This window comes from Klebsiella sp. FDAARGOS_511 (genome assembly GCF_003812845.1).
In the GTDB taxonomy this organism is placed as follows: Bacteria; Pseudomonadota; Gammaproteobacteria; order Enterobacterales; family Enterobacteriaceae; genus Klebsiella; species Klebsiella grimontii.
Map to the genome: position 1 here is coordinate 4,925,266 of NZ_CP033824.1, position 115,343 is coordinate 5,040,608.

Sequence of the window (115,343 nt, forward strand, 5' to 3'; positions counted from 1 at the left end):
ATCCGCTTCCAGCCGCTGGCGCGCGGCCTCCGCAAGGGACGCGCCGTAGCGGGAGGCTTCAATCAGGACAGCATGCTGCTCCATGGTCCGAAACAGAGCCCAGCGCTCTTCGCCGTCGCCGGAAAGCGTCACAGCGCTGCCCGTTCGCTGCTGGAACCCGGGGATCTCGAGGATAGACAGGCGGTGCAGCACCTGACTTTTGGCTAATCCACCGGGCTCAAAGCGGTTGAGATTCAGGTTTGAAGGTAGGGAAATTCCGACCCGCGTCAGCTCGCGATCGACGTCCTGCGGCAGCGGCGGCAGCGGTGTTTCCTGAGCGAGCTTGCCGAAACCGGCTCCCGCCAGCGCGTCAACGATGGTCAGCAGAATAGGATCGGTTTGCGGATGTATCACGCCGCGGTAGCTCCACGGCAGCGGGGCGTTCAGCGCTTCTTTAATCAATGAACCTGCCAGCGCGTCAAGCCAGTCGCAGCGCAGCGGCCAGGCATGGCCGCGCATCTGCGCCAGCGCCATAGCGCGCAGGTGGGCGGCAGCCAGATCTGCCGTTGAGGCCGGAAGACGATGCTGACGCAGGCGGGTAAGGATGGTTTTCAGCAGCTGTTCCCCGGCCCGCCGCTGGCCGAAGTGCCAGCACCAGTTTTGCCACACCGGCGCCGGCATACCGGAAAGATAGCCCGCCAGCACGTCCAGCCGCTTTTCGCTATAGGGGGTCAGATAGCTGCCGGTGACGCTACCGGGCGTTGGAGGGGGCGGAGATTCCGGCTCCCTCTCCTGCGCCAGGCAATTGCGCCAAAGAGCTTTCAGCGCCGGCGCGTGCCAGCCGCCGCAGATCGCCACCACCGGGCCATTATTTTGCTGCATTGCCCATGCCAGCCAGCGGGCCATATAGTCTTCCCGCTGCCGGCTGTTTTCGCCGCCGCTGCTGTCGCCGCGCAGCTGGATAAAGTACGTCTCCAGCGCCTGCTCCAGTTCGGCGCTCTGGGTTTCATCTTCAAACAGATGATCCCACAGCGTGTCGCTATTCTCCATTCCGCTGGCTTCGAGCAGACGCTGCTGCTCATCGACGCGGCGAGCGTCGGAGACATCGCTGTCGTCTTGTTCCTGCGCCCAGGCAGGTAAATCGATAAAGCGGATTTGAGCTCCGACCGCTCGAGCGGCCAGCAGGGCCTGCCACTCCGGGGAGAATTCGGCGAACGGCGTCCAGGCGCCGCGTCCCGCCGCGCCGCCATCCTGAGACTGACAGTAGCTATAAATGGCGATAGGCAGCTGATGAGATAAAAACAGCTCATCCAGACGCTGGTTAAAATCCACCGGACCTTCAATCAGAACGTAGCCCGGACGCGTATGTTCTATGCGTTCTTTCACCAGCCTGGCGCAGGCCGGACTGTGGTGGCGAACGCCGATAATTAACGGCTGCTCTGGCATGCGTGTTCCCTCACGGCAGGCGGTGGCGGGCCTGATAGTAGGCCTGCCAGTGGGCTTCTTTGTGCGAGCCGACGCGTTGTTCAAAATAGCGGCGCAGGCGGGCGCGATCGTCTTCGTTATCTTTGACGATGGTACCGGCGATGCAGTCTACCAGGTCGGCGGGTTCGCCGGCGCGACCGGCCAGGAACCACGCTCGCACGCCGACGGCGTGGGCGACGTTGACCGCTTCGGCGGTGGACATAATGGCGTTGAGGGTGTCCATCGAGGTTTTCTTACTCCCTTCGGCGCGCAGATCGCGGAAGGTCTGGACCAGCAGTTCCAGTACCGCATCAGGAACTTTATGCGGGATGCCGCTATGCTCCAGCAGGCGGGCCGAAGCGTTAGCCACCAGCTCCAGCTCCTGCTGAAAGTCCATAATCGGAAAGACGGTTTCGAAGTCGAAGCGGCGTTTCAGCGCCGCGCTCATTTCGTTAACCCCGCGATCGCGAGTATTGGCGGTGGCAATAATATTAAACCCGGCGCGGGCGTACAGCTGGCTATCGTCGCCGGTGAGTTCCGGAATCGCCATCACGCGGTCAGAAAGCATCCCCAGCAGGCAATCCTGAACCTCCAGCGGCGTGCGGGTAATCTCTTCAAAGCGGACGATTTTGCCATCGCGCATGCCCTGATACAGCGGGGCGGGAACCAGCGCCTGCGTCGACGGGCCCTGGTTTATCAGCAGCGCATAGTTCCAGGCATATTTGATTTGATCTTCGGTAATCGCCGCACCGCCCTGAATGGTGAGCCCGGCGTCGCCGCAGATAGCGGTAGCCAGCAACTCAGAGAGCAGCGATTTTGCCGTACCTGGTTCTCCCACCAGCATCAGACCCCGCCCGGTCGCCAGCGTCACCAGCATGCGTTCGACGGCGGCCGGGCTGATGACCACTTTACGGCTGATGTCGCGTGCGCTATCGCCAAGAATAAACGCGCGCGCCGCAGGCAGGCTTAGCTGCCAGCCGGGCGGGCAGGGGAAGGGGTCATTCTGTTGCAGCCGCGCGAGCTCATCGGCGTACAGGACGGCGGCTGGGGGACGCTGAAGATGTTGTTCCTGTTGTATCATCGTTTCTTCCTTAAAGAGACCGCGGTAATGGGAGCGTTTTTATCCTATGTGCAGCGAATAGCGTAAATGCGCTTTGCTTATCCACGGAAAATGATCTCAATCGTGCTTAGCGCCTCGCTGAGATCCTGTGGATCGAGCTGTGAGAACGCAGCGGGCCGTTCGCCATCATAGAGTCTGATGGCGGCAAACCGCTGAGGAGCCTTCGCATCCATGTTGTAGTGCACGAACCCTGGCGTGACTTCCAGAATCAGTCGATGCCGCCCGACATCGTAGCAGAAACGGTTTTCAGCGCCCTGCCACCAGCCGCGGCTGCGGATGCCCAATAATTGCCCGCAGGTTGTTGATTTTCCCTGCCAGCGCGTAAGCTCGTTGCGGGCGGTTTCTTCCGCCAGCAGCTGCACCGTCTGGCGCGTCAGCTGGCGGAACGGTGGCAATAGCTGATAATCGGCAAAAATTTGGCTAAATGCTGCCTGCGTTGCGTCATCCATTTCCAGCGGATGAGCAAGGCCGAACAGCGCCTCTTCCGGTAGAGCGATAGGGTCATCCTGGCCATCGCAGAATTCCCCTTCCGCGGCGACGCGAAAGGCGTTGAGCAGACGACGGGGTTCACTGGCGGCGTAGATTCCCCATACCAGGCGCCGGGTCAGATTGTTGGTCAGCGGATGATCGACAAACAGCGATTGAAACTCCGTTCGCGTCCAGCGCCGCGCCAGCCGCAGGGCGTTTTCCAGATGCGGCAGCAGGCGTTTGGCTACCTGGGCTGCGTCTTTTTTCAGGCCTTTCAGCCTGGCCAGCGCTTCCGCAGCTTTTACCTGGTCATCTTCGGCGCGCAGGCGCGGAAGGCTCTTTTGCCGCGCTCCCTGCTGGTCGTAAATCACCGGCAGCAGATTTTCATCAAAACGGACATAAAAGCCGCGGCAACCAAAATCAAAAGCCAGCGTTTGGGGATCGTCCAGCCCCAGCGTAGGCGTTAGCCGATCCTGCAGCTGCTCTTCGCTGAGATCGCGGGCTTCGGCAACCTCTTTAAGAGACTGCCCGGCGCTTTCGCGCAGCGGGCGGGATTTGGCGCGCTGCGCGATGTGGTGCAGCTGCAGCAGCGCCATATCGCTGCCGATGCGGGTGAGAAGATGCAGCCCGCTGGCGGCGCGGGCGGATTTCCCTTCCTGCGGCCAGGCCAGGATAAGCTGGGTTAAATCACGCACCGTCGCTTCATCGCCAAAAATCCCCAGCGCCTGAAACGCCCAGTTCTCTTTGGCCGGGGCTCCGGCAGTCTGCCATGCGCTAAATAAATCCCAGACGAAAGCGGCCAGCGATTGGGGCTGGCAGGCGGCTTTGACTAAATCCAGTCCGCCGTAATGATGGCCGCCCTGGGCGAAGCGCAGCATTTCGCCGAAGATCTCCAGCGCATCGTCGGTCAACGGCTGGTCGGTGCCGATAAGCCGCGGCCTGCGCCAGAGCGTCGGTTGCCAGAAGTCAGGCGCTTTGGGAATGCGAACAGGGTAGTTGTCCAGCGGATCCTGCGTCAGCAGCTGTTCCAGCTCCGCCCACAGCGCCGGTTCGTTCCAGCGTTGTGCTACCGCTTTCAGCCGTTCATGGTGGCCTTCCTGGTACAGCAGACGCAGCGCGTTAATAGCCGCCTCGCGGCTATCGCCCGCTTTATCGAACGCCAGTGGGATTAACGCGGCGGCTGCGTGCTCCGGCCACTGCAGGAGCCACTGACGAGCCAGTTGGCTGTGCGCCTGCAAGCGTCGCCAGACGCGGGCCATCGGTAGCGCCAGCTCCGTTGCGCCGAGATGCGTCAGCAGGGGGAAGATCTCCTTTGGCCGATGCTGCAACGCCAGCAGCAGGCCGGGTAGGGCATCGGTCCCGAGAATACTCAGCGCATATTCGGTGCCGACAAATCTAAAGTTCGCGTCATTGATGCCCTGCCAGGCCGCCAGCGCCCGTTCGCGAGGCAGCTGCATAAGCAGATAAAGATTCCAGCAGTCGTTGGGGTTGTAGGCTTTTACCAGGTAATCCCCCCATGCCTCCAGTAGCGTAGCGATATCGAAGTTTTGCAGTGCGTGGCAGGCGTTGCCCCACCAGACATATCGATGAAAATATTTCTCCGTATCGAAATGGTCCCGCTTGCCGCATAACGTGTACTGGTGGAACAGGTATTCAATGCTCTGAAAGCCCAGCTCCTGCATGACGATAGTGCTACCTATGCTGGCGAGACGTTCATCGAGTGGAAGGTTATTAAAGAAACAGGCGGGTTTGCTGGCAGCCAGCGCTTCCCGCTCTCCTGGCTGCCAGTACTCCTGCGGCGCAACGGTTAGCGACGTTAGCGCAAAACGCGGGGACGCGGCTTTTTTCTTTTTGCTGCGCCACGGCGGCGAGCGCAGGATCTCCGGCAGGCAGGAGCGATCGGTTGCCAGCGTAACGTCTGAAGGCATCGATGGTCGGCTGGCCGCCAGAAGTTCCTGTGCCTTCGTGCTTAGCCAGGGCGTAACCTGCTCAGCCAGCTGAGGATGCGTATTGAGCAGCGTCCGCAGCAGCGTTCTCCAGCTCTCTTCACACTTTTTCTCTGCGATCTCAGGATAGCCCGGACGCGCGGGCGGTTCCGGCAGCGCCAGCAATTCCGCTACAGCGGCCAGAGCGGCGTGGGGATATTTCTTAGCGAATGTTGACACGCGCTGCTGGCTGGATTTGTTTTTATCCGCCACCAGCAGCAGCCGGATAGCCTGCGGATGGTTAATTTGCGCCAGCAGGCTGCCGCAGTCATCCCGGTACGCATATAGCGCCAGCCTGGAGATCGCCGCCAGCGCGCGGGCGGGCATTGCCGGTTTGGCTACGCCCACATAGCCGAACGCCTGTGCAATAGCCTGCCGCCATTCGGCAGTGCATGTTTCATAGTCCCACGTAAGGGCCTGAATATGTTGATAGCGCGAGGGAATATCGTTCGCCAGTCGTTGCAGGCGTCCCTCTTCGACCGGCGGTACCGGGTCGCCAGACCAGCGGCGATGGCTTAACGGTTGTTTGCCCTTTTTAAAGGACAGCTCCAGCTGCGCGTCATCCGCCAGCCATGGCGGGAGTGCTGTGTTGTGCATAAACGTTCCTTGTGTTACTCAAACAGTCCGTCAATATCGTTAATCAATTCGCTAATGGTGACTTTATCCAGCACCGAAAAGGTTGCCTGCTGATGGCCGTTGCTGCCCCATCCGTACTGCCGGGCGCTTCCGGAAAAAAGCCAGACTTTCGTTAACTGCTGCTCCGCGCTGAGTTCATCAGGCAGCATACCCACGGCGAAACCTTCGTCAATCTCCATCACCAGCGCCCACTGTCCCAACGGTTTTAGCATCCAGCCGATCCAGCCCGCATCCTGCGGGTCGCCGCGCAGCCAGCCTTTATTCGCCAGCCCGATCACCCGGCCGCTCGGGCACTTGCGCCCGGCCCAGCGGGTCAGTTCGCTGGCCGTCAGCTCGTCCGGGGTCAGGGTATAACAGTTGCGATCGAGCTGACGGAACGGCGGCAGCAGTTCATAGTCGGCAAACAGCTGGCCAAAGGCGGCTGCATCCTCCGGGGACATTTCCAGCAGGTGCGGAAGGCCGATATGAATGTTGCCTTCCGGCAGGGTGAAGAGGTCGTCATCGGCGTTACCGTAGCTGTTGTCCTCCGCCACGCGGAAGCAGGCCAGCAGGTTGTTTTCCTCACCGTATACGCCCCAGATAAGGCGACGGGTGAGATGGCGCACCAGCGGATGATTAACCAGGAACAGGTTGAAGTTTTCCACCGTCCAGCGACGACGCTGGCACATGGCTGACTCCATCCGCGCAATTTGCTGGGCGGCAATTGTACGGGTGTCTTTTTTCAGAGCCTTGTAGCGATTAACGGCCTCGGCGGCCAGCGCGCTATCGTCGCTTTTATTCGGTTTCGGCAGGTCTTTAAGGCGGCTGCCGTTTTCATCGCGCACGTAGGGTTTAAGCGCTTCATCAAAGCTCACGATAAAGCGCCGCGGGCCGAAATCGAGGGTGAGTGTTCCATCATCGTTGAGCCCCAGATCCGGAGCGAGGCGATCTTCCAGCTCTTCCACGGTGAGCCCGCGGCTTTCGGCGATCTCACCGATTTTTTCTCCCGCGCGCGCCTGCAGCGCCTTAAATTTCAGCTTTTGGGCGATACCGTTTAGCTGCATCAGGGCGATATCGCTACCGATGGCGGCGAGAATATCCAGCCCGACAGTGGCGCGTTTATGTTGAGATTCTCCCGGCCACGCCCGGATCAGCGGCGTCAGCTGCCGGGCGGTATCGTCGTTGCCGAAGATACCGAGCGTGGTAAAGGCCCAGCTCTCTTTCGACGGTGCCCCGGCGGTTTGCCAGGCGCTGAACAGATCCCAGGCGAAGGCGGCGAGTGATTCCGCGGTGCAGAAATCTTTAACCTGCTGCAGCCCGGGATAAATACCTTCCTCTAACGGGAAGCGCAGCATTTCACCAAGCGATTTTAACGCCGTATCCGGGAGAGCCAGGCCATTTCCCCGCAGCAGCGGCCGTGCCCACAGCCCTGGCTGGTAAAACGCCGGGAGGGGCGGAATTTTGGTCGGATAGTTATCCAGCGGGTCGAGCGCCAGCAGGGCGCCGACGGCCTCCGCTACCTCCGGCTGGTGATAGCGCCGCGCGACCTCTTCAAGCAGCGGCTGATGGCCCTTCTCTACCAGCATACGGATTGCCAGACGCGCGCTATCCTGCGCTTCGCCCGCTTTGCCGAAGGCGGCGGGCAGCAGGCCGGTAATGGCGTGTTCCGGATAGGCCAGTAGCCACTCGCGCGCGCCTTCACGCAGCGTTTTGAGCTTGTTAAAGGCGCGGGCGATCATCGGGGCGATTTCGCTGGCGGCAAACCAGATAGCGACCGGTAAATTTTCCTGCGGATAGCGTGAAAGAGAATGGATAAAACCCGGCAGCCCGGCAAGACGCAGGTACGTCATCACATATTCCGCCCCGGTGTGCGGTTCTTTACTGAGCGCGTTCCAGGCCTGAAGCGCCTGCTCAGCGGGCAGCGCGGCGAGCATATAAAGATTCCACTCTTCCTGGCGAAAAGTACGGGAACTTTTAAATTCCGTAATCAGTGCCGGGTAGTCCTGCCGCTGCCAGGCATCCACAATGGCGTCGGATATGTCTTCAAAACGGTGACCATTCCAGCGCTGGAAGCCTAACTGGCTAAGGTATTTTTTTTCTCCCTTTCCTGTGCCCATCTCCACCTGATGTGCGTACCAGCTATGTTGTTTGAGGAGCTGCTTGCTTGCTTCTTCCGTCAGCATACAGGCCGGTTCTATAGCAAGCGGCGTTATGCTCAACTGGGGAACAGGGGATTTTTTCTTTTTCGCTATCCATGGTGGGGATACCAGTACCGCTGGCAGCATATCGGCGCTGGCGCAATCGGCCTGCTGGTTTAATTGCTGCAGGCAGGATTCCAGCAGCGTGACGGCCCGCGCCGAGAGCCACGGCAAAATTTGCCCGGCCAGCTGCCGATGGGTGCTCAGCAGGGTCATCAGCATGATGCGCCAGCGTTTCTCTTCTTTTTGCGTCAGCAGTTCGGCCAGTGCCGCCATCGCCGCGTGGGGGAAGCGGAGGCTGGCCTGAGACATCCGTTCGTGGCAGCGTTTTCCTTGTTCGCTCACGCGGATCAGTTGCATCAGCGCCTGCGGATGGTTTACCTCGCTGACCAGTTCTCCGCACAGGTCATCGTGCACGTAGGGGGCGAAGCGGGCGATGCCGGCAACGCCCTGTTCGCGCATCACCGTCGCGTTCCAGATGCTGCCGTGGTAGTAATCGTTAAACAAATTTTCCGCCTGATAAGGCTCCAGCGCTTTTACCAGCTGCGGGTCGCGAACCACCAGCTTAAGCCATTCCGCGGTGCGGACATTTTTATGCGCCAGCACCCGACGCGCAATGTCGTCAACAATATCCTGGCGCTCTGGCAATAAGATGGCGACCAGAGGCAGCTGCCCAACGGGCATATCCGCCAGGGCGGCAATCAGTTTATCTACGCACTTTTGCCAGAGCGGCTCTTCGGCCTGGGCCAGATGGGCGCGCAGACGAACGTCGAGTAAGCTCGGCCCCCTCGCGACGGTAGGCTCTGAATGGAAGGTCACCTGCACGGTTTGATAATTATATTCAAATTCAATGTGCTGCAGGGCGATAAACGTGTCGACGGCATATTCCAGACCGTAGACGTAAACAATTTCGTCCATCAGGTTGGCATTATCGCCGCTGCGCCAGCCCCGGCGGGTCGCAACGGCAACCTGTATCGCCAGCGCCGCAGGCGAGAGCGGGCCATCGGTAAGGGCGTCGTTGATGGTTTGCTGCCAGTAGGCCGAGCAGTCGGCGCAGTTGAAGGTGACGGTTTTTCCTGATTGCTGATGAATCGCTTTCCCGAGGTCCATTAGTTCGTTATCTTCCGGGGCCGCGATGGGGTTACCGGGAAAGAGGCGAGAAGGGAGCGCTTTTTCAAGCAGCTCATCGGATAAAAGCAGTTCGCCATCGTCCGCCAGCCACGGGCGGGTGATGTCCGCAGGCGTTAAGGCGTATTCGGGCTGCGGGGCGGCTGATGGAGATGCAGGTAAGGCAGGCCGCTCGGTGTGAGTATCTTCAACGTAGCCTTTGCGGATTTTTTCGTTAATCAATTTGACTTCAGTCTTGCTGGCCGCCGCCGCGTCGGCAAAGGTTTTGATCTGGCTCTGCCCGTTTGTGCCAACCTTGCCCCAGCTTAGATGCAGCTCGTGGCCCTGTTGCTCAATCGTCCAGAATTTATGTGATTTTTCGTCATGATAAATAAAGGTTTTCATCAACGTCCCTGTGTTTTTATCCAGCCTGGCGTTGATGCTAACAGCTATTGACAGGAACACCGAGGGTGGGGGTAGCAAGAATACAATTTTCAGAATTCATAAAATAAAAAAAGCGCTGCCGGAGCAGCGCTTTATGCGTCATTACTTGACCTGCTGGCCCGGCTGAGCGCCGCTGTCCGGGCTTAACAGGAAGATATCTTTCCCGCCAGGACCCGCGGCCATCACCATACCTTCAGAGATGCCGAAGCGCATTTTACGCGGCGCCAGGTTAGCGACCATCACCGTCAGGCGGCCAATTAGCGCCTGCGGATCCGGGTAGGCGGAGCGAATACCGGAGAAGACGTTGCGCTTCTCGCCGCCGAGATCCAGCGTCAAGCGCAGCAGTTTGTCGGAACCGTCGACGAACTCGGCGTTTTCAATCAGCGCGATGCGCATATCCACTTTGGCGAAATCGTCAAAGGTAATGGTTTCCTGAATCGGATCGTCCGCCAGCGGGCCGGTGACCGGCGCTGACAGCGCTTTGACTTCTTCTTTCGACGCTTCAACCAGCGCGTCAACCTGCTTCATCTCGATGCGGTTATAGAGCGCTTTAAAAGCGTTAACCTTGTGACCGAGCAGCGGCTGCTGGATAGCATCCCAGCTCAGTTCGCCGTTGAGGAACGCTTCGGCGCGGGCGGCCAGCTGCGGCAGGACCGGCTTCAGCCAGGTCATCAGCACGCGGAACATATTCAGGCCCATGGTGCAGATGGCCTGCAGGTCGGCGTCGCGCCCTTCCTGTTTAGCCACCACCCACGGCGCCTGCTCGTCAACGTAGCGGTTTGCTACGTCGGCCAGCGCCATGATTTCGCGGATCGCCTTACCGAACTCGCGGCTGTCCCACGCTTCGCCAATGCTTGTTGCCGCATCGGTAAAGGTTTTATACAGCTGAGGATCGGCCAACTCTGAGGACAGCATGCCGTCGAAACGCTTGTTGATGAAACCGGCGTTGCGCGAGGCGAGGTTCACCACCTTGTTGACGATATCGGCATTAACGCGCTGCACGAAGTCTTCCAGGTTCAGGTCGATGTCATCGATACGCGACGAGAGCTTGGCGGTGTAGTAGTAGCGCAGACTGTCGGCGTCAAAATGATTCAGCCAGGTGCTGGCCTTAATAAAGGTGCCGCGCGACTTGGACATCTTGGCGCCGTTGACCGTCACGTAGCCGTGAACGAACAGGTTGGTCGGTTTGCGGAAGCTGCTGCCTTCCAGCATCGCCGGCCAGAACAGGCTGTGGAAGTAGACGATGTCTTTACCGATAAAGTGATACAGCTCGGCGGTGGAGTCTTTCTTCCAGTATTCGTCGAAGCTGGTGGTATCGCCGCGCTTGTCGCACAGGTTCTTGAAGGAACCCATGTAGCCGATCGGCGCGTCCAGCCAGACGTAAAAATATTTACCCGGCGCGTTCGGGATTTCGAAGCCGAAGTACGGCGCATCGCGGGAGATATCCCACTGCTGCAGCCCGGACTCGAACCACTCCTGCATTTTATTCGCCACCTGCTCCTGCAGCGCGCCGCTGCGGGTCCACGCCTGCAGCATTTCGCTGAACGACGGCAGGTCGAAGAAGAAGTGTTCAGACTCGCGCATCACCGGCGTCGCGCCGGAGACGACCGATTTCGGCTCGATAAGCTCGGTTGGGCTGTAGGTCGCGCCGCACACTTCGCAGTTATCGCCGTACTGATCCGGTGATTTGCACTTCGGACAGGTGCCTTTTACAAAACGGTCCGGCAGGAACATGCCTTTTTCCGGATCGTAGAGCTGAGAGATGGTGCGGTTTTTGATAAAACCGTTCTCTTTCAGGCGCGTATAGATAAGCTCCGACAGCTCGCGGTTCTCGTCGCTGTGCGTGGAGTGATAGTTGTCATAGCTGATGTCGAAGCCAGCAAAATCGGTCTGATGCTCCTGACTCATTTCGCCAATCATCTGTTCCGGGGTGATACCGAGCTGCTGCGCTTTCAGCATGATCGGGGTGCCGTGGGCGTCGTCGGCGCAGATGAAGTTGACCTCATGGCCGCGCATTCGCTGGTAACGGACCCAGACATCAGCCTGGATGTGCTCCAGCATGTGGCCGAGGTGGATTGAGCCGTTTGCGTACGGCAGCGCGCACGTTACCAGAATTTTCTTCGCGACTTGAGTCATAGTGGGCATTACATCTTCTATTGTAAAAAGGGGTTTCGATGTTACCGCAAAGGCAATAATTTGGTAAGCCCAAAGCTTATTGTGGGGGAATTATTCCCTTTAAGGTAAACTTAACGCACAAGATTCAACTCACAATAACAAAGGAGTCGGGATGAGTTCGCAATCCCAGGCCAAATCCCCCGAGCGTCTGCGTGCGATGGTCGCCGGGACCCTGGCTAATTTCCAGCACCCAACCCTGAAACATAACCTCACTACGCTGAAGGCGCTGCATCACGTCGCCTGGCTGGACGAGACCGTACACATTGAAATTCAGATGCCGTTCGTCTGGCATAGCGCGTTTGAGGTGCTCAAGGAGCAGTGCAGCGCCGAGCTTCTGCGCATAACCGGCGCCAAAGCCATTGACTGGAAGCTGACGCACAGCATCGCCACGCTGCAGCGGGTAAAAAATCAGCCCGGCATCAACGGCGTGAAAAACATTATCGCTATCAGTTCCGGCAAGGGTGGGGTGGGTAAATCGTCTACCGCGGTCAACCTCGCACTGGCGCTGGCGGCGGAAGGGGCGAAAGTCGGCATTCTGGATGCCGATATTTACGGCCCGTCAATTCCGACCATGCTCGGCGCGGAAGATCAGCGTCCAACCTCGCCGGACGGCACCCATATGGCGCCGATTATGAAATTTGGTCTCGCCACCAACTCCATCGGCTATCTGGTCACCGACGATAACGCCATGGTCTGGCGCGGCCCGATGGCCAGCAAAGCGTTAATGCAGATGCTGCAGGAAACCTTGTGGCCGGATCTCGATTATCTGGTTCTGGATATGCCGCCGGGCACCGGTGATATTCAGCTGACGCTGGCGCAAAACATTCCGGTCACCGGCGCGGTGGTGGTGACTACGCCGCAGGATATCGCCCTGATCGACGCCAAAAAAGGCATCGTGATGTTTGAAAAAGTCGAGGTCCCGGTACTGGGGATTGTGGAAAACATGAGCATGCATATTTGCAGCAACTGCGGACACCACGAGCCTATCTTCGGTACCGGCGGCGCGCAAAAGCTGGCGGAGAAATACCATACCCAGCTGCTGGGCCAGCTGCCGCTGCATATCACCCTGCGCGAAGATCTCGACAAAGGGACGCCGACGGTGGTGGCGCGCCCGGAAAGCGAGTTTACCGAAACCTACCGCCAGCTGGCAGATCGCGTCGCGGCTCAGTTGTACTGGCAGGGCGAAGTTATCCCCGGTGAAATAGCCTTCCGCGCGGTCTGATTTCTCCTCTCTTTTGAACCGTACGTCGCGTTGCGCCGTACGGTTTTTTATTATATCCGTGCCCGTTTTCTCTCGCTGAAATAATCACCGCTTAAATAATATTAGCGTTAAATATTACTTGTTTTTATTCACATTTAGCGATGTTGAGATTTATCAATAAAACATATTGTTAACATTGTTTTCCTCTGGCGGTTATGCGAGCTTAATTAGCATAGAAGTGAAGTATTTTAATTCGCCGTGACGATGTTTAATTTTGGCTGTGTGATTTGGCGAAATTTGGAAGTTATCAGTACGACGTCAATAAAAACGATGGAAGGAAAGTAGCGCTGTAATACATTTCCGGAGTGCATGATGAACAACATTGCTCTAATCGTTAAGTTACGAGAACTACTGGTTATTTTTATGCATACGCGCACGCTGCCGGAGAAAGCCGCAGACGCGTTACGCTATTGCCAGGAGCATCTCCCGATAGTTGAAATTCCGATAGGCGCTTATGGCGAATACAGTGATATTTTTGAACAGCTTGTTTTTTTATCGGATGAGAAGAGTCGTCCTGCCCCGGATGATTTACTGCGTAGCGGCGGCGATTTGATATTAAGTATTTTAATGCTCTATGAGCAGGTTGCTTCCGGGATTGCCGTCGAGGAATTTATGCATAAACAAAACCGCTTTAACGGATAGCGTTATCGCATCGGAAAAGGAAACGCCAGCGGCAGGGATAGCGCGCTGGCGTTCGGCTTTTAGCGATGGTAGAAAATCTCGCCATCATAGATTTTGAGGATTTTTCCCTCGGTTTCGGTAATCAGCACGTAGCTTCCGCCCATATAGGTCCAGCGGGTCCCGGCATCCGGCGCAGGTAAATTGCGCTGCTGCCACTGCTTGATGTTGTATTCTGGCGTGAGGTACAGCGGCGGGACGGTATCGCCGATATGGAATTGTTTGAAGTCTGCGGTCACCCCATCCAGCTCATATTTCTGTATACCTTCGCCGGACGCCGCCCACGCTCCGCTTGAGCAGGCCAACAGTACGCCCAGAAGCATCATTTTTGTTTTACGCATAATTTCCCCATTATTATCCTGGACACAAAATCGCAGCCTCGTATGATTCCTGATACGTCAAGGAAATGGCAAGCGTTGGTTTGGTTAAAAGTGTAAGCAAACGGTGATGCGTCGGCGTTTTTCATCGTGGCGCGCCTGTTTTGAGAATAATCCGGGGTGGGGAGTGGGTATGTTCAGGCTGGAAGATCTGGCATTGTTTGTCCGCGCGGCGGCGTTAAGCAGCTTCAGCGATGCGGCGCGGGAGGCCGGGCTGCAGCCCGCGCAGGTCAGCGCGGCGATAAAGCGTCTGGAAACGACGCTAAATATCCGTCTATTCGCCCGTTCGACGCGGAGCTTACGCCTGACGCCGGAGGGAGAAACCTGGCTGCCCTATGCCATGCAGATGATCGATACGCTGCACGCCGGGCTGCAAAAAATCCACACGCCGGATGACGAAGTTCGCGGAACGTTACAAATCGCCGTGCCGTCCGACCTTGGGCGCAATTTGCTTCTGCGCGTGTTTCGCGCTTTTCGTCAGCGCCATCCTGCGCTGCGCCTGCGGATTCTGTTTTCCGATCATCGGACCGACGTGTTTAAAGACCCGGTGGACGTCGCGTTTCGCTACGGCGATAACGACGATGCTTCGTTTATTTCTCTGCCCGTCGCGCCGGATAACCGCCGGGTGCTAGTGGCCTCGCCCGGCTGGATAGCTGAAAACGGCGAACCGCAGACGCTGGAGGATTTGTCCCGGTACAACGCGCTGACCTACGTGCTGCGCGGCAGGGCGTTTGACCGCTGGCCGTTGAGCCTGGAGGGGAAAGTCCATCACGTGCAGGTTTCCGGCACTATCGTGAGCGATGACGCGGAGGTGATACGCCGCCTGGCGATTGCCGGGGAGGGCATTGCCTTCAAATCTGAACTCGACGTCGGCGATGATATCCGGGAAGGGCGGCTGCGGGTGCTGTTGCCGCACTATCAGGGAGACGTGGTGCCGCTGAATATGATTTGCCCGCACCGTAAGCAGCTTTCTCCCGCAGTACGGCTGCTGTACGAAGAGGTGAAAGAAGCGTGCGAAGCGTTTAATTCCTGCACGCCCTCAGCGGGCCGGTAGCCCGGACAAGGCGCGCCAGCGCCTCCTCCGGGAGAACGTTCGGCGCTAACCTTAATGCTTTACCAGCGTGGCAAAGTAGTACACCAGCGGAATCGCGAGGATCCACAGCCCGATGGGGATTTCCCGCCACTTCCCGGCGATGGTTTTGATCACCACATAAAACAGCAGCCCGCCGGCAATCCCGGTGCCGAAGCTATTCGCAATCAGCGTAATCATCACCATCATCAGCACCGGCAGGCCGTCGGTGAAGTTTGCCAGATCCACTTTGCGCAGGCCGCTGAACATGTTCAGCCCAATCAGGATCAGCGCCGGCGCGGTCGCCTCTTTCGGAATCATCAGCGCCACCGGAGTAAACAGCAGCATCAGGAGGAACATCACCGCCGCCGACAGCGCGGTCAGCCCGGTTTTACCGCCGGCTTCCGCTGCCGCCGAGGATTCAATCAGCGCGGTCGCCGCCGGAATGCCCAGCCAGGGGCCAACGGCCGCGGCGATCGAGTCAACCATAAACGGGCGATTGATATGCGGCATATTGCCTTCTTCATCCAGCAGGCCCGCTTCGCCGCCGACCGCCAGCGTGGTGCCCATGGTGGAAAAGAACTCTGAAGCGAAGAACACAAACAGGAACGGCAAAAAGGCGATATTCAGCGCGCCCAGCATGTCGATTTGCCCCAGCACCGGCGTCAGCGAATGCGGCATATCGATAAAGCTGCCCGGGAGTCTGGTGACGCCCATCGGAATGCCGACCAGGGTGGCAAAGAGAATCGCCCACAGAATTGAGCCGGGGATTTTTCTCGCCTGCAGGGCGATGGCCAGAAACAGCCCGCAGAGCGCCACCAGCGCACCCGGCGAGAGAAAATCGCCGAGCATCAAGGCGTTGGTTTTGGCGTTGGCCAGCACCAGCCCGGCGTTACGGAAGCCCAGCACCGCGACGAACAGCCCGATGGACGCCGTTAGCCCGAGTTTGATCGACTGCGGCACCGAACGCGTCACCACCTCACGCAGGCCGAATTTGGTCAGCAGGAAAAACAGAATTCCCGACCAGCAGGCGATACCGAGACCGACCTGCCAGCCAATGCCTTCGCTGCCCGCCAGCGTGACGCCGACCAGCACCGAGCCGCCGATGCCCGGTCCGACGATAAACGGCAGGTTGGCATAAAACGCCATCAGCAGCGTACCGCCGACGAACACCAGGATCGTGCCGGTGGTTGCCGCACCTTTATCCATCCCGCCAACCGCCAGCAGGCCGGGGATAACCACCAGCAGATAGGCGGCGGCGAGAAAGCCGGTGATGCCCGCGAGGCATTCGGTGCGCAGCGTACTGCCGCGGGAATACAAGGCAAAACGGCGCTCCAGCCAGCTTCCTTGCGCGGATGAATGAAGGGTATTGTCGGCCATGCTCAGGCTCCCTGAAGATTATTGTTGTGTTCTGTGTGTTCCGGAATTTCCCGGCAGTCTATCAGCGGCTCGACTATCTGGCGGGTGCCGCCGTCGGTCAAACCTAAATCCGTCAAATGCGGACCGGCATTACAGGCCAGGCAGGTACCTTCAATCGCCTTAAAGACGCGGTAGGGCGGCTCCCAGTCGGCAATTTTCGCGCTCAGGTCGCGAAGCTCGCGGAACTGCCGCGCCAGCTCCGTGGGGGGTAAGTCGGAGAGCATCCCGGCAATTGGCATCGCCACGTGGGCGAGGATTTTTCCCTGCTGCGACAGCGCCATGCCGCCGCCGGATTCGATCAGCCGGTTTGCCGCCAGCGCCATATCGTCAGGATCGCGGCCGAGCACCACCAGGTTGTGGGAATCGTGGGAGTAGCTGGTGGCGATGGCGCCGCGCAGTTCGCCCCAGCCCTCTAATAGCGCAATTTGTGGTTTTGCTTCGTGACGACCGTGGCGATGCTTAACCCAAATCAGGCTAAACCCGTCCGGTATTTGCACTTTGCCATCGCGGACCTGTACCTCAACGTCTCCCCACTGGGTGAAGCGCGCGCCGCGAATATGCCGCAGGCGGGCGACGCCGTGGCGAATCACGCCGACGCGGAGGATAAAATCGGCTGGGCTGAGCGGCGGCATCTGTAGGGTATCGCGCGGCGGGGTTACGCCGCTCGCCGACGGAATCGACTCAAGCAGGGCGCCCTCGCGGGCAATCAGCTTCCCGGCGACGTAAACTTCCCGCGCGGCGAGCTTTTCTAATGAATCGAAAACCACCAGATCGGCGCGGCGTCCGGCGGCAATCAGCCCCAGATCGTTACGTTGCAGCCGGATCGCCGCGTTTAAGGTGGCGAAACGTAGTACGTCTGTTGCCGGCAATCCGTGCTCAATCAGCAGGTTGAGCAGGGCGATAATGCCGCCTTTTTCCAGCAGCATATCCGGCGGCACATCGTCGGTGCAGACGGTGATTTGCGAGGAGAGATGCGGCAGCGTTTTCAGGGCGTTAACGATATCCGGCAGCAGGTAAGGGTGCGAACCGCGGATCTCGATCGTCAGCCCGGCGCGCAGCTTTTCCAGCGCATCTTCCGCCGAGGTGAGTTCGTGATCGGAGGAGACCCCGGCGGCGAGATAGGCCTGCAGATCCGCGCCGCTCAGGCCGCGCGCGTGGCCTTCAATCAGCTTGCCGCTGTCCAGGCCGGCCTGGATAATCTCCTGCATCCTCTCGCTGCCGTGCAGCACGCCATGCATGTCCATCACTTCGGCGACGCCGCAAACTTCCGGCCAGGCCAGCATAGTAGCCATTTCCGCGCCGGCGAAATCCGCGCCGGACATCTCCAGCCCCGGCGTTGACGGTACGCTGGAGGGGGCGGCGACCATCACCCGCAGCGGCAAATGGCGGCTGGCGGCGACGGCGTAGCGCACGCCCTCAACGCCCAGCACGTTGGCCAGTTCGTGCGGGTCCCAGAATACCGCCGTGGTGCCCTGAGCCAGGACAATTTCGGCATAGCGTTCAGGCGGCAGGTGAGAGCTTTCAAGATGGACGTGGGTATCCATCAGCCCAGGCGATAAAAAGCGTCCCGCCAGCGAGCGGCGTTCGTGGGCATCGGAACGGCTGCCGCGCGGGTGTACGCTGGCGATCCTATCGCCGACGATCCCGACGTCGGCCTCGCGAATTTCGCCGGTGGCCATGTCGACAATCTGCGCGTCGGTTAATAAGAGATCGAACGGGGATTCACCGCGTGCGGCCTGAACGGCGCGGCGACGGGTTTCAGCACTGCTGGACATAACAACTCCGGCACAAGGATAATGGGGATACTCTAGGGGCAGAGCAAACGTTTGCCCAGATGAATAAATTTATCGCCCGATAACCTCGGGTTATTCTGCATGCTCACCGTTGACGAAAACATGATGACCGAACCCTGGCAGCGTCTGCCCGCGCTCTCTCTCAAGCAGATTCAGTACTTTGTGACCCTGGCCCAGCTGCGTCACTTCACCGACACCGCTAACCGGTTGGCTATCAGTCAGCCGGCGCTAAGCAGCGCGCTGCGGCAAATCGAGACGGTGCTGGGCGGCAAGCTGGTCAACCGTACCGCCTCGGCGGTCACCTTAACCGATCTGGGGGCGGCGATTTTGCCCCACGCCCGGCGGGTGTTGAGCGTGGCGCAGCTGGCGTTTCAGGATATGCAGCAGATAGTAGAGGCCGGCGGCGACGGTACGGTGCGTATCGGGCTGGTGCCCTCGGTGAGCTCGCTACTGTTTCCGCTGCTGCCGCAAACGCTGGCCCAGGCGTTTCCGCGCCTGAGGGTGGAGTTCCACGATCAGACCAACGACGCCCTGTTTTGCGAACTGCAGTCGGGAAAGATAGATTTTGCCATTGGCGCAATAGATCGTTCGTTACCGCCAGAGCTGCAGGTTTATCCTCTGCGCGAAGATCCGTTTGTCGCGGTGCTGCACTGCGACGATCCACTGGCCGGGCAGCCGCATCTGCCGTGGAAGCTGCTGGCAGGGCGCGATATCGCGGTATTCTCAAAGGGCAATATTCAGCGGCTGGTCGGCGCGCTGGTGGAGAGCCATCGTCTTACGTTGAATACGCGTTATCAGGTTGACTATATTGAAACGCTTTACGGCCTGGTTCGCTCCCGGCTGGCGGTGGCGATTCTGCCTGAGCTTTATACCACTCACCTTCAGGATCCGGCGTTAAAGGTGGCGCAGCTTCAGCAGCCCGCGCTGACGCGAACCGTGGCGCTGATGCGCGGACCGCAGCCTCTACCACCGCTGATTGAGGAATGTTTCGCATTATTACTGAGTTCGCTGCGCTGACCGGCGCGGGGAGGGGAGCCCGACGAACGCAGCGCGCCGCCTCCGGGAAAGGCGGTCAGGGAAGATGCTTAATCAACACGTCGACGGTAAGATGATTAATATACTCCAGGGAGTGTGACGCGAGAACGCCCAGCAGCCGATTATGGTGTCCGGCAATAATCAAATCAATTCCCCGCTTATGCACGCACTCTTCGACATCGGCAAAACGACGCGTGGTTACCAGCGATAGCGTCTGCACCGGTAGGGCGACCGTGGTGGCCAGCTCAGTGAGCAGCGCTTTGGCCTGAATGACCTCCTGCGAAACATCGTCATTCATCAGGCTATCTGAGACGTAATTTAGCGCCCGATAGTCAGTACTGATATGGGCGATAGTAATGCGCATCGCGTTTTCTTCCGCCATTTTCGCGGCGTGCGCCAGCAGCGGAACGCCGTCAAGGCTGCTGTTGATCAGCACCAGAGCATGGTGATAAACGGACATAACGATACCTCGACGCAGGGGGATACCTGTTGATAATTTTGTGCCTGCGGCGAGGGGAAAGCAAATGAAACTCCGGAGGGGGTTAGATCCCGCAGCTGGCCGCCGCGGGGGCTGATTTACGGCGTCACGATATTGAACCAGAACTCAAATTTATCTATATAGCCGAGCATCTCGTCCAGCTTCGCGCCGTCGCCGGTCACTTTTACTTCATCCTTATCCTGCGCCTGTTTTAGCGTTTCCTCTTCCAGGATGATCTTGTTCAGCGTGGCGCGATCCAACGCGATGGTAGCGTCGGCGTCTTTGGCTTCGGCATCAGCGGTGTGGTTGAGCACGCCGTTTTCCACCGCCATCGTTACCAAGGCCGTTATTGAACACCGCCTTGGCGGCTCCGGCTTTTTCACCGTTAATACGGACCGCAAGATAGTCGAAAAAAATTTCCGGGTTTATGGCCCGCACGGTATCCGGGCTGGCGGTATTCGGCGTCGGACCTTTCACTACGCCATTGTGTAGCTCCTGCGCGCCGGTCAGGTAGAAATTACGCCACGGTCCTGATTCCGCCTGATAGCCCATAGCCACTTGTAAATGCTGAGCACATAAACGCCCAGACGGTCGGATACTTCGGTAACGGAATAACCGCGTTCCGTTATCTGACGGACGGCTTCTTCCTTCAATTCAGGTGTAACTTGTAGTGTGCCCGTGTGCTCAAACTATAGGGCAGGATACGCAATCGCTCGTCAGTGAGCTCCAGTTGCAAGGTATGGGAAGAAATGACAACTTTGATAAGTTTGTCATATTAGACAAGTTTGACAAGTTATTGCACGGTGAAGAGCGCGTAATCGATATCCTGTTATCCGGCTCCTCTTTTTTGACAGTCGGATCTACCTTTAGTCCGGAGTGTATGATGAACCTTTCACCACCAAGAGAAAAAATACTTTCAGGCAGTCCTGCAACCCCAGCGGTAGCTATTGCCATGAAAGGTGTTAAAAAACAGTTTTTGGATTATGACGATAACGAAGTAGACGTTATCAAAGATATTTCCCTCGATATTTATCACCAGGAATTTATCAGCATTGTCGGGCCCAGTGGCTGCGGTAAAACCACTATGTTTAACATTATCGCGGGGCTACTCCCCCCGACAGCGGGCGAAATTCAAGTGTTCGATCCGTACTATGCCTTGCCCGGTAAAGGACGTGTGGGTTATATGCTGCAAAAAGATCTGCTGTTTCCTTGGCGTTCAATTCTGGACAACGTTTGTTTAGGTCTGGAAATCAGCGAGATGCCGAAGAAGGAACGTCATGAACGGGCAATGACTTACCTGGAAAAATACGGACTAGGTGATTTCGCTCACGCCTATCCCGCTACGCTGTCGGGAGGAATGCGGCAACGGGCAGCACTGATCCGCACGCTTGTCACTGAACCTGACATTATTTTGCTCGATGAACCGTTCTCTGCTCTGGACTACCAAACGCGACTGGTATTAGAAGAGGAAATCCTGACTGTACTCAAAGAATACGGAAAAACCGTTGTCTTGATCACCCACGATATTGGCGAAGCGATAGCGATGTCTGATCGTATTGCCGTGATGTCACAGCGACCAACGTGGAACAAGAAAACCTACGAGATTGGTCTTGCCAGGCGGCACGGATCAGCCATGGGGGCGCGTAAGGATCCTGAATTCCAGTCCTTTTTTGATGCTATCTGGGCAGATATGGATATTCAACTAGGAGAACATGTATGAGCAAATCAGCTGTTGTTGTTGATCGTTCACGCCAGGGACGTCAGCGTAAAAAGCGTTGGCTGTCGATGCTGCGTGACAATGGCTGGCGGGTATTACTGGTCGTCGTCATCGTGGCTTTTTGGCAGTTCGGGGTGAGTATTGGATTAGTGAATGCTTTTCTCATGGGATCGCCAGCAGGGATTTGGCTGGAGTTTGTACGTTTGATTAGTAATGGCGAACTGTTACAAAACACCAGTGTAACGGTATATGCCACGATAACCGGATTTGTGTTGGGCAGTTTGCTTGGTTCTTTTTCCGGGCTTCTGTTATGGCATACGCCAATACTGGCCCGCATTCTTGATCCTTTTTTCATTGCGCTTAATAGTCTGCCGAAGATCGCTTTGGCGCCCATCATTATTATTTGGTTTGGTTCCGGTCTATTTTCCAAAATTGCGCTGGCCTTTATTGCTACCTACGTCGTGGCATTAATCTCTGCATGGCAAGGTACGCACCAGATTGATGATAGTCAGGTGAACCTGATGCGCTCCTTGGGGGCTAATCGAAATCAGATTTTTCGTAAGGTTGTAGTGCCTTCGACCCTACCGTGGATTATATCTGCTTTTCGTCTGAACATCGGTTTTGCCCTAATTGCTGACATCGGAGGTGAATTTATCTCCTCAGATTACGGTTTGGGAAAAATGATTTTCGTCGCTGGCAATCTTTTCAATCTAAATGTTGTTTGGGTGGGCGTCTTTACGCTGCTGGTTGTTGCACTTGTGCTCTATCTGATTGTGGTTCAATTGCAACGCAGATTGCTGCCCTGGGAGCAAAAGAAAACACACCGCTAATAATATCATTATTTTGTTTCTTAATACTTTAAGAAGGAAAGCAGGATGAATAAAATCGTTTCATGGGTTTGCGCTGCGCTATTTGTCACTTGTTCTTTTAGTGTGTTGGCAGATGATGCAAAGCCCGACCGCGTGCTGGTAACGGAAGCATTTCACTCATTATTGTATTTACCTGTTTATGTTGGCAAACATCAGGGATTCTTCGAAAAAAATCAAATTGATGTTACGTCTATTCGATCCACTGGTTCTGGCCCAACTGCTTTGGCAGCAGTGCTGTCTGGCGAAGCCCAATTTTCCGTACATGGCCCTGAGCATGTCGGATTTGCTCAGCAAAAAGGGGGGAAGGCTAAAGCAATCAGTGCCGTGGCTAACAGCGCGCCAGTATGGATTGTGGCTAAACCAGATTTTAAATTCTCTTCACCTATGGATTTAAAAGGAAAGCGGATCGCTGTTAGCCTGGCTCCAGGGACCTCTAACACGCTGCTTTTACGTTTGTTAGGCCAGAATGGATTGAATCCTAAGACCGATGTGACGATTAGTGAAGTACAAAACGGTTCAGAACTGGGGCCGCTTTTGGCGGGCCGTGCCGATGCTGCCGTAGTGTATGAACCACAAGCTGATCAGGGGGTAAGGCAAGGGCTGAAAATTATTTACGATTTCACTCATGACTATCCTGAATATGCATTCTCCACCATTAACACCTCGGAGAAAATGATTGCGGATAACCCGCGGCTTGTTGCGAACTTTGTTAAATCCATTAATGAATCGCTGGCTTTTATCCATCAACATCCAGATGTTGCAAAACAAGTGGCTCGAGAGGAGTTTGCCGGACTGGACGGCAGTGTAGTAGATGCCGCTGTACAGAGGATGATTGACAGCAATGTTTATCCCTCCAGTGCGGCCATTTCTCAAGAAGCTTTTACTACCGCAATTAATATTCAGAAATTTGTCGGCAACATTACGCAGGATATGCCCTATACACAAATCGTTGACGGTCAGTTTGTCGCCAGACCATAACAAGGACATAAGTGTATGAAGAAAATATTAGATACCTCCCCCTTCAATACGATTGCCGCCACACGGCGACTGCTGGAAGCGCGCAAGATTTCCCCAAGTGAGCTGTTGAGCCATTTTCTGTCCCGAATTGAGCAGCGTGATGGTGAAGTCAAAGCATGGCGTTATCTCGATAAAGAAGGGGCTCGTCAGCGCGCACTGGAATTAGACCGGCAGATGGGAGCGATAGCCTGCAAGCCTGCATTGTTTGGCATTCCCTACGGCGCCAAGGATATCTTTCATACCCGCGGTTTACCGACAGAAGGGGGGTCAAGAGTGCTGGAGGGTTATATCTCCAGTGAAAATGCAAGTGTGATCGACAAGCTTGATAGTATGGGCGCATTACTGTTAGGAAAGTTGACGACGACCGAGTTTGCGAATCTGGGTACACCACCTTTGACGGGAAATGCATGGAATCCAGCACATACCCCCGGAGGCTCCAGTAGCGGATCTGCCGCCGCAGTTGGAACTCGTATGGCATTGATGGCATTAGGGACACAAACCGCGGGGTCGTTGTCTCGGCCGGCAGCATTCAACGGTGTGACAGCACTGAAAGCTACGTATGGGCGTATCAGCAAGGCGGGAGTAATCCCCGCCAGTTGGTCATTGGATCATGTTGGCGCGTTTACTCATACTGTAGAGGATGCGGTACTGGTTTTTAATGCGCTGTCCGGCCCGGACCATCGTGATGATACGACGCAATCCTTAGCCTACACGTCGCTGAAACTGCGTGAAAAACACGATTATATTGTTGGGATAGTGGATCATCCCTATTATGCCAGTGTAGATGCAGAAATTGGTGCGGCCTGTCTTCGGGCAATGGACGAGCTGGCCGGGCGCGGCGTTAAGCTCAAACGCATCACGTTGCCAGATTGTTTTGACGAAGCTTGCCGCGCACATCATACCGTGATGCAAGCAGAGTGCGCGGCGTATCATCACGAAACCTTTCTGCAGAATCCGACCTTGTTCGGGGCATATTTACAGGAATTTCTGCAACAGGGTCTCACGATTTCTGCTCAGGAATACTTACATGCACAACAGGTGCGCTTGCGTTTCCGCCAAATGTTGACGGCGTTGTTCGATGAAGTTGATATATTAATGACACCGGCAACACCAACATTAGCGCCACGTGGTCTGGCGGAAACTGGTTCCCCTGCTTACAATATGCCCTTTACCAATGCTGGTGTACCCACGTTGACGCTACCGGTAGGGATTTCTTTAACAGGTATGCCGATAGGTATACAGTGGGTTTCTCGTCACGGTAATGAGCAGGCGCTTGCGGACTTAGGTATATTTTATCAACAGATAACAGACTGGCATGCCTGTCTCCCGCCACTCTGTCAGGGATAAGGGTTTAGAACTGCGTGGAGTCTCTGTCACGGAGGCTCCACACAATTAGATGGCAGGAGGGAGTATTAGCATGCTCTTCCAGTCAATGGGATACATATTTGATGTACGATAAATTATTAACGGTTTCTGATGCGGCTAAACTTCTGGGTATCTCAGCTAGCACGCTACGTCGGCTTGAAGAGAATGGGGAAGTCAAAACCTATGGGCTAAAGGTGGTTTACACCCCGGGGGGCCAACGCCGTTACCTTGCAGACGAAATTCAGCGGATCTTCACACAGACTGGTTTTGCTCATAAGTTAGGCTTTGGCACAAAAGCTGCCATTTTGGTGCGCGATGTTACCTACGCTTACATGGATTCGGGTTCTACGCTGGCGATTGATACCCCTTTTGATAAAGAAGGGTTACATCGGTTGTTGACGCTCGCAGCTCAGTGTGGATTGCCCACGGTGTTTACCCGCACAATTTATCGTCCAGATCATTCATTTTCTTGGTTATGGGGGAAGAAATACCCGTTTATCACCACGCTGAGAGAAGATGCGTACCTTAATCAACCCGATGAAGCATTGGCGAGTTTGTCATTTATGCGTAACTATTCAACTTGTTATGTTTCTGATTTTTATGGTAGTGATTTGGAAATATGGTTAAAGCAGCAAGGTATTGATACCATTATCTTGGGCGGGGCTACTGCCAGCGGCAGTATTCGCGCAACCGCTATTGAGGCCTTCCAGATGGGTTTTCACGTCATGATACCTCGCGAAGTGATTGGCGATCGTAGTCAGTCATTGCTCGATTTCACATTACTGGATCTAAATGCCCGATATGCTGACGTATTAAACCTTCAAGAAGTGACTGATTGGCTTACGACTTCGTCGCTGGAGTTGAATAAAAAAAATATGCTTCATTGCCAGCATGATGAATTGGCTAAATGATGAAACAGAATTCAGCTACATGGCCCCAGTTCTGATATGAATTATTGAACGTGGCACAAAATTTAGTGCTGTGCTATATCAGAAATTTCATCTTCACGAAGACTACTGTATAATTCGGATGGAGTCATGTTATTTAACGATGTGAAGCGTTATTGCAGTGTCGTCTTACCGGTTCCGCAAGTGATAAATGATTTTGCCTGGTATTAGCAACCCGCACCATTGCCAGATACTGATACGGTAAGCACCTGTAGAATGTTCAATGATAAGAGTACAAAAAACAATCTTGAATTTATGCTATATCTCTTGGCAACAAATTAAAGGGTTTTGCCGAGTTGTAATGGTAGCGTTAGAATATAACCTTCTCTTTGAAGTTTTAATTTTTTAGACTTAAATCAGTTTTCACAGATATGCCAGAATTATTACTAATGTACTATTCATCGGGTAATGTATCACTTGATGATGGAATGTTAAAAAATGTACTTCCTTTTACATCTTCTTTGAATATTATACCTTGAATTGCTCCGGGTTTGATAGATACCCTGGATTCATTTAAGATATTATAAAGAACGAAATCATACCAATGAATACCTGGTTAACTATTTTAATGGTCTTGCCTTTCGTATTCTAGGTCGAAGTATTACACCTGGAATTCTTTTAATTTTTCGAGGGGTAAAATCTCTTTTTCTTGGTCTTTCATTCCATAATTTTAACGCAATAACAATAAAAGCCATTAATGCTGTTATTCCATTTGCCACAAATATTGGCATGTCATTTAGTTTTACACCATACGCTGACCAGCAACTTACTCCAAAAAATAGCGCTGACCACATACCAATGGATAAGCCACTTGTATCTCTATTTTTAATTATATGTAAAACCTGTAAAAAGAACGATCCCGTTGTTGCCCATGCTGCTAACGTTCCTAAAGCCAATGGCCACTGAAAAAGTGAATATATTGATATGAAACATAATAAAAATGCAATTACTATTATTAAATAATTTTTCATAAACGCTCCAGCTTAAAATAAAAGCTTTAAAAAATAATTAACTAATCAATAAATGCCCTGAAATAAAAGATAATCTTATGGTGATCTTTTTCCGTTTGAACCAACACTATTTTATCTTCAGCGTGAAATTGCACTCATTGACATCAATCTAATATCTTGATGGTATACATGAATTTGTTACTCTCCTGAGCTAAAAATAATATTCCTCGGCATTTTTCTAAGTAAGTCAAGGAGAGAGTAAGATAGGATTATTTAATATTTTTGGACTGACTGCTGATGGCCCTGTAGTTTTAACTTTATGTAACATTGAAAGCATCTGTATCACCTCATTAGAAATCAAACGCTTTTATTGTTCTCAAATTAACCACTAAAAGTCAAGATATATCTAAAAAAAATTAACAACGCCTCAATATAGTGAGCATGCGTAGCACGACAGTTGTAATATCATGCCAGTATTCTTGTAAGTGTCCCGACAAAAAACTATTCAATTCAGAGGTCTTCCAGCATACTGACTATATTTCTGGGAGAGAACGCCACGCGCAAAGCCTGATTTACTGAGCTTCAGGTCATTGCCGTACTCGAAAAAAAATTTAAAATTTGAGATAAAGAGATGGCTTGTCAGCAATCTGACAACACGATTTTCCATGAACAACCACATGAATGCAGGACTGTATTGCGGAGCGGCGCAGCGTATTTTATCAGCCCAATATACGGCGTGACGAACCGGTGATCGTGGCGTAACTAAACTGGCAGAATGCTATCCGCAATAAGGTTTAAAGAAGCTGTTTCTGTTGCTGCGCAGATAGGCTAACGGCTGGATAAAATTTCCCATTATGCCAAAGAGTGGACTGACAAGTGTACCGGTAGAGGCAGCGCTAGAGGCCTACCCATCCTAACATTTGCGACAGTACCGAAATCGAAAAATTAACTTGGTGAATCACAGCGGCAATATCAAGTCCAGGTGAATTGCTACGGATAATCCAAATACTCCGAGCCGTTGTTGTACTGAGCTTGAGCGAGTGCTCGCTAAAGTTTATACGGCCTTGAAGAAGCTTAACTTCTTTATCCCCGCCAGGTTGGATGCGGACGGAAACGAGCTTGAAGAAATCGAAGGAAATTTGTCGTCCTGGCAGGTAATCCTTCGCGCTGGTGCGTGAGTGCGACAATATCGGCGTCTGGTAGCTCCCAGCCGGGTAGTAATCGCACGAGAGAGCCATTTGCCAGCGACTCCGCAACATCCCACTCTGAGCGCATGATAATACCGTGACCGTCACATGCCCATTTTCGTATCGTACTGCCATCGTTACAACTTAACGCAGGGCGAATTCGGACATTAAGCGTATTCCCTGTACGGCTAAATGACCAACGTGTCACATCCTCGTTGTTTTCACGCAGCGCGATACACGGAAGGGAAATCAAATCCTCCGGATGTTCGGGTGACCCATAATGTTCAATAAAATCGGGTGAGGCGCAAACGTATCTTCGATTGGGCGCAATGATGTGAGCGACCATATTTGATGAGCGCAGTTGGCCAATATGAACGACGACATCAAACCGGTCATTGACCTCAACCATCGGCTGTTCCGACAGACTGAGAGCAATTTCGATCTCCGGATGTAATCGCTGAAATTCCGCGGCCGCTGGTGCTACATGATGTCGCCCAAACCCGAATGGGGCGTTGACTTTCAGCTTGCCAACGAAGCCACGTCGCCGTTCCTGCAGATCCTCCAGAAGCGCATCGAACTGCTCGACGAGACCTGCGCCACGAAGACATAGTAGTTCACCCTCGTCAGTGAAGCGAAGCTGACGAGACGAGCGGTCGAGAAGTCGTATCGATAGCCGCCGCTCTATCTGTTGTAGCCGTTGAGTGACCGCAGAAGGCGTTAACCCGAGCTTACGCGAGGCAGCCAGCAAACTGTCGCTTTCACGGATCGTGAGCAGAAAACGGAGGTCAATAACTTCATTCATTAAAATTCTCTGAATCCTAGAATTAAAATTATTAAATTCCAATCTATGTTGAGAACAATAGAATGGCAATAAGTTCGGAAGTCACATTTACAATTTTTTGAACAAATTGAAATCACTACCCACCGTTAGATCGACTTAAGGTCGATAAGAATATCCGTAGGATGGTATAAAAACTGAAGGCATTCGGCGTCGGGCTGTGCCCCATGTTTAGACAAAAAATGACTTGAGCTCAAAGAGCTGCTGTTTGAAGAGGGCCGATCACTTTTTTCACGTCACTTGAGGTTGGACTGTTCCTGGATACCGGGTTTACCGACATCTTCTAAGGGGGGAATATATTGCCGGCCAGAAAGATCACTACTTTTGGTCCACTACATTACGCTTCCTTGTTAGAGATATCAGGGACAGCTGAACTCAATCAATCTGAATAAGGGCATTTTAAATGAAAACACTTGATATCATCCATAAGCATGAGCCTGTCAAAATTATCCTTTTTGACTTGCTTACTGCCCTTCTTGACTCCTGGACATTATGGAATTCGGTTGCTGGCTCCGAAGAAAAAGGCAGGATTTGGCGTGGGGCTTATCTAAAAGCAACCTATGGATGTGGAGCTTATCGACCCTATGAGACATTGGTTGAGGAAGCTGCGGTGAGTGTCGGGCTTGAAGCTAAACTCGCTCATGAATTGGAAGCCCGCTGGACCGAATTACAAGCCTGGCCTGAAGTGACGCGTGTACTAAAGGCGCTTGAACCACATTACAAATTAGGCGTGGTAACCAACTGCTCGCAGCGCCTCGGCCGCATTGCTGCAGACCTTGTAGGCGTTCCCTTCGATGTCGTCGTGACTTCCGAACTGGCTGGTTTTTACAAACCGCATCCTGAGCCATACCTTCTTGCGTTGCGTAATGCAGGCTGTGTGCCCGCTGAGGCTATATTTGTTGCTGGCTCTGCTTACGACATGTTTGGGACGCAAAAGGTAGGATTGCCCACGTACTGGCATAATAGAGTTGGGTTAACTGCACCTGTAGGTGCGCCGAGTCCTTTCATAGAGCGCTCAACGCTCGATCCGCTGTTGCAAGATATTGAGTCTCTGGTACGGTCCTAGATTTGGATATTACAGATGTGCAAGACGGCCCAGCGCCGTCTCTGCTTTTATTCGCTTGCATGGAAAGCATAAGCTTATAGGGAAGCTATATTGCTGCTTTTGTATCGATACTATACAAAAATCGGTACCGTCATATCCTCTGAAATCGAACACCTTAAGCCATTTCAATCAATTTTAAATGTTACGTCCCTCGTCACCCATAGGGGAAGTTTCTGCTGCATATCATCTCAACTAAAATGGTAGGTTATAAGTAAAAAGTCTCAATGTCTGGAATGGTTAATCCCTGAAAAAACCAAATCCCGAATGAGCCGGCTTAAAGTGGATTGATTTACTGAGTTGTGTCGCTTCTGGCATACAGATAGGCAGTAGCCCGCGATATCCCCAGATGCTGGGAAACTGTCTCCATCGCCCTCCTGACCTCGAGCAGGCCACTTGATTTTAATTCAGCAACCAGTTGCTTTCTGTCATGCACACTGAGTGAGCGCGGGGTCGTTGCGAGCCTCGCAGCGTACTGCTCTATCCGTTGCCTGATCATTTCCGTTCCGCCTGATTCCAGATTTTCGCTGACGCTGTTACTGCTGAGGCTTGTGAACTGTGCGAGGGCATTTTGCATGCCTCTGAACAGCGTCATATCAACATTAAGGCAGAGCGCGGCAACATATTCGCCTGCTTCATTTTTAATACCAATAGAGGTACTTTTTGCTGGCCTGCCATCGGAAAATTTATTGGCATAATTCGCGAGGATATTCGGAAAATCAGGAGAGCTGATACGGGCAAGGCCAAGCTCTGTTGCCGGATCGCCAGGTTGACGGCCAGAGAGATTGTTGCGGATTGAAATAACGGCATGTTCAGGCGTTTTCAGATCATGAACCACTACTTCGCAGAACGGGGCAAAAGTTTCGCTCAATCCTTCCGCAATCGATTCCAGCTGAGACAATAAGAAACTGTTTTCAGATGCCTTCATATCATTCTCCCGCAAGTGACTGATTAAAAATAGTTATTAGTATCTCGCTTATTCTCCGACATTACCATCATTGTCAGTATGTCAGGTGAAATACAACCGCATTTGCCGCCATCCAGATAACCAGCAAGATCCACATCTCAATACCGATCAAATTTTATGACTACCCGCTGGCAGTTTCATATCAGCAAGATATAAGAAAGAGAGATTACACAAAAAATCTAATTTAATACATAGTGTATTATGCGTTGGTCAGGGTACTACTTGTAATGAACTACACGGAGGTGGACGCAGCAGACGATCCGTTATACAGCGGATCATTGATACCAGAACGCCCTGGGCGCCCATTTCGACGGAGAGTGTATGTCCTCATCCACCTTGTTAAATCCAACCAAAAAACCGTTCTATTATTCCCTTACTTTTCAGCTTGTTGCAGGTCTGGTAATGGGAGGAATAACCGGACTGCTATGGCCAGACTTTGGCGTTCAGTTAAATCCGCTTGCAAAGGGTTTTGTCAGCTTGATCAAAATGGTGGCCGGACTAATCGTTTGTCTGACAGTTGTCAGTGGTTTTGCGCAAATGAAAGAGGGGTCGGGCGTAGGCAGAACGGGTCTGATTGCAGTGGTGTATTTTGAAATTGTCAGCACGATAGCTCTCCTGACCGGGCTGGTGCTTGGAAATATATTTGAACCAGGCAAAGGCCTTCACATACATGCCGATGCTTCAGCCGCAGTAGGTACACCTCATGCTGCGTCCGGAACAGCGGATTTCATTCTGAGCATTATTCCGAAAACGGTAGTGGATGCCCTTGCCAGCGGCATCATGCTGCAGGTGCTACTGGTTTCCCTGTTGTTTGGATATGCACTCTTCGCCCTGGGTGAAAAGGCGAAACCGGTGGTGGATTTTGTCAATGTGCTCAGTGACGCCACTTTCAAAGTTGTTGGTGTCATCCTTAAACTGGCTCCAATCGGTGTTTTCGGCGCAGCAGCATTTATGCTGGGTAAATATGGCCTCCATGCCTTAATGCCTCTTCTGAAACTTGTAGGGCTGGCCTATCTCGGGGGACTTTTCATGGTGCTCGTTATTTTCATGATCGTTGCACGTCTGACCCGATTCAACCTTTTCTGGTTCATTAAACACATTCGCGAAGAGCTGATTATTGGCTTTACCACTTGCTCCTCCGAGGCTGTCCTGCCGGGTCTGATGAAAAAACTTGAGCAGGCGGGCTGCCAGCGCACAACGGTTGGGTTTGTTGTACCGGCCGGTTATTCCCTTAACCTTGATGGCGCCTCTATTTATATGACTCTGGCTGCGCTGTTTATCGCCCAGGCGGGCGGGCTTGATCTCAACTTTGGTGAGCAGGCAAGCCTGCTGTTTGTTTTCCTTCTGACGTCAAAAGGCGTTGCTGGCATCACGGGCGGATCCTTTGTGACACTATCAGCAACTTTACTGATGTTTCCTGACATTCCGCTAGAAGGTCTGGCTTTCATCCTTGGCGTTGATCGCCTGATGGACACCATGCGTACGACCGTAAATGTTCTGGGCAACGGCGTAGCCACTATGGCTATATCGTGGTGGCGAAAGGAGCGTGCAGATGCCGTATCTGCTCCATTAGCTCTGCGTGATTAACCCCTGGAAGTGTCACGAGGCAATCTGACAAAATCATATTACGCATGAGAAAAAATCATGGGCAGAGAAATCGTACTGAATGGGGCTGAAAGCGCACCGCCAGCAGGTCATTACTCACACAGCTGCTCGGCAGGGGGCTTCGTCTGGATCTCGGGGCAATTACCTGTTACCCCGAACGGAGAGAAAATTGCCGGCGCACCGTTTGAAGAACAGGTTCGTCAGGTTCTCCGTAATCTGGATGCCTGCCTTGCCGGTGCTGGTATTACTCGCAGAGAACTGGTTTCTGTACGAGTCTTCGTGACGGATATCGGGCTGTGGCCGGAGTTCAATAACATTTATGCAGAATGGATTGAGGATTACCGTCCCTCACGTGCAGTCGCCGGCGTTTCTGAGCTGCACTACGGTGCCGCCGTCGAAGTAGAAGCTATCGCGCTGGCCCCGGCAGGCGTCTGATTGATTTTTATGCATCACCAGATATAGCAGGAGCAGTAAGTGAAGTTTATTTCTGAACATGAGAGCGCTGCCCTCATCAGCCATGAAATGGCCTATGACGCGATTAGGGAATCCCTGATCGCTGCCAGCAAGTCGGAAACCCTGAATTTTCCGGTAGTTCACGGTAAGGGATCAAATAATGTGAACTCTTTCAGCATCAAAGCATCGTCAACCTCGGAGCTTGCCGGACTTAAAGTCGGTTCATACTGGCCGGGGAACCGTGATATTGGGATACCGCGTCACAACTCTTTAATCCTGTTATTCGACCAGGAAACAGGCAAAATAGATGCTGCAATTGAGGCTGGAAAGGTAAATGCATTCCGGACGGCAGCTGCGAATGCCGTAGCAGCTGACGTGCTTGCCAGACCAGATTCAGCCGTACTGGCCGTATTTGGTGCAGGACATCAGGCCCGCTATGAATGTGCCGCACTGCTCAGAATCCGCCCAATCCATAGCGTTTTTATTGTGGGCCGCAGTCCTGAAGGTGCTCAGGAAATGGCGGATGAGCTCCGGGAGAAGGGAATGACTGTTCACTGCTGTGATGCTGAAAAAGCCTGCCGGGAAGCTGACATCATTGTCACCGCTACGCCTTCACGCAGCCCTCTTTTCCTGGCAGAGTGGGTTCGTCCGGGTACGCACGTAGTGAGTATGGGATCAGATGCTGCGGGTAAGCAAGAATTGCCAGTCGAATTGCTGACTAAGTCGCGCCTGTTCTGCGATCTGCCGTCTCAGTCGCGACGCATTGGCGAGTTTCAACATGCCCCTGGAGATACAGAAGTTATTGCAATTGGTGATGTGCTGACCGGCAGAGCTGAGGGACGCACAGTGAATGATGATATCACTATCTTCGACAGTTCAGGCCTGTCGGTGCAGGATCTGTATATTGCAAAGGCGCTTCTTGAGCTATGGGACCTCCATAAGGCTGACAGTTAAGTTTCGCAATCCCAGGGACGGGAGGAAAGAAACTCTTTCAGGAAGCGAATAAACTGATGAGTACGTGGAGAACGGCCAGCCGCATCGCTGCCAGTCAGCGCGACGACTGGCGCATCAGGCAGATTAAATTCCTGCAACACACGAACCAGTTTACCACGGTTAAGATGAGGCATTACATCCCACTCAGAACGCACAATTATACCTCTTCCCGCCAGGGCCCAGTCGGTCACAACCCGGCCTTCGTTGCTGGCAAGCTTGGGGTGTATTCGAATGGGATATTCTTCATTGCCACGGTTGAAACGCCATAACGTGACGTCCTCACTATTCTCTCTTAGCGCTATACAGTCATGCAGTCTCAGAGCGGAGGGTGAATCGGGTATGCCTTTTTGTTCCAGATAAGCGGGAGAAGCGCACACATACCTCCGGTTGGTTGCCAGCGGGGTGCAGTGCATAGAGGAATCCCTCAGTTCGCCAATATAGATCACGACATCCCACTGATGAAATGAAGACCAACTCGGATCGTCGGAAAGCGTAAGTTCTACTTCCAGATGCGGGTACCGGGCTGAGTACTCACCCAGCAGAGGGGCTACGTAGTCAGTGCCAAATCCCAACGGGGCCAGGACGCTTAGTTTCCCGCTGACCTCATGACGGCGGTTTCTGATGATTTCCTGTAGCTCTGCCAGCTCTTCAATGATTCGTTCAGCTCTGGTTTTTACCAGGCAGCCTTCATCCGTAAGCGTAATAAATCGGGAGGGGCGTTGTATTAATCTGACACCCAAACGCTGTTCAATTCCCTGAAGGCGCTGCGTCACTGAAGGAGGCGTAACGCCAAGATAACGTGCCGCAGCAGCCAGAGTAGGATGCGTGGCTATCGTATAGAAAAAACGCAAGTCATCACTGTTAAGCATTAAGCCTGACCTTAATTATATATTTAGATATGGTTAATTTTAAAATGAATCATCCAGTGAGAATATAGTTTTTCCGCTAACTGGAGTAAAAACATCATGTCTGACAACCATTGGCTGCAGCAAACCGAAACTCCCTTTCTTCTTATCGATGAAGCAAGATATCAACGAAATGTAGACCGTCTGTTCAAACGTGTGGAAGGGCTTGGCAGTAGCGTTCGCCCACACCTCAAGACACTCCGTTCTCCTGAAGCAGCTCGATATCTACTAAGAACAAATGATTCTCCGGCAACCGTATCTACCCTTGCAGAAGCAGAAGGTTTTGCCAAAGCAGGTTATACGAACCTTCTCTACGCGGTAGGTATTGCCCCGCAAAAACTTGCACGCGTTGCCTGCCTGATTAACCAGGGCATAAACATACATATTCTGCTGGATAGCCCGGAACAGGCGCTTGCAGTATCCGAATTTGCCCAGCGGCACAACGTCACGTTCTCAGTATTTATTGAGGTTGATTGCGATGGCCATCGTGGTGGCCTTCCACCACGGAGTAATGCGCTCACTGAACTGGCTACGCTTGTAGAAGGCAACGGTGCCGTGCTGACGGGTCTGATGGCCCACGCCGGTGAATCATACAGCTGCCGGACTGAAGAACAAATTCGTCAGGCAGCACGTAATGAATGTGAAGCAATCAGGACCGCTGCAGAGCGTGTACGAGCACTGGGCATTGCCTGTCCGATACTCAGCGTAGGTGCAACACCAACGGCACACTTTGCCGAAGAACTGGAAGGTATCGCTGAAGTGCGCGCGGGCGTGTTTACATGCTTTGACCTGGTGATGAAAAACGTTGGCGTTTGCAGTACGGACGACATTGCCATTTCGGTAGTGGCCTCAGTCATTGGGTATAATCGCGAAAAAAACTGGGTGTTTATTGATGCTGGCTGGATGGCGCTTTCCCGCGATCGTGGTACAGCTGCAGGCCCGGTAGATTACGGTTACGGTCTGGTCTGTGATATCAGCGGTAAACCACTCAACGTCTGTGTTACTACCACAAACCAGGAGCACGGTATCATCGCTCTACCCGCTGACAATGGGCTTACTCCGGATGATTTCCCTGTAGGTATGCGCGTGAGGATTCTGCCTAATCATGCCTGTGCTGCAGCATCTATGCATCAAGAATATCAGGTGCTTCAAGCTGGGGAAGACGCCCCTGAGGTCTGGCACCGTATTATTGGTTGGTAAAACTATTAGTCGCAATAGCCGCCCCGCGCAAACTGCGCGGGTATTACTTTTTGTGAAATAAAGCAGATGAAAGAGTGGTACTCAATGAAGCATTCCAAAGTGAAAATTAATGCATCTGGCTGGCAGTTCAGACCGCTAAGGAAGCATGATTAGATTATCCTATCCAAAGAATGACGCAGGCAGCAAGAAGGCAGTAACCGCCAAACAGGTGCCACTTGTCATGTTCAAGCCAGCCAGCCAACCAGCGAAGCGCCACTAAACCAGCAATAAAACTGAAAACCATACCTAGTAAACTCGGAAAAACGATAGAAGAAACAGACAGTGCAGCACTGTTATGGAAAGCACGAACCATTTCTTTGAAGATAACAACAGGCGTCAGCACAACCGCCAGGGCGAAGCTGAATTCTTCTGCAGTTTTTCGGGCAACACCTATGGATAATGCAGCAGAAATGGTCGCGCCCGAGCGGGATAGCCCACGAAACGGCAGACATAACCCCTGTACCATACCCACAAGCACTGACTGGATTAAGGAGAGGTTTTCAGTGTGACTTTCTTTTATTCGTGACGAAACAATGATGAGAATGCCCGAAACGAAAAGCCCAGAAGCAATCAGTTTACTGTTGCTGAACAGTGATTCAATTTCGAAATTCGACGTATTGCCAGCGAAATAAACCTTGATGATATGTTGTAGGGTTAAGCCTACAATCCCTGTCATCATGGTGGCAGTAAAAATGCGTAGAGCATAATGTTTAAACGCCGCAACGGAACTAAAATAGGTTGAACGCCAGGATTTCCAGAAATGAACGATAACGGCAAACATAGTCCCCGAGTGAAGCATAACCAACAGCAATGTCATGTCTGGAGCACTTGGATCAAGCCCCAATATCTTTTCTGCCATAATAACGTGAGCCGAACTGGAAACGGGCAACAGCTCAGCTAACCCCTGAATGATTGCCAAAATCAATAAGTTTGAAAGGGCCATATTTACTCCGGATGATGGATTCCCAAGTTGAATAATCAGATAAAGTATCAGGTCATGAATCCATTCAGTCCCTTGCGAGAATATAATCCCTGGTGATTACATCTTTAATGATTTCATGCAGCGACGGGGTGAAGAAAGTGTTTCGTTTAACCTTTGTTTGACTTTACCCAAGAGCAGTTGGGGGCGTAATGTTATGCCTCTATTCGATTATTCTTATCTTCAGATAGAAGGTCAGATCTCTGACCTATGTGGAGTACTCTACGCATTGGCGGAAAACAGTACATCCGGATGTTGTTCCCTGCGCTCCGGAACCTTGCTTGATAGATCTGCATTGCAAACAACGTACGTAGGGTAGCGCCAGGAACTCTTTAATGTGTGAATTAAGACCATCGCAGGAAGTACGGTATTGATAACTGGCTGGACTGACCCCGCCCCGGTAGACGATCCTGCCCTATAGTTTGAGCATATGTTCCATGTGATTGAATACACAGCGGAAGCGATTGATTTCTGGCCCTGCAAGTTGCATCTAAAGGTAAAAAGCTAGACTGGCCCCATGAATCTCCAGACAGTTGGTATCACTTAAATTAGTGATAGTCTTAATACTAGTTTTAGACTAGTCGTTGGAGTCCGAATGATTGATGTTCTAGGTCCAGAGAAGCGCAGACGGCGCAGCGTTCAGGAAAAAATCGCCATTGTTCAGCAGAGCTTTGAGCCCGGAATGACCGTGTCGCTGGTCGCCCGTCAGCATGGCGTTGCTGCCAGTCAGCTGTTCCTGTGGCGTAAGCAATATCAGGAAGGCAGTCTCACTGCGGTTGCCGCGGGTGAACAGGTTGTACCCGCGTCGGAGCTGGCATCTGCAATGAAGCAAATTAAAGAGTTACAGCGCCTGCTGGGCAAAAAAACCATGGAAAACGAGCTGCTGAAAGAAGCCGTTGAATATGGCCGACAAAAAAGTGGATAGCGCACGTGCCCTTGTTGCCGGAGGATGGCGAATAAGCCTTGTCAGTCGTTGCCTCCGGGTCTCACGTGCGCAACTGCATGCCATGGCCCGTCGGTCGAAGGGCTGGCAGGATCGTCGGTGCAAGCGCAAGCCTGATGATACTGAAGCGCTGGCTCGTATCCATACCGTTATCGACGATCTGCCCACCTATGGTTATCGTCGTGTATGGGCACTGCTGCGCAGACAATCAGAAACTGACGACATGGCGGTGATCAATGCCAAACGCGTATACCGCATCATGCGTCAGAATGCGCTGCTGCTTGAGCGTAAACCGGCAATACCGCCCTCGAAGCGGGCGCATAGAGGGAAAGTGGCCGTTGGAGAAAGTAACCAGCGGTGGTGCTCCGACGGCTTCGAGTTCAGCTGTGATAACGGTGAAAAACTGCGGGTCACGTTCGCACTGGACTGTTGCGATCGCGAGGCACTTCACTGGGCGGCAAGTACCGGTGGATATGACAGTGAAACCGTGCAGGACGTCATGCTGGGTGCAGTAGAGCGTCGCTTCGGTAACAGGCTGCCGACATCCCCCGTTGAGTGGCTGACAGACAACGGTTCAGCCTACCGTTCTCATCAGACGCGTCAGTTCGCCAGAATGGTAGGACTGGAGCCAAAACATACGGCGGTACGTAGTCCAGAAAGCAACGGAATGGCGGAGAGCTTCGTGAAAACGATGAAGCGCGACTACATCAGCATCATGCCAAAACCTGACGGGTTAACAGCGGCAAAGAACCTTGCGGAGGCCTTCGAACATTACAACGAATGGCATCCGCACAGTGCACTGGGATATCGTTCGCCACGGGAATATCTGCGGCGGCGAACCAGTAATGGGTAAAGCGATAAAAAGTGTCTGGAAATATAGGGGCCAATCCAAAAGCGGTGAATGGCAACCTTTATACAACTCTTTACACACTGAGCCATATCCGATATGAAGGTTATCATTACTGTTTAAATTGTGTAGAAAACACCATGCTGCCTACTACGCCAAACTGGAATGATTTGCGCATTTTTTTGGAAGTGTATCGGACAGGAAGCTTGTCTGCTGCATCTCGTCAACTGAAAATAGATGTTTCTACCGCAAGTCGACATATAACTAGCCTGGAAAGAGCACTTTCATCGCCTGTTTTTGAAAGGCACTCAAATGGGCTCAAGATAACAGTGCGGGGCCGGGAGATTCTGGAATATGTCGAATCCATGGAATCTCAAATCCTGGCGATGATGGGGGCGCATCTTTCAGAAGTAAACAATATGCCTTCAGGGAAAATCAGGATTGGTACAATGGAAGGCATCGCCTCTTTTTACCTTGCTGAAAAATTTGCCATATTCTGTAAAAAATACAGTGAGATATCAGTTGAACTGTTGACATCATCTCATCAGGTTCATGTCAATCGTCGGGAAGCCGATCTTTTCCTGAGTTTTTATCCCTATGAAGTTAAGGGGCTGGATATAATGCCTATAGGCAAATTTAGCCTGTATCTCTATGCTGCACCGAGCTACCTTAGCCGGTGCGGAACGCCTGAGAGTAGAGCCGAATTGCATCAGCATAGCTTTATTAGCTATATCGAAGACCTGGTCGAACTGGATACTGTTCGGTGGCTGTACGAGGTGATCGAAAGGCCTGATATCGCCTTCAGTTCAAGCAGCATGGTTACGCAAATGTTTGCCGCAACCGGTGGAATAGGCATGGTCTTGTTGCCCGAATTCATGCAGGCTGAGCAATTTGGATTGCAAAAAGTGCTGCCTGAAACGGTTAGCGTTTCGAGAGTAGTGTGGTTATCCGTCCACCGTGATCTGCGTTACCTGCCTAAAATGAAGGCTGTTATAAGTTTTCTTATTCATCAATTTTCTACGGATTACCCCAATCAGGTTGGGGTCAAAATAGAGTAGTTTGTTGACGAAAAAAAAATTGCACTAAAAGAGTGCTACGCCACAAAAAGCCAAATAATGTTGGTATATGCAAACATCGTTATGAAATTTCCAGTTAAGCAATTTCTCTGTCGTTTTCCCCTTTAGCTATTTGCAAAACCAATAGAACGCACCATAAAGGTGCATTTTTGGCTTTGCAAATTTGCAAGGGCAAATGCAAAATCTCAAGTTTTTACCTCTTATCAGCTTTGGTAGTGTGAGTATGCAGGAGGTGAGCAGGATGAAATCAAATTTATGTGAGCATATTTTATTTTTTGTTGATGCTGCAATACAACCGACGCTAGGGAGACAAATTACCGTTCATCGTCAGGCCTGGGATGAATTAGTTATTGCAGTGGTGGGCTTACTTATAGGTGATAAGTGTAATGTCCAGCGTTAACCTTAAACCGGTAATAAACAAAAAGCATTGCAGTCATAGATTATAGTTATATTTGACGATGTAAAGAATATTGTCAGGTACTGAACGTCTTCAATATCGCTAACTGCTTCATGAATAACTACCATCAAGGTTGTTTACGTGATAGCAATTATCTTCTAACCATTTTTCTAATGAATAGTCAAATATAAGATGTATCTTGACATAAGAAAGAAGTTAGACGCGCATTTCGCGAAAATATCAAAAGCTAAAAGGTTTTAATCATGCAATTACCCGAAGTTAAGGTTGCTGCGGTTCATGCCGCACCGGTATATATGAATGCCAAAGCCACTCTTGAGAAAGCCATTGATTATATCGCTGAGGCGAAAAAAAATGGGGCTGAGCTGGTCGTATTCCCCGAATCTTTTATTCCTGGGTTTCCTGTATGGGCCGCATTATGGGGACCTATTCATAATCACAAGTGGTTTGAAAAAATGGCCGAAAATAGTCTTCTCATCGACGGGCCGGAAATCCGAGCGTTGTGCAGCGCCGCTGCCCAATATGATGTTCTGGTGTGCATGGGATTCAGTGAACGAAGTGCGGTCAGCGTGGGCTGTTTATGGAATTCAAGCATTCTTATTAGTGAAAAGGGCGAAATACTCAATCATCACCGAAAGCTTGTTCCGACGTTCTATGAAAAAATGGTCTGGGCGCCGGGAGATGGGGCTGGTTTGTTCGTGGCTGATACACGCATTGGTCGCATTGGCAGTCTCATCTGCGGTGAAAACACAAATCCCCTGGCGCGCTATTCTTTGATGGCGCAAGGAGAACAAATCCATATTTCGCAGTGGCCCTCAATCTGGCCGACCAAGAAACCATCTTGTGGTGGAAATTTTGACAATCAGGTAGCAAACCGTATCCGCGCAGGAGCACATTCTTTCGAAGCTAAATGTTTCGGTATTATGAGCGCTTCCTTAATGGACGAAGAAATGAAACGGATGCTAACAGAGTGGGATAGCTCGGTGGCTGACATCATCGAACAGACTCCACAAGCTGCGACAATGTTTGTTGACCCGACAGGTACGCCAATTGGCGATATCCTTCAACATGAAGAAGGGATCGCATATGCGACATTCCAACTCAAAAAAATCATCGAGTTAAAACAGTTGCACGATGTAGTCGGATATTATAACCGATTCGATGTATTTAATCTGACGGTAAATCGTAACCGCTTGAATCCGGCGACATTTACAACCTCAAGCGTAGCAGAGAATATCCCCTTGCCGTCAGGATTTAAGGTTGAAACGAACGATATTGCTGACGTTTAAATCATGCGTATAGGAAATAATTATGATGTTTGGAATACCATCGTAAAGGGTTGCAAATAGTCAAAGGGAAATTGAAGTTGCTGAGTTAAATAACATAAATACTTAGGGGTTTGTTAATGAATAAACATATTATGGTCTTAAAAGTATTTCGCTCGTCATTGATCGCTTTATCCTTATTAGGATCGACATCTCTGCTTGCTAAAGAAACGGTGAAAATTGCTTTTATCGGTCCACTAACTGGCGGTGCCAGCGCAACTGGGTTAGGTGGCCGAAACTCAGCTCAGCTGGCGGTAAACCAACATAATGCCGATCCGGCAGCAAAATATACCTTTGAGCTGATAAAGTTTGACGACGAGTGCAAACCCGCCACAGGAGTTCAGGTGGTCACCAAAGCGGCCACGAATAATTCCATTATTGCCGCTATTGGTCATTACTGTTCTGCGGTGGCTGCTGTCACTGTAAATACCTATCATCGTTTTGGTTTACCGCTAGTCGTCTGGGGCGCTGTATTGCCGGAAATCACCTATGGCAATAATTATAAAGAAATTCATCGTGTCAATGGCACTATGATTAACGAAGGCAAACTGGCTGCAGAATATGTAAAAAACAGCGGTTTTAAACGTATAGCTGTAATTTATGACACCACTGATTATGGAAAAGGGCAAAGCAAATACTTTCTGCAATATCTGAAAGAAAACCCGCAAGCCAGCGTAGTCAGTTCGTTTGGCGTGGACATTAGTCAGCAGGACTTTTCCGCTGAGCTAACAGCGGTACAAAAGAGCAACCCTGATATTATCTATTTCGGAGGGCTGACGCCACAAGGGGTAGCGCTTCGTGCACAAATGCAGCGTATGGGGATTAGCAAACCTATGATGGGCGTGTCTGGCATTTTGAACTCCGGTTTTATTGACGGTGTAGGCAAGGAGGCTGCTGAAGGAGTGGTGTCATTCCACAACGGTGCACCGATCGACAAATACTCGCAAGGTGCAGCCTTCCTCAAAGCCTATAATATGGCCGGTTTCAAGGAGGAGCCTGATGCCTACGGCCCGTTTGCTTATAGTGCGGCAACGTTGATCATGGATGCAGTAGAAAAAGTGGGGCCTGACCGCAAGAAGGTGCGTGACGTGCTCAATCACACCGCGGGTTATAAATCCTTAGTTGGGACGATTAACTTTGATGACCATCGCCAGAATCTAACTAACGCCTATCAATATGTGGTGCAGGATGGTAAGTGGGTGTACTGGCCTGACAGTAAATATGGGCATGCAATAGAGAAATAACTCATTTTTTAGCAGAAGCGTTGTTATAGGCAAGAGAGGATGGTTTATGGAATATAGTTTTTTATTCCAGCATTTTTTTAACTTCCTGATGCTGGGGACGATATACGCGCTAGTAGCGGTCGGATTTTCCCTTTATTTTGGGGTGGTGGATGTTGTGCAGTTTTCGCATCCCGATGTAATGACACTGGGAGGGTTCGCAGGATTAGGTGGGATAGTACTGGTATCCGCGCTGGGATTGACTGGTAACGCTTTCGCATTGATAGCAATGTTGATCAGCGCATTTGTCGTAGTCGGTATCGTTGGTGCCCTGATTGGGCGCTATCTGGTACTACCTTTAAAAGGATCGTCTCCGATCAATGTATTGCTGATTACCTTGATGACAGGAACTGCGATTCGCGAAGCGCTGCGGATTTTTGTTCCTGGCGGCTCTAACCCCTCGCCGTTTCCTATGGTCTTGCCCGACGCGTTAGTGGTGGTTAACGGCGTTTCCGCGCGAGTCAGCAGCCTGATTTTGCTGCTGATAGGCGCGCTGGCTATTATAGGAACACATCTCCTCCTCACCCGAACTCGCTTGGGGATGGCGATCCGCTGCGTAGCGCAGGATGAAGAGACGTCTCGCTTTCTTGGAATCAACTTCAAACGTGTTGTCATCATCACTTTTGTCATCGGGTCTTGCCTGGGGGCCCTGGCAGGCATCATGTCCGGCCTATACTACCGCCAGATTATTTTCAATATGGGACTGATGCTTGGGGTTATCGGTTTTTGTTCTGCTGTAGTTGGTGGACTGGGCAGTCTCCTTGGCGCGGTACTGGGCGGCTTTCTATTCTCTGCCCTACAGGTATTAGCGACCGTTGCGTTGCCGATCCCCAGTGCATACAAGGATGTTTTTGCTTTTGGGGCGATGATCCTAATAATAGCCATACGCCCGACCGGTTTACTGCGTGAACGTTATCAGGAGCGGGTATGAATCTTAAACTGTTATTCATGCGGGCTGACGGTCTGTTAGGACTGGCTATCGTTATTGCCCTGTGTATTGGCGAGGCGTGCTTATTACTGCTGCTGGAATCACAACTGGCACTATTTCTGCTTCTACTGTTGACGGTGGTTCTATGGTTCACCGTACGGCGGGTGGGTCTTGCACAGGCAGCTGGCAGTGCTGTGGCCTGCCGAGTAGGTGCGGCGAACATGCTGGTTTGTCTTGGTATTTTCATTTTGATTCTGATTTTCCGTGAGGAGCATTACGCATTACTGATGATCGGGACGGTTCTGCTTTTTACTACCGCAGGTATCGGCCTCAATATTCAAACCGGATTAACGGGGTTGGCCAATTTCGCGGGCGCTTCTTTTTTTGCCAGCGGGGGCTACACCATGGCGGTGTTAGTGCAAAAAGGAACTATTCCGCATGAGTTGGCTCTTCTGGCCGGTGGCGCTATATCGGCACTTATAGGGATTTTGCTATTACTGCCGGTTCTGCGTACTCGTGGATATTATTCGGCTCTGGTAACGATTGCTTTTGGTCTTCTGTTTAGTTCATTTCTTCAAGTTAATGAGCATTTGGGTGGTAGCGAGGGGCTTCAGGTAGAAGGTCTCAGATTGTTTGGCTGGGATATGAGTACAGGCTTTGAATGGGGAGGCGGTGAAGTTTCTTTTTATTTTGCCTACTGTGTGCTGGCGATACTGGTTTTCCTAATGGCGTCCTTACTCGCACACGCTATCGAGTGGTCTGCTATCGGGGTTAATCTCGATGCGACCCGCAATGATGAATTAGTGAGCTCGACCTTTGGTATCAGTACACAGCGCTGGAAAATTACAGCCTTCTTGCTGGGAAACTTTGTCATCGGCGTGGCGGGTGCACTCTATAGCGGCATGACTGGGTTTATAAGCCCTGCTGGGGCAACTTTCGAACAATCACTGCTACTAATTTCCATTATTGTTCTGGGGGGAATAGGCAATACCTGGGGCACGCTGATTGCGGCCACATTCATTATTTTATTGCCGGAAAAGCTGCATGCCTTACAGGAATATCGCGTCCTGCTCTTCTCAGTATTGGTTGTGATTATTCTGATGTTCAGTCCGAAAGGGCTGGTGCCTCGTGCAATGCGTAATTTCTCGCGCAAAAGGGGGATACATGAATAAAGGATGCTGGCTAAGCTGTCGCGAGCTAACGATGAAATTCGGGGGGCTGGTTGCGCTTGATTCATTCGATATTGATGTACATGGTGGCGATGTGATCGGTTTACTCGGACCAAACGGTTCGGGGAAAACGACCTTTTTCAATGTGTTGACCGGACTTTATAAACCCTCGGATGGCAGCATTACATTTAATGGCAACAATCTGTTCAATCGTTCGCCGAGCGAAATTAACCAGGCAGGGGTGGCGCGAAGTTTTCAACGTTGCAGACTGATGCTGGAGTTATCCGTATTCGATAATCTAATGGTGGGTGCCCATAATCAGTTTGACCATAGTCTAATTAAAAATCTGCTATGGCGGCGCTTTCTTGGCCGGAATCTCTCTGCATTTGAGCGCCGAGCCCGAGATATTTGCGCCCGTTTCAATCCGGAAATAGCCGATCGGTTATTTGATCCCGCAGGCAGTTTCAACATGATTGATCGGCGTCGCATAGAACTTTGCCGAGCTCTACTCGGCCAGCCCCGGCTGCTCCTCTTGGACGAACCTTCAGCGGGAATGACGCATGATGAAACATTCCGGCTAATGGAAGATGTCACTGCATTTCAACGCGAGGAACCGCAGCTGGCTATTATCCTGATCGAGCACGAGATGCAGGTCATTGAGAAAATGACCCATCGCTGCATCGTCCTGAACTTCGGCAAGAAAATATGCGAGGGGCCATACCGGGATGTGATCAGTAATCCACAGGTGCGCCAGGCTTATCTGGGAGACGACAAATGAGAGAAGATTTGCTGGTTGTGGACAATGTGGTGACGGGTTACGACAGCGTCAATGTATTGGAAGGCGTATCGCTGCGCGTCAGAGCGGGAGAGATTACCTGTTTGCTAGGCGCTAATGGAGCGGGGAAAAGTACCTTGATTAAGGCAATCTTCGGACTGCTACCGCTGCGTTCAGGGGCAATACACTTCGCAGGACAAAGCATCAGTAATTGGGATACGCATCGTATCGTGGGCCAAGGGATTGCGGCGATCCCGGAAGGAAACAAGGTTTTTCCACGAATGACGGTAATTGATAACCTTAAGGTAGGTGCGTACCTGGAACCATCAAGAACTAAAATCGCGGAGCGACTGGAGCGCGTATTTGCGCTTTTTCCCCGGTTAAGCGAACGGCGGGAGCAGTTTGCCGGCACACTATCGGGTGGAGAACGTTCGATGGTCTCTATCGGCCGTGGATTGATGAGCAATCCACAACTATTGGTGATAGACGAACCTTCTCTTGGTTTGTCTCCGTTGTATGTGAAGGAGAACTTTCGTCTTATCAGCGAGCTTTGCGCTAATAAATGCACCATCCTGTTGATAGAGCAAAACGTGCATCAGACTCTGGAGGTCGCTCACCATGGATACGTTATTGCACAGGGAAGGGTTGTAGCCAGTGGCGAAGCTGCTGCGCTGCAAAGGAGTCCTGAAGTCAGCAAGGCCTATTTTGGCAACGGTCAACCGACAGTAGAGGAATGATGAACATGGTATATCCCAGAGTCTACCCTTTGCGCAAACCGGAGGGATTTACGCCGCAGGTGCAGCGCTGGTCGACGCGTTTTCCTCCAGGCTGCAGCGCATTACATCTCGGATTCTTTGCAGTGCAGATACCTGAAGGCTGCAGCAAGACAGATCCAGCATTTGATACTTGGCTGAAGGCGGCATTCGAGGGTAAGTATGCACCCATTGCACGGGATCACGCTTGTTTTAAAGATGAATCAGGCATGTTTAACTTTGTGGTGACAGCTTACTGGACGGATAGCATGGCATTTACAGGCTGGCGGCAAAGCGAGCAACAAGGAGGTTGGTGGGATCGTCCAGAACGGTTGTCCGGTCCTTATGGCTACTGGCGCGAAATGTTGACAGTACCACTCGAACGACTGGAAAACCTGTATTGGTCGGATTATATGGCCGCGCTGAGCAAGGCGTTGCCGATCGAGCCCGCACCCTACAGTGGTTATTTCGGTGCAATGCGTGACCGCATCCCTTTAGCAGCGTGTGATCCTCTAGATGGGACCGATGATTTACCGCCAGCGTCGGAAGCGAAACCCGGTCATAGGTATTTTGTGGTGCCACCACACAATTTGGCGATGATTCGCTCTGCCAGTTTTTGGGGGAATTGCGATGAGGAGCAGCGCGTAGACTATGAGCAGAAACTACGAGATCCATTGGCTCGTGGTATGGATTACCTGCGAACTCAGCCAGCGCAAAGTGGCTGCTGCGCGCTGCGTTTCCAACAAACACTGAATGAACATGGCCAATCTTTACCGGAGACTCATGCCCATGCATATTTTCTCAGCCTGAAACATATGGAACGTTGGGCCGAAGGCCATGCCTCGCATGAGGCCATTTTTCATGCAGCCATTGCACGCTATCGAAAATACGGTGCAGCCAACCAATTACGTACCTGGCACGAAGTTTATGTATTGCCGCGTGGCAGCCAGCACTTTGAATATATAAACTGCCATTCCAAAACCGGCTTATTACCTTTTTTCGAACGAATTGAAATTTGATTCGTCATGGTAAGGAAAATCTCTGGTATTTCGGCATCGGATATTTTCCTGGAGAAAATGACTTGTCACCTCGAACACATGAGTTGGCAACGATGAAGGCTATGGACTGTTGTCTAGTTCAGCATGTTGAGCCCTCGATAATAAGCTTTACCTGCCAATGCAGTTGAATGGCTCACGGCTGTTACTATTATAGCTGGCTCAATGAGAGCCTTCTTGGCCATCTTGCTAGACAATAGCCGTACCCGGATGATCGCTATCATGCCATGATTTTTCCAGACCATCTGACCCTCCCCCTTCAGGAAGGAAGCGGGAGGGTCATAACAGATAGAATGTTGAGCTTTCACTACGAGGAAAAGAATTTTGGGGTGGACATGCTCCAGGACGCACTAGTGCCGTGTGGCATGGTGGCCGAAAATATCGTGGTCAGACAAATTATGAGTCATCGTTGTCGTGGGGAATCCAGCAATAACCTGCTCCCCGCAGGTCTTGCCCGGTAAGTTCTCAACATAACTCGCGAACACTATACTGACTTTGTGCCAGGGTCAGAAAGACGAGGATCTCTGATTTAGCACTGCACTGAATTTGGGCCAGGGTCAAAAAATGCGTGGAACTAAAACAGGCGTGCTTACAATAACACTGGTTTTATTGGTCGGTATTTGATCAATGGTTGTGAATTTAGTGGGGTACAAACTGGGGTACAGCGTGAAGAAGCGATAACCGGAAGTGCGGGCTTGCTTCAGCGAGCAACTTCCCATAAGCTGGCAAAAAGTATAGAGATTTAATCTACATGACTCGGGGTGCCCTTCCTTGTGAAGGCTGAGAAAAACCCGTACCACCTGATCTGGATAATGCCAGCGTAGGGAAGTCAGAGACCGCAGGGTCGTCGCTTCTTCATCGCCTGGCGGGAGCAAACGATGTCTGACCTGCTGAACCCCGCGCATATTGCCCATCTGCGGCACCTTTTTCACCACCATTCCCCTCTTGTGCACTGCATGACGAACGACGTGGTGCAGACCTTTACCGCCAACGTCCTGTTGGCGATTGGCGCATCCCCGGCGATGGTTATCGACCCGGACGAAGCCAGCCAGTTTGCCGCTATTGCCGATGCTCTGCTGATAAATGTCGGTACGCTGACCGTCGAACGCGCGGCGGCGATGCGTGCGGCGGCGCGCAGCGCGCAGCAGGCGGGCAAGCCCTGGGCACTGGACCCGGTGGCGGTCGGCGCGCTGACCTTACGGACAGAGTTTTGCCGGGAGCTGCTGGCGCTGCAGCCTGCCGCCGTTCGCGGTAATGCCTCGGAAATTATGGCCCTGGCCGGAATGAGCGGCGGCGGGCGCGGCGTCGATACCACCGATACCGCCGCCGCCGCGCTGCCCGCGGCCCAGGCGCTGGCCCGCCAACTGAATACCGTGGTCGCGGTCACCGGTGAGGTCGATTACATCACCGATGGCCAGCGTACGCGCGCGGTCACCGGCGGCGATCCGCTGATGACCCGGGTAGTCGGCACCGGCTGCGCGCTATCGGCGGTGGTTGCCGCCGCTGCGGCGATGCCCGGCGATCGGCTGGAAAACGTGGCCGCAGCCTGCGGTCTGATGAAGCGCGCGGGGGGAAAAGCGGCGCGACAGGGCGGCCCCGGCAGCTTTACTCATGCCTTCCTCGATGCACTCTATGCGGGAGGTGATCTGTGAAACGAATTAATGCGTTAACCATCGCCGGCACCGACCCGAGCGGCGGCGCGGGGATCCAGGCGGATCTCAAAACCTTCTCAGCGCTGGGCGCTTACGGCTGCTCGGTCATCACCGCGCTGGTGGCGCAAAACACCCGTGGCGTCCAGTCGGTGTACCGTATCGAGCCTGATTTTGTCGCCGCGCAGCTTGATTCGGTTTTCAGCGATGTGCGCATCGATACCACCAAAATCGGGATGCTGGCGGAAACCGATATCGTCGAGGCGGTGGCGGAACGGCTGGCGCGCTACCGGATAACCAACGTGGTGCTGGATACCGTCATGCTGGCAAAAAGCGGCGATCCGCTGCTCTCAGCCTCGGCGGTGGAGACGCTACGTCAGCGCCTGCTGCCGCAAGTCTCGCTGATCACCCCGAATCTGCCGGAAGCGGCGGCGCTGCTGGATGCGCCGCATGCCAGAACGGAAAAAGAGATGCTGGAGCAGGGCAGAGCGCTGCTGGGAATGGGCTGCGGAGCGGTATTAATGAAAGGCGGCCATCTCGATGATGCGGAAAGCCCGGACTGGCTCTTTACCCGCGACGGGGAGCAGCGCTTTACCGCGCCGAGAGTCCAGACCAAAAACACCCACGGTACTGGCTGTACTCTGTCGGCGGCGCTGGCGGCCCTGCGTCCGCGTTACGAGGATTGGGGGCGAACCGTGGCGGAAGCCAAGGGCTGGCTCTCGGCGGCGCTGGCGCAGGCGGATTCGCTGGAAGTGGGGCACGGCATCGGCCCGGTACACCATTTTCACGTATGGTGGTAGTCTTCATGCCTGGCGAAAAGTATACTGTTTCCTGACTTTCGCCAGGAAAAAACACGATGGAACAAGCGCATACCCTGTTGATCGCACAACTGAACGAGCGTATTGCAGCGCCGGATAACACGCCGCTGTACCTGAAGTTTGCTGAAACGGTTAAAAATGCTGTTCGCAGTGGTGCGCTGGAGCACGGTAATATTCTCCCCGGCGAGCGCGACCTGAGCCAGTTGACGGGGGTGTCGCGCATTACCGTTCGCAAAGCGATGCGGACGCTGGAAGACGAAGGGGTGGTGACCCGAGCTCGCGGCTACGGTACGCAAATCAATAATATCTTTGAGTATTCATTGAAAGAGGCGCGCGGTTTTTCGCAGCAGGTGGTGCTCAGAGGAAAAAAACCTGACACTCTGTGGGTCAACAAACGGATAGTGAGCTGCCCGGATGAGGTGGCGACACAATTGGCGATTGCCCCGCAAAGTGATGTATTTTTGCTCAAGCGAATTCGCTATGTGGATGATGAGGCCGTGTCCATAGAAGAGTCCTGGGTTCCTGCCCAACTGATTCATGATGTTGATGCTATCGGCGTATCGCTGTATGACTATTTTCGCAGTCAGCATATCTTCCCGCAGCGTACGCGCTCGCGTGTCAGTGCACGTATGCCGGATGCCGAATTTCAGTCGCACATTCATATGGATGAAAAAATACCGGTGCTGGTTATCAATCAGGTTGCACTCGATCAACAACAGCGGCCGATTGAATACAGCATCAACCGCTGTCGTAGCGATCTATACGTTTTTGTGTGCGAGGAGTAATGCTTCGCGCGTTGGGCTACAATCACCGCCGCGATGTCCTACCACCCAGGACGCAACCGCATTACCAAGCAGTACCGACTCGCCCAGCGTCCATCCCGAGGCGAGTCCGGCTAGCGTCCCTCCGGCGTGGCTGTCACCTGCACCGATTGTATCGACTACCGCCACAGGGAACGGTGCTGCCAGCCCCTGTTCTTCCGCGCTGAAGTACCATGCACCCTCTTCGTCATGACGAACAATCAACGGCATTGCGAATTTCTTTAGCCAGGCCTGACCAACCGCTTCGGTTGCCACGGGTAATCTAAAGCGCTCTGCGGCGATCTCCGCCTCCTGACGATTCAGCGAAACAATGGGCTTACAGGCCATGATTCGCTGCATTAACGTCTCGGGGATATCAGCGATACGCGGGCCGAAATCGATATACGGCGTAATATCGCGCAGAGATTCCAGCCAGTGCACCAGCACTTCCCCGCAGGGTGATGCCAGTTGATAACCAGAAAGTGACACCAGGCTTTGCGGCGGAACAGTTAGTTGCGCCAGCCAGGCGGGATTCCACTGGTTTTCAACACCGCTAAACGACATAAACGTGCGTTCGCCGTCCGGCTCAACCAGCGCAAGACACCAGCCGTTGTCACCCGTGACGCCGTCGATGCGGCTGGAAAGCCCTTCCCGGGCCATGTTATTACGGATGATATCAGCCCATACGCCTTGTCCAACGGGTAGGGCGTTATCGGCTTCCATTCCCAGACGTTTCAGGGCAACCGCAATATTCAGGGCACAGCCGCCAATATTGACGCTTTGCTGTTGCAGTTCAATATCACAGCCTCGCCAGGGGAGGGCGTAAGCGTCAGCAATCACATCGATGACCGCCGCGCCGACGATGGTGATGGGACGCTTGTTGCCTAAGGTGGGTAATCGTTGCATCAGATTCATGATGCCTCCCGTTGCTCTCGGTAGTGTGCAAGCGCCGTGGCGTAGCGGGTAAAGTCGAGTTGGTTCACTTCATCAAGCTGTTGCTTCAGGGTGGCGTCGATAGAAGAAATCCCCCTCAGTGCACCGCAAATTGCAGTTGCCATTGCGCCGATGGTGTCGGTATCGCCACCGAGATTTGCGCACAGAATGGCGCAGCGGTTAGGGTCGCCTCCAGCCAGCTCAACCATCGCAATTGCGCAGGGAACGGATTCAAGGGTACTGGTGCCTGCGCCAACGCGCTGATAGAGCCCCTCACAGGCTGATTCAATACCATCTGCCTGACGTACCACGCACAAAGCCAACTCCAGCCTGGCAGCCAGCGAGGCACTAAAAGTGGTGATCCGCTTTTCCTGCGCCTGGCGTGCCACAGCAGGCAGCGAGTCGACAATCGCCTGCCAGCTATCTCCTTCGATAGCCCGAGAGATTGCCCACGCCACCACGACGGCACCCGCAATCGCGAGGTCGGATTTATGCGTGGGGCTGGAAGCCAGCGCCACCTCATCAATAAAGCTGTCTAGCTGTGTTGGTGCGAGCAGGCAGCCTAGCGGTGAGACGCGCATCGCCGCCCCATTCGTGACGCCGTTGTTCTCCAGTTCATCGATCGGTACTGCGTCGCGAATGGCATTGAGCGCAATTTTAGAAGTCGGACCCAGCACGTTTTTATTGAACGCATCGAACCCTTCAGCCCAGGCAAGGATATTGCGCCCGATAACTTCTGGTGAGATTTTGCCATGGCATTCAATGATGGCATCCGCGAGGCAGAGCGCCATCGATGTATCATCCGTAAATTCGGCACGATTAAAGTAACAGGCTGCATTGTTTTCAGCCGGTCCGGGTAGAAAGCGATCAATCCACCCAAAGTGAGCTTTAACGCGTGAGCGAGGCCAGAGTTCAGACGGCATGCCCATCGCATCGCCTAATGCCTGCCCGTAGAGCGCGCCGAGAATACGTTCCGTTTTCATTTAACTTCCTCTTGTTTCAGTGCAGCATCGCAATCGTCGTTTTGCACCTTAATAGCGGTGATCTCTGTATCCGATTCGCGAAAGAAAATCATAAACAACACGGCGATAACGGCGATCATAGCGGCGCCGAAGCCCCACATTCCTGCCCAGTTGAAGGTCAACCCATTTACCGGCTCTTGATAAGCAAACATTTTCTCCATCATTACGCCGCCCAGACGATAGCCGAGTAAACTGCCAAACCCCTGGCAGCAGAGCGTGATTAGCCCTTGCGCCGCCGTACGCATGTGTACCGGTGCTTTTTTATCAACGTAGATATAGGCAGTAACGTAATAGAAATCGTAGCTTACGCCGTGAAGCAAAATTCCAAGAAACAGCAGGGCATAGGTGAAGTATTGATCTGCACCGCCGTAGACGAAAAATCCGTAACGAATCGCCGCGGTGATAAGACCAAGTAATAATACCTTTTTAATGCCAAAGCGTGTGGTGAAGAACGGTAGTGCCAGCATGAAGAAAATTTCAGAGAACTGGCCGAGCGTCATCCATCCTGTCGCGTTTTGCATTCCGACTTCCGTGAGGTAGCCGTTGGCGAAGATGTAGTAGAAAGCCAGCGGCATAGCGAACAGGAATGAGCAGAAGAAAAACACAAGGAAGTTTTTATCACGTAACAGGATGAGCGCGTCCAACCCCAGCATCACTTTTAAATCCAGCTTGCCGGTACTCTTCGGCGGCGTATCGGGCAGCATAAAGGCAAAAATACCCAGCAGCACCGAGCTGCCAGCAGTGATCAACAAAGGGATATTGGTCGGAGAAATATCGCTATAGCCCATCATTTGTGGCAGAAAGCCGCAGACCAGGCCTGAGACAATCCAGCCAATGGTGCCCATCACGCGAATGCGGGGAAAATCACGTTCGACATCCGGCACGTTGGCAAAAGCGATGCTGTTGGTCAGTGCAATGGTCGGCATATACGTGAGGGAATAGGCCAGCAACAACGGGAAGAAGCCGCTGAAGGTGGTTTGCTGCGCGGCGAAATACATTAATACCGCGCCGACAAACATCAGTACGGCCAGCACTTTCTGCGCTGAGAAAAAGCGATCGGTCAATGAACCTACGAGGATCGGCGAAAGGATCGCCGCAATGGCGGTACAGGCATAGGACCAGCCAATTTCACCAGCGGTAAATCCGCTTTTATTCAGCCATAACCATAAAGGGACAAACCACGCGCCCCAGATAAACCACTCAATGAACATCATGAATGACAGCTTTACTGTAGTTTTCATCTTTGAATCCTTCATGATAGGTAAGGTACGTAATAACAATACCATTATATAATACCTTTTAAATACCTTTAGGGTGGAACTTTGACCGATATAACATTTTCCCGGTTATGGATGATGTCAGTGGATGACATTTAAAAATCCCTCTGCAATGGAAAAATCCCACTTTCGATACCAGACTTATTGCTGCCCAAAATAATTGGGTTGGGAAAACGCATGCCGGTTTCGACCGGCACTTACGGGAGATAGCTATGACTGATATTACGCAGTTGCTTGGCAAAGATGCCGACACGCTTTTACAGCACCGCTGTATGACAATTCCAGCCGACCAGCTCTATTTACCGGGGGCGGATTATGTCGATCGGGTGATGGTGGATAACAATCATCCGCCGGCGGTGCTGCGTAATATGCAAACCCTGTATAACACCGGCCGCCTGGCGGGAACCGGGTATTTGTCGATCCTGCCGGTCGATCAGGGCGTAGAGCATTCTGCTGGCGCCTCATTTGCCGCCAACCCGCTGTACTTTGATCCGAAAAATATCGTCGAACTGGCCATTGAGGCCGGTTGTAACTGCGTGGCCTCCACCTATGGCGTGCTGGCCTCGGTGTCGCGCCGCTATGCGCACCGTATCCCCTTCCTGGTCAAACTGAACCACAACGAAACGCTGAGCTACCCGACCGAATACGATCAGACGCTTTACGCCAGCGTTGAGCAGGCGTTCAATATGGGCGCCGTGGCGGTCGGGGCGACGATCTATTTCGGTTCCGAACAGTCTCGTCGGCAAATCGAAGAAATCTCCGCTGCGTTTGAACGCGCGCACGAACTGGGTCTGGTGACCGTACTGTGGGCCTATCTGCGTAATTCGGCGTTTAAGAAAGATGGCGTCGACTATCACGTCTCCGCTGACTTAACCGGTCAGGCCAACCACCTGGCGGCGACCATCGGCGCAGATATCGTGAAGCAGAAAATGGCGGAAAATAACGGCGGCTATAAAGCGGTGAACTTCGGCTATACCGACGATCGGGTTTACAGCAAGCTCACCAGCGATAATCCGATCGATCTGGTGCGTTACCAACTGGCGAACTGCTATATGGGCCGTGCCGGGCTGATTAACTCCGGCGGCGCGGCGGGCGGCGAAACCGATCTGTCCGACGCCGTGCGCACGGCGGTTATTAATAAGCGCGCGGGCGGCATGGGGCTGATCCTCGGACGTAAGGCGTTTAAAAAATCGATGGCCGACGGCGTGAAGCTGATCAATGCCGTGCAGGATGTCTATCTGGACGGCAAAGTCACCATTGCTTAACGGCTATATAAGCCTGTAAAGCAGCAGCGTCGTCTGTCTTTCCCGGCGGCGCTGCGCCTGGCCGCGCTACCGGTTCACCGCTGTCTGCAGGCCGGTAGCCCGGACAGGCGCGCCAAGCGCCGCCTCCGGGATCCCGCTTATTCGCGAATTAGCCGCGCCGTGTGCTGTAGCGTTTTATATGCTTCATAGCGCCGCTGATGATCGGCGCTAAATTGTTCTACGCAGCGATAGGTTTTATCCACCCGCGTAAACTGCTTCATCGCTTCCGGTAGGGAAGGGGCGACTTTACCTGCTACCGCGCCGAGGATGGCCGAACCTAACAGTACCGGCTCGCTGCTGGCGGTGCTAACTACGGTAACGCCGCAGGCATCGGCTAATAGCTGACGCACCAGCGGATGCTGTCCGGCACCGCCGCTAATGATGATATTCTCGCTGCGGATGCCGCACGCCTTCTGCGCGTCAATAATCTGCCGCAGGCCGTAACCGATCCCGCACAGCCCGGCGACGTAGAGCGCCATCAGGTTGTCCAGGTCCCGCTCCATCCCCAGCCCGGCGATAATTGCTTTCGCGTGCGGGTCGGCCAGCGGCGCCCGATTACCTAAAAATTCAGGCACCACGTGCAGCCCGGCGGCGAGTGTGACCGCAGCAGAAGAACTTTCCACTTTCGCCAGCACGCTATCGGCAAGATAAACCGGTAGCGGGACGCCGCGCGCCTTGGCCAGCGCCTTAGCCTCGGCGGCGGCGGGATGGAAGCTCAGCAACTGGTCGATGGCCGCTCCGGCCGCGCTCTGTCCGCCTTCGCTCAGCCAGAACCCTGGCACCATCGCCGAGTAATATGGTCCCCAGACGCCGGGCACGAACACCGCTTCCTGAGTGGTGGTCATGGTGCAGGAGGAGGTGCCGAAAACGTAGGCCATGTTATTGACCGCGCCGTTAAGCACGCCGACGGTGCCGATACCACCCGCGTGGGCATCGATCATACCGACCGCCACCGGAGTACCGACGGGCAGGCCCATCTCCTCTGCCGCCGTGGCGCAGAGGCCGTCGCCGCAGGGGGTTCCCGGATCGACAATACGCTGGCCGATGCGGACAAAATCTTCATCCGCCAGCTCTTCGAGGCCAATCTGGCGGAAGTACCCGGCGTCCCAGCGTTGTTCATGCGCCAGGTAGGTCCATTTACAGGTCACGGTGCACGCCGAGCGGGCTAAATCGCCGCTTGAGCGCCAGGTCAGATAATCCGCAAGATCGAAGAAGTGGCGCGCCTGCTGATAAGTGTGCGGGCGGTTCTCCTTCAGCCAGAGAATTTTCGGCGTTTCCATCTCTGGCGAGATTTTACCGCCGACGTACCGCAATACCGCGTGGCCCGTGGCGTTAATTTTTTCCGCCTGCCCGGTGGCGCGGTGATCCATCCAGACGATGATATTGCGATCCGGGTCTTCCGAAGGACCGACCGCCAGCGGCGCATCGTTTTCACCGATCACCACCAGCGAGCAGGTGGCATCGAAGCCGATACCGGCAACCGAGGACGGCGCGACGCCGGCGCTGGCCACCGCCGTTTTAATGCAGTAGCACACCGCCTGCCAGATCTCGCGGCTCGACTGTTCCACCACATTTCCGGCACTGCGAAATAGGGTAATTTCCCGGGTTGCGTGGGCGACAAGGTCTCCCCGCAGATTGAACACTCCGGCGCGAACGCTGCCCGAACCGACATCGGCGCCAATAATATGTTGCGTATCGCTTTGCATAAAATCCTCTCACACAGGCTGGTTGAACGGTCAGAGATCCACGCTGTTCGGCAGGATCACGATGTCGCGTACGGTGACGTTTTTCGACCGCGTCACCATAAACAGCACTGACTCGGCCACTTCAATCGGCTGCATCAGGCTGCCGTTGGCCAGCGCTTCGTCCATTTTGGCTTTCGGCCAGTCGTCCAGCAGGGCGGTGACTACCGGGCCCGGCAGCACGGCGCCGACGCGCACGCCGTACTGGGAAACCTGGCGGCGGGTGGTATGCACAAACGCCTGAACGGCAAATTTCGACGCGGTATAGATAGGCTCCCAGATCACCGGTACCACGCCCGCGATAGAGCTGGTGAAGATAATGTCCCCGGACTTTTGCGCGATAAGATGCGGCAGGACGCTGCGCACGCAGCGGAAGGCGGCGTTGGTATTGAGGTGCAGCACGCGATCCCAGACGTCCGGGTCGCCCTCGGCCACCGGCCCGCCGATATAGGCTCCGGCGTTGGCGTGGAAAATATCAAGACGCCCGGTGAGCTGCAAAATTCCCTGCAGAAGGTTATCAACCTGATCCGCCTGCATCAGGTCAACCTGCAGGGCGAAGGCGTTTTCGCCGAGTTCGGCGACAAGTTTGTTGAGCTTTTCCCCTTCGCGGTCGATAAGCACCACTTTTGCGCCAGCCCCGAGCAGGGTTTTCGCGCATTCGAGGCCGATACCGGACGCCGCGCCGGTGATAGCGGCAACTTTACCGCTGAGGGAAGTATTCATAGAGGAGACAGAGTGGTTCATTTTATAATCCTTTACAGAGTTTGGTTGGCACTATCGAGCGCGAGGGCATCGCGTTCGACGTTAAAGACAAAAACTTGTTAAGGTATTGAATATGAGCGTCATTTCTTGAGTTTTTCTGGAATATTAATGCTGAATGCGTTAATACTTCGGAAAGTCGAATGGAAGCTCAATCGATGAAGCTCATGTTGCGCTAGCTTCATCGATTGAGCAAGTGGGGAAATTAACAGCGAAATGATTTTGTGACGCAAGTTGGGAAAATGAAGAAAATCACGATTTACGACCTGGCGGAACTTTCCGGCGTTTCGGCGAGCGCGGTGAGCGCTATCCTCAACGGCAACTGGAAAAAGCGCCGTATCAGCGCAAAGCTTGCCGAAAAGGTGACGCGGATTGCCGAGGAGCAGGGATATGCCATTAACCGCCAGGCCAGCATGCTGCGCAGTAAAAAATCGCACGTCATTGGCATGATTGTCCCCAAATACGATAACCGCTATTTCGGTTCGGTCGCCGAGCGCTTTGAGGAGATGGCCCGCGAGCGCGGCCTGTTGCCGATCATCACCTGTACGCGTCGTAGCCCGGAGCTGGAAATTGAAGCGGTAAAAGCGATGCTCTCCTGGCAGGTTGACTGGGTGGTGGCGACCGGGGCAACCAATCCGGACAAAATTACCGCCCTGTGCCAGCAGGCAGGCGTGCCCACGGTCAATCTCGACCTGCCGGGGTCTGTCGCCCCGTCGGTAATATCGGATAACTACGGCGGCGCGAAGGCGCTGACCCAAAAAATCCTCGCCAATAGCGCTCGCCGCCGGGGGGCGCTTGCGCCGCTGACCTTTATTGGTGGACGCAGCGGCGACCATAATACCAGCGAGCGTTTACGCGGCTTTCACGATGCGCATCGGGAGCTGGGGTTGAGCGTGCCGCAGGAGAACATCCTGGCGCCCGGTTATTCGAAAGGTAAAGTCGAGGCCTGCCTGCAAGAGCGGTTTGGCGCAGCGGAGACCCACTTGCCGGGGATATTTGTCAACTCGACGATATCGCTGGAAGGGGTGGTGCGCTGGCTATCGCAGGCGGGGCTGACCGGCAGCGAACAGCCGCCGATGGGCTGCTTTGACTGGGACCCGTTTGTCTATTTGCTGGGGCACGATATCGACATGGTGCAGCAGGACGTACCGGCGATGCTGGAAGCGGTGTTTCAGATTATCGATTCCGGCGATGCCAGCCAGCAGCGGATTGAAATTCCGCCGCTGTTGATGAGCAGCCGCTAAGCCGCTTTCTGGCGGTTGACGTTAGCGCGTCAGCAGCCAGCGGGCGGTATGTTCATCGGTCACCAGGCCATTGATCCAGCCGCCTTTAAGCGCCGCCAGAATCGCCGGACGTTTGTACTCGCCGCACGCCACCGCGATGCGCGGGCACTGGTTCTGGCGAATGTCATAGCTGGTAATCATTCTGTTGATTTCGCTGTCAACCACGCCGCCTTCGGCATCAATAAAGCGCCCCATAATCTCGCCGATGCCGCCGCGGGCGGTCAGCTCATCCATCTGCGCCTGATTGATAAAGCCGTCTTTGAAGATGGGGCTTTGGGTACCTAATGGCCCAATGCCGACAAAAATAACGTCCGCCTGGCGGGCGACGGCGGAAACGCTGCGGAACAGCCGGCTGGTGCACCACATGTCGTACTCCTCCTGAGTTTGCGCGTAGCGCGGCGCGGGCCACTGATAGTATTTGGCCTTAATTTTGCTGGTCAGCAGCAGCGGGACGTCATCGTAATAGTTGCACTGTCCGTCGGCGTCCATGGCGCTGATTAGCGCCACGCAGCGGGTATTCTGGCTATCGAAATCGATGCGCTGCAGCGCTTTTTTTAGGGTCAGGCCGGAACCCAGACCGATGATTTTCTCTTTATCATCCTGCAGATAGCGGGCCATCAGCTGATAGCAGCCGAACGACACGCTATCGAGGGTGCTTTCTTCGTTAAAGGCGGGCACGACATTGCACTCGATGAGCCGGTACTTCTCCTGCAGCAATTGTGCGTAATCGAGGCAGTTAGCCACCGGATGGTGCAGGCTAATCGACACGATCCCTTCTTCTTTCGCGGCGGCGATCAGCCGCTGCACCACCGGCCTCGAGGTGCCAAGCTGGCTGGCGATCTCGCTCTGATTCTGCCCGGCGATGTAGTACATCCATGCGGCGCGGACCTTCTGATCCAGCCGGATATCGTCTTCTTTGCTCATGGTTTCCCGCCCTAAGTTGCTGGCCGCGGCGTAATTTCACCCGGCGAATACCCGCATTCTGGCCGTGGTCAGGATAACTGGCAAGCTTTTGCTCTTTTTTGGTCATTTGTAATTTGTTTGGGTAATTGTTCTTTTGTGATCCATGGCTCTTATTTTGGTCAAATGATCAATTACAGTGAGCCCATCAACTCAAGGAGATCAGAACATGAACAATAAATTCACATGGCTTCACATTGGTCTGGGTTCTTTTCATCGCGCTCACCAGGCGTGGTATCTGCATCGTTTGATCGCTTCCGGAGATAAGCGCTGGCATATCGCGGCGGGGAATATTCGCAACGACGCCGAGCAGGTGGTCCAGGCGCTGGCGGCGCAGGGTGGACGCTACGTGCTGGAAACCGTCAGCCCGGAAGGGGAGCGCGAATATGAAGAAATCACCTCCATTCAAAAATTGCTGCCGTGGCAGGCCGGGCTGCAGCCGCTGATTAACGAAGGGGCAAACCCGCAGACCAAAGTTATCGCCTTTACCGTGACGGAAGGGGGCTACTACCTGAATACCCGCCATCAGCTGGAAACCAGCAACCCCGATTTGCAGGCGGATCTGGCAGGGGAGTGCAAAACCATTTACGGCACCCTTGCGCGGATTCTGGAAAAGCGCATGGCCGACAACGCCGGGCCGCTGACCCTGCTGAACTGCGATAACGTGCGCCATAACGGCGAACGCTTTCACGACGGCATGGTTGAGTTCCTGCAGCTAACCGGCAAGCAGGCGGTGATTGACTGGATGGCCGTCAACACCACCTGTCCGAATACCATGGTCGACCGCATTACACCGCGTCCGGCGGCTGACCTGCCCGCGCGCATCAAAGCGCAAACCGGTATTGACGATAAAGCGCCGGTGATGGGCGAGACCTTTATCCAGTGGGTAGTGGAAAACAACTTCCGCGATGAACGCCCGAACCTGGAAGCGGTCGGCGTGGAGATGGTTGCATCGGTGATCCCTTATGAAGAGGCGAAAATCCGCATACTGAACGCTTCGCATAGCTGCATCGCGTGGGCGGGGACGTTAATCGGCCAGCAGTATATTCATGAAAGTACGCTGACCGACTTCATCTACGCCATTGCCGACCGCTACGTCACCGAGGATGTGATTCCGTGCCTCGGCGATAACGGCATTGACCTGCCGATCTATCGTGACGTGGTGCTCAAGCGCTTTACCAACCCGTATATCCAGGACACCAACCAGCGCGTCGCTGCCGATGGCTTCTCGAAAATTCCGGCGATGATCGCGCCAACCCTGCAGGAGTGCTACCAGCGCGGCGTCCGCCCGGAAGCGACCGCCATGCTGCCCGCGCTGTTCTTCGTCTTTATGGAACAGTGGCATAAAGGAACCCTGCCGTATCAGTACCAGGACGGCATCCTCGACGCTCAGGCGGTACATGAAATGTTTGAAGCTCAGGATCCGGTGGCCCTGTACGCCCGTAATACAGCGCTGTTTGGCACGCTTGCCGACAATGTCGATTTCCTGGCGCTGATGCGCGAGAAGATCGCCGCAGTCTATACGCTGATTAACTAAGAGGTGGCTATGTATCTGGGTATCGATCTCGGCACATCGGAAGTCAAAGCGCTGGTCATTGATGAGAACAATGAGGTTATCGCCAGCCATAGCGCACCGCTGAGTATTCAGCGTCCCCATCCGCACTGGTCAGAACAATCGCCGCAGTCATGGTGGGAGGCGACGGAGTATTTGATGGCCACGCTGCGGGAAAAATGCGCCCAGCACTGGCCGGCCATTAAAGCCATCGGCCTTTCCGGGCAGATGCACGGCGCGGTCCTACTGGATGACGAGGGGGAGGTGATTCGCCCGGCCATTCTGTGGAACGACACCCGCTGCGCCGCAGAGTGCGCGGAGCTGGAAGAGATGGCGCCGGAGCTGCATCAGGTGGCGGGAAACCTGGCGATGCCGGGCTTTACTGCACCGAAGCTGCTGTGGGTTCGCCGCCACGAGCCGCACTACTTTCAGCGCACCGCCACGGTGCTACTGCCGAAGGATTATCTGCGCTATCGGATGACCGGTAAGAAAGTCTCCGATATGTCGGACGCCGCCGGGACGCTGTGGCTGGACGTGGCGAAGCGCGACTGGTCCGACTCTCTGTTGGATAAGTGCGGCCTGGCGCGCAGCCAGATGCCGACACTGGTCGAAGGCTGCGAGGTGTCCGCCACGCTTGACCCGCAGGTGGCCGAGCGCTGGGGGCTGAACCCCTCGGTAGCGGTTGCCGGCGGCGGCGGCGATAACGCGGTCAGCGCCATCGGCGTCGGCGCGGTCTCGCCGGGAGACGCGTTTATTTCGCTCGGCACCTCCGGGGTGCTGTTTGTGGTGACCGACGCCTATCGTCCAGCGCCGCAGTCGGCGGTACACGCCTTTTGTCACGTTCTGCCGAATCTGTGGCATCAGATGAGCGTCATGCTCAGCGCCGCCAGCTGTTTGCAGTGGTTCTGCCGCCTGACCGGCACTACGGAGGTAGCGCTGCTGGAGGAGATTGCCCAACTTAGCGAGGAGGAGAAGGCCCATGCGCCGTTCTTCTTACCCTATCTCTCCGGCGAACGTACCCCGCACAACGATCCTGACGCGCGCGGCATGTTCTGGGGCATGACCCACTCCAGCCTGCGCGCCCAGCTCGGCTACGCGGTGCTGGAAGGGGTGAGCTTTGGCATCAATGACGGCCTGCGGGTGCTGAAAGAGAGCGGGACGCGGATCGAACAATGTTCGCTGGTTGGCGGCGGCGCCCGCAGCCCGTTCTGGGCGCAGCTGTTGGCCGATATTCTCGATATGCCGGTGGTGACCCACAAAGGCGGAGAGACCGGCGGGGCGCTGGGCGCGGCGCGGCTGGCCTGCCTGGCGGCGGGCAAACCGCTTGCCGCGGTGTGTGAAAAACCGGAGGTCTGGCAGACCTGGCGCGCTGACCCGGCACGCCATCAGACCCTGATGCAGCGCTACGCACAGTTTAACTCCTTGTATTTAAACGATCTGAACTACCGGAAGCACTAATTTTTATCACGATAACCGTTCCGGTGAACTTACCGGAACGGCCTCCTGTACCCTAAAACGAGGTCATTATGTCTATCAATAATAAACAGTGGCTCGGCTTACCCCTGAACCTGCTCTGGGGATACATCGCCATTGCCGTATTCATGACCGGCGACGGTTTTGAACTGGCATTTCTCTCGCATTACATCAAAGAGCTCGGTTTCTCCCCGGCGCAGGCTTCATTTGCCTTTACCCTCTACGGCCTGGCCGCCGCGCTGTCGGCGTGGATCTCCGGCGTGGTGGCGGAAATCATTACCCCGCTGAAAACCATGATGATTGGCTTCGTGCTGTGGTGCGTGTTCCACGTACTGTTTCTCGTCTTCGGCCTCGGCCACGCGAACTATGCGCTGATCCTCGTTTTCTACGGTATCCGCGGCTTCGCGTATCCGCTGTTCCTCTACTCGTTTATCGTTGCCATTATCCACAACGTGAAAAGCGATAACGCTAGCTCGGCGATCGGCTGGTTCTGGGCAGTTTACTCGATCGGTATCGGCGTTTTCGGCAGCTATATTCCGAGCTTTACCATACCGCATATCGGCGAGCTGGGGACGCTATGGCTGGCGCTGGCTTTTTGCGTCACCGGCGGCATCATCGCGCTGGCTTCCCTGCGCCATATTCAAACGCCGCGCCATATGCAGAACCTGACCACCCGCGAGAAGTTTTCCGAGTTGGGGCGGGCGGCGACGTTGCTCTATACCAACCGCAATATTCTGCTGTCGAGCATGGTGCGGATTATCAATACCCTCTCGCTGTTTGGCTTTGCGGTAATTATGCCGATGATGTTTGTCGATGAGCTGGGCTTTACCACCTCCGAGTGGCTGCAGGTGTGGGCGGTGTTCTTCTTCACCACCATTTTCTCTAACGTGCTGTGGGGCATTCTGGGGGAAAAACTGGGCTGGATGAAGGTGGTGCGCTGGTTTGGCTGCATCGGCATGGCGCTCTCCAGCCTGGCGTTTTACTACATTCCGCAGCACTTCGGACATAATTTCGCGATGGCGATGATTCCGGCCATTGCCCTGGGGATCTTTGTCGCCGCCTTCGTACCGCTGGCAGCGGTCTTCCCGGCGCTGGAGCCACAGCACAAAGGGGCGGCTATTTCGGTTTACAACCTGTCGGCGGGGATGTCGAACTTTCTCGCACCGGCCATTGCGGTGATTTTGCTGCCGTTCTTCAGCACCATCGGGGTGGTGATCGCCTATACCGCGCTGTACGTGGCGGCCTTTTTCCTCTGCGCGTTTATTCACGTCGAGCAGCCGGGTTTTACCCGCAAGGAAGCGCCGGCCGGCGAGCAGGTGGAGTTCTCTTAAGATAATGCGGCTGGCATGCCCGGCATGCCAGCCTTAACGAGGTGGATGATGAGTATTCAGGCAGTAATTTTTGACATGGATGGCGTCATTATTGATTCCGAATCCCTGTGGCGGCGGGCGCAGATCGAAGCCCTCGCCCGCTGGGGGGCAACGGCGAGCGATGAGGAGTGCGAAAGGCTGACCAAAGGTAAACGCCTTGACGACATTGCCCGTACCTGGTGTCAGTATTGTCAGCTTGACCTCGCCCCGCAGCGGCTTGAAGACGCCATACTGCAGCGTATCACCGGCCTGATCGCCGCCGAAGGCGAGCCGATGCGCGGGGTGCGCGAGGCGTTACGCTATTTTCGCCACGCGGGCTATAAGATTGCGCTCGCTACTTCTTCATCCCGTCAGGTTATCTCCGCGGTGCTGAACAAGCTCTCGCTCTGGCACTATTTTGACGTTATCTCCAGCGCGGATGATGAAGCGCAGGGCAAGCCGCATCCGGCGGTGTATCTGACGACGTTGCGTAAGCTCAATCTCGACGCCAGCCGGTGCCTGGTGATTGAAGATAGTTTCAACGGCTTTAGCGCGGCCCAGGCCGCAGGTATCGCCACGGTGATTATTGCCGAAGATAGCCAGCATGCGCGCTTCCAGGCCGCCGCTGGCCGCTATCAGGCTTTACCTGAGCTGCTGGAAAACCTCAACGCAGCGGCGGAAGCGGTCGAATAACTGACTCTTTCGTGGGCGCAGAACATCTCGGGATGTACCCGGTCGGTCACTCTCTTTTCTGCGCTCACGCCCCCTTTTTCATTATGCCGATCCTTCTCACATATCGCCCATCTTTTGTGAAAACAGTCACGTCCTGTTGTGCCAATGCCCAAATTTATTGCCTTGCTTAGCGGTGTTTGTCCGAGGCACTGCTACGTAATTGTGCTTAGATTAGATATTGAAACGTATTTTCAATAATGTGAAACCACTTTACCGATTTAACTCTATAGATCGGATTTGGCCGTGATAAGGACCGAGCATGAAAATTGAATCTGTAAATGTCACCGTTTTCCAGTATCCCACGCGTCGGGTTTCTGACAGTGCCGGACACTCCCATCCTGGAGCGGAAAGCATGGCGAAAATGGCGATGCTGACCATTACCGCCGATGATGGCACCCGGGGTTTTTCGTTTGCGCCACCGGAAGTGGTACGCCCGTTCGTGGTGAACACCTTTTTTCGCAAGGTGATGGTGGGGCAGGACCCGTTTAACCGCGAGCGTATCTGGCAGGATCTTAACCACTGGCAGCGCGGCAGCGCCCATCAGTTGACCGAGCGCGCGCTGTCGTTTGTGGAACAGGCGCTGTGGGACCTGATTGGTCGCAAGCTCAATATGCCAGTGTATAAGCTGCTCGGCGGCTATCGCGATACCGTTCCCGCCTACGGCAGCACCATGTGCGGCGACGATCTGCCTGGCGGTCTGTCGACCCCGGAAGAGTATGCTGCTTTTGCCGAAAAGCTGGTTGCCCGCGGCTACAAGGCCATCAAGCTGCACACCTGGATGCCGCCGATCGCTTTTGCGCCCAATCCGAAGATGGACATTAAAGCCTGCGCGGCGGTGCGCGAAGCGGTAGGGCCGGATATCGACCTGATGATTGACGGTTATCACTGGTACAGCCGCGCCGAGGCGCTGTGGATTGGCAAAGAACTGGAAAAACTCAACTTCGCCTGGTTTGAAGAGCCGATGGAGGAGGATTCGATGTCCTCCTACGCCTGGCTGGCGGAAAACCTGTCAATTCCCATCGTCGGACCGGAGAGCTTCGGCGGCAAGCACCGCATGCGCGCCGAATGGGTGAAAGCCGGAGCCTGCGACATCCTGCGCGCCGGGGCCAACGGCGTGGGCGGTATTACCCCCACCATGAAGGTGGCGGCGCTGGCGGAATCCTTCGGTATGGATTGCGAAGTCCACGGCAACGGCGCGGCAAGCCTGGCGGTAGTCGGCGCGATCCGCAATTGCCGCTGGTACGAGCGCGGCCTGCTGCATCCATTCCTCGACTACGATGAGCCGGCGGCCTATCTCAACAGTATTGTCGACCCCATGGATGACCAGGGTTTTGTGCATTTGTCACAGCGTCCAGGTCTCGGCGAAGACATTAATTTTGCGTATATCGAAGCCAACACCGTTAGCCACGACTGATTCAAAAAAATAAATGCCCGATGGCGCTGCGCTTATCGGGTCTGCGGCCCGGTAGACCGGATAAGGCGAAAATGCCGTCATCCGGCAACATGTACCCTACAGTACAGGCAAACAGAGATATGAAAAAAAACTCCCGACTGGCAGCGTGCTTACTCGCGCTCGCCGTGTCGATGGGGAGCGGGGCGGCGTTGGCGAAAACGCCGCCGGATCAGCTCATCATCGGCATGAATATGAATAACCTGCTCACCCTTGACCCGGCGGCGATGACCGGGAACGAAGTGGTGGGGATCGTGGTTAACCTCTACGACTCACTGGTGGAGCTTGATCCTGAGCAGCTCACCAACATCAGGCCCGCGCTGGCGAAATCCTGGGACATCAGCCCGGATGGCAAAACGCTGACCTTTCATTTGCGCGACGACGTGAAGTTTCATTCCGGCAACCCGCTGACCGCCGCTGACGTGGTGTGGTCGATGCGGCGTATTTTGCATCTCAACCTCGCCCAGGCCTCGGTGTGGAAATCCTACGGCTTCAGTAAGAAAAATATTGATAACCAGGTGAGCGCCCCGGACGACGTGACGGTACAAATCGTGTTACCGAAAGATAACGACCCGCAGCTGGTGATCTACTCGCTGGCGGCGCTGGGCAACCTCGGAGTGCTCGACAGCAAAACGGTGCAAAGCCACCAGCAGGATAACGACTGGGGTAACCGCTGGCTGACCACCCATGAAGCCGGCTCCGGGCCGTTCACGCTGGAAACCTGGCAGGCTAAAGATGTGCTGCGCATGAAACGCAATCCTGACTACTGGCGCGGCGAGGCGAAAATGAGCCGCGTGGTGCTGCGCCATTTCCAGGAGTCGCAAACCCTGCGCCTGATGATCGAAAAAGGCGACCTCGATATTGCCAACAATATGGCGGTTTCCGACATCAACGCCCTGCGCGGCGACCCCCAGCTGACCGTCGACGCGGTGCAGCGCGGCACCATGTACTACGTGGCGATGAGCATGAAAGAGGCGCACTTCGCTAACCCGAAAGTGCGCGAAGCGGTGCGCTATCTGATTGATTACCAGGGTATCAATAAAGCGCTGATGCCGGGCTACGGGGTGCTGCACCAGCGGCCGATTAAGGCGGGCATGCCGTCAACGCTGCCCGACCCGGGCTATAAGCTGGACGTGGCGCGGGCGAAAAAGCTGCTGGCGGAAGCGGGCTATCCCAACGGCTTTGATACCACGCTGCGGGTCCTCTCGGATCAGCCGTTCCTGAACATTGCTATCGCCGTGCAGTCGACGCTGATGCAGGCGGGGATTAACGCCAAAATTATCACCGGCACCGGTAACCAGATCTACGGCGCGATGCGCGAGCGTAAATTTGACCTGTTGGTAGGACGCGGCGGCAGCGGAATGGAGCCGCACCCGCACTCCAGCCTGCGCGCGCTGGTCTATAACCCGGATAACAGCGATGAGGCGCGCCTGACCAACTTCCAGGGCTGGCGCACCGGCTTTTACGACCCGCAGCTCAATTCGATGATTGACCATGCCCTGCTGGAACGCGATGCGCAAAAGCAGGTCGCCGATTACCAGGCCATTCAGACGCGCTACGACCAGCTGATCCCAGCGTTAATTCCGCTTTCGCAGATGGTCGATTCGGTGGTGGTGCGCAACGAGGTGCGGGATTATCAGCCGCACCCCTCCGCCACCACTTTTCTGCGTGACGTCTATAAAACCCGCGAAGGAGAGAAAGGATGAGCACCGCAATCCTTGCGCCCGGCTCACGCGGCCGGCGCTTATCAAAACGGCTGCTGCAGGTGGTCATTACCCTGTTCGGCCTGCTGCTGCTGACCTTCACCATTGGCCGCGTTATGCCCATCGACCCGGTGCTGGCGATTGTCGGCCCGGACGCTGATCAGAGTACCTATCAGCAGGTTTACCAGCAGCTGGGGTTTGATAAATCGCTGACCACCCAGTTTGGGATCTATTTCGTCAACCTGCTGCACGGCGATCTGGGCAACGCGCTGCTGACCGGGAAACCGGTGGTGGACGATATTATTCGCGTGTTCCCGGCCACCATGGAGCTGGCGACGATGGCGATTATCGTCGGCGCCGGGCTGGGCATCCCGCTCGGCGTGCTGGCGGCGGCGCGACGTAACAGTATATCCGACTATGTGGTGCGCATTATCAGCCTGGCGGGCTACTCAACGCCGATCTTTTGGGTGGGGATGATGGGGCTGTTGCTGTTCTACGCCTGGCTTGGCTGGGTGGGCGGCGCCGGTCGGGTAGACCTCGGGCTGGACGGTATTGTGCCACGGCGTACCGGTCTGATGACCGTCGATGCGCTGCTGGCGGGCAACGGGCAGGTGTTCTGGAACGCCATTAACCACCTGATACTCCCCGCCTCGCTGCTCGGCTTTCACTCGCTGGCCTACATCAGCCGAATGACCCGCAGCTTTATGCTGGCCCAGCTGTCGCAGGAGTTCATTATTACCGCACGGGTGAAAGGGCTGACCGAGCGTCAGGTCATCTGGAACCATGCGTTTCGCAATATCCTCGTACAGCTGCTGACGGTGGTGGCGCTGGCCTACGGCGCGCTGCTGGAAGGCGCGGTACTGATTGAAACCGTCTTCTCCTGGCCGGGCTTTGGCTCCTATCTCACCGGCAGCCTGCTGCTGGGCGATATGAACGCGGTGATGGGCTGCGTGCTGCTGGTGGGGGTGATCTTCGTGATGCTCAACCTGCTCTCCGACATGCTGTATCAATTCTTTGACCCGAGGACAAAATCATGACCGTTTCTCTGGATACGCCGCTTTCCGGCGGCACGGGCGAAGGCCGCCAGCGGCTGCGGCGCACGGCGTCGCGGGCGGCCGGGTTTATTGGCAAAATGGCGCGCAATCCGCTAACGGCCATCGGCGGCGGAATTATCTTTCTGCTGCTGGTGGTGGCGATTTTCGCGCCGCTGATTGCGCCTTACAACCCGCTGGTGCAGGACCTCAACAGCGCGCTGGTCGCGCCGAACGCGCAGCACTGGTTCGGCACCGATGAGTTTGGCCGGGATATCTTTAGCCGTCTGGTGTACGGCTCGCGCATTACCCTTTACATCGTGCTGCTGGTCTCGGTGACCGTCGGTCCGCTCGGGCTGCTGCTCGGCGTCAGCGCCGGCTATTTCGGCGGCAAAGTCGATATGGTGCTGATGCGCGTCACCGATATTTTCATCTCCTTTCCGAGTCTGGTTCTGGCGCTGGCGTTCGTCGCCGCCTTAGGCCCGGGACTGGAGCACGTGGTTATCGCCATCACGCTTACCGCCTGGCCGCCGATTGCTCGCCTGGCGCGCGCCGAAACCCTCTCTCTGCGCCAGGCTGATTTTATCTCCGCCGTACGTCTGCAGGGCGCGTCATCGGCCCGCGTCCTCTGGCGGCATATCGTGCCGCTGTGTCTGCCGTCGGTGATTATCCGCATCACCATGAATATGGCGGGGATCATTCTGACAGCGGCCGGTCTGGGCTTTCTCGGCCTCGGCGCGCAGCCGCCGGAGCCGGAGTGGGGGGCGATGATCTCCAGCGGGCGCACTTACATGATGGAGTGCTGGTGGGTGGTTACGATTCCGGGGCTGGCGATTCTGATCAACAGCTTAGCGTTCAACTTTTTAGGAGATGGCCTACGTGACATCCTCGATCCTCGCAGCGAGTAATGCTCCGCTGCTCGACGTACGCGATCTGTGCGTCGACTTTGTTAACGGCAGCGCGGTGACCCATGCCGTGCGCGGCGTCTCCTTCCAGCTGGGGCGTGAAAAGCTGGCGATTGTCGGCGAGTCCGGTTCGGGTAAGTCCACCGTTGGGCGCGCGCTGCTGCAGCTGCATCCGAAAAAAGCCCGCGTCACCGCCGCCCGGATGCAGTTTGCCGACCTCGACCTGCGGCATCTCAGCGAAGCGCAGATGCGCGACGTACGCGGTAAACGTATCTCGATGATTATGCAGGACCCGAAATATTCGCTCAATCCGGTAGTCTGCGTGGGTAAGCAAATCGCCGAGGCCTGGCTTACCCATCATCCGGGGCGTAAAGATGAGGCCAAAACAAAGGCGCTGGAGATGCTGGAGGTGGTGCGTATTCGCCAGCCGGAGCGCGTTTATCAGCTTTATCCCCATGAAATATCCGGCGGACAGGGGCAGCGCATCATGATTGCCATGATGCTGATTACCGACCCGGAGCTGGTGATCGCCGATGAACCCACTTCCGCGCTGGACGTGTCGGTGCGCCTGCAGGTGCTGGGCCTGTTGGATGACCTGGTTCAGTCGCGCGGGCTGGGGCTGATTTTTATCAGCCACGATATCAACCTGGTGCGCAGCTTCTGCGACCGCGTGCTGGTGATGTACGCCGGACGGGTGGTGGAGTCCATCGCCGCCGGCGATCTCGATAACGCCCGCCATCCCTATACGCAGGGGCTGATTAACTCGCTGCCGGATATTCGGCAGCGTCGTCCGGTTCTGCCGGTCCTGCAGCGCCAGGCCAGTTGGTTAACGGAATAAGGAGCGGATAATGATTGAAGTGAAACATCTCAACCTCGCGTTCGGCGAAGGGGAGAAGCGCAATCAGGTGCTGTACGACGTTAATTTCCACGTCAGGCCCGGCGAGATTTACGGTCTGGTGGGCGAGTCCGGCTCCGGTAAAACCACGGTGCTGAAGTGTCTGGCCGGGCTGTTTACCCACTGGCAGGGGGAGCTGGCAATCGATGGTCAGCGTTTAGGCCATGAGATTAACCGCGAGCGCTGCCGGCAGGTGCAGATGGTTTTTCAGGATCCGTACGGTTCGCTGCATCCCCGTCACACCATTGGCGACATCCTCGAGGAGCCGCTACAGATTCATCGCATTCGCGATCGCGACCGGCGGATGAATATGCTGCTGGACAAAGTGGGCCTCAATCGGGCCTTTCGCGAACGCTATCCGCACCAGCTCTCCGGCGGCCAGCGGCAGCGCGTGGCAATTGCCAGAGCGCTGATCCTTGAGCCGCAGGTGCTGCTGTTGGATGAGCCGACATCGGCGCTGGATGTGTCGGTGCAGGCCGAGATCCTCAACCTGCTGGCGGAGCTGCAGCAGGAGGCTAAGCTCACTTACCTGATGGTCACCCACGATCTCGGGGTTATTGCCCACTTATGCCAGAAAGTGGCGGTGATGCAGTATGGCAAGATCCTCGAAACTTTGACGGTGGACGCGCTGGTCAACGGTGAAGCGCAAACGGCCTATACGCAGATGCTGGTTAACGCAAGCCAGCAATATACGCGCGAAATGGCGCGGGCGGTGTCTATGTACTAGGCAACATGGCGCATTCTCTACCGGGGTATGCGCCATTTTTTAGATAAAACATTGAAGCTATATGTATTTATAGTTATAAATATCGTATATTAATGTAAAAGTGGTGTTTAGATCTAAAATGATAATATCTTTCGTGTAAATGAAATTATGTGGAACTATAATTTATATTTATGGTTTTTAATGACATAAACGACCATTTTCTGTTTAAAGTAAAAAATCATCCATTCTGTAAATTCACTTAAACCTTGTTAATAGCAAGGAAAAACTGCGCATTGTGCCTCCAGTTCCGCTGAGTAATAGAGTAAACTCGCTTGCGAAAAATCTTAAACTGTCATCTCCGTCATGGAGGATTATCGTATTTAATATACGGTATCCATGTCGCTTATCCACATGATTACCACGCTCAGGGAACAGGATGGAAAAATATACGATTAATGGAATAGTGGAATTTACTCCGCAACGTAGTGTTTTAATACTCATTGCTGACGAGACGAAAGCGGTATCATTAAATATGCCGGCCAGTCGCTGCCTGTTGCTGCTTATTCAGCAGGATGGCAAAACCGTAGCCCGTGAAACCTTCTTTGAGGAAGTGTGGATAAAGCATGGTGCTCAGGTGACCAGCAACGGTTTCTACCAGAATATTTCTCTGCTGCGCCGCGCATTTAAGGAACTGGGCGTCGAGGAAGATATTATTATAACGGTGCCGAGAGTGGGGGTCAGGCTCGAAGCGACATTAACGATGGCGGAATTTCAGCCGGATGAGGCGATAAAGACGCCGGTCGCGGAGGAACAATGCTCGCATGTTGACGAGCCTGTACATAAGGAGGTCGCTGCTGCGAGTGTGCCTGGAAAAAAGCGGTTAAGGCCGCGAAGCTCTCTTCTGTGGGGGCTTGCGGCACTGCTGAGCTGTCTGGTGGGCGGTTTTGTTGCGTGGCACACAGAATTCGACTCTTATTTGCAAACTTATGTGCCCATTAATGCTAAATTTTCGCAACAATGTCATTTTTTTGCCAATGACGATGTGGTAGATCACGTTCGGCATACGACTTTTATCAATCGTAGCAAATTTGATTGCGAAAAATATTCGTGGATTTATTTGACGCTTTATCCTGGGGAAGCCCGCGTTTCGGTGATTAGCTGTCAGCAAAAATTTAGTCAATGGCGTGATAATCAATGCCTCACCAAATATTACATTAAGGAGGTAGTCAATGCGCCGGCGTGAAATTAACTGGTTAATCACTATCGTATTTATCGGCATATTAACTGGGGTGGCAATAAAATCGTGGCAATACTGGCAGCGCAATCATTTTCAGTGTAGCGGGGAGCTGCGGTTATTTAACGCGGGTTACCAGGGCGATATTTCGTTACGCTACGTATTTGATAGCAGCCGCGGGCTGGTGATTGTTCGCGGGGAAATTACGCCGCCGCAGGGCGAGTCGTTTACCATTAATCAGAACATCTGGTTTAGCTTTACCCGCGACGGCCAGCACTACTTCCTGCGTTCGGAAACCGTCTCGGCCAGCATCGGCGAGACCGAGCAGGAGGAGCACATAAAGCGCATCCTGCCCTCGTTTTTCCTGCAGCCGCAGGTGCCGTTTTACCTGAACATCCAGCGGCTTAACGAGCGTACCCGGCTGCTGTATACCAGCCGGGCGCCGTCTTTACTTTGCGAGGCTTGATTAGCGTAACAATGGGCAGTCGGGCGGCAGTCGGCAGCGCAGCGCGGCCGGTAAGAGCTCCATCCGGAAGGTTTTGCCGGTTAGCGGTTCGCCGTCGAGGTTAAACGTCATCTCGTGGGGAGCGGTTATCTCAAACCACGATGAGACGCCGTCGATAATATTCGGTGAGTTTTCCGGATTGGCGAGGGTGCTGAACAGCGTGGGGATCAGCTCTTCGCCGGTGAAGATGCGCAGGTGCAGCAGACCGTCGTTAATTAACGCTTCCGGGCACAGCTGCTGGCCGCCTCCGGCCTGGCGTCCGTTGCCGATACCGATGACCAGCGCGTCGCCGTGCCAGTGAAAGTTCTCGCCGCGGATTTCGCAGCGGTCCGGCTTAAGCGTATCCATGCGCATCAGGCCGTGGATTAAATAAGAGACGCCGCCGAGCGCGGCCTTGAGTTTCTCCGGGGTTTCGGTCGTGATTCGGGTACCAAAGCCGCCGGTGGCCATATTAATAAAACCGGTCTTATCATTAACCCGCGCAATATCTATCGCCACGTCGCGGCCAACGATGGCCAGCTTCAAGGCGCTGGCCAGATCCTGGGGGATACCGACGCTGGTAGCGAAATCGTTCGCCGTGCCCAGCGGTAAAATTCCCAGCGCCATATCGCCATCGCGCTCAACTAGCGCCGTCGCCACCTCGTTGATGGTGCCATCGCCGCCGCCGGCAATCACCGTTTCGACATTCAGCTTCAGGGCCTCATCGATAAACCGAGCGGCATCGCCTTTTTCCCAGGTCACGCGGACATGAATATCGATTCCTTCGTCGCGTAACAGTTTAACCGCCTCTCGTAGCGACGGTTCATTGGCGCCTTTGCCATTCAGAATCAGTAAGCTGGCTGGAAACGTGGACATTATCAGGGGACCTTTGTTGCTCAGTAATGCATAAAGTGTACCGCATGAAGAAAGGGAAGGACGGGGGGAGATAAAAAATAAGCCCGCGTAAGGGAGATTACGCAGGCTAAGGAGGTGGTTCCTGGTACAGCTAGCATTTATGGGTTATGTTTTTCAGCGAAATGGATGATATCTGCTTTGAACGAAACGGTATGTGATCCGTTTCTAATATCTTTACATCGTGAAAAAATAACCCTGATTAACTAGTTACCGTGCGGGTTTCTGGTCGTCTGGCCCGCAAAATTGCGCATTAGCAGCGCATACTGCAGCGCCATATCTTCCGGAACAGGCAGCCATACCGTGTGGCCATCGCCCGGCGCGACCGGCATGATTTCGCCTTTGCCGTTTTCCATATGCTCAAGGGTAAAGTTGACGTTGCCCTGCGGGGTCATCAGCTCAAGGCTGTCGCCGACGGAAAATTTGTTTTTCACCGCCACCGCGGCCAGCTGGCCTTTGCGCTCGCCGGTAAATTCGCCGACAAACTGCTGGCGTTCGGATACGGAGTAGCCGTGCTCGTAGTTCTGGTAGTCGTCGTGGGTATGGCGGCGCAGAAAGCCTTCGGTATAGCCACGGTGGGCGAGGTTTTCCAGGGTATCCAGCAGGGAGGTGTCGAACGGTTTGCCAGCGGCAGCGTCGTCAATGGCCTTGCGGTAGACCTGAGCGGTACGGGCGCAATAGTAATGTGATTTGGTGCGGCCTTCGATTTTCAGCGAGTGGACGCCCATCTGGGTCAGGCGCTCAACATGGGCAATCGCGCGCAGATCTTTCGAGTTCATGATGTAGGTGCCGTGTTCGTCTTCGAAAGCGGTCATGTACTCGCCCGGGCGCTTGGCTTCTTCAATCATAAACACCTGGTCCGTGGGCGCGCCGATGCCCAGCGTCGGCTCGACGTTCTGCACCGGGATCGGCTCGTGCTTGTGAACGATATTGCCGACGTCGTCTTCTTTGCCCTCCTGGACGTTATACTCCCAGCGGCAGGCGTTGGTGCAGGTCCCCTGGTTTGGGTCGCGTTTGTTGATATAGCCCGAGAGCAGGCAGCGGCCGGAGTAGGCCATGCACAGCGCGCCGTGAACGAAAATTTCGATTTCCATCTCCGGCACCTGGCTACGAATTTCGGCGATCTCATCCAGCGACAGCTCGCGGGAGAGAATAACGCGGGTCAGCCCCATTTGCTGCCAGAACTTGACCGTTGCCCAGTTGACGGCGTTAGCCTGTACCGAGAGGTGAATATCCATGTCGGGAAAATTCTCGCGCACCAGCATGATTAACCCCGGATCGGACATGATCAGCGCATCGGGCCCCATTTCCACTACCGGCTTCAGATCGCGAATAAACGTTTTCAGCTTGGCGTTATGCGGTGCGATATTGACCACCACATAGAACTTTTTACCCAACGCGTGGGCTTCGTTGATGCCGAGCTGCAGATTTTCGTGATTGAATTCGTTATTACGCACGCGCAGCGAGTAGCGCGGTTGGCCCGCATAGACGGCGTCTGCGCCATAAGCGAAAGCGTAACGCATATTTTTCAGCGTTCCCGCCGGGGAAAGGAGTTCCGGTTTAAACATGATTTTCTCGTTCTGATGACAGGTCAGATTCGCCGCACCCGGTGCGGCGAGTTGGGGAGTGCCCCCACATTAAGGGCGGGCATTGTAGCGCTGCGGGAGAGGGGAGTAAACCGTCCGGTTTAATCAACGCGCAGATAGCGCCCGTCGGCCCTGACGTTCATACCAAAACCACAGTCCGCAGGGGTATCGGTACTGGCGTCGATAGCCTGCGAAGAAAACGCCAGTGAGATATTACAGTGAATAACATCCCCTTCGCGAAGCGCTACGACGGCGTGGTTGTTGTTAAGCGTAACCGTTTCAGAGAATTCCCCCATGTTGGGGCCGGCATACATTCCCATTAGACCGAAATAATAGCCTTGAAAATCAACGTAATACTGTGATGATTGTGGTAAAGGCTTCAAGGTAAGGACGTTCCAGGAGGCGCGCCCGGCATAGCGCCAGTACTCTCCCGCTGCTGAAACAGGCTGCGGCATGGCGGCCAGCTTATCTTTGATAAGCCCCAGATTGTAAACTGACTTGCTGTCGTTCGGCCTTATCATCAGCCAGGCGCGGGCTTTACGCCATTGGCCTTCGCGTATCCAGGTCAGCGCCACGTTGTTGTAGGCCGTGGCGATGGCGCTGTCATCAAGGGCACAGCTTTCGCTCCACGCAGCCTGCTGCTCGAAAGCGTTGCGCGCTTTAGAGTAGTTTTTGGCTTTATAGTACTGCTCGCCCTGGCTGGCCCAGACCGGGATTTTTGCGCAGTCGGCCTCGATCTGCTGCTCGGTGATTTCTGCTCTGGCAGCGGCGCAGAGCAGAAGAAGAGTACAGGAAAGTCCTATTTTTCCTTTTATTATCATTATTTTATACCATCCAACGTATAAGAAAATATCCATGCGCAATATAACATACTGTCAGGCCATTTCTTATCAGCGAGGGTATTCTCAGATTATGGCTTAGCCGCCAGGCCGGACTGAAGTGAGTCTGTAGCCCGGCTATGCGCAGCGCAAGCCGGGGAAAATATGGGGCAGATGGCCAATTACGCCAGCCGGCAGGCGTCGGCTTCCCAGCGGTATCCAACGCCGTACACCGCGCGGATAAACGACTGATCGGCGTCCAGCGACTCCAGCTTACGCCGCAGGTTCTTGATATGGCTGTCGATCGTTCGGTCGGTGACCACCCGGTAATCATCGTACAGATGATTCAGCAACTGTTCGCGCGAGAAGACTTTACCCGGCTCCTGGGAGAGGGTTTTCAGCAGGCGGAACTCGGCGGGGGTGAGGTCCAGCAGCTTATCGCGCCAGGAGGCCTGGAAGCGCCCCTCGTCAACAATCAGCGGGCTTTCCGCATCCAGCGCCTGCAGATCGCGCTGCGGTTTGCAGCGGCGAAGAATGGTCTTGACCCTGGCCACCACCTCGCGTGGGCTGTAGGGCTTACAGATATAATCATCGGCGCCGATCTCTAACCCCAGCAGGCGGTCGATCTCTTCGATTTTGGCGGTCACCATCACCACCGGAACCTCAGAAAAACGGCGGATTTCCCGACACAGGGTCAGGCCATCGGTGCCGGGCAGCATCAGATCCAGCAGGATCAGATGCGGCGGCGTCTGGCGAACGTACGGGAGAACCCGATCGCCGTGATTAATCAGCGTCGGCGCATAGCCCGCCGCCTGAAGATAATCGATCAGCAGCTGACCCAGCTTGGGCTCATCTTCCACGATAAGAATGCGTGGCGTGTTTTCATCAACAGGTAATTCAGTCATACGTCTCTCGATAAATGACGTTCCAGAGGTAGTTCTACTTTAATGCTAACCCCGCCCAAAGGCGAATGGCCGGCACGCAAAGTGCCGCCGTGGGCCGCGACGATGTTAAGGCAAATCGCCAGCCCTAAACCAGAGCCGCCGCTGGCACGATTGCGTGACCCTTCAGTACGGTAAAAACGCTCAACCAGCCGCTCCAGCTGTTCATCGGTGACGCCGGGGGCGCTATCGGCGAAATCGAGAATCAGCCTATCGCCGCTCTGGCTGGCGCTAATCTGCAGGCCGCCGCCGCTATCGGTATAGCGCAGGCTGTTTTCCAGCAGGTTATTAAAAAGCTGCATCAGGCGATCCCGGTCGCCGAAAACCGTCGCGCTTTCCGGCAGCGAAACGCCGATCGACAGCCCGCGACTGGCGAAGCGTTCGCGAAACGCGCCGGCGGCGACCTCCAGCAGGTTGATGATATCCACCTCGCTTTTCTGGTAGGAGAGGGCGCCTTCATCGGACATCGACAGCTGGTGCAAATCATCGACCAGTTTGGTGAGGGTGGCGACCTCCGCCTGCAGGGAGGCGATGGAATCCGGGGTGAATTTCCTGATCCCATCCTGAATCGCCTCCAGCTCGCCGCGCAGCACCGCCAGCGGCGTGCGCAGCTCGTGGGAGATATCGGCCATCAGGTCCCGGCGCATCTGCTGGTTGCGCTCAAGGGTGCTGGCTAACTGGTTAAAATCTTTGGCCAGACGCCCCAGCTCATCGCTGCTGGTGGCGGCAACGCGAGTGGAGAAATCCCCGGCCGCCAGACGGTGCGTCCCCTCAACCAGCCTTTTGACCGGCGCGAGCAGGCCGCGCGCCAGCGGGAAAGTGGCCAACGCCGCCAGCAACGTGGCGAGGGCGACAATCAGCCAGCTGGTGCGCTTTTGCTGGCGGTCGAAGTTGATATCGGTGTTGCGCGTCAGGCGTTCAACCGGCGAGGCGATAACCGCGCCAACCTCAACGCCGTCGACCATAATACTGCGCCGGGTCCCGTCCTGCGGCACGCGCTCGCGCGGACCCACCAGTACGCGCCCTTTTTGATCGACCACCCAGAACATGGTACGCCAGCCGTGGGGAGGCATATCGGGGCCGGGACCGCGATCGCCACGATCGCCGCGTGGACCGTCGAGCGGCCGGTCCGGCGCGGCACCCGGCGGCATCTCTTCGGGGCCGGTGCCACCGTGCGGCTCATCCCTCGGTCCATGACCCATACCGCGGCCCGGCGGCGAGCGGTCGTCGTTGTCGCGTTCAAAGGTTCTCAGCAACTGAAAAATAAAACGGTCGTTGTTGCGCAGGAACGTCCAGCTGCCGTGCTGGGCATACTGCTCGCTCAGGGCATCGCCGAGCATCGTCAGCCGCTGTTCATTGCCGCGCTTGATATAGTCGATAAATCCGCGTTCAAAGCTGATGCGCACCGCCCAGTGCATGCTGATCAACAGCACGATGCAGGTGGTAAGAATCGCGATAAACAGCTTGCCAGTAATGCCGGGACGCCAGAACGTCAAGACTCACTCCTTTTACGGCGACGAATCACGGTATTGACCGTGGTATCGTCCGGTACGCGGGCAAAAATCAGCGCGGGCAGCGCGATAACCACCGCCATGCTTAAGTAGGTATAGAGAAAAACCTGGTGCGTGGTCGCCGCATCGGCGCTGATATGCTGTTGGCCGTAGAGACCCAGCAGCATGCCGGCGATGGTCACGCCGATACTCATCGACAGTTGCATGACCATCGACAGCAGGCTGTTGCCGCTGCTGGCCAGATCGTCAGGCAGGTCTTTCAGGGTCAGCGTATTCATAGAAGAAAAGCGGCTGGCGTTGATCATCCCCTGCATAAACAGCACCACCGGCAGCAGCCAGTACCAGCCCGCGAGGGCGACGGCCATAAACAGCAGACTGACCAGCGCGAGGCCGATAGTCGAGGCCACCAGCACCCGACGGTAGCCGAAGCGGTTGACCACCTGGACTACGATGCGCTTCATCCCCATGCTGCCGAGCACCATCGGGATCATCATCAGACCGGCGTGGAACGGCGTGAAGCCGAGGCCGATCTGTAAAAACACCGGGGTCATAAACGGCAGCATACCGCTGCCGATACGCCCGGCGAAGCTGCCGCCAAGGCCGAGCGAAAAGGTGCGGTTGTTGAATAGCTTAAGGCTAAACAGCGCATTGCGGTTGCCGCGCGCGTGCCACAAATAGTAGAGAATGGACGCCACGCCGACCGCCACCAGCCCCGCCAGCCACAGGGGTGAGATCCCGAGCCCTTTGCTGCCGTCCAGCGCCAGGGTCAGCGTCGCCATACCGGCGGCCAGCAAAACAAAGCCGAAGAGATCGAAGCGGCGGGTTTGCAGGGTGTAGTTGGGCATCAGGCACAACGTGGCGATGGCGCCGACAATGCCGACCGGAATGTTGATCAGAAAGATCCAGTGCCACGAGGCGTACTCCACCAGCATTCCGCCGAGAGCCGGGCCGAGCAGCGGGCCCACCTGGCCGGGTAGGGTGACGAAGGTCATCGCCGCCATATATTGGCTGCGCGGGACGATTTTCATCACCGTCAGGCGGCCCACGGGAACCATCATCGCGCCGCCGACGCCCTGCAGCACGCGGGCGAGTATTAACCCATCGAGGGTGGCGGCCTGGGCGCAGAACAGGGAGCCAGCGGTAAACAGCACGATGGCGCAGAAAAAGATATTGCGTACCCCAACGCGGTCCGCCAGCCAACCGCTGGCGGGCAGCATCACCGCAACCGTCAGGACATAGGAGACGATAACCATATGCATATGCAGCGGGCTCTCCCCGAGGCTTTTCGCCATCGAGGGGAGAGCGGTGTTAACGATAGTGGTATCCAGCGCCTGCATAAAGAAGCCGAAGGCCACTATCCATAGCTGCCAGCGCACGCTGGAGGGGAGGTCTGTCATGTTATTCGCTTACCGGTTGATGGACTTTACGCGAAAAACGCAGCCGCAGACGGTCGAAGAACAGATAGACCACCGGCGTGGTGTACAGGGTCAACAGCTGACTCATCACCAGACCGCCGACAATAGTAATCCCCAGCGGCTGGCGCAGCTCGGAGCCGTCGCCGCCGGAGAGCACCAGCGGCAGCGCGCCGAACAGCGCCGCCAGGGTGGTCATCATTATCGGCCGGAAGCGCAGCAGACAGGCCTGGAAGATCGCCTCTTCCGGCGGCAGGTTGCCGTTGCGTTGCGCCTCAAGGGCGAAATCGACCATCATGATGGCGTTTTTCTTCACGATGCCAATTAATAGCATAATCCCGATAAGCGCGATTAGGCTGAACGGGGCATCGAAAAGCTCCAGCGCCAGCAGCGCGCCGACGCCGGCGGACGGAATGGTCGACAGAATAGTCAGCGGATGAACGTAGCTCTCATAGAGGATCCCCAGCACAATATAGACCGTGGCGATGGCCGCCAGTATCAGGATCACCTGCGAGTTCATGGTTTGCTGAAACACCTGCGCGGTCCCGGCGAACGACCCGCGGACGCTGGACGGCACGCCAATCTGGGTCATCGCCCGGTTGATGGCGTCGCTGGCTTCCGACAGCGACTTGCCGGTAGGCAGGTTAAAGGAGATGGTCGATGCCGCCGACAGCCCCTGGTGGTTCACCGACAGCGGCGCGTTGGCCGGCTGCCATTTAGCGAAATAGGCAAGCGGAATCGGCTTGTCTTCGCTGTTGATCACAAACATCTTATCGAGGGCGCTGACGTCCTGGGTGTAGGCCGGGTCGACCTGCATCACCACTTTATACTGGTTCAGCGGCTGGTAGATGGTAGAGATCTGCCGTTGGCCGAAGGCGTTGTTCAGCAGATTGTTGGCGTCCTGCACGCTGATGCCGAGCCGCGACATGGTATCGCGATCGTAGATCAGGTCCATCTCCGCGCCGTTATTCTGACTGTCGGAGTTAACGTCCGCCAGCTCCGGCAGCGCCGCCAGCGTTTTGCGGATTTTCGGCTCCCATTCCCGCAGCGCCGCGAGGTCGTCCGACAGCAGCGTATACTGGTAGCTGGCGTTGGCCTGACGGCCGCCGACGCGGATATCCTGTACCGCCATCAGGAACAGGTTGGCCCCCGGCTCCTTCGCCAGCTTTTTGCGCAGCCGATCGATAATCTGTTGCGCCGTCTCATGGCGCTCATCGCGCGGCTTGAGGGTGATAAACATCATCCCGCTGTTGACCCGCGAGCCGCCGGTAAAACCGGTGACGTTGTCTACCGCCGGATCTTCACGAATGATCTTCATAAAGTCCTCCAGCTTGCCGCGCATCGCCTGGAACGAGATGCTCTGGTCCGCCTGGATACCGCCCATCAGCACCCCGGTGTCCTGCTCGGGGAAGAAGGTTTTGGGTATCGAGATATAGAGCCAGACGCTTAGCGCGATGGTGCCGAGCAGCACCAGGCCGGTTAAGCGGCTGTGCTTCAGCACCCACTTCAGCGACTTACCGTAACCGCCCTGAATCGCCACCAGCAGGCGGCCAAAACCACGCTTGCGCGTCGGCTCGTGGGGCTTGCCGCTTTTCAGCAGCCAGCCGCACATCATCGGCGTCAGGGTCAGGGAGACCGCCAGCGAGATGCCGATCGCCACCGACAGAGTGACGGCGAACTCGCGCAGCAGCCTTCCCGGCAGGCCGCCCATCAGCAGCAGCGGCAGGAACACCGCCACCAGCGACAGGCTCATCGACAGGACGGTAAAGCCGACTTCCCGGCTCCCCTGCAGCGCGGCCTGCAGCGGCTTCATGCCGGCTTCGAGATGACGGGAAATATTCTCCAGCACCACGATGGCGTCATCGACCACGAAGCCGATGGCGATAGTCAGCGCCATCAGCGACAGGTTATTGAGGCTGAAGCCGCACAGGTACATGGCGGCGAAGGTGCCGATCAGCGATACCGGAACGGCCACCGCCGGGATCAGCGTCGCGCGGCCCGAGCGCAGGAACAGGAAGACCACGAGGATCACCAGCGCCACCGAAATCACCAGCGTTTGCTCGACTTCCTCCAGCGAGGCGCGGATGGTCGGCGAACGGTCCTGGGCGATTTGCAGATCGACAGAGGCCGGGATGGTGCGCTGCAGCTCCGGCAGGCGGGCGCGAATACTGTCCACCGTCTCAATGATATTGGCTTCCGGCAGCTTGCGGATCATCAGCAAAATCGCCGGTTTGGCGTTGGTCATCCCGGCGTTGCGCACGTCCTGCACCGAGTCGGTGACGTTGGCGACGTCGGCGAGGCGCACCGCCGCGCCGTTATTGTAGTGCACGATCAGCGGCTGGTATTCGGCGGCGGTCTTCAGCTCGTCGTTGGTCGCGACCTGCCAGCGGTGGGTTGCGTCTTCCAGCGCCCCCTGCGGTCTACGCACGTTGGCGTTGCTGATGGCGGTTCGCACCGCGTCCAGCGACACGCCCTGGTTAAACAGCGCCTGCGGGTTGAGGTCGACGCGTACCGCGGGCAGCGAACTGCCGCCGACGTCAACGTCGCCGACGCCGTCAATCTGGGCAATGGTCTGCGCCAGCTGGGTAGAGGCGAAGTCGTACAGCTCACCCTGGGACCAGGTATCCGAGGTGAGGGTGAGGATCATGATCGGCGCGTCGGACGGGTTGGCTTTGCGGTAGGTCGGACGGCTCGGCATGCCGCTCGGCAGCAGGCTTTGCGCGGCGTTAATCGCCGCCTGCACGTCACGGGCCGCGCCGTTGATGTCGCGGTCAAAGTTGAACTCGAGAATGATTCGCGTACTGCCGAGCGAGCTGGAGGAGGTCATCTCATTGACCCCGGCAATCCGCCCCAAAGAGCGCTCCAGCGGGGTCGCCACCGACGAGGCCATGGTCTCCGGCGACGCGCCGGGCAGCGAGGCGCTGATCATGATCACCGGGAAATCCACCTGCGGCAGCGGCGCCACCGGCAGCAGGCGGAAGCCGAGGATGCCGCACAGCGTAATGGCGAGCGAAAGCAGAATCGTCGCCACCGGACGATAAATGAAGAGGGCGAAAAACTTCACTTACGCCTCCTCCTCACGCCGCGGGAAGCGGCTCTTCATATACAGCGACAGGCGGTCGAACAGCAGATAGATAACCGGCGTGGTGAACAGCGTCAGCACCTGGCTGAGCATCAGGCCGCCGACCATGCCAATCCCCAGCGGTCGCCGCAGCTCCGCGCCGACGCCGGTACTGAGCATCAGCGGCAGCGCGCCGAGCAGGGCGGCGAGGGTGGTCATCAGGATCGGACGAAAACGCAGCAGACAGGCCTGATAAATCGCCTCGCGCGGCGGCATACCCTGTTCGCGTTCGGCGGCCAGCGCGAAGTCGATCATCATGATGGCGTTTTTCTTGACGATGCCGATCAGCAGGATGATGCCGATAATGGCGATAACGTCCAGCTCGCTCCCGGCCAGCCATAGCGCCAGCAGCGCGCCGACGCCGGCCGTCGGCAGGGTGGAGAGAATGGTGATCGGATGAATAAAGCTCTCATACAGCACGCCGAGGACGATATACATCGCCACCACCGCGGCGACCACCAGCCAGACGGTACTGCCGAGCGCCGACTGGAAGGCCAGCGAGCTGCCCTGGAACTGGGTGCGGATATCGCTCGGGAATTCCAGCGCCTGCTCGGCGCTAAGAATCGCCTCGACCGCATCGCCCAGCGAATAGTTGTCCGGGACGTTAAACGAAATGGTGGTGACCGGGAACTGATCGAGGTGGTTAATCGATAGCGGAGCAAAACGCTGTTCGACTTTGGCGATCGTGGTGAGCGGCACGATCCCGCCGTCGCTGCTGGTGAGGCGGATATTGTCCAGCGCCGCCAGCCCCGGCGTGGCTTGGGTATCATGCTCCAGCACTACGCGGTACTGGTTCGCCTGGGTATAGATGGTGGAAATCAGACGTTGCCCAAAGGCGTTATACAGGGCGTTATCGACGTCCGCCATGCTGATGCCGAGACGGCTGGCGCTGTCGCGATCAACGTTGATATACGCCGCCAGGCCCTTATCCTGCCAGTCGCTGCTGACGTCGGAGAGCTGCGGCAGCGCCTGCAGCCGGGCCAGCAGCTGCGGGACCCAGTTGCTGAGCGCGTCCAGCGAGTTCGCCTGCAGGGTGAACTGGTACTGGGTGCGGCTGACGGTGGTGTCAATGGTCAGATCCTGGGTCGGCTGGAGATAGAGCTCGACGCCGGGGATGCCGCTCACCGCGTTCTGCAGACGGCCAATCACCGTCTGTACCCGATCGTCGCGTTCATCGAGCGGCTTGAGGTTAATCTGCAGGCGGGCGCTGTTCAGCGCCGGGTTGGTGCCGTCGACGCCGACGTAGGAGGTCAGGCTTTCCACCGCCGGATCTTGAAGTATCGCCGCTGACACCTGCTGCTGGCGCTCGGCCATATTGGCGAACGACGCGGACTGCGGCGCCTGTAGCGTGCCCTGGATAATGCCGTTGTCCTGAATCGGGAAGAAGCCTTTCGGAATAAATACCCACAGTATAATTGACAGCGCCAGGGTGCTGAGGGCCACGCTCAGGGTCAGCCACGGATGATTCAGCACCCGGCTCAGCCAGCGGCCATAGACGGCGATCACCCGCTCAAAAAAGCGTTCGCTGGCGCGCGAGAAGCGATTCTGCTTGCGCAGCGATTCATGGCTGAGCATGCGTGCGCACATCATCGGCGTGAGGGTCAGCGACACCACCGCGGAAATCAGAATCGCCACCGCCAGGGTGATGGCGAATTCGCGGAACAGACGACCCACGATATCGCCCATAAACAGCAGCGGGATCAGCACCGCAATCAGCGAGAAAGTCAGGGAGATAATGGTAAAGCCGATCTCCCCGGCCCCTTTCAGGGCGGCGGCCAGCGGCTTTTCGCCTTTCTCGATATAGCGGGAGATGTTTTCAATCACCACGATGGCGTCATCGACCACAAAGCCGGTGGCGATGGTCAGGGCCATCAGCGTCAGGTTGTTAATCGAGAAATCGAGAAACACCATTACCGCGAAAGTGCCGACCAGCGATAGCGGCACGGCGATGCCGGGAATAATTGTCGCCGGGACGTTGCGCAGAAAGACGTAAATAATCATCACCACCAGGGCGATGGCCAGCATGAGTTCAAACTGGGTATCGCTGACCGACGCGCGGATATTGGTGGTGCGGTCGGAAAGCACCTGCACTTTAACCGATTTCGGCAGGCTTTCGGTGAGCTGCGGCAGCATCTGGCGGATGCTGTCGGCGGTCGAGATAATATTCGCCCCCGGCTGGCGCTGGACGTTCATGACGATCGCCCGCTGATTGTTGGCCCATGCCCCGAGCCAGCTGTTTTCCGCGCCCTGTTCCACGGTGGCGACGTCGCCGAGGCGAATCGGCGCGCCGTTCTGGTACGCGATAATCAGGCGGCGGTAATCCTCCGCCGACTGCATCTGATCGTTGGCGGAGAGGGTGACCGCCCGCGACGGGCCGTCGAGGCTACCCTTCGCCGAATTGACGTTAGCGCTGGTAATCGCGGTGCGCACCGTTTCGCTGGTCAAGCCGAGGGCGGCGATCGCCTGGGCGTTGAGCTTGACGCGTACCGCCGGGCGCTGCCCGCCCGCCAGAGTCACCAGCCCGACGCCGGAAACCTGGGAGATTTTCTGCGCCACGCGGGTCTCGACCATATCTTCGACCTGGGTCATCGGCACGGCGGAAGAGGTGACCGCGAGGGTCATAATCGGCGGATCGGCGGGGTTCACTTTGCTGTAGACCGGCGGGTTAGGCAGATCCGAAGGCAGCAGGTTGGTGGCGGCGTTGATGGCCGCCTGCACTTCCTGCTCAGCGACGTCCAGCGGTAGCGTGAGCTGGAACTGGAGCGTGACCACCGACGCGCCGCCGGAGCTCTGGGAAGACATCTGCTTAAGGCCGGACATCTGGCCAAACTGCCGCTCCAGCGGGGCGGTCACCGACGAGGTCATCACGTCCGGGCTGGCGCCGGGATAGAGGGTCACCACCTGAATCGTTGGGTAGTCCACTTCCGGCAGCGCCGAAACCGGTAGGAAACGATAGCCGATAATCCCGGCCAGCATAATGGCCACCATTAACAGCGTGGTGGCGACCGGGCGCATGATAAACAGACGGGATGGGCCGCCCGTACTGCTCGGCGGTAACACTTGCATCAGGAGCGCGCTCCTTTTTTACCGTATTCGCGGCTGGTGGCGTTCGCCGGCTCGGCGGCGGTAGCCGCATCCTGGGCTTCCACCACTTCAACCTTCGCGCCTTCGGTCAGACGGTCGATACCGTCGGTCACCACGCGATCGCCGGCGGAAAGCCCGGCGTTAATCACCACTTTCAGGCTGTCCTGAATACCCGGCGTGACGGTGTGCTTGCTGACTTTGTTCTCATCGTTCAGAACCCAGACAAAATGACCTTCGTTACCCATTTGCAGCGCGGCGGTTGGGATCACCACCGCGTTCTGCTCGGTATCGACCAGCATCCTGGCGTTGACGAACTGATTCGGGAACAGGGCATCGTCCTGGTTAGTAAAGCGCGCTTTCAGCTTGATGGTGCCGGTGGTGACGTCAATCTGATTATCGAGGCTCAGCAGTGAGCCTTCGCTGATTTTCTGTTTATTGGTGCGGTCCCAGGCTTCGACGACCAGCTTTTTCCCCGCTTTTTGCGCCTGTACCACCGTGGCGATTTGGTTTTCCGGCAGCGTAAACACGACGTCGATCGGGTGGGTTTGCGTCAGCACCACGATCCCGGTGGTATCGCCGCTGGAGATTTGGTTGCCGATATCCACCTGCTTTAAGCCGACCCGGCCGTCGATCGGCGCGGTGATGCGGCTCCAGTTCAGCTGCAGCTGGGCGCTGGCGACGGCGGCTTCGTCCGCTTTGATCGTGCCCTGGGTTTCGCTGACCAGCGACTGCTGGGTATCCAGCTCCTGACGGGAAACCAGATTGGTTTTCACCAGCTGCTGGTAGCGCGCCAGATCGCGGCGGGCATTGGCCAGGGTAGCCCGATCTTTCGCCAGCTGGCCTTCGGCCTGGGCGAGGGCGACTTTAAACTGGCTGGGGTCGATTTCCGCGAGCAGATCGCCCGCTTTAACCTGCTGGCCCTCGGTAAAATGGATGGCCAGAAGCTGACCGTCGACGCGGCTGCGAACGGTGACGGTATTCGCCGCCGTTACCGTACCGAGACCAGAAAGATAGCGGGGCACCGCTTCGCTGGTGGCGGTTGCCGCCTGCACCGGCGCGAGGGCGGCGCCAAAACGGCCAGGACGCCCGCCGCCGGGCCCCGGACCTGCCGACGTTGCCGACGGCGTGCTTGCCGCTTCGCGACCCTGCCAAAACCAGTACGCGGCACCCGCGATGATTGCCACCACCAGCACGGCTGCCCAACGGCTTTTATTGCTACCTTTCATTAATTTGCGATCTCATCCTGAAACGTTTCACGGAATGATACTAGTTTAGCCAGCGAACGCCGCTTAAAAATGGAGGAATTATGAAAAGACTGTCCAGATATGTCTGTAAAAAAGGCTTTTCGCTGAGCCGTTTACGGTGAATATTTACGCGCAATTTACGCTTAGTCATTTTCCGCTGCCGGCCTGGCGAACAGGGATGCTTATTACCCTCATTCGGCGCTTTCAGGGTGCCAACAGCGGAATACGTCGAACCTGAACTGATATACAGCGTGAATAAGCGGCCCGGGGAAGTGATTCAGCCTGATTGGCGGCGGCATCTGATTAATAATCAAATTCACTCACCGTTTTGCCTTAACAATGCGACCAATACCAGAGGGTTCTTTATGCATTTTACCCAGGCTATCGCCCGCCTACCGGCCGCCACCTGCGGCGCGGGACAAACTACCGCCCAGCTGGGCGCGCCGGATATCGCCACGACCAGCCACCAGTTTCTCGCCTATGTGGAAACCCTACTGCAGCTTGGCCTGAAGGTCACGGTCCTGCCCCCGGCGGCAGATTATCCTGATGCGCACTTTGTTGAAGATACCGCCGTGGTCATGCCGGAACTGGCGGTGATTACCCATCCGGGCGCGCCGAGCCGTCAGGGCGAAGTCGGTACTATTGCGCCGGTGCTGGCGGGTTTCCGTCCGCTGGTGCGGATGAGCGAGCGCGGGCATATGGACGGCGGCGACGTGCTGCTGGTGGACAAACAGTTTTTTATCGGCCTGACGGCGCGCACCGATGAGCAGGGGATCCGCGAGTTTGCCGCCGCCGTTGAGCCGCACGGCTATCAGGTCGCGGCGATCGAAGTCAGCGCCGGTCTGCATCTGAAATCAATCGTCAACTACGTTGGCCGCAATACGCTGCTGCTGACGGAAGGCTACGTTAACCATCCGGCGTTTAGCGGTTTCAACAGCATCGTCATCCCGGAAGAGGAGGCCTACGCCGGAAATACGCTGTGGATTAACGATACCTTAATTACGCCGCAGGGCTATCCCCATACCCTCGGTGAAATCAGCAAGCTGGGAATGCCTATCGTGCAGCTCGACACCAGCGAATTTAAGAAAATGGATGGCGGCCTGACCTGCCTCTCACTGCGTTTTTAATCATCGCGCCAACACCGGGGAATCAAAATGAAAATACGCCTTGCCGCATTACTGGCCTGTATGGCGCTGAGCGCGCCGCTGGCCGCCCAGCAGTTTGACACCATCAGCTTTGGCGTCGATGGCGGCTATCCGCCTTTTGACGTGCTGGCGCCCAGCGGCGAAATCACCGGCTTTGATATTGATATCGCTAACGCGCTGTGCACCGAGCTAAAAGCCAAATGCGTTTTCGTGAAGCAGCCCTTTGAGAGCATGATCGCCGCCCTCAACGCGCATAAGTTCGATGCCATTATCGCCTCGCTCAATATTACCGATGAACGTAAAAAGGAAGTGGATTTCACCGACCGCTACTACCGCAGCGCGGCGCAACTGGTGGCGCGCAAAGGCAGCCCGCTACTGCCGGATGCCGCCAGCCTGAAAGGCAAAACCGTCGGCGTCCAGACGGGCTCCACCCATGAAGCGTTTGCGAAGGCCAACTGGGCCAACCACGGCGTGAAAATTGTCGGTTACGCTAACCAGGATAATGTCTATCTCGACCTGCTCTCCGGGCGCATCGACGCCGCGTTGCAGGATAATATCCAGGCGGCGACCGGCTTTATCGATACGCCGCGCGGGCAGAAATTCGCCTTTGCCGGCCCGGTTATCCAGGATGGCGGGATCTCCTCCGACGTCGGGATTGCGGTCAATAAGGACAATCCGGCGCTGCGCGATGCGCTGAACGGGGCCATTAAGGCAATCCGCGCCGACGGAACCTATGACGCCATTCAGAAAAAATACTTTAGCTTTGATATTTATGGCAAATAAGTCGTAAAGGTACGGGCGTGGGCGCTGGCCTGCGCCCCTTTACGACCTCCGCGGAAGGCTGAATATGGTCGCAGACTATTTACCCCTGTTGTTACGCGGCGCGGCGCTTTCGCTGTGCGTGATGCTCTCTTCATTACTGGTCGCTCTGCTGCTGGGGCTGATTAACTCGCTGATTAAGCTCTTCGGCCCGCCGTGGCTGCGCCTGTTTTCCACCGCCTACACTACGCTGGTACGCGGGATCCCGGAGCTGGTAATTATGCTGCTGCTGTTTTTCGGCGGCGAGATGCTGGTTAACCTGCTGCTGGGTCTGGTGGGGCTGGGGCCGGTACGCTTCAATACTTTTATCTCCGGCGTGCTGGCGATTGGTTTTGTTTTCGGCGCCTATTACACCGAGACTTTTCGCGGCGCGTTTCTGACTGTCGATAGCGGGCAAACCGAAGCCGCGCAGGCCTACGGGATGCGACCCTGGACGGTGTTCCGCCGGGTGATGCTGCCACAGATGCTGAGCTTCGCGATCCCGGGCATCAACAACAACTGGCTGGGGCTGATGAAAGCGTCGGCGCTGGTGTCGATCCTCGGCCTTGAGGATATGGTCTGGCTGGCCGAACAGGCCGGGCGCGCCACGCAAAAGCCGTTCCTCTTCTACTTTCTGGTCTCGCTGATTTACATGGTGATTACCGCGCTCTCCAGTTGGCTGTTCAGCCGCCTGGCGAAGCGTTACGCGCTGCGCTCTTCCACGGCGGGGGCGGCCTTATGAATCTGCAAACCTTTATCGATGCGATCCCGAGCTTTTTGTGGAGCGACGGCAACGGCGCCGCCAGCGGACTGGCGGTCACGGCGGAGCTGTTTTTACTCTCCATCGTTCCCGGGATGGCGCTGGCGATAGCGATGGCGGTGGGGCAGGTGTACGGCCCGCGCGGGCTGGCGCTACCCATTCGCGCGTTTACATATTTTTTTCGCAGCACGCCGCTCTATCTCCAACTGATGCTGATTTACTACGGCCTGTCGCAGTTCGATATCGTACAGACGGGCTGGATGAACGACCAGCCGTTCTGGCTGCTGTTTCGCGATGCGACCTTCTGCGCCACCCTGGCGCTGGTGCTCAACACTGCCGCGTACGTCGCGGAGCTGCTGGCGGGGATGATGGTGACTTTCCCGCGCCAGGAGTGGGTCGCCGGAGAAGCCTACGGGATGGGGAAATGGCAGATTATTCGCCGTCTGGTTCTGCCCGCGACCTTGAGGCGCGGGATCCCGGCGCTGAATAATGAAATGGTCTTTTTGCTGCACGCCACGTCGCTGGCCAGCACCGTGACCCTGCTGGATATTACCGGCGTGGCCCGCGCGTTCTACGCCATGACCTATTCGCCGTTTATTCCGTTTCTGATGGCCGCGGCGCTGTATCTGCTCTGCACCTTTTTGCTGATTTTCACCTTCGCGCGCGCCGAGCGGCGCTGGCTGGCGTTTATCCGTCGCGGCTAGTCAGGATCGCTTAATGGCCTGCAGTTCGGTGAGGGTGACGATTTTATCAACGTGAAACTTTTTACTGGTCAGCCAGCTATCCGCCAGCTGGCAGTAGTGCGCCATGCTGCGACAGCCGATACGCACCAGAAAGTCGAAGCTGCCGCTGACCAGCCAGCAGTCCAGCACTTCGGGCGTCTGGCGCATCTCCTGTTCAAACACCGGCTGCGATCGCCCGTGGTCGGCCAGCGCGATTTGCGCCTGCACCACAAACGCGTGCTCCGGCTCGGGCAGTTCTACAATGGCGCTGTAGCCGCGAATAATGCCGTCGCGCTCGAGGCTGCGCACCCGTTCCAGGCACGGACGGGCGGTAAGGTTTACCTGCTCCGAGAGCTTTTGATAAGAAATGCGGCCATCCCGGCGCAGGATTTCAAGGATCTTGTGATCGATACGGTCAAGCCGGATTTTCTTTTCCACAACCAGGACGTCCAATGAAAATTAAACACTATACATTACCTGAACATGCACTCGGTGGGCAGCGGCAATTAAGCCATTTTCATTTCGGCGCGCCCGGCACAGGAGAGAAGGTCTATCTGCAGGCGGGGCTGCACGCCGATGAAATTCCGGGCATGCTGGTTCTGCATTATCTTAAAAGATTACTCAGCCAGGCGGAACGGCGCGGCGAGCTGCGCGGCGAAATCATTCTCGTACCGGTGGCTAACCCGCCGGGGCTGGCCCAGGTGCTGCTCAGCGGCGGCGTAGGTCGTTTCGATCTGGCGAGCGGGCGTAATTTTAACCGCGACTTCCCCGATCTGGCTGCCCTGGCGCAGCCCTATCTGCGTCCGCCATCGCCCGGCTCGCGCCGCGAGTATCTGCAGCAGGTGCGCGCAGCGATGCGGGATGCGCTGGCGGCGCTGCCCGTCGTCAGCGAAGTTCAGGCCCTGCGCCATCATCTGCTGGGCCTCGCCTGCGATGCCGATCTGGTGCTCGATCTGCACTGCGATGACCAGGCGATTTTACATCTCTACGCTGACCCGGCCTGGCAACGCGAGGCGAAGGTTCTGGCGGCTTTTCTCGGCGTCGGCGCGGTACTGCTGTCGCAGGAGAGCGGCGGTCATTCCTTTGATGAGGCCTGCGGCCTGCCGTGGCAGCGCCTGACGGCGCTTGATTCATTGCAGTCGCAGCAGCAGCCCGGCTGTATGGCGGTGACCGTCGAACTGCGCGGCCAGCAGGAGGTGGATCACGCCACCGCTTGCGACGATGCCGAACGTCTTTATCGCTACCTGCAGTACCGCGGCGTACTGGCCGGCTCGAGGCCTGAGATTCCGCAGCAGGAAACGGTAATGCTGCCGTTTGCCGCTGGGGAGATTGTTACCGCCCCGGCCACCGGCATCCTGGTGCTGTTAAAACAGCCCGGCGAGTGGGTCAGCGCCGACGATGTGGTTGCGGAAATCATCGATCCGCTGACCGATATGGTCAAAGCGGTCCGCCCGACATCGGGCGGGCTGATTTATGCCAGCCGTCGGGCGCCGTTTGTCACCCTGGGGGCCGAAGTGATGAAAATCGCCGGCGAGCGGCCGTTCAGCGGCGGAGGCGGGCTGGCGCTGTAAGCGGCTTTTCGTTTATCGCGCGGGTTAAAAAGTCGTTCACTGTCTTCATGCACAGCTCGCGTTCTTCGACGTGCGGCATATGGCTTGAGGCTTCGAAAATGACCCACTCCGCGTCGGGGATGTGGTCCATAAAGGGTTGTACCACCTCCGGGGTGGCTTCATCGTAGCGCCCCGAAATCAGCAGGACCGGAACCGTAATGCGCGCGAGGCGGTCGATAATCGTCCACGCTTTCATGCTGCCGATGACGTGAAATTCGGTTGGGCCATTCATGGCGTGATAAACCGTCGGATCGGCATCCATGGCATCGAAGGTACGCCGCACTTCCGCCGGCCAGGGATCGAGCCGACAGACGTGGCGTTGATAAAATACCTGGCTTGCCGCCTTATATTCCGCGCTGTCCAGCGTTCCCGCCGCCTCATGGGCCAGCAGCGTCTGCTGGACGTCGGCGGGAAGCTGCGCCCGCAGCCTGGCCGCTCCCTGTAGCCACAGCGCCATCGATGCCGGGGAATTGGCGATAATCAGCGCCTTTAACCCCTTTGGCCGCGTCACGGCGTGCTCCGCGCCGAGCATACCTCCCCACGATTGGCCGAGCAGGGCGTAATTATCGGCAATATTGAGATGCTGCAGCAGGTTAGCCAGTTCGTCGAGGAACAGCGCCGGTTGCCAGAAGTCGGCGGGCTGCTGCGGGAGATGGGTTGAGCGCCCGTTGCCTAACTGATCGTAGTGGATCACCGCCCGCCCGCTGAGGGCGATATCGCGGAACGCATCAACATAATCATGCGTGCACCCCGGCCCGCCGTGGGCGATGACCAGCGGCGTGAGCCCGCTATCGATATCGCCGCAAACGCGAAACCAGGTTTGATAGCGCCGAAACGGGGCGTAACCTTCGCTGATGGTATACATGAATCATCTTTACCCTGCTAAGTGGACCGGCTTTCAGGGTAAAGGGTGACAACCGCGGCTGAACACTAGCAAAAATGCTAGTTCTTAGCTGTCGAGCAGACGGTAGTGCAGGGCGCGGACTACCGCCTGTACGCGGTTGCTGGCGCCGAGCTTTTTGGCTGCGGTATTAAGATGCAGCGTCACCGTCGCCACCGAGCGGTGCAGCTTGCGGGCGATCTCTTTGGCGGTAAGTCCTTCGGCGGACCACGCCAGGCATTCGCGCTCGCGGTTGCTTAGCTTCACATGACGGCAGGTAAGCAGGGTGCTGTCGAACAGCGGAAACGCCGACTCCTGAAACTGGTGGGCGAGCAGCATCAGCTGCGCCAGGGTGGCGCTGATTTCCCGTTCCTGACGCTGGCCGGTATGGATGCCGGTGAGAGTGACGAAACTGCCGTTGGGGAGATGCAGGGGAACCGTCGCCCCGCAGGGCATATTATGTTCGCGCATATAGTCGGTGACCGCGGTGGCGTGATTGTTCAACCTCCCGCGCAGCATGCTGTTGTCCGGTCGTTGATAGGACCAGACAAAAGGCGCGCAGCTTTCTAGCGCGCAGTGCTGCACCGGATCAACCTGGTAATATCCGCGCTCGCACCATAGCTGGCGCATATCTTCCGGCACATTGCACGTTTTCAGCAGCGAAGGCGTAATCAGCTCCCCTTCCAGAGAACGCGGGACCGGCGTGTAGTCGTAAATGACCGCGTCAAATCCTAACTTCCGGGTGGCGTGAAAAAGTCCGCTGAATGCCTCATCCAGGCTGGCCGCCCGCGCGCTGCCGGGGCGTTCAAATTCCAGTCGCATATAACCCCCTTCATCTAAAACGAGACCTGCGACGGGCACGATTTGTGCAAATCCGTCAATAGTTAGCGCAAAAGGCATGCAATTCCGGTGCCGCACCGGCGCCGCGCAAAACTAGTATTTTTGCTAACTGTTCAGCCTCCGGCGTTGCCGTTAGCGTTAACGCAACGCCAGAACCGCGCTATTGACGATGAGGAGTACACCATGTGGAGCGAAATAGCGCCCGATCAGTGCCATAACATTGCGGTGGAGGGATATAACGTCGTGGCCTATCAGTTTGGCGACGGCGAGGAGACCGTTCTCTGCCTCAACGGCGGGCCGGGGCTGCCCTGCGATTATCTGCGCGAAGCCCACTCCTGCCTGAAGCTTCACGGTTATCGGGTGATCGCGTTTGACCAGTTGGGTACCGGCAAGTCCGATCGGCCGGATGATGCCAGCCTGTGGACGATGGCGCGCTACGTGCGTGAAGTGGAGACCGTGCGTCAGGCACTGGGGCTCGGTAAGGTGCATCTGCTTGGTCACTCGTGGGGCGGATGGCTGGCGATTGAAGTGGCGTTGCACCATCCTGGCGCAATTCGCTCGCTGATTCTGGAAAACACCGTCGCTGATATGCCGCATCTGGTGCAGGAGCTAAACCGTCTGCGCGGGGCGCTGGGGCCAGAAACCGTCGCGATGATGCAGCGCTACGAAGCGCTCGGCTGGTTGGATCATCCGGCCTATCAGGCGGCGATTACTCTGCTGAATTATCGCCACGTGTGCCGTCTTGACGTCTGGCCAGAGCCGGTTATCCGCTCGCTTGGGGACTGGAATATGGGGCCGTATACCACCATGCAGGGGCCGAACGAATTCCTCTATACCGGCAATTTGAAAAACTGGAACCGCAGCGCTGAACTGGCGTCAATCCGCGCGCCCTGTCTGATCACCAGCGGCCAGCACGATGAACTGACGCCCGCCTGCGCCCTGAAAATGAAGCAGGGGCTGGCGAACGCCGAAATAGCCATTTTTGCCAACAGCAGCCATATGCCGTTTTACGAAGAGCCGCAGGCTTACTACCCGGTGCTGCTCGATTTTCTGGCGCGCCAGCGCGACGCGGGAGGCTGTTGATGCACCGTTACCGCTTTTTGCTTCTTCGCCCGCTACAGCTGCTGCCGGTTCTGCTGGGTATCAGCCTGATCACCTTCATGATGGTGCGCGCCATCCCAGGCGATCCGGCGCGTATTCTGCTCGGGGTGCGCAGCACGCCGGCGGCGCTGGCCCGCATCCGCGCGCAGTTTGGCCTTGATGAACCGCTGTGGGTTCAGTACGGCTATTTTCTGCGCAATCTGCTGCAGGGCGAGCTGGGTAAGTCAATTGTTTACCGGGTCGATACCCTGAAGCTGATTACTTCGCGTCTGGAACCGACGCTATGGCTGGTGCTCGGCAGCGTTCTGCTGGCAATAGCGTTGACGGTACCGCTGGCGGCGATAGCCGCCCGCCAGCGCGGGCGCCTCGCCGATAGGCTGATCCGTCTGTTTACGACCGCCGGGCTCGGGTTTCCGGCGTTCTGGCTCGGTATCATGTTGATTCTGCTGTTCAGTATCGTGCTCGGCTGGTTTCCGGTCTCCGGCTACGGCAGCGATTTTTTAGACCAGCTGCACCATATGGTTCTGCCGTGCCTGACCGTGGCGCTGGCGCTGTCGGCGGTATTGATTCGCAACCTGCGCGCCAGCCTGCTGATGGAGATGAATAGCGACTATGTGGTGGCGGCCCGGGCGCGGGGGCAGCAGGAAAGACGTATCTTCTGGCGGCACGTGCTGCCGAACTCTCTGGTGCCGACCATCAATCTGCTGGCGGTGAATATTGGCTGGCTCATCGGCAGTACGGTGGTGATCGAAAGCGTGTTTGCCATCCCTGGCGTCGGACAGCTGTTGGTTAAAGCGATTTTTAGCCGCGACTACATGGTGGTACAGGGCGTGGTGATGGTCTTTGCTCTCGCGACCGTAGCGGTCAGCCTGCTGGCGGATATTCTTACCGTGGCCCTCGACCCGAGGATAAAACTATGAAGGCGATAGCGACGTTTTCCCGCCTGCGTCAACGGGCTATCCCGCGTCAGCAGGCGCTCTGTGCCGGACTGGCGATCGTCGGGCTATGGCTGCTGGTCGCCTGTCTGGCGCCGTGGATCGCGCCGTTCGATCCGATTGCCCAGGACGCCTCTTCCAGCCTGCTGTCGCCGGGCGGCGCGCATCTCTTCGGTACCGACAACTTTGGCCGCGACGTTTTTTCCCGCGTGCTGTGGGGAGCGCGGGTCGATCTACAAATCTGCCTGCTGGGGGTGCTGTTCCCCTTTATGCTCGGCACCGCGCTGGGGGCGCTTGCCGGCTATTCTGGCGGCGTGGTCGATGCGCTGGTGATGCGGGTTATTGATATCGTGCTGGCCTTTCCGTTTCTGGTGCTGATGCTGGCAATCATCGCCATTCTCGGGCCGGGGCTGAGCAGCTTTTACATCGCGATGGCGATGGTGGGCTGGGTCTCCTACGCCCGGCTGGTGCGCGCTCAGGTACTGACGCTGAAACAGCGCGATTTTATTCTGGCGGCCCGCAGTCTGGGCTACGGCCATCTGCGGATTTTGTTCCGCCATCTGCTGCCGAACGCGCTAACCGGAGCGATCGTTTTTTCGATGTCCGACTGCGTACTGGTGCTGCTGAACGGAGCTGCGGTGAGCTATCTCGGGCTCGGCGTGCAGCCGCCAACCGCCGAATGGGGCGTTATGGTGGCCGAAGGGCAGAGCTTTATCACTACCGCATGGTGGATAACCACCTTTCCTGGGCTCGCCATCGTGCTGCTGGCGATGGGCTTTAGCCTGCTGGCCGATGGGCTCGGCGACAAGTTAGGAGGACGGGGATGAGTTTGCTGAAGGTGAATCGCCTGACGGTTACGCGCGGCGAGGATATCGCGCTGGTCGATAACGTCTCATTCGCGCTTGAAGCCGGGGAGATGCTGGGGCTGGTTGGCGAAAGCGGGTCGGGAAAAACCGTGACCTGCCGGGCGCTGATGCGCCTGCTGCCGGGGGACGGACTGCGGATTAGCGGCGGTGAGGTTGTGCTCGACGGCCGGGATATTTTGCCCCTCAGCGAAGGGCAAATGTCGGCGGTGCGCGGGCGGGAAATCGGTATGATTTTCCAGAACCCGACCAGCCATCTCAATCCGGTGATGACCATTGGGGAGCAGATCGCGGAAAGCCGGCGCCTCCATTTTTCGGCAAACCGCCGTCAGGCGCGGGAGGATGCGCTGGCCCTGCTGCGCCAGGTCGGCATCCCGGACCCGCAGAATCGGCTCAATAGCTATCCGCACGAATTTTCCGGCGGGATGCGCCAGAGGGCGATGATCGCCGTCGCCCTCGCGCCGGAACCGAGGCTGCTGATTGCCGACGAACCGACGACCGCGCTGGACGTCACCGTGCAGATGCAGATTTTGCGCCTGCTCAGCGACCTGCGTGCCGAGCTGGGGCTGGCGGTCATTATGATCACCCACGATCTCGGGGTGGTGGCGCAAACCTGCGACCGGATCGCGGTGATGTACGGCGGCAGGCTCTGCGAGGTGGGCGACAAACGCGAAGTGCTCGCCGGGCCGCTGCACCCTTATACCCGCGGACTTATTGATTGTCAGCCGGCCAGCGAAGGCGGACGGGGGAGGCTGACGATCATCGACGGCCAGCCGCCGAGCGCCGACCACTTTCCATCAGGCTGTCGCTTTCATCCGCGCTGCCGCCGCGCCGATGAAGCGTGCCTGCAGCAGCCGCCGCTGCATTACGGACAGGATCGCCATAGCCACGCGGTGGCTTGTCATCACCGGTTACCCACGCTGACCCGGCAGGAGGGATAATGGTTAACGCTCACTGGCCGCTGCTTGAGGCCGATAATCTTTGCGTCACCTTCCCGGTATCGGGCGGTCTTTGGCAGCCGAAGCGGGTCGTGCACGCGGTGAACCAGGTCACGATGCAGATCTTTCCTGGCGAAACGCTCGGTCTGGTCGGCGAGTCCGGCAGCGGCAAGAGCACGCTTGGCCGAGCGCTGTTACAGCTTGAACGGGTAGCCGATGGCGAGGTGCGGTTCGAGGGGCAGCGTATTACCCATGGCTTAACCAGCGATATCGCCCGTCTGCGCCAGCAAAGCGCGATGATTTTCCAGGATCCCTTTGCCTCGTTAAACCCCCGGCAGACCGTGGGAGAGAGCATCGCCGAGGTGCTGCGCGTGCATCAAAAAGTGCCCCGCGGGCAGGAGGCGCTGCGGGTAGCAGAACTGCTCACCCTGGTCGGCCTGCGTCCGCAGCAGGCCAGCGCGAAACCAGCCCAGCTTAGCGGCGGCCAGTGCCAGCGCGTCGGTATTGCCAGAGCGCTGGCCATGGAGCCGCGACTGATCGTGGCCGATGAGTGCGTCGCGGCGCTGGACGTCTCTATTCAGGGACAGATCGTCAACCTGCTGATGGAGCTGCGGGAGAAGATGGGGCTGGCGATTCTGTTTATCGCCCACGATCTGGCGATTGTGCGGCGGCTCTGCGATCGGGTGGCGGTAATGTACCTTGGGCGGATTGTGGAGGAGGGGCCGGCAGAGGCGGTCTTCACCCGTCCGCTGCATCCTTATACCGCCGCGCTGGTCTCGGCGATCCCGGAAATCGACCCGGATAAACCCCTACCGAAGAATTTGCTGGGGGGCGAGCCGCCCAGCCCCGTTGCCGTTCCACAAGGCTGTGCATTTCATCCGCGCTGCCCTTATGCGCAGGTGCAGTGCCGCACCGGCGCACCACCACCAACCCGGCAGATTGCCGACCGCGCTTATGCCTGCGTGCTCAACCTCGCGGGTGATGAGACCGTTTTTCCTTTAACAGGGGGATCTTTTGATGAAGCACAGGCAAGTTAAGTTACTGGCGGCGAGCGTTTTTCTGGCGCTTAGCGTGGTGAGCGAAATGGCCCAGGCGGCGGGGGTATTGACCATTGGCCGCCGGGAGGACAGCACCACGTTTGACCCGATAAAATCGGCGCAAAACGCGGATAACTGGGTCTTTTCCAACGTTTTTGACCCGCTGGTGCGGGTAGATAAGAGCGGGACGAAGCTGGAGCCGGGCGTGGCTGAGAGCTGGACGATTTCTCCGGATGGCAAGGTCTACACTTTTAAAATTCGCGACACGACCTTCTCTGACGGCACACCGCTGACCGCCAGCGATGCGGCGTTTAGCTTAATTCGTATCCGCGATGATGAAGGCTCGCTGTGGCGCGACTCCTATAGCATTATTGCCAAAGCGGAAGCCCCGGACCCGCGCACGCTGGTAGTGACGCTGAAATCGCCGTCAGCGCCGTTCTTGTCGCAGCTTGCCCTGCCGAACGCCTCGGTGATTTCGCAGAAGGCGATGAAAGCGGAAGGCGAAGAGGCGTTTGCCGAAAAAACCGTGGGCTCCGGCGCGTTTAGCGTGAAAGAGTGGCTGCGCGGGGAAAAGATCGTGCTGGTGAAGAACCCGCACTTCTGGCAGGCGAAAAACGTTAGCCTCGATGGCGTGGAGTGGTTAACCATTCCGGACGATAATACCCGCATGCTGAAGGTGCAGGCCGGCGAGCTCGACGCCGCGCTGACCGTGCCTTTCTCGCGCATTGCATCGTTACAAAAGGATGCCAATCTGAAGGTGGAGCTGGACCCCTCCACGCGCGAGGACCATCTGCTGATCAACCATTCTCACGGCGCGCTGGGCAAGGTAGAGGTGCGCCAGGCGCTGGACTTCGCGATTGATAAAGACGCGATCGTGAAGACCGTGACCTTTGGCTACGGCCAGGTGGCCAACTCCTATATTCCCGCCGGGGCGCTTTACCACTATCAGGATAATCTTCGTCGGCCTTACGATCCGCAGAAGGCCAAAGCGATGCTAAAAGCGGCGGGCGCTGCCGATCTGAAGCTGAACTACGTGGTCAACGCCGGGGATGAAGTCGATGAGCAGATTGCCATTTTGCTGCAACAGCAGCTGGCGAAAGCCGGGGTGACGGTGAATTTGCAAAAAGTCGACCCGAGCCAGAGCTGGGATATGCTGGTGGCCGGAGAGTACGATATTTCGGTGATGTACTGGACCAACGATATTCTCGACCCCGATCAGAAAACCACTTTCGTGCTTGGTCACGATGCCAATATGAACTATATGACTCGCTATCATAACGAGCAGGTAAAAGCGCTGGTGGCTGCCGCGCGCGTCGAAATGGACGGTAAAAAGCGCGAGCAGATGTATATCGACCTGCAAAAAATGGCTAAGGCCGACGTGAACTGGGTTGACCTCTACTACAGCCCGTACCGTAACGTCAGCCGCAAAAATATCGATGGTTTTTATCAGAATCCGCTGGGACGTTTCTTCCTGGAGGATACCGTAAAACGCTAATGCCTCTTTGCGCCGGTTGGTCTCTGACGCCGGCGCCTTTTTCATCTTACCGGCGGCACGACGCGGTTTGATGCATATCAACCAGTACATTAACTTTTACTATAAAAACTAAAAAAGAGTTGTAACCCCGCCTGCTTTTATTCAATTTATGTGGTGAATGTTTAATGTATTTCAATAATTAAAATATATATACATTAAAAAACAACACGTTAAATAAATCAGGGGTTAATTTTTGTGGCAAGTGCAAACAAACTCACGCTGTTCATCGTCATCTTCATGCTACTGGGGATCCTCTCCGGTGCGGCCATCCACGCTTACGCCGGGCAAACGACCATAACCGCATGGTCGGAAAACATTACGCTGCTGACCGATGTGTTCCTGCGCCTGATTAAAATGGTGATTGCGCCGTTAGTCTTCAGTACCCTGACGGTCGGTATTATGCGCCTTGGTGAAACGGCGACCATTGGCCGGGTCGGCGGTAAAGCCATGGTGTGGTTTATTACCTCGTCAATTCTCTCCATTCTGGTCGGGCTGGTGATCGTTACCCTCGAGCATCCCGGCGCCGGCCTGAACCTGGCGATCCCGAAAGAATCCGTGGATACCGGGCTGGCGGTGAGCGGGATGAGCCTGAAAGGCTTTCTGACCCATACCATCCCAACCAGCATTACCGAAGCGATGGCCAGCAACGAGATTCTGCAAATCGTGGTGTTCTCAATGTTCTTCGGTATCGCCGGGGCGTCGCTGGGAGAGAAATTCAATGCCCCGCTGGTGGCGGCGCTCAACGTGGTTTCCCACATTATGCTGAAGGTGACCGGGTACGTGATGTACGTCGCGCCGCTGGCGATTTTCGCCGCTATCTCTTCGGTTATCGCCTCGCAGGGGCTGGGGATCCTGCTTAACTATGCCTCGTTTATCGGCGGATACTATGTCGCGATCCTGCTGACCAGCGCGGTGCTGCTGGCGGTAGGGTATATGGTGCTCAAGAAAGAGGTTTTTCGCCTGCTGAATATGCTGAAAGACCCGGTGCTGGTGGCGTTCACCACCAGCAGTTCCGAAGCGGCCTATCCGAAGACCCTGGAGCGCCTGGTGGAATTTGGCTGCTCGCGAAATATCGCATCGTTTGTGCTGCCCATCGGCTACTCCTTTAACCTGGTCGGCTCAATGGTGTACTGCTCTTTTGCCGCCATGTTTATCGCTCAGGCCTATAATGTTCAGCTGAGCTTTAGCGAAATTACCGTGATGATGCTGACGCTGATGCTGGCCTCGAAAGGGATTGCCGGGGTACCGCGTTCGGCGCTGGTGGTGCTGGCCGCCACCATCCCGAGCTTCAATATTCCGGTGGCGGGTATTTTGCTGCTGATGGGCATTGACCATTTCCTCGATATGGGGCGCTCAGCGATTAACGTGCTGGGTAACGGGATTGCGACGGCGATGCTGTCAAAAAATGAAGGTCAACTGCAGGAAGAGGTCCCGGAGGCTGAAGTCGCGCCTCAGCAGGCCGAAGCCTGATCGTCGCGCGCCCTCTCTGACGGGGGCGCGTTCCGCAGTGAAAAAGAGGCCCCTAACAGGCACGCAAGGGGCAATGTGACGAAGTAACAGATTCCTCGATAAAGACGTTGTTCTTATTATATAAAAATACGCTCCGGTATTTTTACATTGAGGAACCGGGTAATGGTACCCGCAGCCTGTTACCCCTGCGTAGATGTTTTTGAGGTTACCGATCTTTTTCGGAATCCCGTCGCTGACAAGCCGTCAAATTCCTAATTTTAACGTCCAGAATGCGCTCACCGGCGGGCGCGGGCGCGAGCTTACCAGCGCTCTTTTAACAAGTTAATGAACTGGAAAAAGTCATGATTGTTATTAAGACTGTATTTTTCCATGATTTTGCTTTTGTGCCAGGTGATGGTTTTAGGGGTGACTTTGTTGAGGGCAGAAATTTTAATGATATCAAAGCCATCGATGATGCCGGTGGCGACGGCAGCCTGCGATTTGGAGAGCATTTTATGCGGGCAATGGGTGCAGACGAGCGTGGAGTCGCTTCTCTGCGCGTCGGGAGGAATTTCGCTCCTTTTTAGCTCCTGGGCAATAATTTCGAACATTTTATCGATATTGACCGATTTGATAGAGACAAAGATAACGCCCTTGAGACAGTTAACGATCAGCTCTTTTTCCGGTAACTTGTCATAGCTGTGCAGGATAATCACCGAACTATTTTGTTTACGGTTCTTTATGCTGGTATTGCACAGATAGATTTCGCCGGGGAGAACTTCAGCGATGATGATATCTTTATCTAAAAAATCATTATGCTTATAAGAAAAAGCGACTTTGAGATTACCGCTGCGGCTGATGAGCTCATTGACGACGGAAACCAATGATTCTCTGAGAAAGGTATTTCTGGTGTTGATTGCGATGTTTACTTTTTTCATGGCGTTATTTCCCTGATATATCAACATAACGCCATGTTGTGATCAATCCTCCGGGCGTATGCGGTGATTGTTGCTATGCAGATTTCGTTATTATTAATGTGGCTTTAGTTATTTTCTGCGCGTAGAGTTCTTTGCTGAAAATGGAAATTTCTGTTTTCGCCTGTCGCGGATATACGACACCAGACTATAAACAGAAACGCAAAGGCAAAATATGCACAGTAATAAGGCTAACCATGTTTGCATGGCCATAATTGAGATCCTTTAACTTAATTTTTGGTTTTAAAAATGTACCTCACAGGCACGCGAATATTTTTATACTCTTCGTTAAACCGTGCTCGCGATGCGCGAACGAAAAGCGCCTGACAAACGGCCTGCATTCGGCTTGTGCTAAATTCAGCAATAGCCTGTTAGCTCAGCCGCTGTGGGTCAAAACGCTCACGACACCCTGTCAATGTAAGAAAATTCTTAATGTGCTGTCAGTCTCATTTCTCTCAATCCTCTCAAAAACTGAAAAAAATTAACAAGAAACACCAGGCTGAAAACATACTAGTCATCACACCGGGCGGATGGCGGAACAATAGCCGGCAGCGCCGCCGCTGCCGGCTGGGAAAAGGTCAAGAGAGAAACGCCAGCCCTTTGCCAAAAATCGCGCGAATCGGCAGGGTGATGCCCTGCAGGCGGGCCTTGTGCCGCAGGCGGCTGATCACCACGTCGATGCGGTGCAGTTCCGGTTCGCCCTCATCGGTAAACAGAGAAGTGTGCAGGTCAACTTTGCTGCACACTTCATTGCGGTTACGCATTAAGACTTCCAGCAGCCGGTACTCTTGCTGTGTTAGCGGCAGGATCCGCCCCGATGGCGCCACCAGGCGCTCGCTCTGGAGTATCCAGTGGGAAGGGGCTGACCGCTCCGCTAATGGCGCCGGATTGACGCTTTCCGCCGGTTGTTGCTGGCGAAGCCGGGAGCCCAGCGCGTGGATGCTCTCCGCGAGGTCGGAAAAGTTGACCGGCTTGATGAGATAGAGGTCGGCGCCGGCGTTTAAGGCCTGGAGCCGATCCTGCTCATGCCCTCTGGCGGTAATGACGACCAGGCCGAACTGGCCAATCTCGTGCAGATAGTCCAGCACGCTAAACCCGTCTTCGCCCGGCAGGCCAATATCGATAAGTACGATATCAACCGGATCGCGATGCAGCTGCCGCCAGAAGGCCTCGGCGCTGCCGACGCCCCAGGCGTCGAAGCCGCGATGGCGCAGAAAAGCCAGCAGCTCGTCGAGTAGATCTGCGCTATCTTCGATGATAGCTACGCGTAATGTCATGGTTTGTCCTTCTGCTGTCCCGTCAGCGGGAGAGTGAGCGCAAATTCGCATCCGGCTGAGCTATTTTCTGCCAGCCATAGGTCCCCGCCGTGGGCCTGGATGATTTGTCGGGCGACGTACAGCCCAAGGCCGGTCCCGGCCGGCGTTGTAGTGTGAGTTTCGCCGCGTCGATAGCGCTCGTAAATATGCTCGACCTGTTCCGGCGGGATGCCGGGACCGCGATCGCCAATGCGTAATTCAACGTGCTTTTCCTGCTGATAAATCTCGACTCTTATCTCCCCGGCTGCGGCATATTTAACCGCGTTATCGAGCAGGTTGGCGATCGCAATACACAGCAGCCCGCTATCAATAAACAGCACCGGTGAAGGGGATTGCGGGCCGACAGTTTGCCCCTCAAGGGTGACATTCAAATAATGATTAAGCGAAAGATCTACGACGGTCGCCGCCATATGGATGACCGGCAGCAGTTCGGCATCCTGCTTGTCGGCGTGCAGGTCTCGGGAGGAGAGGCGGGCGTCGGCCAGGCAGTTATCGGTGAGCTGCACCAGGCGGGTTGTCGCGCGCTGCATGCGATCGAGGCGCAAGCTCTGGGTGACGGTTGCGGGACTCAGGCGCAGATTTTCCAGCGCGGCCTGGAGGATCGCCAGCGGCGTTCTGAACTCATGCGCCACCATTCCCATAAACTGGCGCTGGTGGAAGCTGGCCTCGCGTTCAATCTGTAGCTCCCGCGCCAGCTGCTGCTTGCGCACCAGGGTACGGTTTTCCGCCCGCACCCGCAGCACCGCAATGATCAGGACGGTGACGATGTGGATAATCAGCGCGTACTGCCAGGTGGAATAAACCATGTTATGAAACGGAATGACGCCGTGGATAGAGAGCAGCGCCAGCCCGGCGGAGACCACGTATACCGGCGGCAGCAGCCCCAACAACAGGGTATTGATATCAACCGCTTTGCGCCGCCACAGCATCCATGAGGTGATCAACAGAATTGGCGCGGCGATGAAGAATATCCCCGCTTCAATCTGCATTGCCTGGCCGTAAAACCCTAGCGGGATACTGATTTGCAGAACAATGTTTAAGGCGATCGCCGCCAGCAGCAGTTGATACAGCCGTGGCATGTTTTTCTTCAAATCGAAAACTTCGCTATGTAACCACAGCGCGGTGGCGTAGCTCACCAGCGACAGGCAGCTAATCATGTAATCCTGCACCGGCAGTAGGGCGTCGCCAAAGAGCCATTCCGGGTAGCCATGAAGGGCCGCGACGAGCGGATAGTTGAGCGAGAACAGGCAGATCCCCCACAGCAGGCGTCGGCGCAGCGCGACGGCAAGCCACAGGGCGATACCGCTGGCAATCACCGCCAGGCCAAAATAGAAACTCCAGAAGGCGGTATCGAGGGTGGCCGAACGTACGAACTCCTGCGGTGACGAGAGCGTCGCCAGCAGGATCAGGGTGCTGGTGCTCTGGAGACGGAAGACCATCTCGTAGCCAGCCGCCGTGGGCGGGGGCGGTAAAATTAGCACGCTTTCGCGGTAGTCGAGATCGTTATCGCGGGCAGAAGCGTGGTCGCCAAACTCTTTTTGTTTCCAGGGGGCATCGCTAGCGTAGGGGCGATAAAAAACGGTCAAGCGATCGACAAACGACGGACCGAGCTGCAGCCAGCGCTGTTCGCCAGCAAACCAGTCCGCCGGGAGCGAAGTGCGTAGCCAGTAGGTCTTTGACGAATAGCCGAACGACGGGATAAGCGGCGCCGTTTTTAGCGCCTCCTCTGGCAGCGAAAGAAAGGCGTCGAGGGACATTGTATCGCTGGCGTCGGCGTACCAGTAGACCGGGATATCGATACCCAACTGCCGGACTTCCGCGCGCGCCGGCGCCCACCACAGCAGGGAAATGATGACGCCGCACATTGCCCAGAAATACGCGCTGTGGCTCCTGCGAATAAGATCAAAAAAAGCGCACAAACGATACAATCACGCCCCCTTATGGCATGGATTAATAAATCAGTACGGTAAAAATGAACAGGGACTCTGCTACTGGCACAGATAACCCTCCGCCATTCGGCAAATATACGTGTAGGGCTGGACAACGCAGCATTCTGCTGGTGCCGAAGATATTATTCCAGCGTTATCTACATGCCGGAGAACTGGCCAGACCTGCTGTAAGAAAATTCTTAATAAAAGTTAACGTATGGGGGAGTTGGATAATAAGCAAGCGGAAAGTTCAGTCGCGACATACGGTTTTATGATGTTATGCCATGAATTCACGCGATAGTTATATAAAAATTGACAATAAATTATTTAAGCAGCGCATATAAAACCAGATAGTTATATTAAACGTTAATTACCGTTGTTATTGATGGCCGGATAAAGGCGGCGCATTGCCCGCATCGTCGAATGAGGTTAGGTACGGTTCGAAGGATTGCTGACGGCAGGGGATAACAATGATTAGCATGGTGTTAACATTCCTGGCCGCTGTTTTAAAGCGATTGATGTTAACTAATTGAAATAAAAAGGATTGATTGTTTATTATTTGTCGTAAATGTTAACAGCAGATGCAAAAGCCAAAAATACCCGTATAATCATTGTCCCTTTTCCTGTCTTAAGTTTAAGCTGGAGGCACAATGGAGCTCAGTCGCAGGCAGTTCTTTCGCATCTGCGCGGGTGGTATGGCAGGGACGACCGTAGCATCGCTTGGTTTTCTTCCCTCGTTTTCCGCTCACGCAGAGACGCGTCAATATAAACTCTTAAAAGCTAAAGAAACCCGTAATAACTGCACCTACTGTTCAGTCGGCTGCGGGATCCTCATGTACAGCTTCGGAGATAACGCCAAAAACGTGCGTGAACGCATTTATCACGTCGAAGGCGACCCCGATCATCCCGTGAGCCGCGGGTCGCTGTGCCCAAAAGGCGCAGGCGTACTGGACTATATTCACAGCGATAACCGATTACGCTATCCGGAGTACCGCGCGCCGGGCTCGGATAAGTGGACGCGTATAAGCTGGGATGAGGCCATCGATCGTATCGCGCGATTGATGAAAGATGACCGCGACGCCAACTTTATCGAAAAGAATGCCCAGGGCGTCACCGTCAACCGCTGGACCTCAACCAGCATGCTGTGCTCTTCGGCGGCGAGTAATGAAACCGGGATCCTTGACGGTAAATTTACCCGCGCGCTGGGGATGGTATCGATTGACTGCCAGGCGCGCCTTTGCCACGGCCCGACGGTATCGGCGCTGGCGCCAACCTTTGGTCGTGGGGCGATGACCAACAACTGGGTGGATATTAAAAACGCCAATGTGGTGCTGATTATGGGCGGCAACGCGGCGGAAGCGCATCCGGTAGGGTTCAAATGGGTTATCGAAGCCAAAATTAAAAATAATGCGACCGTTATCGTCGTTGATCCGCGCTTTAACCGCAGCGCGGCGGTGGCTGACCTGTACGCGCCCATTCGCGCCGGCTCCGACAGCGCTTTCCTGCTCGGCGCGATCCGCTATCTGATCGAACACGATCGGATACAGCATGAGTACGTGCGTCACTACACCAACGCCAGCATGATCGTGCGGGAAGATTATGATTTCGACGAGGGGCTGTTTAGCGGCTTTGATCCGCAGAAGCGTCAGTACGATAAAGTCAGCTGGAACTATGAACTCGACGCTAACGGCTACGCCAGGCGCGATGATACGTGGAACCATCCGCGCTGCGTCTGGAATCTATTGAAACAGCACGTTGAGCGCTATACGCCGGAACTTGTCAACCGCCTGTGCGGCACCTCTTTACACGATTTTCAGCGCATTTGCGAACTGTTAGCCAGCACCAGTGCTGCGAATCGAACCGCGACAATCCTGTATGCCCTCGGTTGGACCCATCACACCACCGGAGCGCAAACTATCCGCGCGGCCGCGATGCTACAGCTGCTGTTGGGCAATATCGGCATGGCCGGCGGCGGCGTAAACGCGCTGCGCGGGCACTCCAATATTCAGGGCTATACCGACCTGGGACTGCTTTCGACCAATCTGCCGGGATATATGCCGCTACCGTCGGAAAAACAGGTTGATTATCAGAGCTATATTTCACAAATCACCCCCGCGGCGCTGGGCGTGAACGAAGTGAATTACTGGCAAAATACGCCGAAGTTTTTCGTCAGCATGATGAAAAGCTTCTGGGGCGATGCCGCAACCGCGGAAAACAGCTGGGGCTATGACTGGCTGCCGAAATGGGATCGTTTATACGATGTCATGACCCAGGCCGAGCTGATGGCCCAGGGCAAAATCAACGGCTACGTGGTGCAGGGATTTAACCCGCTGGCGGCGTTCCCGGATAAAAACAAATCCGCCCGCGCGCTGGCGAAGCTTAAATATCTGGTGGTGATCGATCCGCTGGTGACCGAGTCGTCGAATTTCTGGCAGAACCACGGCGAAATGAACGACGTGCGTCCTGCAGATATCCAGACCGAAGTCTTCCGCCTCCCGTCCTCCTGCTTCGCCGAAGAGAACGGTTCGATCGCTAATTCGGGCCGCTGGCTGCAGTGGCACTGGGCGGCGGCCGAACCGCCGGGCGAAGCGCTCCACGATGGCAAAATTCTCGGTCGCCTGTTTATGCGCCTGCGCGATCTGTATCGGCAAGAGGGCGGCGCAAACCCGGCGCCGGTGCTGAATATGTCCTGGGATTATCACGATCCCCTCGACCCGCAGCCGGAAGAGGTCGCCAGGGAGGCCAACGGCAAGGCGCTGCGCGATATCGTTGACGAGCAGGGCCGGGTGGTTATCAAAAAAGGCCAGCAGCTGAGCAGCTTCGCGCAGCTAAAAGATGACGGTTCAACCAGCAGCTACTGCTGGGTTTATTGCGGCTGCTGGACCGAGCAGGGCAATCAGATGGCGAACCGCGATAATAGCGACCCGTATGGTTTAGGCTGTACACCCGGCTGGGCATGGTCCTGGCCGGCGAACCGCCGCATCCTCTACAACCGCGCCTCCGCGGACCCGGCGGGTAAACCGTGGGATCCGCAGCGCTCGCTGCTGAACTGGGACGGCAAACGCTGGACCGGTATGGACGTCGCCGACTATAGCCAGGCGGCGCCGGGCACCAACGTCGGGCCGTTTATCATGAATCCGGAAGGCGTGGCGCGCCTGTTCTCGCTGGACAAACTAAACGATGGCCCGTTCCCGGAACACTATGAGCCTGTCGAATCGCCGATTGGCACTAACCCGCTGCACCCGAAAGTGGTCTCCAGCCCGGTAGCGCGCATCTTTCACGATGACCTGGCGAATATGGGCAAGGCGGATGAGTTCCCCTACGTGGCGACAACCTACTCGATCACAGAACTGTTCCGTCACTGGACCAAGCATGCGCGGCTGAACGCCATCGTTCAGCCCGAGCAGTTTGTTGAAATTGGCGAGGCGTTGGCGAAGGAGAAGGGCATCGTCGCGGGGGACACGGTAAAAGTGATGTCGAAGCGCGGGTTTATTAAAGCCAAAGCGGTAGTGACTAAGCGAATACAGGCGCTGACTATTGATGGCCGTACGGTGAATACCATCGGTATTCCGTGCCACTGGGGTTTTGAGGGGGCGACGCGGAAAGGATTCCTGGCCAATACGCTGACGCCATCGGTGGGGGACGCGAACTCGCAGACGCCTGAATATAAAGCTTTCCTCGTGAACGTGGAAAAGGTGGATACCCAATAGATTTCAGGTTGCAGGAAGGCGGTGACGCCGTGAATGCCGGGAGCGTAGAAACGCTACGTGACCGGGATGAATAAGGAAATCAACGAACCTGCAAACTGAAAGATGAAGGGTAAACGGAGACCAATTATGGCTTATCAATCTCAGGACATTATCCGTCGTTCCGCGACTAACGGCTTCACCCCCGCGCCCCGCGCGCGGGACCACCAGGAAGAGGTGGCGAAGCTTATCGACGTCACCACCTGTATCGGCTGTAAAGCCTGCCAGGTGGCCTGTTCCGAGTGGAACGACATCCGGGATGAAGTCGGTCACAACGTCGGGGTATACGATAACCCCGCCGACCTGACCGCCAAATCCTGGACCGTGATGCGCTTCTCGGAAGTGGAGCAGAACGACAAACTGGAGTGGCTCATCCGTAAGGATGGCTGTATGCACTGCGCCGACCCGGGCTGCCTGAAGGCCTGCCCGGCGGAAGGGGCGATCATTCAGTACGCCAACGGCATCGTCGACTTCCAGTCCGAGCAGTGCATCGGCTGTGGTTACTGCATCGCCGGCTGCCCGTTCAACGTGCCGCGCCTGAATCCGGAAGACAACCGCGTCTACAAATGCACGCTGTGCGTCGACCGGGTTAACGTTGGCCAGGAGCCGGCGTGCGTGAAAACCTGCCCGACCGGCGCTATCCACTTTGGCTCCAAAGAGGAGATGAAAACGCTGGCGGACGAGCGCGTCGCCGAGCTGAAAACCCGCGGCTACGACAATGCGGGGCTGTACGATCCGGCCGGCGTTGGCGGCACGCACGTGATGTACGTGCTGCACCACGCCGACAAGCCGAATCTGTACCACGGCCTGCCGGAGAACCCGGAAATCAGCGCCACGGTTAAGTTCTGGAAAGGGATCTGGAAGCCTCTCGCGGCGGTCGGCTTTGCGGCCACCTTCGCCGCCAGCATCTTCCACTACGTCGGCGTCGGTCCGAACCGCGCGGAAGAGGAAGAGGACAATCTGGATGAAGAGAAAGACGAGGTGCGCAAATGAAAAGACGTGACACCATCGTGCGCTACACCGCGCCGGAGCGAATCAACCACTGGGTCACCGCCTTCTGCTTCGTGCTGGCGGCAGTGAGCGGACTGGGCTTTTTCTTCCCGTCCTTCAACTGGCTGATGCACATCATGGGCACCCCGCAGCTGGCGCGTATTCTGCACCCGTTCGTGGGCGTGATTATGTTTGCTTCGTTCATCATCATGTTCTTCCGCTACTGGCACCACAACCTGATCAACCGGGACGATATTTTCTGGGCGAAAAATATTCGCAAGATTGTCGTCAACGAGGAAGTGGGCGACACCGGGCGCTATAACTTCGGCCAGAAATGCGTGTTCTGGGCGGCGATTATCTTCCTGGTGCTGCTGCTGGTGAGCGGCGTGATCATCTGGCGTCCGTACTTTGCGCCGGCCTTCTCCATCCCGGTTATCCGCTTCGCGCTGATGCTGCACTCCTTCTCTGCGGTGGCGCTGATTGTGGTGATCATGGTGCATATTTACGCTGCGCTGTGGGTGAAGGGCACGATAACCGCGATGGTGGAAGGCTGGGTGACGAAGACCTGGGCGAAGAAACATCACCCGCGCTGGTATCGTGAAGTGAAAGCGAAACGGACGAAAGATTGATAAAACAAATACGATAAGTTCGCTGCCATGCAGCGGATATTATCGTAGCGAGCGCGCGTAATGGCAGGGAAACCGCAAGGTGAACACGCGATTACGCGCTATTTTTATCGGTAATTATTAAAGGGCAATCAACATAAAACCGCTGATAATAACGCTGTTTTATGAATGTTTTGGTTATCCATATCAAAGAATCGCCGGACGACTCTGGTTATGTTGGCCGTTGCGCCCGGAGAAACGCCCGGGTTAATTCATCATTCGTTGTGGAAGGGGGCCTGACAGGATGACGACGAAATCGCTAACGCTTTCTTTGGATGAACAACAGTCAATTCCTTTGAGTACGGTCTTGGGGACCCTGGGCTACCTCGGCATGGATATTCGTCCGCTGGCTTCCGCGGGGATATGCAGTTTCGACCCCGGCTTTGCTAACACCGCAGGCTGTACGTCAGCCATCTCGTGGATCGATACCGAAAAGAGCATTCTGCTGCACCGCGGCTATCCGGTCGATCAGCTGGCACGCCAGTGCGACTTCCTGGAAGTGGCCTGGATTCTGCTGCGCGGCGATGCGCCTGACGAAGCCAGCTATCAGGACTTCAAAAACACGATTACCCGCCATAGCCTGGTACATGAGCAGATTGCCCGCATGTGCAGCAGCTTTCGTCGCGACTCGCATCCGATGGCCTTAATGTGCGCCCTGGTGGGCACCCTGGCGGCGTTCTATCACGATGTGCTGGACGTTGAAAATCCTGAGCACCGTGCGCTGGCCGCCACCCGCCTGCTGTCGAAAATGCCAACGCTCGCGGCGATGAGCTATAAGTTTTCAATTGAGCAACCGGCGCAGTATCCGCGCAACGATCTGTCCTATGCGGGGAATTTCCTGCATATGCTGTTTGCTATTCCGGCGGAACAGTATCAGCTGAATCCGGTGATTGAACAGGCGATGAACCAGATCCTGGTGCTGCACGCCGACCACGGCCAGTGCGCATCGACGACCACCGTCCGGGCGGCGGGCTCCTCCGGGGCGAATCTCTTTGCCTGCATCGCCGCCGGGCTTGCGTCTCTGTGGGGGCCGGCCCACGGCGGGGCGAACGAAGCCAGTATGCGGATGCTGGAGGAGATCAATACCGTCGATCAAATTCCGGCGTTCCTGAGCAAAGCGAAACGCGATCCGCAGACGTTCCGTCGTCTGGGCTTCGGTAACTCTCGCTACCGTCATCTTGACCCGCGCGCCGCTATTTTGCGCGAGACCTGTCATCGGGTACTGGAAGAACTGGGGATGTCCGACATGCCGTTGCAGGTGGCGATGGCCCTCGAAGAGGTGGCGCTAACCGACCCGTACTTTGTTGAAAATGGCCTGTCGCCGAGCGTGGATTTCTATACTGCGGTGATCCTCAAGGCGATGGGACTGCCTTCATCGATGTTTGTGGTGATTACCGCCGTAGGCAGAACGCTTGGCTGGGTGGCGCACTGGAACGAAATGCACGAAGCGCCGCTGACGATTTATCGTCCCCGGCAGATTTATACCGGCGAACAGCGGCGGGATTACGTTTCACGGCGTGAAGGGAAATAACAGAGTGCGGTTTTGATGTTGTGTTCGTATTGTTGCCGGGCGGCGGCTGACGCCTTGCCCGGCCTACAAAACCCCGGCCTGTAGCCCGGATAAGGCGTCAGCCGCAATCCGGGATCGTACCGTGTGATTAACGAAACACCACCTGCGCCCAGCGGGCCAGCCCGGCGGTGACCGAGCCAAAATCATCGCCTCCGGCCACCGGAATGCCCGGCAGGTGTGCCGCCAGCGCTTTTTTGATCAACGGCGAGCGAGCGCTGCCACCGGTCAGGTAAATCACATCCGGCTTGTCATTGCTGTTATCCAGCGCCAGCTGAACCTGCTCCATTATGCGGGCCAGCGGCTGATCCAGCGCCGCTTCCAGACCCTGCTGGCTGATGGCTGTCGCCAGCTCGTCGCTAATAAACGGCAGCCCGGTAGTGACGTTCGGCTGCGCGGAGAGGGCGATTTTGCTCTCTTCCGCGCTCCGCACCAGGCGATAGCTCAGACGCTGACGCCAGACCTTCAGCAGCAGCGCGACTTTTTCGCTATCGCGGGCGCTGCGCAGCAAATCGTTAAGCAGGCGACCGTTGGCGGCGCTGTAAAAATCAGTTTGCGCCGGAACGTCGTTAATCGCCACCGCATTCCACCACGGCAGAATCGGTAGCGCGATGCCTTTTTCGGTATCGCCGCCCATGCCCAGCAGCGGCATCAGGCATTTAAAGGCCAGGGCGATATCGAGGTCGTTACCGCCGACCCGGCAGCCGCTGTGGCCAAGCAGGCTTTGCTGGCGATCGGCTTTTTCACGCCACTGCGGCCCCATCAATAGCAGCGAACAGTCGGTGGTACCGCCGCCGATATCGACGACCAGCACGCGTTTTTCCTCGCTCAGCGTCGCTTCGAAATCCAGACCGGCGGCGACCGGTTCAAACTGAAACACGACGTCGCGGAAGCCCGCGCGCTTTGCCGCGCGTTCGAGAATGCCCTGCGCCTGGGTGTTGGCGTCATCGCCGCCCAGCCCCTGGAAGTTAATCGGCCGGCCGATAACCGCCTGGTCGATGGTTTCCGGCAGCTGCGTTTGCGCCTGGAGTTTGATATGCAGCATCATGGCGCACACTAAGTCTTCAAACAGCGCCACCTGCTGCGGCTTGAGCCCGCTGGCGCCGAGAAAGGATTTCGGCGACTTTACGAAGTAGACTTCTTCCGGATCTTCAACGTACTGATGCAGCGAAGCGAGACCAAACTGCACGCTGTTGCCGAGTACGTCGATATCTTCCTCGCGGTTGAAGCTGATGGCGCGACGCAGCAGCGCCTGGTTTTCATCACCGTTGGGCGGGACATCGTGATGGCGGTAGAGCCACTCGCTAACCGCTTCGCGGGTCGGCGCGCAAAGCATTGATGGCAGCAGTGAGCTGCCGTTTTCCAGCGTCAGCAGCTGCGGCGTATTCTCGCGCATTACCGCCACCGAACAGTTAGCGGTACCGTAGTCAAAACCAATAAACATAGCCTGCAAAATCCCCATGCCGGTGAAGAAGGGGGGCGACTTTAGCGG

94 protein-coding genes, 2 pseudogenes and 1 riboswitch (1 of these 97 running past the window's edge) are annotated in these 115,343 nt (G+C 55.7%); of the genes and pseudogenes, 57 read left to right on the top strand and 39 right to left on the bottom strand.

What is annotated here, in order from left to right; all coding sequences use genetic code 11:
• From EGY08_RS24910 to metG, 5 genes are all read right to left on the bottom strand, one after another.
• Nucleotides 1-1,425 carry the 5' portion of a DUF5682 family protein gene (locus tag EGY08_RS24910; protein ID WP_123829089.1) on the bottom strand. The gene continues 861 nt to the left of window position 1, outside the view, so 1,425 of the gene's 2,286 nt are visible here — the first part of the coding sequence; its start codon is at nt 1,423-1,425; its stop codon lies beyond the left edge, outside the window.
• 10 nt (nt 1,426-1,435) lie between these two features.
• On the bottom strand, nt 1,436-2,524 hold the full coding sequence (locus tag EGY08_RS24915; RefSeq protein ID WP_004122781.1) for an ATP-binding protein: 1,089 nt from the start codon (nt 2,522-2,524) through the stop codon (nt 1,436-1,438).
• A gap of 77 nt (nt 2,525-2,601) precedes the next feature.
• Complete coding sequence (locus tag EGY08_RS24920; protein ID WP_123829090.1) at nt 2,602-5,613, bottom strand: DUF4132 domain-containing protein; 3,012 nt, start codon at nt 5,611-5,613, stop codon at nt 2,602-2,604.
• A gap of 14 nt (nt 5,614-5,627) precedes the next feature.
• A complete protein-coding gene (locus tag EGY08_RS24925) occupies nt 5,628-9,341 on the bottom strand; it encodes a WGR and DUF4132 domain-containing protein (RefSeq protein ID WP_123829091.1) in 3,714 nt (1,237 codons plus the stop codon).
• 141 nt (nt 9,342-9,482) lie between these two features.
• Nucleotides 9,483-11,516, bottom strand: a complete 2,034-nt coding sequence (gene metG / locus EGY08_RS24930) for a methionine--tRNA ligase (RefSeq protein WP_032741907.1) — start codon at nt 11,514-11,516, stop codon at nt 9,483-9,485.
• 151 nt (nt 11,517-11,667) lie between these two features.
• Here metG and apbC point away from each other — a divergent pair, with 151 nt between their 5' ends.
• Together apbC and EGY08_RS24940 are read left to right on the top strand one after the other, a co-directional pair.
• Nucleotides 11,668-12,777 (top strand): iron-sulfur cluster carrier protein ApbC, encoded by a 1,110-nt coding sequence (gene apbC, locus EGY08_RS24935; protein WP_004122768.1) that lies wholly within the window; start codon nt 11,668-11,670, stop codon nt 12,775-12,777.
• A gap of 351 nt (nt 12,778-13,128) precedes the next feature.
• Nucleotides 13,129-13,458: a hypothetical protein gene (locus EGY08_RS24940; RefSeq protein ID WP_004122766.1), complete on the top strand. Its 330-nt coding sequence runs from the start codon at nt 13,129-13,131 to the stop codon at nt 13,456-13,458.
• 59 nt (nt 13,459-13,517) lie between these two features.
• On the opposite strand, the gene EGY08_RS24945 is transcribed toward EGY08_RS24940, so the two are convergent.
• Entirely contained in the window at nt 13,518-13,835 is a 318-nt protein-coding gene (locus tag EGY08_RS24945) for an RcnB family protein (protein ID WP_024359184.1), read from the bottom strand.
• Between the two features lie 169 nt (nt 13,836-14,004).
• Here EGY08_RS24945 and EGY08_RS24950 point away from each other — a divergent pair, with 169 nt between their 5' ends.
• Nucleotides 14,005-14,925, top strand: a complete 921-nt coding sequence (locus EGY08_RS24950) for a LysR family transcriptional regulator (RefSeq protein ID WP_004122762.1) — start codon at nt 14,005-14,007, stop codon at nt 14,923-14,925.
• Nucleotides 14,926-14,976: 51 nt separating this feature from the next.
• Here EGY08_RS24950 and EGY08_RS24955 read toward each other — a convergent pair whose 3' ends face one another.
• A complete protein-coding gene (locus EGY08_RS24955) occupies nt 14,977-16,320 on the bottom strand; it encodes an NCS2 family permease (protein WP_049115307.1) in 1,344 nt (447 codons plus the stop codon).
• Nucleotides 16,321-16,322: 2 nt separating this feature from the next.
• Entirely contained in the window at nt 16,323-18,134 is a 1,812-nt protein-coding gene (locus EGY08_RS24960; protein ID WP_123829092.1) for an adenine deaminase, read from the bottom strand.
• Nucleotides 18,135-18,254: 120 nt separating this feature from the next.
• Between EGY08_RS24960 and EGY08_RS24965 the strand changes: the two genes are divergently transcribed.
• Nucleotides 18,255-19,169 carry a LysR family transcriptional regulator gene (locus EGY08_RS24965; protein ID WP_162626039.1) on the top strand — a complete coding sequence of 305 codons (915 nt, stop codon included), beginning with the start codon at nt 18,255-18,257 and terminating at the stop codon, nt 19,167-19,169.
• Between the two features lie 55 nt (nt 19,170-19,224).
• Here EGY08_RS24965 and EGY08_RS24970 read toward each other — a convergent pair whose 3' ends face one another.
• From EGY08_RS24970 to EGY08_RS24980, 3 genes and pseudogenes are all read right to left on the bottom strand, one after another.
• Nucleotides 19,225-19,647, bottom strand: coding sequence for a universal stress protein (locus tag EGY08_RS24970; protein ID WP_004122753.1), 423 nt, complete (start codon nt 19,645-19,647; stop codon nt 19,225-19,227).
• A gap of 116 nt (nt 19,648-19,763) precedes the next feature.
• Nucleotides 19,764-20,217, bottom strand: a pseudogene (locus tag EGY08_RS24975) (alkyl sulfatase C-terminal domain-containing protein); the annotation flags it as partial.
• A pseudogene (locus EGY08_RS24980) lies at nt 20,205-20,318 on the bottom strand (transposase); the annotation flags it as partial. The pseudogenes EGY08_RS24975 and EGY08_RS24980, both read right to left, overlap by 13 nt.
• 227 nt (nt 20,319-20,545) lie before the next feature.
• On the opposite strand from EGY08_RS24980, the gene EGY08_RS24985 reads away from it, so the two are divergent.
• The 5 genes from EGY08_RS24985 to EGY08_RS25005 all read left to right on the top strand — a co-directional run bounded on the left by EGY08_RS24985 (nt 20,546) and on the right by EGY08_RS25005 (nt 25,544).
• On the top strand, nt 20,546-21,385 hold the full coding sequence (locus EGY08_RS24985) for an ABC transporter ATP-binding protein (protein ID WP_227499458.1): 840 nt from the start codon (nt 20,546-20,548) through the stop codon (nt 21,383-21,385).
• A complete protein-coding gene (locus EGY08_RS24990) occupies nt 21,382-22,212 on the top strand; it encodes an ABC transporter permease (RefSeq protein WP_049123234.1) in 831 nt (276 codons plus the stop codon). Before EGY08_RS24985 ends, EGY08_RS24990 begins: the two co-directional genes overlap by 4 nt.
• A gap of 45 nt (nt 22,213-22,257) precedes the next feature.
• A complete protein-coding gene (locus EGY08_RS24995; protein WP_049113128.1) occupies nt 22,258-23,229 on the top strand; it encodes an ABC transporter substrate-binding protein in 972 nt (323 codons plus the stop codon).
• A gap of 15 nt (nt 23,230-23,244) precedes the next feature.
• Nucleotides 23,245-24,615, top strand: a complete 1,371-nt coding sequence (locus EGY08_RS25000; RefSeq protein WP_004122736.1) for an amidase — start codon at nt 23,245-23,247, stop codon at nt 24,613-24,615.
• A gap of 101 nt (nt 24,616-24,716) precedes the next feature.
• The gene (locus EGY08_RS25005) at nt 24,717-25,544 is read left to right on the top strand and encodes an isochorismatase family protein (protein ID WP_049113126.1); all 828 of its coding nucleotides are present in this window, start codon (nt 24,717-24,719) and stop codon (nt 25,542-25,544) included.
• Nucleotides 25,545-26,140: 596 nt separating this feature from the next.
• Here the strand turns inward: EGY08_RS25005 and EGY08_RS25010 are convergent.
• Nucleotides 26,141-26,551 (bottom strand): SemiSWEET family sugar transporter, encoded by a 411-nt coding sequence (locus EGY08_RS25010; protein WP_071988228.1) that lies wholly within the window; start codon nt 26,549-26,551, stop codon nt 26,141-26,143.
• Nucleotides 26,552-27,613: 1,062 nt separating this feature from the next.
• Nucleotides 27,614-28,519 carry a LysR family transcriptional regulator gene (locus EGY08_RS25015; protein ID WP_004122732.1) on the bottom strand — a complete coding sequence of 302 codons (906 nt, stop codon included), beginning with the start codon at nt 28,517-28,519 and terminating at the stop codon, nt 27,614-27,616.
• A gap of 439 nt (nt 28,520-28,958) precedes the next feature.
• On the opposite strand from EGY08_RS25015, the gene EGY08_RS25020 reads away from it, so the two are divergent.
• Nucleotides 28,959-29,621: an HAD-IA family hydrolase gene (locus EGY08_RS25020; protein ID WP_004122730.1), complete on the top strand. Its 663-nt coding sequence runs from the start codon at nt 28,959-28,961 to the stop codon at nt 29,619-29,621.
• A gap of 328 nt (nt 29,622-29,949) precedes the next feature.
• On the opposite strand, the gene EGY08_RS25025 is transcribed toward EGY08_RS25020, so the two are convergent.
• Complete coding sequence (locus tag EGY08_RS25025) at nt 29,950-30,585, bottom strand: helix-turn-helix transcriptional regulator (protein WP_049113125.1); 636 nt, start codon at nt 30,583-30,585, stop codon at nt 29,950-29,952.
• A 360-nt stretch (nt 30,586-30,945) separates the two neighbouring features.
• Between EGY08_RS25025 and EGY08_RS25030 the strand changes: the two genes are divergently transcribed.
• The 3 genes from EGY08_RS25030 to EGY08_RS25040 are packed head-to-tail and all read left to right on the top strand — an operon-like array spanning nt 30,946 to nt 33,636.
• Nucleotides 30,946-32,211 carry a cation:dicarboxylate symporter family transporter gene (locus EGY08_RS25030; protein ID WP_049113123.1) on the top strand — a complete coding sequence of 422 codons (1,266 nt, stop codon included), beginning with the start codon at nt 30,946-30,948 and terminating at the stop codon, nt 32,209-32,211.
• A gap of 57 nt (nt 32,212-32,268) precedes the next feature.
• Nucleotides 32,269-32,664, top strand: a complete 396-nt coding sequence (locus EGY08_RS25035; protein WP_004122725.1) for a RidA family protein — start codon at nt 32,269-32,271, stop codon at nt 32,662-32,664.
• A gap of 39 nt (nt 32,665-32,703) precedes the next feature.
• The gene (locus EGY08_RS25040) at nt 32,704-33,636 is read left to right on the top strand and encodes an ornithine cyclodeaminase family protein (RefSeq protein WP_004122724.1); all 933 of its coding nucleotides are present in this window, start codon (nt 32,704-32,706) and stop codon (nt 33,634-33,636) included.
• On the opposite strand, the gene EGY08_RS25045 is transcribed toward EGY08_RS25040, so the two are convergent.
• A complete protein-coding gene (locus EGY08_RS25045) occupies nt 33,633-34,544 on the bottom strand; it encodes a LysR family transcriptional regulator (protein ID WP_123829093.1) in 912 nt (303 codons plus the stop codon). The two genes, EGY08_RS25040 and EGY08_RS25045, sit on opposite strands and share 4 nt — an antisense overlap.
• A gap of 96 nt (nt 34,545-34,640) precedes the next feature.
• On the opposite strand from EGY08_RS25045, the gene EGY08_RS25050 reads away from it, so the two are divergent.
• Nucleotides 34,641-35,780, top strand: coding sequence for a DSD1 family PLP-dependent enzyme (locus EGY08_RS25050; RefSeq protein ID WP_112165676.1), 1,140 nt, complete (start codon nt 34,641-34,643; stop codon nt 35,778-35,780).
• A gap of 154 nt (nt 35,781-35,934) precedes the next feature.
• Here the strand turns inward: EGY08_RS25050 and EGY08_RS25055 are convergent, their stop codons facing one another.
• Nucleotides 35,935-36,762: an undecaprenyl-diphosphate phosphatase gene (locus EGY08_RS25055; protein ID WP_004122719.1), complete on the bottom strand. Its 828-nt coding sequence runs from the start codon at nt 36,760-36,762 to the stop codon at nt 35,935-35,937.
• Nucleotides 36,763-37,393: 631 nt separating this feature from the next.
• Here EGY08_RS25055 and EGY08_RS25060 point away from each other — a divergent pair.
• The 13 genes from EGY08_RS25060 (at nt 37,394) to EGY08_RS25115 (ending at nt 50,615) form a co-directional block, all read left to right on the top strand.
• Nucleotides 37,394-38,594 (top strand): IS3 family transposase gene (locus tag EGY08_RS25060; protein WP_123829094.1). Its coding sequence is split into 2 segments (ribosomal slippage): nt 37,394-37,710 and nt 37,709-38,594, totalling 1,203 coding nucleotides; the frame shifts between segments, so codons are not numbered across the junction.
• 11 nt (nt 38,595-38,605) lie between these two features.
• Nucleotides 38,606-39,646 carry a LysR family transcriptional regulator gene (locus EGY08_RS25065; protein WP_218571469.1) on the top strand — a complete coding sequence of 347 codons (1,041 nt, stop codon included), beginning with the start codon at nt 38,606-38,608 and terminating at the stop codon, nt 39,644-39,646.
• Between the two features lie 259 nt (nt 39,647-39,905).
• Nucleotides 39,906-40,064, top strand: coding sequence for a hypothetical protein (locus EGY08_RS30820; RefSeq protein ID WP_172880139.1), 159 nt, complete (start codon nt 39,906-39,908; stop codon nt 40,062-40,064).
• Between the two features lie 260 nt (nt 40,065-40,324).
• Entirely contained in the window at nt 40,325-41,368 is a 1,044-nt protein-coding gene (locus tag EGY08_RS25070) for a carbon-nitrogen hydrolase family protein (RefSeq protein ID WP_087829111.1), read from the top strand.
• 116 nt (nt 41,369-41,484) lie between these two features.
• Entirely contained in the window at nt 41,485-42,648 is a 1,164-nt protein-coding gene (locus EGY08_RS25075) for a branched-chain amino acid ABC transporter substrate-binding protein (protein ID WP_004122710.1), read from the top strand.
• 46 nt (nt 42,649-42,694) lie between these two features.
• Entirely contained in the window at nt 42,695-43,615 is a 921-nt protein-coding gene (locus EGY08_RS25080; protein WP_004122708.1) for a branched-chain amino acid ABC transporter permease, read from the top strand.
• Entirely contained in the window at nt 43,612-44,784 is a 1,173-nt protein-coding gene (locus EGY08_RS25085; protein WP_053088650.1) for a branched-chain amino acid ABC transporter permease, read from the top strand. Before EGY08_RS25080 ends, EGY08_RS25085 begins: the two co-directional genes overlap by 4 nt.
• The gene (locus EGY08_RS25090) at nt 44,777-45,559 is read left to right on the top strand and encodes an ABC transporter ATP-binding protein (protein ID WP_004122703.1); all 783 of its coding nucleotides are present in this window, start codon (nt 44,777-44,779) and stop codon (nt 45,557-45,559) included. The genes EGY08_RS25085 and EGY08_RS25090 overlap by 8 nt, the downstream gene beginning before the upstream one ends.
• Complete coding sequence (locus EGY08_RS25095; protein WP_087829110.1) at nt 45,556-46,293, top strand: ABC transporter ATP-binding protein; 738 nt, start codon at nt 45,556-45,558, stop codon at nt 46,291-46,293. Before EGY08_RS25090 ends, EGY08_RS25095 begins: the two co-directional genes overlap by 4 nt.
• A gap of 5 nt (nt 46,294-46,298) precedes the next feature.
• A complete protein-coding gene (locus EGY08_RS25100; RefSeq protein ID WP_204357226.1) occupies nt 46,299-47,327 on the top strand; it encodes a phenylacetaldoxime dehydratase family protein in 1,029 nt (342 codons plus the stop codon).
• Between the two features lie 783 nt (nt 47,328-48,110).
• Nucleotides 48,111-48,207, top strand: a riboswitch (TPP riboswitch).
• Between the two features lie 34 nt (nt 48,208-48,241).
• A complete protein-coding gene (gene thiM / locus EGY08_RS25105) occupies nt 48,242-49,015 on the top strand; it encodes a hydroxyethylthiazole kinase (RefSeq protein WP_123829095.1) in 774 nt (257 codons plus the stop codon).
• Nucleotides 49,012-49,812 (top strand): bifunctional hydroxymethylpyrimidine kinase/phosphomethylpyrimidine kinase, encoded by an 801-nt coding sequence (gene thiD, locus EGY08_RS25110; protein ID WP_004122696.1) that lies wholly within the window; start codon nt 49,012-49,014, stop codon nt 49,810-49,812. The genes thiM and thiD overlap by 4 nt, the downstream gene beginning before the upstream one ends.
• Before the next feature lie 56 nt (nt 49,813-49,868).
• The gene (locus tag EGY08_RS25115; RefSeq protein WP_004122693.1) at nt 49,869-50,615 is read left to right on the top strand and encodes a GntR family transcriptional regulator; all 747 of its coding nucleotides are present in this window, start codon (nt 49,869-49,871) and stop codon (nt 50,613-50,615) included.
• Here the strand turns inward: EGY08_RS25115 and EGY08_RS25120 are convergent.
• The 3 genes from EGY08_RS25120 to EGY08_RS25130 are packed head-to-tail and all read right to left on the bottom strand — an operon-like array spanning nt 50,589 to nt 53,826.
• On the bottom strand, nt 50,589-51,545 hold the full coding sequence (locus EGY08_RS25120) for a PfkB family carbohydrate kinase (RefSeq protein WP_004122691.1): 957 nt from the start codon (nt 51,543-51,545) through the stop codon (nt 50,589-50,591). The genes EGY08_RS25115 and EGY08_RS25120 overlap by 27 nt on opposite strands.
• Nucleotides 51,542-52,546: an ADP-ribosylglycohydrolase family protein gene (locus EGY08_RS25125; RefSeq protein WP_123829096.1), complete on the bottom strand. Its 1,005-nt coding sequence runs from the start codon at nt 52,544-52,546 to the stop codon at nt 51,542-51,544. The genes EGY08_RS25120 and EGY08_RS25125 overlap by 4 nt, the downstream gene beginning before the upstream one ends.
• Entirely contained in the window at nt 52,543-53,826 is a 1,284-nt protein-coding gene (locus EGY08_RS25130) for a nucleoside permease (protein ID WP_032741899.1), read from the bottom strand. Before EGY08_RS25130 ends, EGY08_RS25125 begins: the two co-directional genes overlap by 4 nt.
• Before the next feature lie 248 nt (nt 53,827-54,074).
• Between EGY08_RS25130 and fbaB the strand changes: the two genes are divergently transcribed.
• Nucleotides 54,075-55,127, top strand: coding sequence for a class I fructose-bisphosphate aldolase (gene fbaB / locus EGY08_RS25135; protein WP_123829097.1), 1,053 nt, complete (start codon nt 54,075-54,077; stop codon nt 55,125-55,127).
• A gap of 137 nt (nt 55,128-55,264) precedes the next feature.
• Here fbaB and EGY08_RS25140 read toward each other — a convergent pair whose 3' ends face one another.
• Both EGY08_RS25140 and EGY08_RS25145 read right to left on the bottom strand, forming a co-directional pair.
• Nucleotides 55,265-56,872: an FGGY-family carbohydrate kinase gene (locus tag EGY08_RS25140; RefSeq protein ID WP_123829098.1), complete on the bottom strand. Its 1,608-nt coding sequence runs from the start codon at nt 56,870-56,872 to the stop codon at nt 55,265-55,267.
• A 30-nt stretch (nt 56,873-56,902) separates the two neighbouring features.
• Complete coding sequence (locus EGY08_RS25145; protein WP_004122684.1) at nt 56,903-57,652, bottom strand: SDR family oxidoreductase; 750 nt, start codon at nt 57,650-57,652, stop codon at nt 56,903-56,905.
• A 257-nt stretch (nt 57,653-57,909) separates the two neighbouring features.
• On the opposite strand from EGY08_RS25145, the gene EGY08_RS25150 reads away from it, so the two are divergent.
• Nucleotides 57,910-58,911 (top strand): substrate-binding domain-containing protein, encoded by a 1,002-nt coding sequence (locus tag EGY08_RS25150; protein ID WP_087829107.1) that lies wholly within the window; start codon nt 57,910-57,912, stop codon nt 58,909-58,911.
• A 21-nt stretch (nt 58,912-58,932) separates the two neighbouring features.
• Here EGY08_RS25150 and EGY08_RS25155 read toward each other — a convergent pair whose 3' ends face one another.
• Nucleotides 58,933-59,874: a sugar-binding transcriptional regulator gene (locus EGY08_RS25155; protein ID WP_004122682.1), complete on the bottom strand. Its 942-nt coding sequence runs from the start codon at nt 59,872-59,874 to the stop codon at nt 58,933-58,935.
• Between the two features lie 205 nt (nt 59,875-60,079).
• Between EGY08_RS25155 and dalD the strand changes: the two genes are divergently transcribed.
• The 12 genes from dalD (at nt 60,080) to EGY08_RS25215 (ending at nt 73,406) form a co-directional block, all read left to right on the top strand.
• Nucleotides 60,080-61,447: a D-arabinitol 4-dehydrogenase gene (gene dalD, locus EGY08_RS25160; protein WP_123829099.1), complete on the top strand. Its 1,368-nt coding sequence runs from the start codon at nt 60,080-60,082 to the stop codon at nt 61,445-61,447.
• Nucleotides 61,448-61,456: 9 nt separating this feature from the next.
• A complete protein-coding gene (xylB, locus tag EGY08_RS25165; protein WP_004122679.1) occupies nt 61,457-62,920 on the top strand; it encodes a xylulokinase in 1,464 nt (487 codons plus the stop codon).
• 68 nt (nt 62,921-62,988) lie between these two features.
• Nucleotides 62,989-64,266 (top strand): D-arabinitol transporter, encoded by a 1,278-nt coding sequence (gene dalT, locus EGY08_RS25170; protein ID WP_004122677.1) that lies wholly within the window; start codon nt 62,989-62,991, stop codon nt 64,264-64,266.
• A 48-nt stretch (nt 64,267-64,314) separates the two neighbouring features.
• A complete protein-coding gene (locus tag EGY08_RS25175; protein WP_004122675.1) occupies nt 64,315-64,977 on the top strand; it encodes an HAD family hydrolase in 663 nt (220 codons plus the stop codon).
• A 298-nt stretch (nt 64,978-65,275) separates the two neighbouring features.
• On the top strand, nt 65,276-66,430 hold the full coding sequence (locus EGY08_RS25180) for a mandelate racemase family protein (protein WP_004122673.1): 1,155 nt from the start codon (nt 65,276-65,278) through the stop codon (nt 66,428-66,430).
• A gap of 119 nt (nt 66,431-66,549) precedes the next feature.
• Nucleotides 66,550-68,172, top strand: a complete 1,623-nt coding sequence (locus EGY08_RS25185) for an ABC transporter substrate-binding protein (protein WP_123829100.1) — start codon at nt 66,550-66,552, stop codon at nt 68,170-68,172.
• Complete coding sequence (locus tag EGY08_RS25190; RefSeq protein WP_087829105.1) at nt 68,169-69,206, top strand: ABC transporter permease; 1,038 nt, start codon at nt 68,169-68,171, stop codon at nt 69,204-69,206. The genes EGY08_RS25185 and EGY08_RS25190 overlap by 4 nt, the downstream gene beginning before the upstream one ends.
• Nucleotides 69,203-70,108: an ABC transporter permease gene (locus EGY08_RS25195; RefSeq protein WP_004122667.1), complete on the top strand. Its 906-nt coding sequence runs from the start codon at nt 69,203-69,205 to the stop codon at nt 70,106-70,108. Before EGY08_RS25190 ends, EGY08_RS25195 begins: the two co-directional genes overlap by 4 nt.
• Complete coding sequence (locus tag EGY08_RS25200; RefSeq protein ID WP_004122665.1) at nt 70,080-70,943, top strand: ABC transporter ATP-binding protein; 864 nt, start codon at nt 70,080-70,082, stop codon at nt 70,941-70,943. Before EGY08_RS25195 ends, EGY08_RS25200 begins: the two co-directional genes overlap by 29 nt.
• Before the next feature lie 10 nt (nt 70,944-70,953).
• Complete coding sequence (locus tag EGY08_RS25205; protein ID WP_004122658.1) at nt 70,954-71,727, top strand: ABC transporter ATP-binding protein; 774 nt, start codon at nt 70,954-70,956, stop codon at nt 71,725-71,727.
• Between the two features lie 415 nt (nt 71,728-72,142).
• Nucleotides 72,143-72,949, top strand: a complete 807-nt coding sequence (locus EGY08_RS25210; protein WP_004122656.1) for a winged helix-turn-helix domain-containing protein — start codon at nt 72,143-72,145, stop codon at nt 72,947-72,949.
• On the top strand, nt 72,936-73,406 hold the full coding sequence (locus tag EGY08_RS25215; protein ID WP_004122654.1) for a hypothetical protein: 471 nt from the start codon (nt 72,936-72,938) through the stop codon (nt 73,404-73,406). The genes EGY08_RS25210 and EGY08_RS25215 overlap by 14 nt, the downstream gene beginning before the upstream one ends.
• Here the strand turns inward: EGY08_RS25215 and yegS are convergent, their stop codons facing one another.
• The 9 genes from yegS to EGY08_RS25260 form a co-directional block, all read right to left on the bottom strand.
• Nucleotides 73,407-74,300, bottom strand: a complete 894-nt coding sequence (gene yegS, locus EGY08_RS25220) for a lipid kinase YegS (protein ID WP_004122651.1) — start codon at nt 74,298-74,300, stop codon at nt 73,407-73,409.
• A 242-nt stretch (nt 74,301-74,542) separates the two neighbouring features.
• A complete protein-coding gene (yegQ, locus tag EGY08_RS25225) occupies nt 74,543-75,904 on the bottom strand; it encodes a tRNA 5-hydroxyuridine modification protein YegQ (protein WP_004122648.1) in 1,362 nt (453 codons plus the stop codon).
• A 119-nt stretch (nt 75,905-76,023) separates the two neighbouring features.
• Complete coding sequence (locus tag EGY08_RS25230) at nt 76,024-76,743, bottom strand: tetratricopeptide repeat protein (protein WP_123829101.1); 720 nt, start codon at nt 76,741-76,743, stop codon at nt 76,024-76,026.
• A gap of 179 nt (nt 76,744-76,922) precedes the next feature.
• Nucleotides 76,923-77,645, bottom strand: a complete 723-nt coding sequence (baeR, locus tag EGY08_RS25235) for a two-component system response regulator BaeR (RefSeq protein ID WP_004122643.1) — start codon at nt 77,643-77,645, stop codon at nt 76,923-76,925.
• Complete coding sequence (gene baeS / locus EGY08_RS25240) at nt 77,642-79,177, bottom strand: two-component system sensor histidine kinase BaeS (RefSeq protein WP_123829102.1); 1,536 nt, start codon at nt 79,175-79,177, stop codon at nt 77,642-77,644. The genes baeR and baeS overlap by 4 nt, the downstream gene beginning before the upstream one ends.
• A complete protein-coding gene (locus tag EGY08_RS25245) occupies nt 79,174-80,589 on the bottom strand; it encodes an MFS transporter (protein ID WP_123829103.1) in 1,416 nt (471 codons plus the stop codon). Before EGY08_RS25245 ends, baeS begins: the two co-directional genes overlap by 4 nt.
• A 1-nt stretch (nt 80,590) precedes the next feature.
• Entirely contained in the window at nt 80,591-83,668 is a 3,078-nt protein-coding gene (mdtC, locus tag EGY08_RS25250) for a multidrug efflux RND transporter permease subunit MdtC (RefSeq protein ID WP_123829104.1), read from the bottom strand.
• The gene (locus EGY08_RS25255; RefSeq protein WP_004122635.1) at nt 83,669-86,791 is read right to left on the bottom strand and encodes an MdtB/MuxB family multidrug efflux RND transporter permease subunit; all 3,123 of its coding nucleotides are present in this window, start codon (nt 86,789-86,791) and stop codon (nt 83,669-83,671) included.
• Complete coding sequence (locus EGY08_RS25260; protein WP_004122633.1) at nt 86,791-88,035, bottom strand: MdtA/MuxA family multidrug efflux RND transporter periplasmic adaptor subunit; 1,245 nt, start codon at nt 88,033-88,035, stop codon at nt 86,791-86,793. The genes EGY08_RS25255 and EGY08_RS25260 overlap by 1 nt, the downstream gene beginning before the upstream one ends.
• Before the next feature lie 383 nt (nt 88,036-88,418).
• On the opposite strand from EGY08_RS25260, the gene EGY08_RS25265 reads away from it, so the two are divergent.
• The 4 genes from EGY08_RS25265 to EGY08_RS25280 all read left to right on the top strand — a co-directional run bounded on the left by EGY08_RS25265 (nt 88,419) and on the right by EGY08_RS25280 (nt 91,460).
• Nucleotides 88,419-89,180, top strand: a complete 762-nt coding sequence (locus tag EGY08_RS25265; RefSeq protein ID WP_123829105.1) for a dimethylarginine dimethylaminohydrolase family protein — start codon at nt 88,419-88,421, stop codon at nt 89,178-89,180.
• Nucleotides 89,181-89,207: 27 nt separating this feature from the next.
• Nucleotides 89,208-89,981, top strand: a complete 774-nt coding sequence (locus EGY08_RS25270) for an ABC transporter substrate-binding protein (RefSeq protein WP_123829106.1) — start codon at nt 89,208-89,210, stop codon at nt 89,979-89,981.
• Nucleotides 89,982-90,045: 64 nt separating this feature from the next.
• Nucleotides 90,046-90,738 carry an ABC transporter permease gene (locus EGY08_RS25275; RefSeq protein WP_024359158.1) on the top strand — a complete coding sequence of 231 codons (693 nt, stop codon included), beginning with the start codon at nt 90,046-90,048 and terminating at the stop codon, nt 90,736-90,738.
• Nucleotides 90,735-91,460, top strand: a complete 726-nt coding sequence (locus EGY08_RS25280; protein WP_004122607.1) for an ABC transporter permease — start codon at nt 90,735-90,737, stop codon at nt 91,458-91,460. The genes EGY08_RS25275 and EGY08_RS25280 overlap by 4 nt, the downstream gene beginning before the upstream one ends.
• On the opposite strand, the gene EGY08_RS25285 is transcribed toward EGY08_RS25280, so the two are convergent.
• Nucleotides 91,461-91,916, bottom strand: coding sequence for an Lrp/AsnC family transcriptional regulator (locus EGY08_RS25285; RefSeq protein WP_004122605.1), 456 nt, complete (start codon nt 91,914-91,916; stop codon nt 91,461-91,463).
• Nucleotides 91,917-91,930: 14 nt separating this feature from the next.
• Here EGY08_RS25285 and EGY08_RS25290 point away from each other — a divergent pair, with 14 nt between their 5' ends.
• On the top strand, nt 91,931-93,049 hold the full coding sequence (locus EGY08_RS25290; RefSeq protein WP_087829100.1) for a succinylglutamate desuccinylase/aspartoacylase family protein: 1,119 nt from the start codon (nt 91,931-91,933) through the stop codon (nt 93,047-93,049).
• On the opposite strand, the gene EGY08_RS25295 is transcribed toward EGY08_RS25290, so the two are convergent.
• Both EGY08_RS25295 and EGY08_RS25300 read right to left on the bottom strand, forming a co-directional pair.
• A complete protein-coding gene (locus tag EGY08_RS25295; protein WP_049113253.1) occupies nt 93,021-93,953 on the bottom strand; it encodes a proline iminopeptidase-family hydrolase in 933 nt (310 codons plus the stop codon). The two genes, EGY08_RS25290 and EGY08_RS25295, sit on opposite strands and share 29 nt — an antisense overlap.
• 84 nt (nt 93,954-94,037) lie before the next feature.
• Nucleotides 94,038-94,790, bottom strand: coding sequence for a helix-turn-helix transcriptional regulator (locus EGY08_RS25300; RefSeq protein WP_049113268.1), 753 nt, complete (start codon nt 94,788-94,790; stop codon nt 94,038-94,040).
• A 201-nt stretch (nt 94,791-94,991) separates the two neighbouring features.
• On the opposite strand from EGY08_RS25300, the gene EGY08_RS25305 reads away from it, so the two are divergent.
• The 7 genes from EGY08_RS25305 (at nt 94,992) to EGY08_RS25335 (ending at nt 102,686) form a co-directional block, all read left to right on the top strand.
• The gene (locus EGY08_RS25305; RefSeq protein ID WP_049113251.1) at nt 94,992-95,891 is read left to right on the top strand and encodes a proline iminopeptidase-family hydrolase; all 900 of its coding nucleotides are present in this window, start codon (nt 94,992-94,994) and stop codon (nt 95,889-95,891) included.
• Nucleotides 95,891-96,829 (top strand): ABC transporter permease, encoded by a 939-nt coding sequence (locus EGY08_RS25310; protein ID WP_123829107.1) that lies wholly within the window; start codon nt 95,891-95,893, stop codon nt 96,827-96,829. The genes EGY08_RS25305 and EGY08_RS25310 overlap by 1 nt, the downstream gene beginning before the upstream one ends.
• Entirely contained in the window at nt 96,826-97,671 is an 846-nt protein-coding gene (locus EGY08_RS25315) for an ABC transporter permease (RefSeq protein ID WP_049113248.1), read from the top strand. Before EGY08_RS25310 ends, EGY08_RS25315 begins: the two co-directional genes overlap by 4 nt.
• Nucleotides 97,668-98,648 carry an ABC transporter ATP-binding protein gene (locus EGY08_RS25320; RefSeq protein ID WP_064362993.1) on the top strand — a complete coding sequence of 327 codons (981 nt, stop codon included), beginning with the start codon at nt 97,668-97,670 and terminating at the stop codon, nt 98,646-98,648. Before EGY08_RS25315 ends, EGY08_RS25320 begins: the two co-directional genes overlap by 4 nt.
• Nucleotides 98,648-99,682: an ABC transporter ATP-binding protein gene (locus tag EGY08_RS25325; RefSeq protein ID WP_049113245.1), complete on the top strand. Its 1,035-nt coding sequence runs from the start codon at nt 98,648-98,650 to the stop codon at nt 99,680-99,682. Before EGY08_RS25320 ends, EGY08_RS25325 begins: the two co-directional genes overlap by 1 nt.
• On the top strand, nt 99,663-101,177 hold the full coding sequence (locus EGY08_RS25330) for an ABC transporter substrate-binding protein (protein ID WP_123829108.1): 1,515 nt from the start codon (nt 99,663-99,665) through the stop codon (nt 101,175-101,177). Before EGY08_RS25325 ends, EGY08_RS25330 begins: the two co-directional genes overlap by 20 nt.
• Nucleotides 101,178-101,453: 276 nt before the next feature.
• Nucleotides 101,454-102,686: a dicarboxylate/amino acid:cation symporter gene (locus EGY08_RS25335; protein WP_211172223.1), complete on the top strand. Its 1,233-nt coding sequence runs from the start codon at nt 101,454-101,456 to the stop codon at nt 102,684-102,686.
• Nucleotides 102,687-102,985: 299 nt separating this feature from the next.
• Here EGY08_RS25335 and EGY08_RS25340 read toward each other — a convergent pair whose 3' ends face one another.
• From EGY08_RS25340 to EGY08_RS25350, 4 genes are all read right to left on the bottom strand, one after another.
• Nucleotides 102,986-103,603, bottom strand: coding sequence for a helix-turn-helix transcriptional regulator (locus EGY08_RS25340; protein ID WP_004122561.1), 618 nt, complete (start codon nt 103,601-103,603; stop codon nt 102,986-102,988).
• A gap of 108 nt (nt 103,604-103,711) precedes the next feature.
• A complete protein-coding gene (locus tag EGY08_RS30655) occupies nt 103,712-103,852 on the bottom strand; it encodes a small membrane protein (protein ID WP_004138686.1) in 141 nt (46 codons plus the stop codon).
• A gap of 365 nt (nt 103,853-104,217) precedes the next feature.
• Nucleotides 104,218-104,916: a response regulator transcription factor gene (locus EGY08_RS25345; protein WP_004122558.1), complete on the bottom strand. Its 699-nt coding sequence runs from the start codon at nt 104,914-104,916 to the stop codon at nt 104,218-104,220.
• Nucleotides 104,913-106,820 carry a sensor histidine kinase gene (locus tag EGY08_RS25350; protein ID WP_123829452.1) on the bottom strand — a complete coding sequence of 636 codons (1,908 nt, stop codon included), beginning with the start codon at nt 106,818-106,820 and terminating at the stop codon, nt 104,913-104,915. The genes EGY08_RS25345 and EGY08_RS25350 overlap by 4 nt, the downstream gene beginning before the upstream one ends.
• A 713-nt stretch (nt 106,821-107,533) precedes the next feature.
• Between EGY08_RS25350 and fdnG the strand changes: the two genes are divergently transcribed.
• From fdnG to EGY08_RS25370, 4 genes are all read left to right on the top strand, one after another.
• Entirely contained in the window at nt 107,534-110,593 is a 3,060-nt protein-coding gene (gene fdnG, locus EGY08_RS25355) for a formate dehydrogenase-N subunit alpha (protein ID WP_123829109.1), read from the top strand.
• Between the two features lie 126 nt (nt 110,594-110,719).
• Nucleotides 110,720-111,622 carry a formate dehydrogenase subunit beta gene (gene fdxH / locus EGY08_RS25360; protein WP_123829110.1) on the top strand — a complete coding sequence of 301 codons (903 nt, stop codon included), beginning with the start codon at nt 110,720-110,722 and terminating at the stop codon, nt 111,620-111,622.
• Nucleotides 111,619-112,248 (top strand): formate dehydrogenase cytochrome b556 subunit, encoded by a 630-nt coding sequence (fdoI, locus tag EGY08_RS25365; protein ID WP_004122546.1) that lies wholly within the window; start codon nt 111,619-111,621, stop codon nt 112,246-112,248. Before fdxH ends, fdoI begins: the two co-directional genes overlap by 4 nt.
• Before the next feature lie 280 nt (nt 112,249-112,528).
• Nucleotides 112,529-113,815 (top strand): citrate synthase, encoded by a 1,287-nt coding sequence (locus EGY08_RS25370; RefSeq protein WP_123829111.1) that lies wholly within the window; start codon nt 112,529-112,531, stop codon nt 113,813-113,815.
• 127 nt (nt 113,816-113,942) lie between these two features.
• Here the strand turns inward: EGY08_RS25370 and yegD are convergent, their stop codons facing one another.
• Nucleotides 113,943-115,295, bottom strand: coding sequence for a molecular chaperone (yegD, locus tag EGY08_RS25375; RefSeq protein ID WP_004122541.1), 1,353 nt, complete (start codon nt 115,293-115,295; stop codon nt 113,943-113,945).
• Nucleotides 115,296-115,343: the final 48 nt, after the last annotated feature.

What these genes read in the sequence shown, in the direction of transcription:
- EGY08_RS25230 (WP_123829101.1), bottom strand. Translation starts at nt 76,743, where the DNA reads ATGATAATAAAAGGAAAAATAGGACTTTCCTGTACTCTTCTTCTGCTC.
- EGY08_RS25270 (WP_123829106.1), top strand. Translation starts at nt 89,208, where the DNA reads ATGAAAATACGCCTTGCCGCATTACTGGCCTGTATGGCGCTGAGCGCG.
- EGY08_RS25305 (WP_049113251.1), top strand. Translation starts at nt 94,992, where the DNA reads ATGTGGAGCGAAATAGCGCCCGATCAGTGCCATAACATTGCGGTGGAG.
- EGY08_RS25175 (WP_004122675.1), top strand. Translation starts at nt 64,315, where the DNA reads ATGAGTATTCAGGCAGTAATTTTTGACATGGATGGCGTCATTATTGAT.
- dalT (WP_004122677.1), top strand. Translation starts at nt 62,989, where the DNA reads ATGTCTATCAATAATAAACAGTGGCTCGGCTTACCCCTGAACCTGCTC.
- EGY08_RS25195 (WP_004122667.1), top strand. Translation starts at nt 69,203, where the DNA reads ATGACCGTTTCTCTGGATACGCCGCTTTCCGGCGGCACGGGCGAAGGC.
- fdnG (WP_123829109.1), top strand. Translation starts at nt 107,534, where the DNA reads ATGGAGCTCAGTCGCAGGCAGTTCTTTCGCATCTGCGCGGGTGGTATG.
- EGY08_RS25300 (WP_049113268.1), bottom strand. Translation starts at nt 94,790, where the DNA reads ATGCGACTGGAATTTGAACGCCCCGGCAGCGCGCGGGCGGCCAGCCTG.
- EGY08_RS30655 (WP_004138686.1), bottom strand. Translation starts at nt 103,852, where the DNA reads ATGGCCATGCAAACATGGTTAGCCTTATTACTGTGCATATTTTGCCTT.
- EGY08_RS25255 (WP_004122635.1), bottom strand. Translation starts at nt 86,791, where the DNA reads ATGCAAGTGTTACCGCCGAGCAGTACGGGCGGCCCATCCCGTCTGTTT.
- EGY08_RS25030 (WP_049113123.1), top strand. Translation starts at nt 30,946, where the DNA reads ATGTCCTCATCCACCTTGTTAAATCCAACCAAAAAACCGTTCTATTAT.
- EGY08_RS30820 (WP_172880139.1), top strand. Translation starts at nt 39,906, where the DNA reads ATGAAATCAAATTTATGTGAGCATATTTTATTTTTTGTTGATGCTGCA.
- EGY08_RS25150 (WP_087829107.1), top strand. Translation starts at nt 57,910, where the DNA reads ATGAAGAAAATCACGATTTACGACCTGGCGGAACTTTCCGGCGTTTCG.
- yegQ (WP_004122648.1), bottom strand. Translation starts at nt 75,904, where the DNA reads ATGTTTAAACCGGAACTCCTTTCCCCGGCGGGAACGCTGAAAAATATG.
- EGY08_RS25145 (WP_004122684.1), bottom strand. Translation starts at nt 57,652, where the DNA reads ATGAACCACTCTGTCTCCTCTATGAATACTTCCCTCAGCGGTAAAGTT.
- EGY08_RS25140 (WP_123829098.1), bottom strand. Translation starts at nt 56,872, where the DNA reads ATGCAAAGCGATACGCAACATATTATTGGCGCCGATGTCGGTTCGGGC.
- EGY08_RS24940 (WP_004122766.1), top strand. Translation starts at nt 13,129, where the DNA reads ATGAACAACATTGCTCTAATCGTTAAGTTACGAGAACTACTGGTTATT.
- EGY08_RS25035 (WP_004122725.1), top strand. Translation starts at nt 32,269, where the DNA reads ATGGGCAGAGAAATCGTACTGAATGGGGCTGAAAGCGCACCGCCAGCA.
- EGY08_RS25095 (WP_087829110.1), top strand. Translation starts at nt 45,556, where the DNA reads ATGAGAGAAGATTTGCTGGTTGTGGACAATGTGGTGACGGGTTACGAC.
- thiM (WP_123829095.1), top strand. Translation starts at nt 48,242, where the DNA reads ATGTCTGACCTGCTGAACCCCGCGCATATTGCCCATCTGCGGCACCTT.
- EGY08_RS25020 (WP_004122730.1), top strand. Translation starts at nt 28,959, where the DNA reads ATGAAAACACTTGATATCATCCATAAGCATGAGCCTGTCAAAATTATC.
- EGY08_RS25125 (WP_123829096.1), bottom strand. Translation starts at nt 52,546, where the DNA reads ATGAAAACGGAACGTATTCTCGGCGCGCTCTACGGGCAGGCATTAGGC.
- metG (WP_032741907.1), bottom strand. Translation starts at nt 11,516, where the DNA reads ATGACTCAAGTCGCGAAGAAAATTCTGGTAACGTGCGCGCTGCCGTAC.
- EGY08_RS25295 (WP_049113253.1), bottom strand. Translation starts at nt 93,953, where the DNA reads ATGTATACCATCAGCGAAGGTTACGCCCCGTTTCGGCGCTATCAAACC.
- EGY08_RS25370 (WP_123829111.1), top strand. Translation starts at nt 112,529, where the DNA reads ATGACGACGAAATCGCTAACGCTTTCTTTGGATGAACAACAGTCAATT.
- fdxH (WP_123829110.1), top strand. Translation starts at nt 110,720, where the DNA reads ATGGCTTATCAATCTCAGGACATTATCCGTCGTTCCGCGACTAACGGC.
- yegS (WP_004122651.1), bottom strand. Translation starts at nt 74,300, where the DNA reads ATGTCCACGTTTCCAGCCAGCTTACTGATTCTGAATGGCAAAGGCGCC.
- EGY08_RS24925 (WP_123829091.1), bottom strand. Translation starts at nt 9,341, where the DNA reads ATGAAAACCTTTATTTATCATGACGAAAAATCACATAAATTCTGGACG.
- EGY08_RS25350 (WP_123829452.1), bottom strand. Translation starts at nt 106,820, where the DNA reads ATGTGCGGCGTCATCATTTCCCTGCTGTGGTGGGCGCCGGCGCGCGCG.
- EGY08_RS25180 (WP_004122673.1), top strand. Translation starts at nt 65,276, where the DNA reads ATGAAAATTGAATCTGTAAATGTCACCGTTTTCCAGTATCCCACGCGT.
- EGY08_RS25260 (WP_004122633.1), bottom strand. Translation starts at nt 88,035, where the DNA reads ATGAAAGGTAGCAATAAAAGCCGTTGGGCAGCCGTGCTGGTGGTGGCA.
- EGY08_RS25005 (WP_049113126.1), top strand. Translation starts at nt 24,717, where the DNA reads ATGTACGATAAATTATTAACGGTTTCTGATGCGGCTAAACTTCTGGGT.
- EGY08_RS25070 (WP_087829111.1), top strand. Translation starts at nt 40,325, where the DNA reads ATGCAATTACCCGAAGTTAAGGTTGCTGCGGTTCATGCCGCACCGGTA.
- EGY08_RS25025 (WP_049113125.1), bottom strand. Translation starts at nt 30,585, where the DNA reads ATGAAGGCATCTGAAAACAGTTTCTTATTGTCTCAGCTGGAATCGATT.
- EGY08_RS24945 (WP_024359184.1), bottom strand. Translation starts at nt 13,835, where the DNA reads ATGCGTAAAACAAAAATGATGCTTCTGGGCGTACTGTTGGCCTGCTCA.
- EGY08_RS25275 (WP_024359158.1), top strand. Translation starts at nt 90,046, where the DNA reads ATGGTCGCAGACTATTTACCCCTGTTGTTACGCGGCGCGGCGCTTTCG.
- EGY08_RS24955 (WP_049115307.1), bottom strand. Translation starts at nt 16,320, where the DNA reads ATGGCCGACAATACCCTTCATTCATCCGCGCAAGGAAGCTGGCTGGAG.
- EGY08_RS25055 (WP_004122719.1), bottom strand. Translation starts at nt 36,762, where the DNA reads ATGGCCCTTTCAAACTTATTGATTTTGGCAATCATTCAGGGGTTAGCT.
- EGY08_RS25185 (WP_123829100.1), top strand. Translation starts at nt 66,550, where the DNA reads ATGAAAAAAAACTCCCGACTGGCAGCGTGCTTACTCGCGCTCGCCGTG.
- fdoI (WP_004122546.1), top strand. Translation starts at nt 111,619, where the DNA reads ATGAAAAGACGTGACACCATCGTGCGCTACACCGCGCCGGAGCGAATC.
- yegD (WP_004122541.1), bottom strand. Translation starts at nt 115,295, where the DNA reads ATGTTTATTGGTTTTGACTACGGTACCGCTAACTGTTCGGTGGCGGTA.
- baeR (WP_004122643.1), bottom strand. Translation starts at nt 77,645, where the DNA reads ATGACTGAATTACCTGTTGATGAAAACACGCCACGCATTCTTATCGTG.
- EGY08_RS25010 (WP_071988228.1), bottom strand. Translation starts at nt 26,551, where the DNA reads ATGAAAAATTATTTAATAATAGTAATTGCATTTTTATTATGTTTCATA.
- EGY08_RS25120 (WP_004122691.1), bottom strand. Translation starts at nt 51,545, where the DNA reads ATGAATCTGATGCAACGATTACCCACCTTAGGCAACAAGCGTCCCATC.
- EGY08_RS24985 (WP_227499458.1), top strand. Translation starts at nt 20,546, where the DNA reads ATGATGAACCTTTCACCACCAAGAGAAAAAATACTTTCAGGCAGTCCT.
- EGY08_RS25000 (WP_004122736.1), top strand. Translation starts at nt 23,245, where the DNA reads ATGAAGAAAATATTAGATACCTCCCCCTTCAATACGATTGCCGCCACA.
- EGY08_RS25335 (WP_211172223.1), top strand. Translation starts at nt 101,454, where the DNA reads ATGCTACTGGGGATCCTCTCCGGTGCGGCCATCCACGCTTACGCCGGG.
- dalD (WP_123829099.1), top strand. Translation starts at nt 60,080, where the DNA reads ATGAACAATAAATTCACATGGCTTCACATTGGTCTGGGTTCTTTTCAT.
- EGY08_RS24960 (WP_123829092.1), bottom strand. Translation starts at nt 18,134, where the DNA reads ATGTCCAGCAGTGCTGAAACCCGTCGCCGCGCCGTTCAGGCCGCACGC.
- EGY08_RS25190 (WP_087829105.1), top strand. Translation starts at nt 68,169, where the DNA reads ATGAGCACCGCAATCCTTGCGCCCGGCTCACGCGGCCGGCGCTTATCA.
- EGY08_RS24965 (WP_162626039.1), top strand. Translation starts at nt 18,255, where the DNA reads ATGATGACCGAACCCTGGCAGCGTCTGCCCGCGCTCTCTCTCAAGCAG.
- EGY08_RS24950 (WP_004122762.1), top strand. Translation starts at nt 14,005, where the DNA reads ATGTTCAGGCTGGAAGATCTGGCATTGTTTGTCCGCGCGGCGGCGTTA.
- EGY08_RS25325 (WP_049113245.1), top strand. Translation starts at nt 98,648, where the DNA reads ATGGTTAACGCTCACTGGCCGCTGCTTGAGGCCGATAATCTTTGCGTC.
- EGY08_RS25080 (WP_004122708.1), top strand. Translation starts at nt 42,695, where the DNA reads ATGGAATATAGTTTTTTATTCCAGCATTTTTTTAACTTCCTGATGCTG.
- EGY08_RS25310 (WP_123829107.1), top strand. Translation starts at nt 95,891, where the DNA reads ATGCACCGTTACCGCTTTTTGCTTCTTCGCCCGCTACAGCTGCTGCCG.
- EGY08_RS25050 (WP_112165676.1), top strand. Translation starts at nt 34,641, where the DNA reads ATGTCTGACAACCATTGGCTGCAGCAAACCGAAACTCCCTTTCTTCTT.
- EGY08_RS25100 (WP_204357226.1), top strand. Translation starts at nt 46,299, where the DNA reads ATGGTATATCCCAGAGTCTACCCTTTGCGCAAACCGGAGGGATTTACG.
- EGY08_RS25245 (WP_123829103.1), bottom strand. Translation starts at nt 80,589, where the DNA reads ATGACAGACCTCCCCTCCAGCGTGCGCTGGCAGCTATGGATAGTGGCC.
- EGY08_RS25215 (WP_004122654.1), top strand. Translation starts at nt 72,936, where the DNA reads ATGCGCCGGCGTGAAATTAACTGGTTAATCACTATCGTATTTATCGGC.
- xylB (WP_004122679.1), top strand. Translation starts at nt 61,457, where the DNA reads ATGTATCTGGGTATCGATCTCGGCACATCGGAAGTCAAAGCGCTGGTC.
- EGY08_RS25045 (WP_123829093.1), bottom strand. Translation starts at nt 34,544, where the DNA reads ATGCTTAACAGTGATGACTTGCGTTTTTTCTATACGATAGCCACGCAT.
- EGY08_RS25290 (WP_087829100.1), top strand. Translation starts at nt 91,931, where the DNA reads ATGAAAATTAAACACTATACATTACCTGAACATGCACTCGGTGGGCAG.
- EGY08_RS25130 (WP_032741899.1), bottom strand. Translation starts at nt 53,826, where the DNA reads ATGAAAACTACAGTAAAGCTGTCATTCATGATGTTCATTGAGTGGTTT.
- EGY08_RS25155 (WP_004122682.1), bottom strand. Translation starts at nt 59,874, where the DNA reads ATGAGCAAAGAAGACGATATCCGGCTGGATCAGAAGGTCCGCGCCGCA.
- EGY08_RS25210 (WP_004122656.1), top strand. Translation starts at nt 72,143, where the DNA reads ATGGAAAAATATACGATTAATGGAATAGTGGAATTTACTCCGCAACGT.
- EGY08_RS25015 (WP_004122732.1), bottom strand. Translation starts at nt 28,519, where the DNA reads ATGAATGAAGTTATTGACCTCCGTTTTCTGCTCACGATCCGTGAAAGC.
- EGY08_RS25345 (WP_004122558.1), bottom strand. Translation starts at nt 104,916, where the DNA reads ATGACATTACGCGTAGCTATCATCGAAGATAGCGCAGATCTACTCGAC.
- EGY08_RS24915 (WP_004122781.1), bottom strand. Translation starts at nt 2,524, where the DNA reads ATGATACAACAGGAACAACATCTTCAGCGTCCCCCAGCCGCCGTCCTG.
- EGY08_RS25085 (WP_053088650.1), top strand. Translation starts at nt 43,612, where the DNA reads ATGAATCTTAAACTGTTATTCATGCGGGCTGACGGTCTGTTAGGACTG.
- EGY08_RS25205 (WP_004122658.1), top strand. Translation starts at nt 70,954, where the DNA reads ATGATTGAAGTGAAACATCTCAACCTCGCGTTCGGCGAAGGGGAGAAG.
- EGY08_RS25075 (WP_004122710.1), top strand. Translation starts at nt 41,485, where the DNA reads ATGAATAAACATATTATGGTCTTAAAAGTATTTCGCTCGTCATTGATC.
- EGY08_RS25340 (WP_004122561.1), bottom strand. Translation starts at nt 103,603, where the DNA reads ATGAAAAAAGTAAACATCGCAATCAACACCAGAAATACCTTTCTCAGA.
- fbaB (WP_123829097.1), top strand. Translation starts at nt 54,075, where the DNA reads ATGACTGATATTACGCAGTTGCTTGGCAAAGATGCCGACACGCTTTTA.
- EGY08_RS25320 (WP_064362993.1), top strand. Translation starts at nt 97,668, where the DNA reads ATGAGTTTGCTGAAGGTGAATCGCCTGACGGTTACGCGCGGCGAGGAT.
- EGY08_RS25280 (WP_004122607.1), top strand. Translation starts at nt 90,735, where the DNA reads ATGAATCTGCAAACCTTTATCGATGCGATCCCGAGCTTTTTGTGGAGC.
- EGY08_RS25330 (WP_123829108.1), top strand. Translation starts at nt 99,663, where the DNA reads ATGAAGCACAGGCAAGTTAAGTTACTGGCGGCGAGCGTTTTTCTGGCG.
- EGY08_RS25115 (WP_004122693.1), top strand. Translation starts at nt 49,869, where the DNA reads ATGGAACAAGCGCATACCCTGTTGATCGCACAACTGAACGAGCGTATT.
- EGY08_RS25265 (WP_123829105.1), top strand. Translation starts at nt 88,419, where the DNA reads ATGCATTTTACCCAGGCTATCGCCCGCCTACCGGCCGCCACCTGCGGC.
- EGY08_RS24920 (WP_123829090.1), bottom strand. Translation starts at nt 5,613, where the DNA reads ATGCACAACACAGCACTCCCGCCATGGCTGGCGGATGACGCGCAGCTG.
- EGY08_RS25090 (WP_004122703.1), top strand. Translation starts at nt 44,777, where the DNA reads ATGAATAAAGGATGCTGGCTAAGCTGTCGCGAGCTAACGATGAAATTC.
- EGY08_RS24970 (WP_004122753.1), bottom strand. Translation starts at nt 19,647, where the DNA reads ATGTCCGTTTATCACCATGCTCTGGTGCTGATCAACAGCAGCCTTGAC.
- EGY08_RS24995 (WP_049113128.1), top strand. Translation starts at nt 22,258, where the DNA reads ATGAATAAAATCGTTTCATGGGTTTGCGCTGCGCTATTTGTCACTTGT.
- apbC (WP_004122768.1), top strand. Translation starts at nt 11,668, where the DNA reads ATGAGTTCGCAATCCCAGGCCAAATCCCCCGAGCGTCTGCGTGCGATG.
- EGY08_RS24990 (WP_049123234.1), top strand. Translation starts at nt 21,382, where the DNA reads ATGAGCAAATCAGCTGTTGTTGTTGATCGTTCACGCCAGGGACGTCAG.
- EGY08_RS25315 (WP_049113248.1), top strand. Translation starts at nt 96,826, where the DNA reads ATGAAGGCGATAGCGACGTTTTCCCGCCTGCGTCAACGGGCTATCCCG.